Consider the following 112216-nt stretch of genomic DNA (forward strand, 5'->3'; position numbering starts at 1 on the left):
GGGAACAGCACGTGGCTGTAGTCCTTGGCCAGCTCGGCGACCTGCGGCGCGTAGATCGCGGCGAGGATGTGCGCGTTCTCGGCGCGCTCGACCTTCAGCACCTTGCTCACGCCGTCCAGCTTGGCGGCTTCGGCCGCCGCGCCCGACACGTCCGCGCCGAGCAGGGCGACGACGATCTCGCCGCCGATCGCCTGGGCGGCGGCGACGACCTTGGCCACGCCCGAGTTCAGCTTGCCGTCGGCGGTTTCGCCGATGATCAGAATCTTGCTCATGTGTTCTCTCGAATCCTTATGCCTTAGAGCAGGCCCTTGGCCTTGAGGGCGGCGACGAGTTCGTCGACGGTCTTCACCACGATGCCCTTGCTGCGTGTCGGCGGCGGCGCGGTCTTCGTCACCTTGAAGCCGGCGCCCGGCGTCACGCCGAGATCGGCGAACGTGGTCGCGTCGATCGGCTTCTTCTTCGCCTTCATGATGTCCGGCAGCTTGAGGTAGCGCGGCTCGTTGAGGCGCAGGTCGGTGGTGATGACCGCCGGCAGGTCGACTTCGATGGTCTCCAGGCCGGCGTCGACTTCACGAGTCACCACCGCCTTGTTGCCGTCGACCTCGACCTTCGAGGCGAACGTCGCCTGCGCGATGTCGAGCAGCGCCGCGACCATCTGCCCGGTCTGGTTGGCATCGTCGTCGATCGCCTGCTTGCCGGCGATGAACAGCTGCGCGCCTTCCTTCTTCAGCACCGCCGCGAAGGCCTTGGCCGCCGTCAGCGGCTGCACCTCGCCGCCTTCCTTGATGTGGATCGCGCGGTCGGCACCGAAGGCCAGCGCGGTACGCAGCGTCTCTTCGCTCTTGTCGCCGCCGATCGTCACCGCGACGATCTCGGTGATCTTGCCTTTTTCCTTCAGACGCACCGCTTCTTCCATCGCGATCTCGTCGAACGGATTCATCGAGTGCTTCACGCCGTCCGTCACCACGCCGGAACCGTCCGACTTCACCTGGATGCGGACGTTGTAGTCCACCACGCGCTTCACGCTTACTAGGGCTTTCATTCGCTCTTTCCTGATACGTACCGAGTGAAAATCAATCCAATCCTGGGGAACGCCGCCGCGATGCTCCACGAATGCCGCCGGTCCGCGCTTCCCTCATGCGGACCCGCCCACCGGCGCGCCTGGGTTCCTTACATGTTGGCGTAGTTGGGGCCGCCGCCGCCTTCCGGCGCGACCCAGTTGATGTTCTGCGCCGGGTCCTTGATGTCGCAGGTCTTGCAGTGCACGCAGTTCTGCGCATTGATCTGGAATCTTTTCTCGCTGGGCTTGGCGCCTTCGTCGCCGACCACTTCGTAGACGCCGGCCGGGCAGTAACGCTGGGCCGGTTCGGCGTACAGCGGCAGGTTCTTGCCGATCGGAATCGACGGATCCTTGAGCTGCAGATGGACCGGCTGGTCTTCCTCGTGGTTGGTGCTCGACAGGAACACCGACGACAGCTTGTCGAAACTGAGCTTGCCGTCCGGCTTCGGGTATTCGATCTTCTGCGACTCGGACGCCAGCTTCAGCGTCTTGTAGTCCGGCTTCAGGTCGTGGACGGTGAACGGGAACTTGCCGCCGAACCAGTTCTGCTCGACGTAGTTGATGGCGCCGCCGATCAGCGAGCCGAACTTGTGCAGGAACACGCCGAAGTTGCGCGAGCGGTACAGCTCGTCGTGCAGCCAGCTCGCCTTGAACTTGTCGGCGTAGCCGTTCAGCACCTTGCCGCCTTCGTCGCCGGCGAAGATCGCCTCGGCAACGGCTTCGGCGGCGAGCATGCCCGACTTCATCGCCGTATGGCTGCCCTTGATCTTGGCGAAGTTGAGCATGCCGGCGTCGTCGCCGATCAGCACGCCGCCCGGGAAGGCCAGTTTCGGCAGCGAGTTGAGACCTCCCTTGACGATCGCGCGGGCGCCGTACGAAACGCGCGTGCCGCCTTCGAGGTGCTTGCGGATCACCGGGTGATGCTTGAAGCGCTGGAACTCGTCGAACGGCGACAGGTACGGATTCGTGTACGACAGGTCGACGATCAGGCCGACGACGACCTGGCTGTTCTCGAAGTGGTAGAGGAACGAGCCGCCCAGCGCATCGGTGCCGAGCAGGTTCAGCGGCCAGCCGGCGCCGTGCACGACGAGGCCCGGCTTGTGCTGCTCCGGCGGCACCGTCCAGATTTCCTTGATGCCGATCGCGTAGTGCTGCGGGTCGGCGTCCTTGTCGAGCTGGTACTGCGCGATCAGCTGCTTGCCGAGGTGGCCGCGGCAGCCTTCGGCGAACAGCGTGTACTTGGCGCGCAGCTCCATGCCCGGCGCGAAGTCGTCCTTGTGCTCGCCCTCGCGGTTGATGCCCATGTCGCCGATCTGCACGCCCTTGACGATGCCATCCTCGACGATCGCGTGCTGGGCGGCGAAGCCGGGATAGATCTCGACGCCGAGATCCTCGGCCTGCTTGGCCAGCCAGCGGCAGAGGTTGCCGAGCGAGATGACGTAGTTGCCTTCGTTGTGCATGGTCTTCGGCACGAAGACGTTCGGCATCTTGAAGGCGGCTTCCGGGCTGCGGAAGAAATAGATCTCGTCGCCGGCCACCGGCACGTTCAGCGGTGCGCCCCTGGCCTTCCAGTCCGGGAACAGTTCGTTCAGCGCGCGCGGCTCGAACACGGCGCCGGACAGGATGTGCGCGCCGACTTCCGAACCCTTCTCGACCACGCAGACGTTCAGTTCCTTGCCGGCCTCGGCAGCCTTCTGCTTCAGGCGGCAGGCCGCGGCCAGACCGGCGGGACCGGCGCCGACGACGACCACGTCATATTCCATTACATCGCGTTCAACGGACATGCGCTTGTTCCTGGCAACCGGATCAGGGCTGGCTTGGATGGTTTAGGTAGACCCAAAGGTCGCGCATTGTATTACGCACAGGCAGCGAACGCAGCGCCCGCAAAACATCGACGATCGGCCGAGGAGCCAAAAAATCCCGATTGAACGAGCGCGCTTGCGTCGCGGGCGTGGTGCGCGCACGGCCGCCGCGGCGGCCGGCGCCTAGAACGCCAGCAGCCAGCGGCGCAGCGCCCACAGCACCGCCGCGGCGAACAGGCCGGCGATCGCGTCGTCGACCATGATGCCGAAGCCGCCATGCACGTGGCGGTCGAAGACGCGGATCGGCCAGGGTTTGGCGATGTCGAACAGGCGGAACAGCGCGAAGGCGATGCCGATGCCGAGCGCCCAGCCGCCGACGCCGGCCGGGGCCAGGCAGATCAGCGGCGCGGCGGCAATCAGATAGCCGACGATCTCGTCGAAGACGATGCCGCCGTAGTCATGCACGCCGAGCAGGCGCGCGCTTTCGCCGCAGATGAAGCAGCCGGCGGCGAACAGCAGCAGGATCGCCGCCGCGTAGAACGGCCACGGCAGCCAGAGCAGCACGAGGAAGAAGACGACGCCGACCAGCGTGCCGAAGGTGCCCGGTGCGCGCGGCGCGAGGCCGGCACCGAAGCCGAAGGCCAGCACGTGCTCGGGCGTCGACCAGATCAGCTCGGCCGGCGGTTTCGGGAATGACGCGGCCCGTGAATGTTTTGGCGGCAGCGGCTTCATGAAAAGTGACGGTAGGCCTGGAGCGAGGACTCGACGATAGCACCCGCCGCGTCGCGCAGACGCACGCCGTCGCCGGCGACGACGCGCCCGATCACGCTCAGCGGCAGTTCGCCGCAGGCGCTGCGCGCCTCGGCGAGCCGTTCGGGCGGCACGCAGACGCAGAGTTCGTAGTCGTCGCCGCCGGCGAGCTGCAGCTCGTGCGCCGTCGCCGCGTCGGCCAGGCGCCGGAACGCCGGCGACGCCGGCAGCGCGGCCAGTTCGAGTTCGGCGCCGACGCCGCTCGCCCGGCCGATATGGCCGAGATCGCCGACGAGGCCGTCGGACAGATCGAGCGCGGCACTGGCGATGCCGCGCAGCGCGATACCGGCAGCGTTGCGCGGCGTCGGGCGGTCGAGCCGCGCGCGCAGGACACGTTCGTCGTCGCTTGCCGCCGCGCGCCCCTGCCGCCAGAGACGCAGGGCCAGCGCCGCATCGCCGAGCGTGCCGGTCACGCAGACGAGATCGCCGACGCGGGCACCGTCACGGCGCAGCGCAGCGCCCGGCGGCAGGCAGCCGAGCGCCGTGATCGTGATCGACAGCGGACCGCGCGTGGTGTCGCCGCCGACGAGGCGGATGCCGGCGAGCCCGGCGAGCGCGGCGAGGCCGCGCGCGAAATCGCCGAGCCAGCGCGCGCCGGCGTCCGGCAGGGTCAGCGCCAGGGTGAACGTCCACGGCCTTGCGCCCATCGCCGCCAGATCGGACAGATTGACGGCGAGCGCCTTCCAGCCGATGTCGCACGGCGCCGTTTCGGCCGGAAAATGGCGACCGGCAAGGAGTGTGTCGGAGGTCACCGCCAGCAGCTCGCCGGCCGGTGGCTGCAGCAGGGCGCAGTCGTCGCCGATGCCGAGCACCACGCCGTCGCCGCGCGGCGTCAGCTCGGCGAAGTAGCGGCGGATGAGTGCGAACTCATCCATCGTCGCGTCAGAGGCCGGCGCGGACTTCGTCGGCGCGCCGTGCGTGCGCGAGCTTGTCGAGCACGCCGTTGACGAACTTGTAGCCGTCCTCGGCGCCGAACATCTTGGCGAGATTCACCGATTCATTGACGGCGACTTTCCACGGCACGTCGCGGCAGTGCTCGATTTCGTAGGCGCCGAGCAGCAGCACCGCGTGTTCGACCGGATCGAGCTGCGCGAGCGGACGGTCGAGATGCGGCACGATCGCCATGGTCAGTTCGGCGGCGTGGGCGACCACGCCGTTGAGCAGTGTCTCGAAATACAGCGGGTCGGCACGCCCCAGGCCTTCCTCCTGCTCGCGGAACTGCTTGAGCAAGGCTTCCGGCGCCGCCTCGTTGAGCAGCCATTGGTAGAGCGCCTGCACGGTCAGGCGCCGCGCGAGTCCGCGGCGGCTTTGCGGCATGCCCTGCCCCGGCGGGTGACCCGGCTCGCTCATTTCAGCTCCTTGCGCAGGCGCAGCATCTCCAGCATCGCGGCGGCCGCTTCGTAGCCCTTGTTCGTCGTGCCGGGACCGCAACGCTCGACGGCCTGCTGTACGGTATTGACGGTCAGCACGCCGAAGCCGACCGGCTTGCCGGTCGAGAGCTGCACGTCGATCAGGCCGCGCGCGCATTCGCCGGCGACGAAATCGAAATGCGGCGTGTCGCCGCGAATGACGGCACCGAGGGCGACGACACCGTCGTAGCCGCCATCGAGCAGCAGCCTGGCGGCGAGCGGTACCTCGTATGCGCCGGGCGCGCGAAAGAAGCCGATGCGCTTGTCGTTGACGCCCCAGTCACGCAGCGCGGCGCGCGCGCCGGCGACCAGCGCATCGACGATCTCGACGTTCCAACGTGTGGCGACGATGGCGATCTTCGCCCTGTCGAACTCGCCGGCCTGCGGCAGATCCGGCGCGGCGTAGCCGGTCTTGGCATCGGCCGGCGCGCCCGCCGCCAGGGCCTTGCGCGGCTTCGCGGCTTTCCGCACGTTCTTCTCGGCTTTGTTCATCAATCGCAGGCCACGTACTCGACCACTTCGAGGCCGAAGCCGGAAATGCCCTGCATGCGCTTCGGCGCCGACAGCACGCGCATCTTGCGCACGCCGAGATCGGAGAGAATCTGCGCGCCGAGGCCATAGGTGCGCAGCAGCGGCCGCACGTCGTGCGGCGTTTCGTCACGCATGTTCAGCGCGACCACCTGCTGCACGAATTCGCGTGCGCTTTCCGGCTTGCGCAGCACGACGACGACGCCCGAGCCTTCGTCGGCGACGCGCTTCAGCGCGCGGCGCAGCGGCCAGCCGAAATCGTCGTGCTCGACGCCGAGCAGATCCTGCAGCGTGTTGCGCAGATGCACGCGCACCAGCGTCGGCTTCGCCGAATCGACGTTGCCCTTGACCATCGCCAGATGCACGGTATTGTCGATCGTGTCCTGATAGGTGACGAGGCGGAAATCGCCGAACTCGGTGGCGACATGCGTTTCGGCGACACGCTCGACGGTGTGTTCGTTGTCGAGGCGGTAGCGGATCAGGTCGGCGATCGTGCCGAGCTTGATGCCGTGCTCGCGGGCGAACACTTCGAGGTCCGGACGGCGCGCCATCGTGCCGTCTTCGTTCAGCACTTCGACGATCACCGCGGCCGGCTCGAAGCCGGCGAGACGCGCGAGATCGCAACCCGCTTCGGTGTGGCCGGCGCGCGTCAGCACGCCGCCCGGCTGCGCCATCAGCGGAAAGATGTGGCCCGGCTGCACGACGTCCTGCGGCGTGGCGTCACGCTTGACGGCGGCCTGCACCGTGCGCGCGCGATCGTGCGCGGAGATGCCGGTCGTCACGCCTTCGGCGGCCTCGATCGACACCGTGAACGCGGTCTTGTGGTTCTCCTCGTTGCGCGAAACCATCTGCGGCAGGCGCAGCTGGCGGCAGCGCTCCTGCGTCAGCGTCAGGCAGATCAGGCCGCGCCCGTAGCGCGCCATGAAGTTGATGTCCTCGGCGCGCACGCATTCGGCGGCCATCAGGATGTCGCCTTCGTTCTCGCGGTTCTCGTCGTCCATGAGGATGACCATCTTGCCGGCCTTGAAGTCGGCAATGATGTCTTCGATCGGATCGAGCCTGGACGAACGCACGTCGTCGATGTTGGCAATCTTGCTCATCATTCAATCCTCGTGTGCATCCTGCACCAGACGACGCCATCCATGGCGCCGGCTTTCAAAACAGGCAGCGCGTGCTTCAGGCGCCATCGCTCCGCGCCTGCAGCAGGCGTTCCAGATAGCGCGCGATCAGATCCACTTCGAGATTGACCGCCTGGCCCGGCTGCAGATCGCCCAGGGTGGTATGGGCGAGCGTGTGCGGGATGATGTTAACGCCAAACACCGTTTTCCCGGGGCCGTCCTCGACGTCGTTGACCGTCAGGCTGACGCCGTCGATGCAGATCGAGCCCTTGCGCGCCACGTAACGGGCCAGCGCGTCCGGCACGCGCAAGCGCATGCGTGTCGAACGCGCGTCCTCGTAGCGTTCGAGCAACTCGCCGATGCCGTCGACGTGGCCGGACACCATATGGCCGCCGAGCGGCTTGGCGGGCGTCAGCGCACGTTCGAGGTTGACCCTGGCGCCGGCTTCCCAGCGGCCCGCCGTCGTCAGGTTGAGCGTTTCGGCGGACAGGTCGGCCATGAAGCCGTCATCGGACAAACTGGCCGCCGTGAGGCAGCAGCCATTGACGGCGATGCTGTCGCCGAGCTGCACGCCGCGCAGATAGCCCGGAGCGCGGAACACCATGCGCCGATCGCCGCCGACCGACTCGATGCTCTCGATACGCCCGAGCGCTTCAATGATGCCGGTGAACATCTACTGCTCCTCGCGACGCGATGGCCGCAATGTGATGCGCAGGTCGGGGCCGACGCTGCGCGTGTCGACGAACTGCAGCGCGAGGCGCTGCGCCAGTCGCTCGAAGCCGGGAAGATAGGCGAACGGCCGCGCCTCGTGCCCGAGCAGGGTCGGCGCGACGTAGGCGACGATCTCGTCGACCAGGCCCTGCTGCAGCGTCGCGCCGGCGAGGCGCGGCCCGCATTCGAGCAGCACCTCGTTGACGTCGTGCTGCGCGAGCGCCGCCAGGGCGGCATCGAGCGCCAGCGAGCCGTCGGCGGCACGCGGCAGCTCGACGACGACGACGCCATCCGCAACCTGCGCCGGCCGCGTTGCCGTCAGCCAGAAGCGCCGCGCGTCGCCGTTCCACAGGCGCGCCGTCGGCGGCACGCGGGCCGTCGAATCGAGCACGATGCGATCGGGCTGCCGCGGCGGCGGAATCGCGCCCCGAATGGCGCCGTATTCGCCGGATGCCCCGCCATCGACGGCGACGCCGGGGCCATCCGACGCCGGCAGCCGCACATCGAGTTGCGGGTTGTCCGCCATCACCGTCGCCACGCCCGTCATCACGGCGCCGGCGGCGGCGCGCAGGCGATGCACGTCGGCGCGCGCCGCCGCCGACGTGATCCACTGGCTCTCGCCGCTCGCCATCGCCGTGCGGCCGTCGAGACTGGCGGCCAGCTTCAGCGTCAGCCATGGGCGGCCGCGGCGCATGCGCGACAGGAAGCCGCGATTGAGCCGCTCGGCATCGGCGGCGAGCAGCCCGGTCTCGCACGCGATGCCGGCCGCGCGCAGGCGCGCGATACCGCCGCCGGCGACCTTCGGATTGGGATCGACCATCGCGATCCAGACCTTGCGCACGCCGGCGGCGATCAGCGCGTCGGCGCACGGCGGCGTGCGCCCGTGATGCGCGCAGGGCTCCAGCGTGACGAACAGGTCGGCGCCGCGCGCGCGATCGCCGGCGGCGCGCAATGCGTGAATCTCGGCGTGCGGCTCGCCGGCGCGCAGATGGGCGCCCTCGCCGATCACCTCGCCGTCCCTGACGATGACGCAGCCGACGCGCGGATTGGGATGCGTCGTGTAGATGCCGCGCTCGGCGAGGCGCAGGGCGCGCGCCATGTACGTCGCTGCTTGGCTCGGCGTCATCGTCGCGAGCGCCGCTTCAGCCCGGCTTGCCGCGGCGCCGCACCGGAGTCTCGGGCACGTCCGGCGCCGCGATCAGCGGCAGCTGCGACTTGCGTTCCTCGGGTGACGGCAGCGTCTGCAGGCGCTCGATCTCCTCGTGAAAGGCGTTGACGTCCTCGAAGGCGCGATACACCGAGGCGAAGCGCACGTAGGCGACGTGATCGAGATCGCGCAGCTCCTCCATCACCCATTCGCCGACCTGGCGCGACGGCACCTCGCGCTCGCCGGTCGCCCGCATCTTGCGCACGACGCTCTCGACGGCATGGTCGACCATCTCCGGCGTCACCGGCCGCTTGTAGATGGCGTGTTCGATGCCCTGGCGCAGCTTGTCCTCGCGGAACGGCTCGGGATCGCCGCTGCGCTTGATGACGTGCGGCACCGAGAGCTGCGCCTTCTCGAAGGTCGTGAAGCGCCCGCCGCACTTCTCGCACTCGCGGCGACGGCGCACCTGCGTGCCGTCCTCGGCGAGGCGGGAGTCGACGACGCGAGTATCCGGCGCCTTGCAGAACGGACATTGCATCGGCCGGCTCTCGTCGTCGCTCGGTCAGGCGGCGCTCAGGCGCGCTTTCCGTAGACCGGGAAGCGCGCGCACAGCGCTTCGACTTCGCCGCGCACCCTGGCGATCGCCGCATCGGCGTTGCCGGCGCTCATAGCATCGACGATGTCGGCGATCCAGCCGGCGACCTGCGCCATCTCGGCTTCCCTGAAACCGCGCGTGGTCGAGGCCGGCGAGCCGAGCCGCAGGCCCGAGGTCACGAACGGCGACTTCGGATCGTTCGGCACCGAGTTCTTGTTGACGGTGATGTGCGCCTGGCCGAGCGCCGCTTCGGCGTCCTTGCCGGTCACGTTCTTGGCGATCAGGTCGAGCAGGAACAGATGGTTGTCGGTGCCGCCGGACACGACCTTGTAGCCGCGGTCGAGGAAGACCTTGGCCATGGCGCGCGCGTTGGCGACGACCTGCTTCTGGTAGGTCTTGAAGCCCGGGTCGAGCGCTTCCTTGAACGCCACGGCCTTGGCGGCGATCACGTGCATCAGCGGACCGCCCTGGATGCCGGGAAACACGGCCGACTGGAACTTCTTGTTGAAGTCCTCGCCCTGCCCCTTGCTCAGGATGATGCCGCCGCGCGGGCCGCGCAGGGTCTTGTGCGTGGTGCTGGTGACGACGTGCGCGTACGGCAGCGGGCTCGGATATTCGCCGGCGGCGACCAGGCCGGCAATGTGCGCCATGTCGACCCAGAACCACGCGCCGACCTTGTCGGCGATCTCGCGCATGCGCTTCCAGTCCTTGACGCGCGAGTAGGCCGAGAAACCGCCGATCAGCATCTTCGGCCTGGTTTCGAGGGCGATGCGCTCCATCTCGTCGTAGTCGATCAGGCCGGTCTCGGTATTCAGGCCGTACGGCACGATCTTGTACTGCTTGCCCGAGAAGTTGGCCGGGTTGCCGTGCGTCAGGTGACCGCCCTGCGCGAGGTTCATGCCCATCACCGTGTCGCCGGGCGACACCAGCGCGAGGAAGATCGCCGCGTTGGCCTGCGCGCCGGAATGCGGCTGCACATTGGCGTAGTCGCAGTCGAACAGCTTCTTCAGGCGGTCGATCGCCAGCTGCTCGGCGATGTCGACGTATTCGCAGCCGCCGTAGTAGCGCTTGCCCGGATAGCCCTCGGCGTACTTGTTGGTCAGCTGCGAACCCTGCGCTTCCATCACCGCCGGGCTGCAGTAGTTCTCCGAGGCGATCAGCTCGATGTGCGCTTCCTGGCGACCGCATTCCTGCTGGATGGCGGCGTTCAGTTCGGGATCGAAGTCGGCAAGGCGCGGGGCGCGTTCGAACATGGCTCGGGGGCTCTCGGCGGGCGGTGACGGTGGGCAGACCGAAATCTGGGGGCGCGTATTCTACCCGAGACCCCTATCAATAGGGTCCGGCCGCGGCAAGGCCGCAATTTGTAGTGGTGGGGCTCAGCCCGCCGGCTCGGCGCGCCACTGTTCGGCGCCGAGGAAGATCAGGCGGATCTGCGCCACGAAATTCGCTTCGAGCTCGCGCGCCAGCTGCGGCTGGTCCGGCGGCAGATCGAGGATGTCGCTCGCCGCGTTGAGCATGGTGTTGACCACCAGGCTGCAGATCATCTCCAGCGTCGCGGTCGGCAGATCGCTGCGGTAGCCGAGCATGCGCAGGTCCTGCGCCATCTCGCGCACGAACAGGTTCACCTCGTTGCGGATCGCCTGGCGGATCGCCGGCGAGCCGCCGTGGCGCTCGCTGGCCGCGGTGCGGAACTGGCGCGGGTTGGCGCGCACGTACTGCCAGTACACCGCGACCGAGTGGCGAATGATGTCGGTGGTCGGCACGCCGGCCTTGCGCACCTCGCGCAGCAGGCGGCGCAGGGTCACGCCGCATTCCTCGACCAGCGCCAGGCCCAGCTCTTCCATGCTGTGAAAGTGCCGGTAGAAGGCCGTCGGCACGACGCCGGCCTCGCGCGTGACCTCGCGCAGGCTCAGGCTCGGGAAGCTGTGGCCCTCGCTCATCAGGGTCAGGGCGGCGTCGAGCAGACGATCGCGCGTCAGCTGCTTGCGCGCGCCGCGGGCCCCGGCGTGGTCGCCGGCAAGCGTGGATTCGAGATGTTTTCGCCCCGACATGTTCACATGATAACAGCAATTCGGACAAAGGCTTGAAGTCAGTGTCTACGACATCCGCGAATGTTTCAGTGAACAACTGTTGACAAAGCCCGGCGTGGCAGCAAAGATGTGTGCACACTTGTACACCGACTTGCCGCCATGTCGACTCCCTTCGCCGCCATCCGCCAGCACGCCCTGCGCACCCTGCAATCGCCGTGGCTGCATCCGCTCAATGACACGGACGCGCTGAACGAACTGCTCGGCTCGCTCAATCCGCGCTGGTCGCTGACCGAGGTGCGCGCCGAACTGAGCGGCCGCCGCGCCGAGACGCCGGACACCGTGAGCCTGGAATTCAGGCCCAACCGTCTGTGGAACGGCTTCGCGGCCGGCCAGCACGTGACGATCACGGTCGACATCGACGGCGTGCGTCACCAGCGCGTCTACAGCCTCTCGTCCGATCCGGCGCAGGCCGAGCGGCTGACCCTGACCGTGAAGCGCCAGCCCGGCGATCGGCAGCGGACCAGCGTCTCGAACTGGCTGCACGACGGCCTGCGCCTCGGCGACGTCGTCACGCTCAGTGCCGCCGCCGGCGATTTCGTGCTGCCGGGCGCCGCGCGCCCGGCCCTGCTGCTCAGCGCCGGCAGCGGCATCACGCCGATGCGCGCGCTCCTGCATGCGCTGCGCCAGCGCGCCGCGGCCGGCACGTTCACCGACGATGTCGTGCTGATCCACGTCTGTCGTGATCGGGCCGATCAGATCTTCGCCGACGAACTGGCGGCGCTGGTGCGCGAGTGGCCGGCCCTGCGCCTCGTCGCCTGGCATACCGCGTCGCGCGGCCGGCCGACCGTGGCGAAGCTGCTCGAGGCGGTGCCCGATTACGCCGCCCGCGACACCTGGCTGTGCGGCCCCGCCACCTTCATGGCCGACGTCGAAGCGCACTGGCAGGCGGCCGGCCTCGCGGCCCGCCTGCGGCTGGAACGCTTCGGTCTCGCGCCGCGCGTCGTCGAAGGCGCCGCCAGCGCCGAAATCCGCTGCGAGCGCAGCGAGCGCCTGTTCACCGCCGGCGCCGGCGAAGCGCTGCTGCCGGCCGCCGAACGCGCCGGCCTGAAGCCGGCCTACGGCTGCCGCATCGGCATCTGCCGGACCTGCCTGTGCCGCAAGCGCAGCGGCACCGTGGAAAACCTGGTGACCGGCGAGCAGTCGAGCGAGCCGGACGAATGGATCCGCCTCTGCGTCAGCACGCCGCGCAGCGACCTGCAACTCGATCTCTGATGAAACCCTCCTCCAGCATGACCCCGAGCCCGACCATGACCCGCAAGAAACTGAGCCGCACCGACATTGCCGGCCTGCAGGCCGATCTCGACGCCGTGCGCGACAGCGTGATGAGCACGCTCGGCGACAAGGACGTCGCGCATATCCGCAAGATGATCCGCCGCGCGCGCGGCAGCGCCATCGCCGGCCGCACGATGCTCGGCCTCGGCTTCGATCCCGTCACCTTCGTCGTCGGCGTCGCCGCGCTGGCGCACGCCAAGATCGTCGAGAACATGGAGGTCGGCCACAACGTCATGCACGGCCAGTACGACTGGACCAATGATCCGTCGCTGAACTCGCTGCGCTACGAGTGGGACAATGTCTGCGACGCCGGCATGTGGCGGCACTTCCACAACTACGAGCACCATACCTACACCAATATCCTCGGCAAGGACCGCGATTTCGGCTACACCATCCTGCGTCTGTCCGACGAACAGAAGTGGCATCCCTTCTTCCTGCTGCAGCCGGTGTGGAACGCGATTCTCGCGCTGGCCTTCGAGTGGGGCGTCGGCGGCCACGACGTGCAGGCCGAGCGCTTCCTCAAGGGCGAGATGAGCTTCAGGCAGCTGGCCGAACGCTCCAAGCCCTTCCACCGGAAGATCCGCAAGCAGCTGGTCAAGGACTACGTGCTGTTCCCGCTGCTGACCTTCTGGAACGCGCCGCGCGTGCTGCTCGGCAACCTGCTCGCCAACCTGATCCGCAACCTGTGGTCGTACGCGATCATCTTCTGCGGCCACTTCCCGGACGGCACGCAGGTGTTCAGCGAGGAAGAGACGCGCGACGAGACGCGCGGCGACTGGTACTACCGGCAGATCTGCGGCTCGGCCAACATCGAGGGCGGTCGCGCGTTCCACATCCTCACCGGTCACCTGAGCCATCAGATCGAGCACCATCTGTTCCCGGACATGCCGGCGCACCGCTACGCCGAGATCGCACCGCAGGTGCAAGCGATCTGCGCCAAGTACGGCATCCGCTACAACACCGCCAACTTCTGGCGGCAGTACGGCACGGTGCTGGGCAAAGTGTTCCGCCATGCGCTACCGTCGCGTCGCGCCAACGCGGCGCTCGCCCAGGCCTGACGCTCACCATGAAGACGCTGCAAAGGCTCGAAGTGCTCAAGGATCTCGTGCAGCAGGCCGTCGACCGCGGCGCGAGCTCGGTCGAGGCGATCCATCAACACATCGCCGGCCTGCCCTTCCAGGTGCTCGAAAAGTCCGGCCTGCTCGACGACGACAAGCTGAAGCTGAAGGAAAAGCAGCAGCGCACGATCGGCGCCGTGTACGACGCGATCCGCCGCATCAACCGCCAGGTCGGCGAACTGATTTCGGACCAGTTCGAACTGGTCGAGGACAGCGAGCACATCCAGCGCGTGCTCGACGGGCAGACCAGGGCGGCGCCCGCCCCGAAGCGCAAGCCGGCCGCCAAAAGGAAGCCGCGCAAGGCGGCGACCAGGAAGAAGCCGGCCGCTTCCTGACGGTCCAGGTCGGGGAAGCGTTCGCCGGCACGCCCGCCCCCCGGTCAGGCTACTGGCCGCGCATCCAGGCCTGGCGCAGCTTGCGGCCGCAGACCGCCGATTCGACGTACGCGGTCTTCGACAGCTTCTGCCGGGCGACGATGCCGTAGGTGGTCTTGTCCGCCGAAATCCAGGGATAGAAGCCCATCAGGCCCGGGCTGCTGAAGGCCCCGTCGCCCTGCGGATCGTCTTCGATCCAGTGATTGATGCTGTAGTGCCAAGGCCAGGGCGCCGGGCTGAACGCGGCGTTGCCGCCCTGCGTGGCGACCGGCGCATAGCCGAGGAAGTCGTGCATGCGCAGCTGGCCCGAGAGAATCTTGCGCAGGAACTGCCCGTAGGCCGCCGGCGTGCCCTTCATGCCGCCGGCCGGCTGCGCCTGTGCGTAGGAGAGATTGATGTCGCGGCCGATGTAGCCCATCACCTCCGAGGTCAGCTCGGCCGCGTTCAGCCGGCCGAGGCCGAGCACCTGCAGGAGCTTCTGGTCGTGGCCGCCGCTGTACGAAAAACGGCCGACGTCGGCGCTGACACGCTCGCCGTTCTCGCCCTTGCTGAGACATTCGTCGCCGGTCTTCGAGAACAGGCACTTGAACGGATTGAGCTTGGTGTAGCCGGAGCGCATCTCGAGATAGGAGAGCTGATCGGCGGTCGGCTTGTTGTTGCGGCCGATCTTCTCGAGGAAGTAGGCGCCCCAGACGAACTTCGACGCCGAGGCGATCTTCATCTCGGAGCTGGCCGAATACTCGGTGCCGACCGCGCCGCTGGCGAGCACGCCCTTGGCGTCGCCGATTTCCCAGTAGAAATCGCCGAGCTTCCTGCAGTCGGGGTCGCCCTGGGCGACGGCGGTGACGGCCTGGCTGCGATCGGCGGCGTCGGCGCCGAGCGCGCCGAGACCGCAACCGAGCACCGCGACGGCAATCGAGAGACGGCGGAATCTGTTCATGGGAATTCCTCTGCTGGGGGATGCGGCGACCTTAGCCGAGCCTTTGTGCGGATTCTGTCAGCGCCGGGCGCCAGTGTCATGAGCGGCGATCCAGGGCGGCGATCAGTTCCGCATCGTGCTGGTAGATGTCCGGGCGGAAGGCCGGATGGCCGTCGGCGTCGACGTCGACCGTCCAGTAGGCGAGCAGGATCGGCACCGGCTTCGGCAGCGGGATGTTCTGCGTCGTGCCGGTGGCGACGATGGCCTCGAGCGCGGCCCGGTTCCATTTCAGCGGATCGTCGTAGAGCCGCTCGACGAGTTCCATGGCGCGCTCGACGCGGATGCAGCCGGAGCTGAAGGCCCGCTGCGCCTTGCCGAACAGCGCCTGGTGCGGAGTGTCGTGGAGATACACCGCGTAGGCGTTCGGGAAACGGATCGCGACCACGCCGAGCGAGCCGTCCGGGCCCGCGTCCTGGCGCAAGGTGATGTTGCCGGGCCGGCTCCAGTCGACCGCCGCCGGCGACAGCTCGCGCCCGGCGGCGTCGAACACGCGGATGCGGTGCCGCGCCAGATAGCCGGGGTCCTGGCGCACTTTCGGCAGCACGTCCTTGCGCAGGATGGTCGGCGGCACCGTCCAGGTCGGGTTGAAGGTCACGTAGTTGATCGCCGAGGTGAAGACCGGCGTGCTGCGATAGGGCTGGCCGACCTGCACGCGCGACTGCCATACCGGCTCGCCGGCACGAAACAGGGTGACGCGGTAGCCGGCGATGTCGACCAGCACGAAATCGCCCTCGCCGAGATGCAGCAGCCAGCGGCCGCGTTCGAGATTGGCGCGCAGCTGGTCGATGCGCGCCGCCACGGGCACGTTGAGCGCGGCCAGCGTCGCCGCACCGACCACCCCGTCGGCGTCGAGATACTGCGCCTGCTGATAGGCCTCCACGGCGGCCCGCAGTTCCTCGTCGTAGAGCGTGCTGCCGCTGTCGGGCAAGCCGAGGCGGCGCCGCAGCGCGGCGACGCGCGGATCATCGGCGCCCGGCTTGATGGAAGGCCCGGCTTCGATCGGCGGCCAGCCGCCCGCTGCCTGCACGGCGCGCAGCTGCGCGAGCGCGGCGCGCATGCGCGCGTAGAGCCAGTGCTGCGGCCGGGCCCGGGCATAGAGGTCGGCGAAGTCGCCGCGGTCGACCGCCGCCGAGAAGGCCTCGATGCCGGCCCTGGCGTCGAGCGCGCGCGGCTCGAAGTTCCAGTGCGTGTCCAGCGTCGCCGGATCGACCCTGCCGCGGTACAGATCCAGCAGCGCGCGCAGCGCGCTGTGCGTGACCATCCAGTCGTCGTCGGCGAGCGCCTGCGCATCGCCGGCCGGCGGCGGACCGGCGGCGATGATGTCGTCGTGATACTGCGCGGGCACGAGTCCGTCCGTCGTCAGCCCGCGCAGCGCGTCCAGCAGGCGGCCGCGGCGCTGCGCGTCGCGCCACGCCGGGCGGTCGCCGCGCAGGCCGTAGAACAGCGCGACGGCCTCGTCGAGGCCGAGCGCCTCGCCCTTGATGCCCGGCGCCACCTCGAGCTTCGGTGCGCCGCTGGCTCGCAGCGGCGCCGCGCGGGCGGCGATGATCGACTGCGCGTCGGCCTGCGGCTGCGCCGCGACCGGCGCGCCGCCGACGGCCAGGACCACGGCCAAAGCCCAGCCGATGCCGCGCACGCCAGCCCGCATAGAAAACCCTTCCTTTTTTCCAACCGTAGCAGCGGCGCAATCACGCAGTCCATTTGGACGAACCGCGACTCGAGCGCTACCATGCAGCGCGATGTGCCGGCCCCGAGGGACGCGCCGGCCCTCGCTCTTGAATGTCGATGACCTGCCGCGGCGCCCTGCGCGCCGCGCGTCCCCGGATGGTGTTTGCATGCGGTTCCCTTTCCGCTCCGCCCCGGCGGCCGCTCTGGCCTGGGCGCTGCCGCTGTGCGGTCATGCCGCCCCGCCCGCTTCGACGCTCTACGCGTCGCTGCACGCCGCGGCGCCGGACGTCCAGGCGGCCGCCCTGCAGGCCGCGGTCGACGCCCTGGCCTGCGCCAGCGCGGCGGGTGACCTCGAGGCGCGGCGTCTCGCGCTGATCGATTACTCGCTGCCGTCGACGCAGCAGCGCCTGTGGGTCTTCGACCTGGACGGCAGCAAGCTGCTGTTCCGCGAGCTGGTCGCGCACGGCCGCAACTCGGGCGATCGCGACGCGCAGCGTTTCTCGAATCGCGACGGCAGCCTGCAGTCGAGCATCGGCCTGTTCCGCACCGGCGGCAGCTATGTCGGCGGCAAGGGCTATTCCTTGCGCCTCGACGGACTCGAGCCGGGCGTCAACGATCTCGCCCTGCAGCGCGCGATCGTGATTCACGGCGCGCCGTATGTCGACGCCGCGCTCGCCGCCAAGCAGGGGCGCATCGGCCGCAGCTGGGGCTGCCCGGCCGTGCGCGCCGGCATCGCACGGCCGCTCATCGACGCGATGAAGAACGGCCAGCTGCTGTTTTCCTACTACCCCGACCCGCGCTGGCTCGCTTCGTCGCGCTTCCTCAACTGCGCCGCGCGCGACGCGCGGCGCGACACGCTGGCGCAGGCCGGCAGCGCCACGACGATGCGCGCGCTCGCCGCGCCCTGAGCGCGGCGAGCCTGCGCATCAGCCGACGATGATGCGGCTCGGCTCGGCGCCGGCACCGGCCAGCAGCAGCTTGTTGAGCCGGCGCACGAAGCCGGCCGGATCGTCGAGCTGGCCGCCTTCGGCGAGCAGCGCCTGACCGAACAGCAGCTCGCCGAGATCGGCGAAAGCCGCATCGTCGCCGGTCGCCTTCAGCTTCTCGACCAGCGGATGCGTGGGATTGATCTCGAGGATCGGCCGCGAGGCCGGCGCCTGTTCACCGGCGCGGCGCAGCATCTCCTCGAGACGGCGCGACAGCGCGTACTCGCCGGCGACGAGGCAGGACGGCGACTCGGTGAGGCGCGACGACAGGCGCACGGCCTCGACCCGCTCGCCGAGCGCCTTCTGCAGCCGCTCGATGACCTCCTTGAACTCGCCTTCGAGACGCGCCTTCTCCGGCGTCTCGATCTTCGCCTCGAGATCCTTCGAGGCGCGCGCCACCGACACCAGCTTCTTGCCGCCGAATTCGGTCAGATGACTGACGACCCATTCGTCGATGCGGTCGGTCAGCAGCAGCACCTCGAAGTTGCGCGCGCGGAAGCCCTCGAGATGCGGCGAGCTGCGCGCCGCCGCGAGCGTCTCGGCGGTGAGGTAGTAGATGCCGGTCTGCTCGGCCGGCATGCGCGCGACGTAGGCCTCGAGCGTGACGTCGGCCTTGTCGCTCGTCGTCGAGTGGAAGCGGCAGAGCCTGGCAATGCGCTCCTGGTTGGCCTGGTCCTCGACCAGGCCCTCCTTGAACACCGTGCCGAACGCCGCCCAGAACTTCGCGTAGTCATCCGGCTTGTTCGCCGCCATGTCGTCGAGCAGATCGAGCACGCGCTTGACCAGCGCGCTCCTGATTTTCTCGACGGTGCGGTTGCCCTGCAGGATTTCGCGCGAGACATTCAGCGGCAGGTCCGGCGTGTCGACCACGCCGCGCACGAAACGCAGATACGGCGGCAGCAGCTCGGCCGCCTTGTCCATGATGAAGACGCGCTTGACGTAGAGCTGCACGCCGCGCGACTGCTCGCGATCCCAGAGATCGAACGGCGCGCGCGACGGAATGTAGAGCAGCGAGGTGTACTCGATCGTGCCCTCGACCTTGTGATGCGCCCAGGCCAGCGGTGCCTGGTAGTCGTGCGCGATCTGCTCGTAGAACTTCGCGTAGTCCTCGTCCTTCAGTTCCGACTTCGGCCGCGTCCAGAAGGCGCGCGCCTGGTTGATCGTCTCCAGCTCGCCCTTGTCGTTGCGCAGCTTGATCGGCAGACCGATGTGGTCCGAATACTTGCGCACCAGGCTCTTCAGGCGCAGCGGCTCGAGGAATTCCTTGTCGTCCTCGCGCAGATGCAGGATCACCTCGGTGCCGCGATCGAGCTTGAACGAGGGCTCGACGGTGAATTCGCCCTGGCCGTCCGATTCCCAGCGCACGGCTTCGCCGTCGGCGCGCTTGCTCAGCACCGTGACCTTGTCGGCGACGATGTAAGCCGAGTAGAAACCGACGCCGAACTGGCCGATCAGCTGCGCGTCCTTCTTCTGGTCGCCGGACAGCGATTCGAGAAACTTGCGCGTGCCCGAGCGGGCGATGGTGCCGAGGTTCTCGATCACCTCGTCGCGCGACATGCCGACGCCGTTGTCCTTGATCGTCAGCGTGCCGGCCGCCGGGTCGGGAACCAGCTCGACCGCCAGCTCGTCGGCACCGAGCAGGGCCGGGTCGGCGATCGCCTCGAAGCGCAGCTTGTCGCAGGCATCCGACGCATTCGAGATCAGCTCGCGCAGGAAGATTTCCTTGTTCGAGTACAGCGAATGGATCATCAGGTGCAGCAGGTGCCGCACCTCTGCCTGGAACTCACGCTTTTCGGCCGCCATCGGCTTCTCGCTCCGCGGAATCATGGGAGCCGGCGTTGTAGGGCCGGCCGCCGGCGATTTCAAGTCCCGCCTATCGATAGAGGCAATTCGTCTTTCCGCCTCGGACGGTGGCTGCGTAGATTGCGCGCGGGCCGCACGTGCGCGGCGGGGACCGTTGGCATCGCATGAGCATTTCATCCAGACCGGACGACGGCGTGGCGGCACCGGCGCGGCCGACAGCGCCATCGAGCGTACTGCGGTGCTTCGCCGGCTTGCGTCGCTGGCTGAGCCTCGCGGTCGTGGTGCTCGCCGCCTATGCCGCTGGTGCCGCGCCGGACCGCGAGGCGCTGCATAGCGCGGCGGCCGCGGCGGCGATCGCCTTCGTCGCCTACGTCCACCAGGACCGCCGGACGCGCCTGCGCGCCGAACACGACCGTCAGCTCTACCGGCGCTTCCTGCACGAGCTGCCGGCGGACGGCGCGGCGCTGCGCTTCCTGCGCCGGCCCGGCACCGACAGCGCGCCGCGCGCCGCCATCGAGGCGCTCGAACGCTTCCTCACCGGCTGGCACAACGTCGAGAGCGAATTCACCAACGAATATCTCGGCAGCCACCTGCGCCAGCTGCAACGCGCGATCGGCGTCCTGCTGCGCCTGCAGGCCGAGCAGGCGCAGGGTGCGGCCGCATCGGCGCGCCACGAGGTCTTGCGCGGGCGCGTCGCGGCGGCCGCCGCGGCCGTGCTGCTCGCCCACCAGGAGCTCGTCTGGCAAGGGCGCCGGTTGCTGTAGCGCGCCCGCTCAGTCGAGCGTGCGGCGATAGAAGCGCATGGCGATCGCCATGACGATCAGGGTGAACAGCGCCATCGGCCAGATGCTCGGCCACAGCTCGGCCCAGCCGTTGCCCTTCAGCACGATGCCGCGGATCAGGCGGTTGAAGTGCGTCAGCGGCAGCACGCTGGCGAGCCACTGCGCCCACTGCGGCATGCCGGCGAACGGGAACATGAAGCCGGACAGCAGGATGTTCGGCAGGAAATAGAACATCGTCATCTGCATCGCCTGCAGCTGGTTGGCGGCCAGCGAGGACAGCGTGATGCCGACGGTGAGATTGGCGGCGATGAACAGCAGCGCCGACAGATACAGCGCCACCGCGCTGCCGACGAAGGGCACGCCGAACACCCAGCGCGCCGCAGCGAGAATGATCGTCGCCTGGATCAGGCCGATGGCGATGTACGGCACGATCTTGCCGCTCATCACTTCGATCGGCCGCACCGGTGTCGCCAGCAGGTTCTCCATCGTGCCGCGCTCGCGTTCGCGCGTCATGGCGAGGCCGGTCATCATCACCAGCGTCATCGTCAGGATCACGCCCATCAGGCCGGGCACGATGTTGTACTGGGTGATGCCTTCCGGGTTGTAGAGCCGGTGCACGCGAATCTCGAAGGGTGCCGCGCCGGCGGCGAGCGCCGCGAGCGGCCCGCGCAGGTCCTTCTGCGCCACGGCGGCGACCAGCGGGTTGACGGCGCCGAGCGCCATGCCGGTCGCCATCGGGTCGGTCGCGTCGGCTTCGAGCAGCATCGCGGGCTTTTCGCCGCGCACCAGCTTCTGCGTGAAATCGGCGGGCACGTCGAGCACGAACTGCACGCGGCCGCGCGCCAGGGCATCGCGCCCGGCCTGCTCGTCCGGCAGCTCGGCGACGATGTCGAAGTAGCTCGAATTGCGCATCGCCGCGACCAGGCTGCGCGTGAACTCGCTGTGTCCGGCGCCGATCACCGCGGTCGGCAGGTGGCGCGGATCGGAATTGATCGCGAAGCCGAACAGCGTCAGCTGCACGATCGGAATGCCGACGATCATGGCGAAGGTCACGCGATCGCGGCGCAGCTGCAGGAATTCCTTGCGCACGATCGCCCACCAGCGCAGCAGCGAGAACGCGCTCATGCGCCTGCCGCGTAGTTGTCGGTGGCGCGGTTCATCAGATGGATGAACACGTCTTCGAGGCTGGTGTCGACGCGCTCGATGCGCAGCCCGTCGCCGGTCGCGAACCGCTTCAGCGTCGCTTCCAGCAGCGGCGCGTCGCGGCCGGTGACATGCAGCACGGCGCCGAAGGCGACGGTCTGCTCGACGCCAGGCTGGCCGCGCAGCGCCGTCGTCAGTTCGGCGAGGCCCTCGCCGCGCACGGCGAACGTCGTCAGCTGCTGTGCGCGCACGACGTCCTCGGCCGTGCCCTGCGCCAGCAGCTTGCCGTAGGCGATGTAGGCGAGCTTGTGGCAGCGCTCCGCCTCGTCCATGTAATGCGTGCTGACCAGCACCGAAATGCCTTCGGCGGCGAGGCGATGCAGTTCCTCCCAGAAATCGCGGCGCGCGGTCGGATCGACGCCCGCCGTCGGCTCGTCGAGCAACAGCAGCTCCGGCTTGTGCAGCATGCAGGCGGCGAGCGCGAGGCGCTGCTTCCAGCCGCCGGACAGCGCGCCGGTCAGCTGATGCGCGCGCGCGGCGAGGCCGAGGCGTTCGAGCGCCCCGTCGACGACGCGCCGGCGCTCCGGCATCTCGTAGAGACGCGCCACGAAATCGAGGTTTTCGCGGATCGTCAGATCGTCCCAGTACGAGAACTTCTGTGTCATGTAGCCGACGCGGCGCTTGATCTGCTCCGATTCGCGGCGGATGTCGTAGCCGAGGCAGCTGCCGCTGCCGGCGTCCGGCGTCAGCAGGCCGCACATCAGGCGGATCGACGTGGTCTTGCCGCTGCCGTTGGGGCCGAGGAAGCCGAAGATCTCGCCGCGCCGTACCTGCATCGACAGATCGGCGACCACGTGCTTGTCGCCGAAATGCTTGTTCAGGCCGTGCACGTCGATCGCCAGTTCGCGCGCCGCCGTCGTGCTCATGTCGGGCTCACCGTCACCGGCTGGCCCGGATGCAGCTGGGCGGCGTCCTGCGGCGCCGGCCAGGCCTCGACCATGAATACCAGCTTGTCGCGCGTCTCGTTGCTGTAGATCACCGGCGGCGTGTATTCGGCCTCGGACGAGACGTAGCGGATGGTCGCGGCGACGTCGCGCGCGCAGCCGTCGCAATGCAGGCGCACGCCTTGCCCGACACGCAGTGCGCCGAGCGCGCGCTCCGGCACGAAGAAGCGCAGCTTGATGTTGCCCGGCGGCAGCAGGCGCACCACCGGACTGCCGGCCGCCACCCATTCGCCCTTGCGGTACAGGGTGTCGTAGACGCGCCCGGCATCCGGCGCCGCCAGCGTCTTCTCGGCCAGCCGCCAGTCGGCCTGCGCCAACGCCGCGCGCGCGGCCTCGGCCTGCGCGGCAGCGGCGGCGAGCTGCTGTTCGCGGCCCGGCAGTCCGGCGACTTCGAGCTGGCGGCGCAGCTCGTCGACGCGCGCGGCGGCGCTGTCGGCCTGCGCGCGGCTCGCGTCGAGCTGCGCCCGGGCGACGGCGCCGGTGTCGATCAAGGCCTGATCGCGGCGCAGCTGCTCCGCCGCATTGCGCGCCGCGGCGAGCGCCTGCGCGAGCTGCGCGCGGACGACCGCGACTTCCGGCGCGCGCTTGCCGGTCTGCAGATCGGCGAGCTGCGCCTGCGCGGCGCCGAACTGCCGCGCCGCCTGCTGCCGCGCCGCCGCCTCCAGCGTCGCCTCGAGACGAAACAGCGGCGCGCCGGCCTGCACGCTGTCGCCGCGCCGCACGGCCAGCGCCTCGAGGCGGCCGGCCTGCGAGGAGGCCACATAGACGAATTCGCCCTCGACGTAGCCCTGGTAGGCCGGCGGCGCGCGGCCGCAGGCCGACAGCAGCATCGCCGCGACCACGATGGTGGGTGTCTTATGCATCGCCGGCCTCCAGATCGCGGCGCCGCGCCTGCAGCGCCGCCAGTGAAAACTGCGCGATATGCGTGGCCAGCAGCGCCGGCCCGCCGCTGTCATAGCTGTGCGGCGCCAGCTGCTCCACGAGCGGCCGCGCGAACAGGTAGAACATGCACTGGCTGACGATGCTCAGCGTGCAGCGCGTGACCGTCTCGGTGTCCGCCTTCGGCCCGAGCAGCCGGGCGACGATGGCCGACAACTGGCGGAACTGCGGGGCGATCACGTCCGCCACCAGCGTCCGCAGCGCCGGCGTCGGCGACAGCAGCTCGCGCATCAGCAGTTTCGCCACGAAAGCGCGCTGGTCCTCGGCGAGGAAGCGGCTCAGCAGCGCCGTCACCGCCGCCCGCAGGGCCTGTTCGGCGCCGGCGAGCTGCGCGGCATCGGCGAAGGGATAGCGCTCGATGCGCTCGCCGGCCTGGTGCCGCAGCACTTCGAGGTACAGCGCTTCCTTGCCGCCGAAGTGGTAGTTGATGGCCGCGACATTGGCGCCGGCGCGCTCGGCGATGTCGCGCACGCGGGCGAGGTCATAGCCCTGCTCGACGAACACCGCGGTCGCCGCGTCGAGCAGCGCCGCGCGCGTCCCTTCACGACTCGGCAATGGCGCGGCACCGGCAGGCGGCGGGGTGCGACTGGGCTTCGGCATGATTAAAACAATTGTTTTAAACAAGCGCTTTGATATACCCGGCGGCGGCCCTCTGTCAAATCGCAGACCGCAAAAAGCCACGGCGGACCGCGAGGGTCCGCCGTGGCGAGGCGATGATGCCGTGCAGCGCCGGCCGCGAGGCCGGAGCGCGCTCGCTTAGCCGAGCTTCTCGGTGATGCGCGCCGCCTTGCCCGACAGGTTGCGCAGGTAGTACAGCTTGGCGCGACGGACTTCGCCGCGACGCTTCACGCTGATCTCGGCGACCTGCGGGCTGTAGGTCTGGAACACGCGCTCGACGCCTTCGCCGTGCGAAGCCTTGCGCACCGTGAAGGCGGAGTTCAGGCCGCGGTTGCGCTTGGCAATCACCACACCCTCGAACGACTGCAGACGCTCGCGGTCGCCTTCCTTCACCTTCACCTTGACCTCGACCGTGTCGCCGGGGTTGAAGGCCGGCACCTGCTTGTTCATCTGTTCCGCTTCGATCGCGGCAATGATCTTGTTCGTACGCATGTCTGCTACCTCAGTTAAACCTATCGCCGCGTCGCGATGAACTCGCGCAACAGCGCCCTTGAATCCTCGTCCAGCTCCAAGCCGTCGAGCAGCTCGGGCCGCTTGAGCCACGTCTGCCCCAGTGCCTGCTGCCGACGCCAGCGCGCGATTTTCGCATGATCGCCGGACAACAGCACCTCCGGCACCCCTGCGTCGCGCCAGACTTCCGGCCGCGTGTAATGCGGATGGTCCAGAAGTCCCGCGGAGAACGAGTCGTTCACCGCCGACTGCTCGTCGCCCAGCACGCCGGGCAACAGGCGCGCAATGGCATCGATCACCACCATCGCCGCCAGTTCGCCGCCCGACAACACGAAGTCGCCCAGCGACAACTCGAAATCCACCTCGGCTGCGAGCACGCGCTCGTCGAGGCCCTCGTACCTTCCGCACAGCAGCACCAGACCCTGCTCGGCGCTCAGGCGCTCCGCCCAGCGCTGGTCGAAACGACTGCCCTGCGGCGACAGGTAAACCACTTTCGGGGCGACCTTCGCCGCACCGATCGCCTGCTTCGCGTCGGCCACCGCCGCTGCCAGCGGCTCGGCCTCCATCACCATGCCGGGTCCGCCGCCGTAGGGCCGCGCATCGACGCGGCGCCACTTGTTCGTGCTGTAGTCGCGCGGATTGCGCGTCGACAGCGCGAGCTGGCCCTGCCCGACCGCGATCCGCGGCATGCCGTGCCGCGTCACCTGTTCCACCAGTTCGGGGAACAGCGTGATGACCTCGATCTTCATCGCCCGGCACTCACCAGTCCGGCTGCCACTCGCAAACGATGCGACCGGCGGCCGGATCGACCTCGCGGACGATCTGCGGGCTGACGAACGGGATCAGCCGTTCCGTTTCACCCTCGCCGCCGGCGTCGGCGGTGATCACCAGCACGTCCTGCGCGCCGTTGCTGGTGACGTCGGTCACCGTGCCCAGCGCCACGCCCTCGGTGTTCATCACCGCGAGACCCAGCAGGTCGGCCCAGTAGAACTGGCCTTCCGGCAGCTTCGGCATCTCGCCGCGCTCGACCTGGATCTCGGCGCCGATCAGCCCGGCGGCGACATCGCGATCCTCGATCGGCTTGCCCGAGGCATCGCTGATCTGTGCGACGAGGCCGTTGCCCTGCACCTTGCCGGCCAGCAGCTGCGCCTCGAATCCGTCGCCGTGGACCAGCCACCAGCGCCGGTACTTCAGAATGTTTTGGGCCGGACGGGTGTACGAATACACCTTGATCCAGCCCTGGACTCCATGCACGCCGGCGACGCGGCCCAGCGTCACCCGGCGCCCTTCCACGTCTTAGGCCGCCTTGGGCGCCGTCTTGACGAGGTAGGCCACGCGCTCGGACAGCTGCGCGCCGTTCTTCGTCCAGTGCTCGACGCGCGCCGCGTCCAGCACGAGCTTCTGCTCCTGGCCCTTGGCGTTCGGGTTGTAGTAGCCGAGGCGCTCGATGAAGCGGCCGTCGCGGGCGCTGCTCTTCTCGGTGGCAACCACGTGGTAGAACGGGCGCTTCTTGGCGCCGGCGCGAGCCAGACGAATCGTGACCATATCTGCAAATTCCTGTTTTCTGACGACCGAGCAGGCCGCTATGGCCGCTGAAAGGCCGCGTATTTTAGCGATTTCCTTCCGGAAATCCAGCGCTTCCACACAATATGCTGTGTCGGACGTGCGCCACGCGGCGGCTCGTCGGCCTCGCGGCCGCGCGCGCGGCCTATCGACCGTTGCGCAGGAGCACCAGAACGCGGCTCTCGATGTCGCCGGCGAAGGTATCGCCGAAGCCGTAGTAGATCTGGTCGATCTCGCCGTTCGGCTTGATGATGAAAGTCGCCGGCAGGCGCCACAGATCGAAAAAGCGCGTGGCGATGCCGATCGGATCGACGATCACCGGATACGACACCGGATGCAGCTTGAGAAAGCGCTGCGCCTTGTCGACTTCCTGGTCGATGCTCACCGAGAGCACCTCGAAGCGCTCGCCGTAGCCCTGCTTCTGCAGGCGGCCGTGGATCGCGTCGATCTGCGGCATGGATTCGATGCAGGGCCCGCACCACGAAGCCCAGAAATCGAGGACCACGACCTTACCCTTCAGGGTGCTGAGCTTGGTGCCCTGCGGTCCCTGCAGGACCACGCCGGCCGCTTCCGGCGCCTGCTGGCCGACCTTGATGGCATGGGCCGGCGCACTGACCAGCGAGGCCAGCAGCAGCAGCGCCCCCCCGAGTCCCCGGCGCATGTTCAGCGCCGCGGCAGCATGCCGGGCGGCAGACGCCCGGCGAGGCCGCGCATCATCTTCGCCATGCCGCCGCTGGCGACCTTCTTCATCATGTCGCGCGTGGTCTCGAACTGGCGCAGCAGCTGGTTGACGTGCTGCACTTCGACGCCGGCACCGGCGGCGATGCGACGCTTGCGCGAGGCCTTGATGAGATCCGGGAAGCGACGTTCCTGGCGCGTCATCGAATTGATGATGGCGACCGTCTTGCGCACCTGCTTCTCGGCGTCGACGTTCTTCAGCTGCGCCTGGATCTGCGCCCCGCCCGGCAGCTTCTCGAGCAGCGACTGCATGCTGCCCATGTTCTGCATCTGCAGCATCTGCTCGCGGAAGTCTTCGAGATCGAAACTCTTATTCTTCTTGAGCTTCTCGGCGAGCTTCTGCGCCTTCTCGTGATCGACCTTGCGCGCCGTCTCCTCGATCAGCGACAGCATGTCGCCCTGGCCGAGGATGCGCGTGGCGATGCGATCCGGGTGGAAGACTTCGAGGCGGTCGGACTTCTCGCCGACGCCGAGGAACTTGATCGGCTTGCCGGTGACGGTGCGCACCGACAGCGCCGCGCCGCCGCGCGAGTCGCCGTCGACCTTGGTCAGGATCACGCCGGTCAGCGGCAGCACGTCGGCGAAGGCGCGCGCCGTCTTGGCGGCGTCCTGGCCGGTCATGCTGTCGACCACGAACAGCGTCTCGACCGGATCGAGCGCGGCGTGCAGCGCCGCGATCTCCTTCATCATCTCCTCGTCGACCGTGGTGCGGCCGGCGGTGTCGACGATCAGCACGTCGGCGTACTGCTTGCGCGCCTCGGCGAGCGCGGCCTGCGCGATGTCGACCGGATTCTGGCCGACCGCCGACGGGAAGAATTCGACGCCGACATTGCCGGCGACGATGCGCAGCTGCTCGATGGCGGCCGGGCGGTAGACGTCGCAGGACACGACGACGACCTTCTTCTTCTGTTCCTTCAGCCACAGCGCCAGCTTGCCGGTGCTCGTCGTTTTACCGGAACCCTGCAGGCCGGCCATCAGGATGATCGCCGGCGGCTGCGCGCGCAGGTTCAGCGGCTCGGTGACGCCGCCGAGCGTCGCCGTCAGCTCCTGCTGGACGACGCGCAGGAATTCCTGCCCGGGCGTCAGCGAAGCGGTGATCTCGGTCCCGAGCGCGCGCGCCTTGACCTTGTCGGTGAAATCCTTGACCACCGGCAGGGCGACGTCGGCCTCGAGCAGCGCCATGCGCAGCTCGCGGCTGGCGGCGTTGATCTGCTCTTCGGTCAGGCGGCCCTGGCCGCGGATGGAGTCGAGTACGCGCGACAGGCGCGTCGTCAGATTGTCGAACATGGAAAAGGACCGCTGCGGATTGCCGCCATTGTAGCGGCAGCGCGGCTCAGGCGAGCGCGATGGCGTCGCCGCGTTTCAGGTGCACGTATTCCCAGCCGCGCAGCGCGCGCCGGCACTCGCGCTCGATCTGCGCTTCGGTACCCGGCTTGTGGTGCGTGAGATAGAGCCGCGGCTTGTGCACCAGCTTGCGCAGCTCGCTGCCCAGCAGCTCGGGCGTGAAGTGCTTGGAGGCGTGGCTGAGCGCCGCTTCCTGATCGGGGAAGGCGATCTCGATCATCAGCTTGTCGAGACGCGACAGGCCGTTGAGGAAGTTCCACAGCATGTCGTCGGCGTAGGTGTCGCCGGAAAACGCGAAGGTGCCGCCGCGGCCTTCGATCGCGTAGCCGTTCGCCGGCACGGTGTGCAGGACGCGGAACGGCGTGATCGTCCGCCCGCCGCCGAGATCGATGCGCTCCTCCATGGCGATCTCGCGCCAGCGCAGCAGCGGATTGGTCTCGTCGGGCAGCGTCGAAAAATCCGGCCAGACCTTCCAGTTGAAGATGTGCTCGCGCAGCGTCTGCAGCGTGTCGCGGCTGGCATGCACGGCGATCGGCTGTTCGATCAGGTCGAAAAGGTTGTCGGCCATGAAGGCCAGGCCACAGACGTGATCGAGATGGCAGTGCGTGAGAAAGATGTGCCGGATGCGCTGCTGCTGCGCGAGCGTGAGATCGCCAACGCCGGTGCCGGCATCCAGGAGAATCTCGTCGTCGAGCAGCAGGCTGGTGGTCCGCAGGCCTGGGCCGACGCCGCCGCTGCAACCGAGCACCTTGATGCGCATAGGGTTCCGGGAAATACGATCGCGCGATGCTAGCACGGTGCACGGCGATGCTATGCTGCGACGATGATCCTGACGATTCTCGCCTGCGCGCTCTACGTCATCACCGCGCTGCTGATCTGGCGTCGCCCGCATCCCGTCTACGAACGCTGGCTGCCGCCCCTGGCGCTGGCCCTGCACGGCGTCGCGCTGAGCCGGTATGTCTTCCAGGCCGGCTCGATCACCATCGGCTTCAACGAGGCCCTGTCGCTGTTCACCTGGCAATCGTCGGCGCTGCTCTGGGCGCTGTGCTTCCGCGAGCCGCTGCGCGTACTCGGCACCGCCGTCTACCCGCTGACCGCCGCCGCCGCGCTGGCCTGCGCGCTCTGGCCGTCGCCGGCCAGCGACATCCCGATCGGCGACATGAAGGCGCGGGCGCACATCGTGCTGTCGCTGTTCTCGGCCGGTCTGCTGACATTGGCCGCCGTGCAGTCGGTGCTGCTGGCGGCGCAGGACCGCCTGCTGCATCGCGGCCAGCTCACGCATCTGGCGCGCGCACTGCCGCCGGTGCAGACCATGGAACGGCTGCTGTTCCAGCTGATCGCGATCGGCTTCGCGCTGCTGTCGCTGACCCTGCTGTCCGGGCTGTGGTTCATCCACGACTGGCTGTCGCAGCACCTCGTGCACAAGACCATCCTGTCGATCACCGCCTGGCTGATCTTCGGCACCCTGCTGTGGGGCCGCCTGCGCTACGGCTGGCGCGGACGCACGGCGATCCGCTGGGCCCTCGCCGGTTACGCGATGCTCATCCTCGCGTATTTCGGCAGCAAGCTCATTCTCGAAGAAATCCTAGGCAAACACTGGACTTAGGCCGTTCTTCTCAGGTGCCGGCGTTGACAGCCCCCGGTCCCGTTCGATAACTAAGCTTCGCCCTTACGGCCCTCCTCGCTCTTGGACGACATACCGCTAGCCGCCCTCATCGGGCTGTTGATCGCCCTGCTGATCCTGTCGGCATTCTTTTCCGGCTCCGAAACGGGCCTGATGACGCTGAACCGCTATCGCCTGAAGACGCGCGCGCAGAAGGGCGAGCGCGGCGCCCGCTACGCCAAGCGCCTGCTGCGCAGGCCGGAGCGCCTGATCGGCACCATCCTGCTCGGCAACGCCTTCGTCAACAATCTGGCCGCCGCGATCATCGCGCTGGTCGCCGTGCGCCTGTTCACCAGCAATGTCCTGCTGCTGGCGGCGATCGGCGGCTTCACGCTGCTGATGCTGGTCTTCTCCGAAGTCACGCCGAAGATGCTCGCCGCCCTGCATCCGGAGCGCGCGGCGCTGCCGGCGGCCTACGTCTACTGGTTCCTGCGCCTGCCGCTGTTTCCCTTCGTGTGGCTGGTGAACCGCCTCAGCAACGCGCTGCTGCGCGTGTTCGGCGTGACTTCCGAGGACGCCGCCCAGCACAGCCTCAGCTCGGAGGAACTGCGCACCGTCGTGCTCGAAGCCGGCGCGATGATTCCGCAGCGCCATCAGAAGATGCTGCTGTCGATCCTCGATCTGGAGAAGGCCACGGTCGAGGACATCATGGTGCCGCGCAACGAGATCGTCGGCATCGACATCACCGACAGCCTCGACAAGATCCGCGACGTCGTGATCAGCAGCCCGCACACGCGCCTGCCGGTGTTCGACGGCTCGATCGACCACCTGAAGGGCGTCGTGCACCTGCGCCGCGCCGTGCGTCTGGCCGCCGAAGGCAAGCTCGACATCGACAGCCTGCTGGCGCTGGCCAGCGAGCCCTATTTCGTGCCGGAAGGCACGCCGCTGAACCAGCAGCTGCTGAATTTCCAGAATCAGAAGCGACGGGTCGGCTTCGTGGTCGACGAGTACGGCGACATCCAGGGCCTGATCACGCTCGAGGACATTCTCGAGGAGGTCGTCGGCGAATTCACTTCGGACCCGGCGACGCGCCTGAAGAACGTCTACGCCGATGCCGACGGCTCCTACCGCGTGTCCGGCTCGGTGACCGTGCGCAGCCTCAACCGCACGCTCAACTGGCGCCTGCCGGCCGACGGCCCGAAGACCATCAACGGGCTGGTGCTCGAACAGCTCGAGGCGTTGCCGCAGGCCGGCGCGCGGCTCGACATCGACGGCTATCGCGTCGAGATCACCGAGGCGCGCGCCAACGTCATCAAGGCCACGCGCATCTGGCCGCCGCACGCGCTGCGCAGCGCGCCGGTGCGCGCGCGCGCCGCGGCCTGAGGACACGCCTCCGTCTAGATCTGCGCCAGCGCCTCGTCGAGGCGCGCCACGGCGACCACCTCGATGTCGAGCCTGGCGCCGCGGCGGGGCTTGTTGGCTTCCGGCACGATCGCGCGGCGGAAGCCCTGCTTGGCCGCCTCGATCAGACGCTCCTCGCCGCCGGCCACCGGACGCACCTCGCCGGCCAGGCCGATCTCGCCGAACACGATCCAGTCGTTCGGCACCGAGCGGCTGCGGAAGCTGGACAGCGCCGCCAGCAGCAGCGGCAGATCGGCCGCCGTCTCCTGGATGCGCATGCCGCCGACGACATTGGCGAACACGTCCTGATCGCCGAGCGAAATGCCGCCGTGCCGGTGCAGCACGGCGAGCAGCATGTTGAGGCGATTGCCTTCGAGCCCGAGCGTGACACGGCGCGGATTGCCGATCGTCGACTGATCGACCAGGGCCTGCACCTCGACCAGCATCGGCCGCGAGCCCTGGCGCGTCACGGTGATGACGCTGCCCGGCACCGGCCCGCCGTGCCGCGACAGGAACAGCGCCGACGGATTGCTGACTTCCTTGAGGCCGCCGTCGGTCATCGCGAACACGCCGAGTTCGTTGACGGCGCCGAAGCGGTTCTTGACCGCGCGAATGATGCGGAAGCGCGAGCCGGGGTCGTGCTCGAAGTACAGCACCGTGTCGACCATGTGCTCGAGCACGCGCGGACCGGCGATCGCGCCTTCCTTGGTGACGTGGCCGACCAGCACGACCGCGGTCTGCGAGGACTTGGCGTAGCGCACCAGCTGCGCCGCGCATTCGCGCAGCTGCGACACCGAGCCCGGCGCCGAATCGAGCGCTTCGGTGTAGAGCGTCTGGATCGAATCGATGACGACGAGTCCCGGCTTGAGCTGTTGCAGCTGCGCGACGATCTGCTCGACGCCGGTCTCCGCCAGCACCGGCAGATCGAGCCGCGTCAGGCCGAGGCGCTTGGCGCGCAGGTGCACCTGCGTCAGCGACTCCTCGCCGGTCACGTACAGCGTCGGCAGACGGCCCTGGACCTCGGCGAGCATCTGCAGCAGCAGCGTCGACTTGCCGATGCCCGGATCGCCGCCGATCAGGATCACCGCGCCGGGCACGATGCCGCCGCCGAGCACGCGATCCATTTCGGCGAGGCCGGTGTGCGAACGCGGCTCCTCCTGCAGCTGGACCTCGTCGAGCTTCTGCACACGGCCGTTGGCGGCGCCGGACATGCCGCCGGCGCGCGGCTTGGGCGCGGCGACCGCGAGCGTCTCGGTCAGCGTGTTCCAGGCCCCGCAGTCGGGGCATTGTCCGACCCATTTCGGGCTGGTACCACCACAGTTCTGGCAAACGTACTGCGTCTTGGCTTTGGCCATGCGAGTGCGACACGATTGGCGGACGGCGATGCCGGGAACCGCTAGTATCGCCTTTAGTGCAGCGCCGGTGACGCCGCTCGCGCGTCGCCGCACACAGGTCGGGGGCTTGGCAGTGAAAACAAAATGGTGGACCAGCGACTGGTTCGCGGCGCTCGCGTTTGCCATCGTTTTCGCGGTACTCGCCTACGGCGTGTTCGCCGACGGGTTCCAGTCGCTGGAGCGCTACACCTACGATCTCGGCGTGCGCTCGCGCCAGCGCACGCCCTCCGACCGCATCGCCATCGTCGCCATCGACGACGCCTCGATCCGCAATCTCGGCCGCTGGCCGTGGCCGCGTGCGCTGCAGGCGCAGCTGATCGACAAGCTGCAGGAAGGCGGCGCCAGGGTGGTCGCCACCACCGCGCTCTACCTGGAGCCCGAGCAGAACGCTGGCGGCGACGCGCTGCGCGCGCTGCGCGCCGAGCTCGGCGCCTCGCCGCTGACCCAGCAGATCCCGGCCGAGATCGAGACCTTCGGCGTGATGCTGGACGACGGCGCCGCCAGAAGCGCGGCGCTCGCGGCGCTTGCCAAGTCCTGGCACGACTCCGCGCTGGGCCGGGACTACGGCACGCTGATGAACGCGCTGCTCGCCCGCGTCGATGCCGCCGCCAAGGCCAGCGCCGGCGGCGACGATGCGCTCGCCGGCGCCCTGGCGCGGCAGGGCCGCACCGTGCTGCCGATGCTCTTCGAGCTCGGCCGTCCGCAGGGCCGGCCCGACGCCGCGCTGCCGGACTACGTGCGCCGCGACGCGCTCACGCATGTCGAAGACCGCGTCGGCGCACGCGCCGACGGCGCGCTGCCCTTGCCGGCGCTCGCCGTGCAGCTGCCGCTCGCCGCGCTCGGCGAAGCGGCCGGCGCCATCGGCCAGCTCAACGTCACGCCCGACATCGACGGCGCGGTGCGCTACGAGCCGCTGGTCCTGCAGTACTACGACGAGTTCTACCCTTCGCTGTCGCTGATGCTCGCCGCCAGCGCGCTGAACCTGCAGCCGGCCGACATCGTCGTGCGGCTCGGCGAGGGCGTGCAGCTCGGCAATCTGGTGATCGGCACGACGCCGGCGCTGCGCATGTACACGCAGTTCTACCAGGGCCGCGACGGCGCGCCGGCCTTCCCGGTCGACTCGGCCTATGACCTTCTGTCCGGCAAGCTGCCGCTCGCCCGCTACAAGGACAAGATCGTGCTGATCGGCACCACCGCGGCCGGCACCGGCGACAGCTTCGCGACGCCGGTCGCCGCCTCGATGGCGCCGGTGCTGATGCTCGCGCACAGCGTTTCGAGCCTGCTGCAGCAGGACTTCTTCACGCGACCGGCCTGGGCGAAACGGGCGGAGCTCGCGGCCCTGCTGCTGCTCGCCGCGTATCTGGCCTTCGTGCTGCCGAGGCTGCGCGCGACGGTCGCCGCGCTCGCCACGCTGGCGCTCATCGTCGCCCTGCTCGGCACGCAGCTCGGCGTCATGGTCGGCAGCGGCATCTGGCTGCAGCTGACGCTGGCGGCGCTGTTCGTCGCGACCGGCCACGCCTTCATGACGGTCAAGAAATTCAATATCACCGAGCGGCTCAAGCAGAGCAGCGAGGTCGAGGGTGCGGAGTCGAACCGCATGCTCGGCCTCGCCTTCCAGGGCCAGGGCCAGCTCGACATGGCCTTCGAGAAGTTCCGTCGCGTGCAGCCGGTCGACGACAAGCTGCTCGATCTGGTCTACAACCTCGCGCTGGATTTCGAGCGCAAGCGTCAGTTCAACAAAGCCGAGTCGGCGTATCAGTACATCGCCGGCTTCGACAAGAATTTCCGCGACGTGCAGCAGAAGCTTTCGCGGGCGAAGAAGCTGTCGGAGACGGTGATCCTCGGCGGCCACGCCGGCGCCTCGCATCCGGGCGACACGCTGGTGCTCGACGCGACGCAGCAGCTGGAAAAGCCGATGCTCGGCCGCTATCAGGTCGAATCGGTCCTCGGCAAGGGTGCGATGGGCATCGTCTACGTGGGAAAGGATCCGAAGATCGGCCGCCAGGTGGCGATCAAGACCATGGCGCTGTCGCAGGAGTTCGAGCCGGACGAACTGGCCGGCGTCAAGGAGCGCTTCTTCCGCGAGGCGGAAACCGCCGGGCGCCTCGCGCACCCGCACATCGTGTCCATTTATGATGCCGGCGAGGAGCACGATCTCGCCTACATCGCGATGGAGTTCATCAGGGGCCACGATCTGACGCGGCACACCAAGGCGAACAACCTGCTGCCGATCGCCGAGGTGCTGCGCCTCGCCGCCGACGCCGCCGACGCGCTCGACTACGCGCACGGCAACGGCATCGTGCATCGCGACATCAAGCCGGCCAACATGATGGTCGTCGACGCCACCGGCGCACTGAAGCTGATGGATTTCGGCATCGCCCGCATCACCGATTCGAGCAAGACCAAGACCGGCATGGTGCTCGGCACGCCGAGCTACATGTCGCCGGAGCAGCTCGCCGGCAAGAAGGTCGACGGCCGCTCGGACCTGTTCTCGCTCGGCGTCACGCTCTACCAGCTGCTGACCGGCGCGCTGCCGTTCCAGGCCGAGTCGATGGCGACGCTGATGTTCAAGATCGCCAACGAAGCGCAGGTGCCGCTGCTGGTCCTGCGCCCCGATCTGCCGCCGGAGGTCGACACGGTGATCAGCAGGACCCTGCAGAAGGATCCGGCGCAGCGGTACGCGCGCGGCAGCGAGCTGGCGCGCGACTTGCGCGCCGCCGCGCAGGCGCTCGCCGGCTGAGGCGCGCATGGCACTGAAAGGCAAGGTCGCCACCGCGCTGCTCAGCGATGCGGGCCGCGTGCGCGGCAACAACGAGGACGCCGTCGCCGAGGACGCCGAGATCGGCCTCTTGGTGCTCGCCGACGGCATGGGCGGCTACAACGCCGGCGAGATCGCCAGCGGCATCGCCACGACCACGGTGCTCGACGTCTGCGCGCGCGGCTGGCCGGGCCTGCAGCGCGGCGAGGTCGATGCGCAGAGCGGCTACAGCGTCGAATCGATGCTGCTGAAGACGGCGATCGAGACCGCGCACGCGACCATCCACCAGGTCTCGCAGACGCAACCGCAGTGTGCCGGCATGGGCACGACCATCGTCGTCGCGCTGCTGCACGACGATCGCCTGTCGATCGCCTATGTCGGCGACTCGCGCCTCTACCGCCTGCGCGCCGGCGTGCTCGAAGCGCTGACGCGCGATCATTCCCTGCTCGAGGAACTGATCGCGCGCGGCCACTACTCGCGCGAGGACGCCGTCAAGCTGGTGCGCAAGAACATCGTCACGCGTGCGCTCGGCGTCGAGGAGACGGTGCAGGTCGACCTGATCGAGGACACCGTCGAGGTCGGCGACCTCATCCTGCTGTGCTCGGACGGACTCACCGACATGCTCGACGACGACACCATCCGCATGACGCTGGAACGCTACACTGCTAACCTCGAAACGGCGGCGCGACGGCTCGTCGAGCTCGCCAACGATGCGGGGGGCAAGGACAATGTCTCGGTGGTCCTGGCGCGTGCCGACGCCTCGTTCGCGCGCGGCCGCCGCTGGTACGAGCGCCTGATGGAATGGTTCTGAGGCAGACGATTCGGCCGGTTTACGGGGTTGGGTTCTGGCAGCGTTCTCTGGGGTTCGAAGCATATGGGCAAGCTCATCGTCACCGACGGCAGCGGTCAGAAGCAGGAATTCGCGCTGGTCAAGGAGCGCGTCAGCATCGGGCGCCATCCGGACAACGACATCGCGCTCAACGACAAGGCGGTATCCGGCCGCCACGCGATCATCATCACCATCCTCAAGGACTCGTTTCTCGAGGACCTCGATTCGACCAACGGCACGCAGGTCAACGGCCGCACCATCAGCAAGCACCCGCTGACGCACGGCGACGAGATCACCATCGGCCGCAATGTCCTGCGCTACGAGGCCGAAGCCGGCGCCGACGACGATTTCGAGAAGACCATGATCCTCAAGCCGGGCCAGTTCGGCGCGGCCTTCGAATCGCAGGTGCAGGCGGCGACCGCCTCGGCGCCGGTGGCGCCGCCGGCCAAGCCGCTGCTCGGCAAGCTGCGCGTCGTCAGCGGCCCGAACGCCGGCAAGGAGCTGGAGCTGTCGAAGGCGCTGACCACCATCGGCAAGCCGGGCGTGCAGGTGGCCGCCATCACGCGCCGCGCCGACGGCTACTACATCGTCCACGTCGGCAGCGACACCGGCACCAAGCGCGCGCTGGTCAACGGCGCCGAGATCAACGCCCAGGCGCGGCGCCTGAGCCCCGGCGACGTCATCGAGCTGCTCGGCACGCAGATGAACTTCGTCACCGGCTGACGGTCCTTTCGTTCAGGCGCCGCGCGCGCCGGCTCGACCAGGAGGCTGCCGTGAATACCCGCATTTCGATCATCGCGCTGGCGATCGCCGTCGGCGTGTCCGCCGTGGCGCTCGCCGACGAGGCGGCCAGCGAGGCCAGGATCCAGGCCACGGCGACGGCGACGGCGAAGTCGAACTGCCTGCAGGAAACCGGCAGCCGCATCAGGCGCGGCAAGGACGACTGTGTGCCGGCGCCGGGACAGAGCTTCTCGCAGGAAGACCTGCGGCGTACCGGCGCGGCCGGCACCGCCGCGGCGCTGCGCCAGCTATCGCCCGCGCTGCGTTGAGCGCGCCTCGACGGCCGCCGCCGTCGGCTCGAGGTGGCGGAAATGCACGCGCTGCGTGAGCCCGCAGAACAGTTCGTAGGCCAGCGTGCCGGCATAGCCGGCAACTTCCTCGGCCGCCAGGTCGCGCCCCCACAGCTGCACCGCGTCGCCGACCTCGGCCTGCGGCACGGCGCGCAGATCGACGGTGATCATGTCCATCGACACGCGGCCGGCCAGCGGCACGCGACGGCCGCCGATGATCACCGGCGTGCCGTTGGCGAAGGCGCGATGCATGCCGTCGGCATAGCCGATCGCCACCACGCCGATCGGCATGCGCTCCGGACAGACATAGCGACGTCCGTAGCCGATGCCCTCGCCGGCCGCATACTCGCGCACCGCGATCAGGCGGCTTTCCAGCGTCATCGCCGGCTTCAGGCCCAGCGCCGCCGCCGTCACCTGCGGCAGCGGCGAGCAGCCGTACAGCGCGAGGCCCGGCCGCACCCAGTCGGTACGCGCCTGCGGCCAGCCGATGATGCCGGCCGAGTTGGCGATCGAGCGCGGCCCGGCGACGCCCGCCAGCGCGTCATTGAAGCGCGCGATCTGGGTGGGCGTGAAATCGCTGTCCGGCTCGTCGGCGCAGGCCAGATGCGTGATCCAGCCTTCCAGCTTCCAGTTCGGGTGGCGGCGCAGCACGGCGACCAGCCGCGGCACGTCGGCGAGCGGAAAGCCGAGCCGGTGCATGCCGCTGTCGAGCTTGAACCACAGCGACAGCTGCGCACTGTCCGGCAGCGCCTCGAGCAGGGCGATCTGCCAGTGGTCGTGCACCACGACCTGCAGGCGCTCGTAGACGGCCAGCGCCGCCTCCTCGTGCGAGATCACGCCTTCGAGCAGGGCGATCGGCGTCAGCAGATGCGCCTGGCGCAACTCCATGGCTTCCTCGAGGCAGGCGACCGCCAGCGCATCGACGCCGGCCGCTTCGAGCGCGCGCGCCACCGGCACGGCGCCGTGGCCGTAGGCGTCGGCCTTGACCGCCGCCATCACGCGCGAGCGCGGCGCGAGGCCGCGCACGACACGCAGATTGTGTTGGATCGCCGCGAGGTCGATCGTCGCCGTGACGCGTGGAATCATTCGCCCGGGTCGAAACCGTAGCCCTGCGCGAGATTCTCGAAGCGCGTGTATTCGCCGAAGAACGCCGTCTTCACCGTGCCGAGCGGACCGTTGCGCTGCTTGGCGATGATGATCTCGGCCGTGCCCTTGTCCGGCGAATCCTTGTTGTAGACCTCGTCGCGATAGATGAACAGGCAGAGGTCGGCGTCCTGCTCGATACCGCCGGACTCGCGCAGGTCGGCCATGCGCGGACGCTTGTTGTCGCGCTGCTCGACACCGCGATTGAGCTGCGACAGCGCGATCACCGGCACCTCGAGTTCCTTGGCCAGCGCCTTCAGGCTGCGCGAGATTTCGGAAATCTCGTTGGTGCGGTTTTCCTTGTTGCCGGGAATCTGCATCAGCTGGATGTAATCGACGACGATCAGGCTGAGGCCGTGGCGTTGCTTGACGCGGCGCGCACGGGCACGCACGTCGAGCGGCGACATCGCGCCGGTCTCATCGATGTACAGCGGCGCCTCGCGCAGGAAGCCGCTCTGCGAGACGAGACGGTCCATGTCGCGGTCGTCGAGCTCGCCGCTGCGCAGCTTGCCCATCGGGATGCGCGCGAACGAGGACAGCATGCGCAGCGCCAGCTGCTCGGCCGGCATTTCCATGCTGAACACCAGCGCCGGCTTCTTCTCGTACATCACCACGTGCTCGGCGACGTTCAGCGCGAAGCTGGTCTTGCCCATCGACGGACGACCGGCAAGGATCACCAGATCGCCAGGGTGGAAGCCGGTCGTGCTGCGATCGAGATCGGAAAAGCCGGTCGGCAGGCCGGCGAGCTGGCCCTGGTTCGAGCGCAGGAACTCGATCTTCTTCTCGAGCGCGTCGATCAGCCCCGGCATCGCGTAGTAGTCGCTCTTCGTGCGATCGGCCTTGGCGCGCAGTTTGAAGACCTTCTGCTCGGCGAGATCGAGCAGCTCGGCGTATTCGCGGCCTTCAGGCCGGTAGCCGAGCTCGGCGATCTCGCCGCCGACGCTCGCCAGCGAACGCAGCACGGCACGCTCGCGGACGATTTCGGCGTAGGCCATGACGTTCGCCGCGCTCGGCGTGTCGTTGGCCAGGGTGCCGAGATAGGCCAGGCCGCCGGCATCCTCGAGCTGGCCGCGCGCCTTCAGGTGTTCGGCGAGCGTGACGAAATCGCAGGGCTTGTGCGCCGTCGCCAGCTCGGCGATCGCGCGGAAGATCAGCTGGTGGTCCTCGCGGTAGAAATCGTCGGCACCGAGCTTGTCGGCGAGATCGTCCCACCAGCGATTCTCCAGCATCAGGCCGCCGAGCACGGACTGTTCGGCCTCGACCGAATACGGAGGCGCCTTGGGCTGCTGCTGAAGTTTGAGGGGGGTGCTCATCGACCTGCCGATTATGCAGCGTTTGCACGCCGCCGAACGCCGCGCCGCGCGAAAATCGGCGGCGCCGGAAACGAACCGGCCCGCGCGAGGCGGGCCGGTTCGGGACCACGAAACCGCAGCGGCTTCAGCGGCCCTGCGGCTTGTCCTCTTCGACGATGACCGTGAGGCTGGTCTCGACTTCGGTGTGCAGGCGCACGCCGATCTCGTAGCTGCCGAGCGCGCGGATCGGGCCGCTGATCAGGTCGATCTCGCTCTTGTGCAGATCGAGGCCGGCGGCCTCGGCGGCATGCACGATCTCGGCCGGACCGACGGAGCCGTACAGCTTGCCTTCTTCCGAGGCCAGCACCTTGATCGTCAGCGTCTTGCCGGCGAGCCGCTCGGCGCGGGCCTTGGCGGCGTTGATGCTGTCGCTGGCCTTGCGCACCAGCTCGGCCTTGCGCGCCTCGAACACCTTGCGGTTGGCCTCGGTGGCGGCCAGCGCCTTGCCCTGCGGCAGCAGGAAATTGCGGCCGAAGCCCGGCTTCACGTTCACCGTGTCGCCGAGATCGCCGAGCTTCTTGATCTTTTCCAGCAGAATCACTTGCATTGCTGGTTCCCCTTACAGGTGCTTGTCGGTGTACGGCAGCAGCGCGAGGAAACGCGCGCGCTTGATCGCCAGGGCGAGCTCGCGCTGGTAGCGCGTGCGCGTGCCGGTGATGCGGGCCGGCACGATCTTGCCGTTCTCGCCGATGTAGCCCTTGAGCATCGCCAGATCCTTGTAGTCGATCTTCGGCGCCTTGTCGGAGCTGAACTTGCAGGACTTCTTGCGACGATAGAATTGCTGTGCCATGGCTTAGACTCCTTCCTCGGCGTTCGCTTCTTCGGTCGCGTCCGCATCGTTGTTGCGCGAACGGAACTCGCCCGCCTTCTTCTCTTCTTCCGGCGCCTTGAACAGCGGCGACTGCTCGCTGACCGCGGCTTCGGTGCGGATCACCAGCTTGCGGATGACGGCGTCGTTGAAGCGGAAGGCGTTCTCGAGCTCGGCGAGCGTGGTATCGTTGATCTCGACATTGAGCAGCACGTAGTGGGCCTTGTGCGCCTTGGCGATCGGATACGCCAGCTGACGGCGGCCCCAGTCCTCGAGGCGGTGAACCTTGCCGCCGCCGGCCTGGATCATGTTCTTGTAGCGGTCGAGCATGGCCGGGACCTGTTCGCTCTGGTCCGGATGCACCATGACGACGATTTCATAGTGACGCATCGCAACTCCTTGTGGACACCGGCGGTGATGCCGATGGCTCCCGTCCGGCCGCGGCGCGGCGATGGCGTGGAGCAAGTGAATCCCGCGCCGGAACGGCACGAGGGGCGCGCATCTTAGGGGAATCGACGCGCTATTGCAATGAAATCAAAGCTCAGGCCGCAGCGCGCGCCTATTTCCGGTGCCGCGCCGGCTGCCGTCGCTGGCGGAAGGCCTCGTACAGGCAGACCGCGGCGGCGACCGAGACGTTGAGGCTCTCGGTCTTGCCGAGCATCGGGATCTTGATCAGGCGGTCGCAGGTGTCGCGCGTCAGGCGGCGCAGGCCTTCGCCCTCGGCGCCCATCACCAGCACGGTGGGCCCGGTCAGATCGACGTCGTAGAGCGTTTCGCCGGCCTCCCCGGCGAGGCCGGTCGTCCAGTAGCCGAGCTCCTTGAGCCGCTCGAGCGTGCGCGACAGGTTCGTCACCGCGACCAGCGGCACGCGCTCGGCGCTGCCGGCCGCGGCGGCGCGCGCGGCGGCGGTCAGGCTGGCGCTGCGATCCTTGGGGATGATCACCGCCGACACGCCGACCGCTTCCGCCGTGCGCAGGCAGGCGCCGAGATTGTGCGGGTCCTGCACGCCGTCGAGCGCGAGGAACCAGCGCTCCGGCTCGGCCGGCTGGTACAGCGCGTCCTCGGCGTCGAAGGCTTTCTCCGGCACGTAGGCGAGCACGCCCTGGTGACGCAGCTCCGGCGCCTTGAGGTCGAGATCGGCGCGCGGCACGACGCGCAGGCGCACCTCGAACCGCCGCGCCAGCGCCTGCACGCGCCGCGCGCGATCGTCCTTGCGGGTGTCGGCGAGCAGAATCTCGAAGGGCTTGTCGTGCGCGTCCTCGAGCGCCGCCATCACCGCGTGAAAGCCGCCGATCAAAGTCGATTTCGCCACGAGCCGCTCGCTGCCGGATGAGAAGCGCGCATTGTCCCAGAATTCGCCGGGCCGATGCTGCGGGCAAGGAAAAGGCCGCCGTCCTCGCGGACGGCGGCCTGCGCGGCGCGCGCTCAGCCGGCCGGCTGGAACTGCAGCACCGGCTTGGCGAGCTTGAAGACCCACAGCTGCGTGTGGCGCTCGTAAGGCTTGTTGGCGACGATCCTGTACGTGTACGTCGTGCCGTCCGCATCGCTGACGTGACCGGCATCGTCGACCGTCAGCGCCGTCACGTCGTCCGCCAGCTGGCCGTCGCCGTCGCGGGCTTCGACGGCGACGCCGAAGTCGTTGTCGTTGATCAGGGCGATGGTCTGATCGTCGATCAGCGCCAGACCCTCGGCCTTCTCGATCAGCCAGCCGTAATCCTTGAAGTCGGCGATCAGATACTTGCTGGCGGTGACCACGCCGGCCGCCGCCAGCTGCGCCGGCGTCGTCAGGGTTTCGAGCTCCTTGCCGTTCACCTGCACGCCGCTGAGGTCGGTGGCCTTGCCGAGATCGACGAGGAACAGCTTGTTGTGGATCTTGTTGTCGGCGAAGGTGCCCTGCTCGATGACCAGGAAGTGCGTGTCGTCGATCGCCACCATGTCGCCGAGCTTGGCCTTGCCGGCCTTGCCGTCCTGCCAGTCGGCCGGCGTGATCGGGTACGCGAACATCCGCGTCGCCGGCGCGGCTTCGTTGCCCTTGTCGATCTCGACGATGCGCGTGAACAGCGCCGTGTTCTTCTTGATGTCGAGCGTGCTCTGGATCATCTGGTAGAGCTTGCCGGATGGCGTCAGGGCGATGCCCTCGCAGCCGCGGTTGGCCTGGCGCTTGGCGATGATCGCCGGCAGTTCGGTGCCCGGCGTGTACTTGGCGACGATCTTGCCGGTCGCCAGTTCGATTTTCGCCACGAACGGACCGTACTCGTCGCAAATCCAGGCGTGCGTGCCGTCGGGGTCCTTGACGATGCCTTCGGTGTCGAGGCCGTTCGCATCGGTCGCCGGATCGAGCTTGAGCAGCGTTTCGCTGAGCGCCGCTTCGCTGGTCGAACCGACGTCGCCGACCGGCAGCGGCAGGCCGGTGATCACGGTGCCGGCGACGTTGAGCTCGTGCCGATCGCTGATCGTCACGCCGTCGGGCTTGACCGTGAGCTTGACGATGGTCGGCGCGAAGGCCGGCGCCGGAAACGATTTGGTCGGCGTGCCGTCGGTCAGCGCCGGCGAATCGCCGTTCGGACCGCGATCGGTGATGCCGTAGAAGCTCAGCGTGCCGTCCGCGGCCTTGGACAGGAAGTTGAGGCTCGAACCGACGGCGAGCGGAAAGCCGTCCGGATAGGCCGCCTTGATGCCCGCGTCATTGCCGGTGTACGGCACGCGCTGGTCCGGCACCACATAGCGCTGGATCGAGCTGAACACGGCGTCGCCGACCGGCACCGTCACGCTGCCCTTGGCCTGCGCCTCGGCGACCAGCAGATGGTCGCGCGCGACGGCGGCGTCCTGGATGTCGCGGTCGATGCCGGCGGCGCTCAGCACGCCGGCCAGCGCGCTGGCGAAGGCATCGCTGGCCTGGCCCGGATCGGGCAGGCTGGCGCTCTTGAGCTTGTCGCTGTCCGCCGCGCTGATCGCGATGCCGTCGCTGGGATCGCCGTTCGCATCGAGCGTCTGCAGCAGCACGGCGAGATTGACGGTGCGCTGGTTCGGCAGCGCATTGGCGTCGCTGCCGCCGTCGAGTTCGCGCAGCAGCAGCATGTCCTTGCCGGCGGCCTTGCCGATGGCGAGGCCCCCGAGCTTGAACGTGACGGTCTCGCCCTGGCGGTAATGGAAGGTACCGTCCGCCTCCGTCGTGCCCTGCTGGCTGCCGCTGTCGTAGGCCAGACCGCCGACGGCCGCGTCGATCAGCTTGCCGGACAGCACGGGCCCCTGGTTCTTGTCGTCGCTGCAGGCCGCGAGCAGGGCCGCCGTCAGCAGGACGGCCGTCATCTTCTTGTTCATCGGACTCCCTATCCGTGTGCACGCAATGGAATCGGAGAACCTAAACCTCGCCGATGACAGTCCTGCGACAAGCAAAAGAAAAGCCCCGTGCAGGCACGGGGCTTCGGAATGCGAGCGGGGCGCCGCTCAGCCGCCGAGATACGGCGGCGGTGCCCAGGCCTGTTGCTCCTGACCCTCGACCACCGGCTTGATGACGATGTCGACGCGGCGGTTGCGCGGCTCGTTGACGTTGTCGCCGGTGCGCACCAGCGGCTCGCGCTCGCCGCGGCCCTCCTGGCGCATGCGCTGGCTCGGCACACCCTGGCTCGCCAGATACGAAGCCACCGATGCCGCGCGGCTCGCCGACAGGCGCAGGTTGTACTCGTCGCTGCCGGTCGTATCGGTGTGGCCGACGACGTGGATGACGGTCTTGTCGTAGCTCTTCAGGATGCTGCCGATCTTGGCGTAGGTATCGAGCGCCTCGGGACGCAGCTGCGCGCTGTTCAGATCGAAGCTGACGTCGCTGGCGATGCCGACCTTGAGCGAGCCGTCGGACAGCTGCGTGATCTGCAGCTCGTTGTTGCGTTGTTCCTCGGCGAGCTGGCGGTTCAACTCGGCCTTCTGGCGATCCATGTAGTTGCCGACCGCGCCGCCGGCGAGCGCGCCGATCACCGCGCCGACGATCGGCGCGCCGGTCGCATGGCTGACGTTGTTGCCGAGCACGGCGCCAGCGACACCGCCGATCACCGCGCCGGTCTTGGCGCGGCGGTTCGGATCATCGGTCGCGCAGGCGGCGAGCATGACCGTCACCGTGGCGAGCACGGCCATACGCAGGTGTTTCATCGGGATTTCCTCTTGGCGGAACGCGACTTCGATGGCCGCGATTGTGGGTCGTTGCGCTGAAGCGAATCTGAACGGACGTCACCCCTGGCGCGCGGCGCCTTCGCCAGCTGGCGGATCATCTCCAGATCGATCTTGCGTTCGTCGAGATTGACGCGCGCCACCTTGATCCGCAGGCGGTCGCCGAGGCCGTAACTCATGCCATTGCGTCCGCCGCGCAGACGGTGCGTGCGGTCGTCGAACTCGTAGTAGTCGTTCTTCAGCGTCGAGACGTGCACGAGGCCGTCGACGTAGAGGCCGTCGAGCTCGACGAACAGGCCGAACGGCGCGACGCCCGACACGGTGCCGTCGAATTCGTCGCCGACATGGTGACTCATGTACTCGCACTTGAGCCAGGTCGTCACTTCGCGCGTCGCTTCGTCGGCGCGACGTTCGGTCATCGAGCAATGCGTGCCGAAGGCCTCCATCTGTTCCTGCGTGTAGATGAAATCCGGTTTTCTGCGCAGCAGCCGGCGCTTGGCGATCGCATGCTTGATGGCGCGATGCAGCAGCAGATCCGGGTAACGGCGGATCGGCGAGGTGAAATGCGCGTAGTGCGTCAGCGCCAGGCCGAAGTGGCCGACATTGCCCGGGCTGTAACGAGCCTGCATCAGCGTGCGCAGCAGCACGGTCTGGATCAGCAGGACATCGGGCCGGCCGCGGGCCTGTTCCAGCACTTTCGCGAAGTCGCCGGCTTTCGGCTTGTCGCCGCCGCCGAGCGAAAGGCCCTTCAGCGCCAGGAACTCGCGCAGCGTGTCGACCTTCATCGGATCGGGGTCTTCGTGAATCCGGTAAAGGTTCGGCAGCTTGGCCTTCTCGACCAGCTTCGCCGCCTCGACGTTGGCGGCGACCATGCATTCCTCGATCAGGCGATGCGCGCGATTGCGCTTGACCGGCACGATGCGGTCGATCTTGCGCTCGCCGGAGAACACGATCTTGGTCTCGGTCGATTCGAAGTCGATGGCGCCGCGCCGCGAGCGGGCCGCGAACAGCGCGTCGAACACTTCGCTGAGCACCTGCAGATGCGGCAGGACGGCCGCGCGCTGCCGGGCCTTGGCGCCGGCGGGATCGTCGAGCATTTCGGCGACGTCTTCGTAAATCAGCCGCGCGTGGCTGCGCATGACGCCCTCGAAGAAGCGCGACTTGGCGATCTCGCCGTCCGGCAGCACGCGCATCTCGCAGACCATGCACAGGCGGTCGACGTCCGGGTTGAGCGAGCACAGGCCGTTCGACAGCTTCTCCGGCAGCATCGGGATGACGCGCTGCGGGAAGTACACGGAATTGCCGCGCTTGAACGCTTCCTTGTCGAGCGGTGCCTCGGGTGTCACGTAGGCCGAGACGTCGGCGATCGCCACCCACAGCGTCCAGCCGCCGCGCTTCTCGCGGCGCGCGTGCACGGCGTCGTCGAAGTCGCGCGCGTCGGCGCCGTCGATCGTCACCAGCGGCAGCTGGCGCAGATCCTCGCGCCCCTCGATCTGCCCGGGCTGCACGGTATCGGGAATCGCCGCGGCCTCGCGTTCGACGGCGGCGGGCCAGTCGTGCGGCAGGCTGTGCGCGCGGATCGCCGCCTCGATCTCCATGCCCGGCGCCAGATGCTCGCCGAGAATCTCGGTGATCCGGCCGACCGGCAGGGTGCGGTTGCCCGGCGGCTCGACGATTTCGGCGACGACCATCTGGCCGTGCCGGGCGCCCGCCCTGGCCAGGTCATCCGCCGGAATCAGCAGATCCTGCTGCACGCGCGGATTGTCGGGAATGACGTAGGACACGCCGCGCTCGACGTGCAGGCGACCGACGACACTGCGGCTGACGCGCTCGATGACCTCGGCGACCACGCCTTCCGGCCGGCCCTTGTAGTCGAGGCCGACGACGCGCACCAGCACGCGGTCGCCGTTCATCAGCGAGCGCATCTGCTTGGGCGCGAGGAACACGTCCTTGCCGCCGGCGTCGGGGATCAGGAAGCCGAAACCGTCGCGATGCGCCTGCACGCTGCCGGCGACGAGATTCATCTGCGTCACCGGCCCGTAGGCGCCGCGGCGGTTCACCGCGAGCTGGCCCTCGCGAACCATGGCCACGAGGCGCTTCGACAGCGCCTCCTGCTGCGTGAGCTTGTGCAGCTCGAAAATGCCGATCAGCTCGTCGAGCGTGAGCGGCCCTTCGTGCTGCGCCAGCATGTCGAGAATCAGCTTGCGGCTGGGGATCGGATCGGCGTAGCGCGTCTGTTCCTGCGCGTAGTCCGCATCGTGCTGCTGCCAGTCGCGGCCAGCCTGGCCGGCGGATTTTGCGGCGCGGGGCGCCGACTTGGGGTTGTCCTTGGACTTCGTTCTTTTCATTGACAAAGGTAGTTGGCGTCGCCACAATGCGCGCCCTTGACGCCGACCGCAAGTGTTGACGATGCGGCGGCGCAGCCTCTCATGCCGAGATGGCGGAATTGGTAGACGCACCAGTTTCAGGTACTGGCGGGTAACACCGTGGAGGTTCGAGTCCTCTTCTCGGCACCAAACAGAAGAACCGGCGCAAGCCGGTTTTTTTGTGCTCGATGGCTTTTGCGAACCGCGAGCCAGATGCCGACGCGCGGCATTGTAGCGGCATCGTGGCGGCGCTGCCTTCTTTGGCTTGTGCATCCGCGGGTTTATTGCCAGGCATAGCTCAGCTCCGCGCCGATGGTCAGCGGCTCGCCCCAGAACACCGCACGGTCGGTGTGCGGCAGCGTCGGGATCGCTTCGGTGACGTAATCCTTGTCGAGCAGGTTGCGCGCGAAGGCCGCCACTTCGAGCGTGCCGCGGCCCAGCGCGATGCCACTGACAGCCAGCCGCGTGCTGAAGATGCCGCACGACGGCAGATACGAGAGATCGGAGCGGCCCGGCAGGCCGCCGCCGTTGCGCGAGCCCATGTAGATGTAGTTGGTCGAACCGCGCAGCTGACCCCAGCTCGCGCGATACAGCGTGTAGTCGAGGGCGACGACGCCGGAGTTTTTCGGCGCCGACGGGAACGGGTACTGGCCGGCAACGTTCGCGCCCGTGGCATCGGTCACTTCGAGCACCTTGGCATCGAGGTAGGAATAGTCGATCGACAGGCGCAGGCCGCCGGTGATCGCCAGCACGCCTTCGAATTCGACGCCGCGGATACGAGCGCGGCCGGCATTGGTCGCCTTGGTGTCGCCGAGCGTGCCGGGGATCAGGAAGTTGATCTGCATGTCATCGAAGTCGGTCCAGAACACGTCGGCATTGATGCGCAGGCGCCGGCCGAGCCAGTCGCTCTTCATGCCCAGCTCTGTCGTTTTCACGTATTCCGGCGCGAAGCCGTCGGTAAAGCCGTAGCCGTAGTTGGTGCCGTCCGATGCCGGGCCTGACGCGCCCGATATCTGCGGATCGCGCAGATTGAAACCGCCGCTGCGATAGCCCTCGACATACTTCGCGTAGAAGTGGATGTCCCTGCGCAGATCGAACTGCGTGATCAGCGAATAGCTGTCGTTGGAATAGCTGCGCTCGCCGCGCACATCGTCGAACGCTTCGGCGCTGCTCAGCTTCTGCGCGGTGCCGATGCCGTTGATGTCGACTTCCAGATAGTTGTCCTGCGTGTACGACTTCGAGGCCTCGCGGCGATCTTGCGAACGGCGATAGCCGCCGGTCAGGTGCAGGCGCTGTTCGAGGATGTCCGGCGTCCACGTCAGCTGGCCGTACAGCGCATTGGCGCGGTTGTCGGCGCCGTAGTCACGCATGTTGAAGGTGACGATGCGCGGCCCTGCCAGCGTCGCAACGTCGTTGACGAGCCCCGGGAACATCGCGTACAGCGGCCCGAGCTGCGCCGGCAACAGGCCCGAGCTGGCCTGGTGACTGAACGGCGTGCGATCGGTCGCGTGCTCGGAGAACAGGAAGCCGCCGACGATGTAATCGAGCTGCTCTTCGAACAGATGCCCGCTCAGCTGCAGTTCGTGCGACCACTGGTCCTGCCGCTGACGCGGAATCACCCGCGGCGTCGGACCGCCGCAGGCGACGATCGCGGCCGGGCCATCGTAGCGGTTGCTGTCGAGGCGGAAGTCCGTCGAGCCGGCGCCACCACCGAGATCGGCGTAGTACTGATCGTCCAGTTTTCGGTACGCGCCGATGTACTTCAGCTCATGGCCATCGAACGGCAGCGTCAGCGTCAGCGCATGCCCGCTGACGCGCGTCGTCGATTGTTCGAGCGGCATGCCGGTCGCCAGATGGTCGAGACGCCGCGATGAATAGACGGTGTTGAGCTCGGCGTATTCCTTGATCAGGTTCGCCGTGCCCTTGTCGGCGTCGGGCGGCAGCACCGCCTGCGCGATCGGCGCGCGCGCGTCGACGTTGGTGAGGTCGAAGCCGTAGTCCATCTGCAGCCAGTCGGTCGGCACCCAGCGCGCGTCGAAGCGCAGGCCGAGTGCTTCACGATCACCGAAGTCGCCGCCGGGCCCGGTGTTCTCCATGGTGCCGTCCCGGTGCTTGGCGAGCACGCCGAGCTTCACGGCGGCGTCGCCGGCGAGCGGCACGTTGATCGTGCCCTTGCCGCTCAACAGCGCGCGATCGCCGGCGCTGCCGCTGAACTGCGTCCAGAACGCGCTCGGGTCCGGCTTCTTGGTGATCAGGTTGATCGCGCCGCCGGTCGTGTTGCGGCCGTACAGCGTGCCCTGCGGGCCCTTGAGGACTTCGATGCGCTGCAGATCGGCGACTTCGAGCGCAAGGCCCGAGGAACGCGCCACGTAGACGCCATCGACGTAGACGCCGACGGCCGGATCCTGCGTGACCTGCGCATCGCTGAGGCCGACGCCGCGGATGAACATGCGCAGCGTCGAGTTGCTGGTCGGAAACGGCTCGACCGACAGGCCCGGAACATTGCCCTGCAGCTTGTCGACGCCATCGATGCCGCGTTCCTGCAGCATCTGCTCGTTGAACGCCGACATCGAGATCGGCGTGTTCTGGATCGACTCCGCCTTCTTCTGCGCGGTGACGATGATCTCTTCGATCACCGCCGGATCAGCGGCGCGCTCGGCCGCCGGGGTCGGCGGCGCGGCGCTGGACAGTGGGATGGTGTCGAGCGGCACTTCGGCCTGCGTGGCGACGTCCTGCGCCGCCGCTTCGCCGATCAGCAAGGATGCGCACAACAGACCGCTGAGACGCGGCACGCTCTTTCGCATATCTCCCCCAAGGCGCACTGGCGGCGCTTGTCCGACATTTCCGGTATCCGCAATGTCGGAATTTCGAGGGAAACGAGCCTCCCCCGAACTGGGGAGACATGGCGACTGCCGCTGCCGGCAGCCGCCCCGCTATTGGTCAGTCGAACGGGTTGTGCAGCACCATCGTGTGCTCGCGGTCCGGGCCGGTCGAGATGATCGCGATCTCGGTCTCGGTGACCTCGGCGACGCGCTTCAGGTAGAGACGCGCCTTCTCCGGCAGGTCTTCGTACTGGGTCACGCCGTAGGTGTTGGCCTTCCAGCCCGGCAGCTCCTCGTAGATCGGCTCGACCCGGGCGAAGCCCTCGGCGCCGATCGGCGGCACTTCGACCGGCTTGCCGTCGACCTTGTAGCCGGTGCAGATGCGGATCACGTCGAGCTCGTCGAGCACGTCGAGCTTGGTCACGCACAGGCCGGTGACGCTGTTGTTGAAGATCGAGCGGCGCGCGGCGACGGCGTCGAACCAGCCGCAGCGGCGCGGACGCTTGGTGACGGTGCCGTATTCGGCGCCCTTGTCGCGGATATGCTGGCCGATGTCGTTGTCGAGCTCGGTCGGGAACGGCCCGGAGCCGACGCGCGTCGCGTAGGCCTTGACGATGCCGAGCACGTAGTCGATCTCGCGCGGCCCGACGCCGGTGCCGGTCGCCGCGCCGCCCGCCGTGGTGTTCGACGAGGTCACATAAGGGTAGGTACCATGGTCGACGTCGAGCAGCGCGCCCTGCGCGCCTTCGAACAGCACATTGTCGCCGCGCTTCAGGTGCAGGCGCAGCAGCTCGGTGACGTCGGCCACCATCGGCTTGATGATGTCGGCGTAGCCGAGCAGCGAGTCGAGCGTCTGCTGGAAGTCGACGGGATCTTCCTTGAAATAGTTCTGCAGCACGAAGTTGTGATAGCCGAGCAGCTCGCCGAGCTTGGCGGCCAGCAGCTCGCGCGAGAACAGGTCGCCGACGCGCACCGCGCGGCGCGCCACCTTGTCTTCGTAGGCCGGGCCGATGCCCTTGCCGGTCGTGCCGATCTTGGCATCGCCACGCGCACGCTCGCGGGCCTGGTCGAGCCTGGCGTGCACCGGCAGGACCAGCGGCGCCGCCTCCGAGATGCGCAGGCGATCGCGCACCGAGGCGCCGGTCGCCTCGACCTTCTCGATTTCCTTGACCAGATCCGGCAGCGACAGCACGACGCCGTTGCCGATCAGGCAGGCCGTGCCGGGCCGCATGATGCCCGACGGGATCAGGTTCAGCGCCGTCTTCACGCCGTTGATGACCAGCGTGTGGCCGGCGTTGTGGCCACCCTGGAAACGCACGACGGCCTGCACGCGGTCGGTGAGCAGGTCGACAACCTTGCCCTTGCCCTCGTCTCCCCATTGCGCGCCGATGACGACGACGGTCTTACCCATGATTCATCTCCAGCGCGCAACGGGGCAAAAACGCCCCGAATTGTCTGACGGCCGCGTCGAGACACGGCCTTGGCGCTCCGATGACGACGACGGTCTTACCCATAGAAACTTCCTTTCACTTACTGGTGGCGCGCTCGCAGCGCGCGGATTTTACGCGCCCAGGCGCAGCAATTCGTTGAGGTCGGCCGAGAAGCCGGTGGCCGGTCGCGGCGCACCGAACTCGTGGCCGACGCCGTCGTAGCGGCCGCCGCGCGCGATCTCGCGGCCGTGGCCGGGCACGAAGGCGGCGAACACCATGCCGGTGTGATAGCGGTAGCCGCGCAGTTCGGCGAGATCGACGTGCACCGGCAGCTTCGGCTTCTCGCGGCCCAGCTCGGCAACGGTCTGCTCGAGCAGCGCCAGCGCAGCCTCCACTTCGGGGCCGGCGCCCTTCAGCACGGTCCGCGCGCGGCAGAGCACCTCGTCCGGCGCGCCATTCAGTTCGATCAGCTCGCCCATCAGATTGGCGATCGCCGGCTTGAGCCGGCGCGCGCGGGCGAACTCCTCGAGGTCGGGCGTCGATTTGCGCTGCACGATGTCGAACAGTGCCGCTTCGTCGTCGGCGTCGAGCTTGAGGCGGGCGACCACGGCGCGATAGATGCCGACGTGGCCGAGATCGACGTGCACGTTCTTCACGCCGGCCAGCTTCAGGGTCTTCAGCATGACGCGCAGCACTTCGATGTCGGCGGCAAGTCCCGGCTCGCCGAAAATCTCGCAGCCGACCTGACGGGGCGAACGCGGCCCGCCGAGGCTGTCCGGTTGCGAGCGCAGCACGGTACCGATATAGCAGAGCCGCACGATGTCCTGGTCGCCATAGTGGCGCGCGGCGATGCGCGCGGCCTGCGGCGTCATGTCGGCGCGCAGGCCGAGCAGGCGGCCGCTGGCCGGATCGGTCAGCGTGAACATCTGCGCCTCGAGGTCCTGCGCGGTGCCGGTCAGCAGCGCGTCGAGATGCTCGATGAGCGGCGGATGGACGAGCTCGTAGCCGCTCCTGCGGTAATGATCGAGCAGCCTGCGGCGCAGGTCCTCGAGCTGCCACGAGATCGGCGGCAGGGCCTCCTCGACGCCGCTCGGCAGCATCCACTTCTTCATTTCGGGTATCTCAAACGAACTGCAGGACCGCGATGCCGGCGACCATGCTGAGCAGGCCGATCACGCGCATGTTGCGGTTTTCCATCTGCGCAATCGTGAACAGCGTGCGCCGCCATTGTGACGGCGCCGCGAACGGCAGCAGGCCTTCGATCACCATCACCAGTGCGAGTGCGCGCACCAGCTCGGTCCAATCCAGATTCACGGCGCGCCGTTCTTGAAGTACTTGAAGAACGGGCTGTCCGGCTGCAGGACCATGACGTCGCCCTGCCCGCCGAGGCTGTCACGGTAGACGTTCAGGGTGCGGTAGAAGTTGTAGAACTCCGGATCCTGGCCGTAGGCCTTGGCATAGATCTCGGCGGCCCTGGCATCGCCGGCGCCCTTCAGTTCCTCGGCCGCCTTGTAGGCGTTGGCGAGCGTGACCTGCGCTTCCTGGTCGGCGGTCGCGCGGATCTTTTCCGCTTCCTCGGCGCCGCGCGCGCGCAGGTCGGTGGCGACGCGCGAGCGCTCGGAGCGCATGCGCTCGTAGACCGTATCGCTGACCGACTGCGGCAGGTTAATCGACTTGATGCGCACGTCGACGATGCTGATGCCGAGATCCTTGACCTTGCCGCCGACGCTGTCGCGCAGGGCCGCCATGATCGCGTTGCGCTGGTCCGACACCGCCTGCTGGATGGTGCGCGAACCGAACTCGTCGCGCAGGCCGCGGTTGACGATGCTGGCGAGGCGGTCCATGGCCACCAGTTCCTGGCCGTTGGTCGCACGGTAATAGGTGGCGGCGTCGGCGATGCGCCACTTCACGTAGTAGTCGACCTCGACGTTCTTCTTTTCGACCGTGAGGAAGTTCTCGGTCTGGTTGTCGAGCGTCAGCACGCGGCCGTCGAAGGTCTGCACGCGCTGGATGAACGGCACCATGACGTGCAGGCCCGGCGCGAAGTTCTCGCCGCGCAGTTCGCCGAACTGGAACAGCACCGCGCGCTCGCGCTGGTCGACCACGAAAAAGGCGTTGCTGATCGTCCAGATGGCGAGCAGCACGACGCCGATGATGGCCAGGGTCGAGTTCTTCATTGGCGGCTCCGGTCGCGCGAACGCTGGCCGTCGGCGGACGAGCCGCTGCGCGGCGCGCTCGACGGCGCGTTCGAATAGTCGGTCGACGAATCCGTCTCGCCGCCTCTCTGCGCGTTCTTGAGAATCTGGTCGAGCGGCAGGTAGATCATCGGGCTGCCCTTGTCGACATCGAGCAGCACCTTGCTGGAACCGCCGAGCACACTCTGCATCATGTCCAGATAGAGACGGTCCTTGGTGACTTTCGGCGACTTGCGGTACTCGGTGACGAGCTGGTTGAAGCGCGCCGCATCACCCTCGGCCTTGGCGATGACCTGATCGCGATAGGCGGTCGCTTCGGCGATCTGCCGCGCCGCCGCGCCGCGCGCGCGCGGCAGGCGGTCGTTGGCGTAGGCTTCCGCCTCGTTCTTGACGCGCTGCTGATCCTCGCGCGCCTTGATCGCGTCGGCGAACGCGGCCTGCACCGGCTCCGGCGGCTGCGCCTGCTGCAGGTTCACTTCGGTGACGACCAGGCCGGCCTTGTATTCGTCGAGACGTTCCTGCAGGAGGCGCTTGGTCTCGTCGGCGACTTCCTCGCGTCCCTCGGTGAGGATGAAATCCATGGTGCTCTGGCCGACGACCTCGCGCACCGCGGCCTTGGTCGCCTGCTTCAGCGTCAGGTCCGGCTCGGTCATCTGGAACACGTAGTCCTCGACCTTGGAGACGCGGTACTGCACCGAGAGTTCGACGTCGACGATGTTCTCGTCCTTGGTCAGCATCGTCGCTTCCTCGCGCACCGAACGCACGCCGGTGACGTTGACGATCTCGACCGTCTCGACCGGCCACGGCAGATGCCAGTGCAGGCCGGGGCTCGTGGTGCCGACGTGATGACCGAAGCGCAGCACGACGGCGCGCTCCTGCTCGTCGACCGAATAGAAGCCGGAGGCGATCCACAGCGCCACGATGGCCAGCGCGCCGAGACCGAACAGGCCGGCCGGCAGCTTCGCCGACGAACCGCCGCCACCGCCGCCCTTGCCGCCGAAGCGCTCCCTGAAACGCTTGAGGGTGTCGTCGAGCGGATTCTGGCCGCGCTCGCCGCGCTTCGGCCCCTGATTCCACGGGTCGCGGCCCGGGCCGGGCTCATTCCAAGCCATTGAAGACTCCTAAGCTGATAGTTTCGTGCAACGGCCCGCGTCGTCAGCGTGCGGACAGGAGCGGCGGCTTCATCGCCGAAAGTCTCGGCGTCCTGCCGCCAGCGGTTATGCGCAGTCTCCCGGCGAGGCGCAAATTCTAGGGAGATAGCTCCCATTCCTCAATGAGATGTGCCGGTGCCGGCGGCGGCGGCACGCCGGCCGCGGCGCACAGCCCGCGCAGGCGCTGGTATGGCATCGCCACGCGCAGATGGAAGTTGCCGCCCTCGTCGATCGCCTCGGCGCGCACCGCATGCTGCGTGAACAGCTGTGCGCGCAGGCGCGCCGCCGACGGCGGCAGGACCAGTTCGCTCTCCGGCAAGCCGGGCTGCAGGCGTTCGAGGATCGCCTCGCGCAGCAGGTCGAGGCCGACGCCGGTGCGCGCCGAGACGTAGACGCGCGCCGGCGCGCCGTGCTCGTCGCGCTCGATGCGCGGCGCCTCGCTGTCGCGCAGATCGATCTTGTTGAAGACCTGCAGGCGCGGCACCTCGAGCGCGCCGATCTCGCGCAGCACATCCTCGACCTGGCCGATGCGGCTCATGCGCTCGGGGTCGGCGGCGTCGACCACGTGCAGCAGCAGCGAGGCATCACGCGCCTCTTCCAGCGTGGCGCGGAAGGCGGCGATCAGATCGTGCGGCAGATCGCGGATGAAGCCGACGGTGTCGGCGAGCAGCACGGTCTCGCCGCTCTTCAGCGCCAGGCGGCGCACCGTGGTGTCGAGCGTCGCGAACAGCTGGTTCGACGCAAACGTCGCATCGCCGGTCAGCGCGTTGAACAGGGTCGACTTGCCGGCATTGGTGTAGCCGACCAGCGACACCGTCGGCACGCTGTTGCGCTCGCGCGCCTTGCGGCTCTGCGCGCGGCGGCCGCGCACCACTTCGAGATGGCGCTTGAGCGTGCCGATGCGGTCGCGGATCAGGCGGCGGTCCATTTCGAGCTGTGTTTCGCCCGGACCACGCAGGCCGATGCCGCCGCCGCGCTGGCGTTCGAGGTGCGTCCAGCCGCGGATCAGGCGCGTGGCGATGTGCTGCAGCTGCGCCAGTTCGACCTGCAACTTGCCTTCGTGCGAGCGCGCCCGCGTGGCGAAGATGTCGAGGATCAGGCCGGCGCGGTCGAGCACGCGCGCCTTGGCGATCTTCTCGAGATTGCGTTCCTGGCTCGGCGACAGCGCGTGATTGAAGATGACCAGCTCGGCGCCGGTCGCGGCGACCGTGTCGGCGATCTCCTGCGCCTTGCCGGAACCGACGAACAGGCCCGGATCGGGTTCGCGCCGCGAGCCGCCGATGACGTCGACGATCTCGGCGCCGGCCGAGCGGGCGAGTTCGATGAATTCCTGACGATCCGATTCGAAATCGGCACCGGGAAACTGCAGATGGACCAGCAAGGCGCGCTGGCCCGCCTTCGGACGTTCAAACATGCCGGACCGGGTGTTTCAACGGCCCGTCGCCGCGGGGGCGGCGACGGTCACAGCGGCGAGTGCGATCAAGCGGACGGCGTCTCCGTGGCATCGCCTTCATTTTCGGCGTCGTAAATGCGCACGGCGCGCGCCGGCACGACGGTCGAGATCGCGTGCTTGTAGACCATCTGGCTGACGCTGTTGCGCAGCAGCACGACGAAGGAGTCGAAGGATTCGATCTGGCCCTGCAGCTTGATGCCATTGACGAGATAGATGGAGACGGGGATGCGTTCTTTGCGCAGGGCGTTCAGAAACGGTTCTTGTAGCGTATGACCTTTCGACATCGGATTATCCCTATTGTGTACCCGGACTTACGTGGCCCGGGCGTGGTTATCGCGGGCCAGTCTAGCACCGCTTACGCCGTTACGCTCTTGTTTGCGGCGGCGAAATGCGCTAACGCAGCCTCTATGAGGTCGGACCGCGCCGGATCAAGCCATACCAGCTCGCGCTCGGAGCGCAGCCAGGTCAGCTGACGCTTGGCGAACTGCCGCGTCGCGGCGATGCCGCGGCGCACCGCCTCGTCGAGAGCGCACTCGCCGTCCAGATGCGCCCACAGCTGCCGGTATCCGACCGCCCGGATCGACGGCAGTTCCGGATGCAGGTCGCCGCGCGCATGCAGGCGACGCACTTCCCCGAGGAAGCCGTCCGCCATCATGGCGTGGAAGCGCTGCTCGATGCGCGCGTGCAGCTCGCTGCGCTGCGGCGGGTTGAGCGCCAGCTTCAGCCAGCGCTCGCCGTCGTCCGGCCTTTTCGGCTCGGCGTAGAATGCGCTCGGCGTCACGCCGCTGACCTCGATGATTTCCAGCGCGCGCTGCACGCGCTGCTGGTCGTTCGGGTGCAGGCGCGCCGCGGTCGCCGGATCGAGCGTTGCCAGGCGCGCGTGCAGCGCCGGCCAGCCCTCGCGGGCGGCCTCGGCTTCGAGCCGGCGGCGCACCTCGGGATCGGCGGACGGCAGCGCGCTGAAGCCCTGGGTCAGGGCGCGGAAGTAAAGCATCGTGCCGCCGACCAGCAGCGGCACGCGGCCGCGAGCGCGGATCTCGGCGATCAACCGGCGTGCGTCCCCGGCGAAGCGCGCCGCCGAATACGGCTCGGCCGGATCGAGGATGTCGATGAGATGGTGCGGCACGCGCGCGCGCATCGCCGCGTCCGGCTTCGCCGAACCGATGTCCATGCCGCGATAGACCAGCGCCGAATCGACCGACACGATCTCGACCGGCAGGCGTTCGGCCAGCGCCAGCGCCAGCGCCGTCTTGCCGGAGGCGGTCGGGCCCATCAGCAGGATGGGCGGCGGAGGATCGAAGGACGTCGGCGTCATGGCGCCTAGTGTAGAGGCGCCCGCCGCGTCGCTTCTTCAGTGCGCGGCCGCCGCTTCGTCGGCGCGCTCGCCGTCCAGCGCCCGTGCGCGCTCGAGCAGCGCGGGATGCGAGGCCAGCAGGCCAGCGGCGCCGTCGTCGTCCGCCTCTGGGTGCAGGGCCGCCAGCTTGCGCAGCAGTTCGGCGAGGCGCGAGGGTGCGATGCCGTTGCGGCGCATCAGCTCGGCCGCGTAGCGGTCCGCCTCGCTCTCGAATTCGCGCGAATAGCGGGCCTGGATCAGCAGCGTCGGCGCCGCGGCGAGGAGCGCGCTGACGTCGCCGAGCCACCAGGCGGCAAGCACGCCGACCGCCGAGTTCTGCGCGATCAGGCGCAGGCCGTGCCGGTAATAGACGTGGCCGAGTTCATGGCCGACGACGGCGGCGATCTGTTCATCGTTGTCGGCGAGCGTGACCAGCTCGTCGAGCAGCACGATGGTGCCGTCCGGCAGCGCGAAGGCATTGGGACCCAGCGTCGGCGCGCTGCGGAATTCGATGCGATAGGCGGCCTGTGCGCCGTCGGGCGCGCGCAGGTCTTCGAGCCTGCCGGTCAGCTCGGCGGTGCGGTTCGCATCGAGCCGCGTCGGCTTGAGCAGATGCCGGTCGAACAGTTTCATCGTCTGGTCCGACAGCGCACGCGACAGTGTGTCCGGCATCGCCCGCGCGACCAGCTGGGCGCCGGCCGGAATGCCCCAGACGAACAGCGCCACGCCGCAGGCGGCGACCACGACGACGGACAGGGCGATCATCCGCCAGCTCGATTCGGCGCGGTGCAGCCAGCCGCCGCGCCGCGCCGCCTCGCGCAGCAGCGTGTCGAAGGCCTCGTGCTCGCGCACCTCGCAGCGCGCGCCGTCGGCGAAGTCCAGCGCGCGCGGCGTGCTGCCGAGCCGCGCCGAAATGCGCAGCGAGCCGAGCGCGTCGCGCCGGTCGACGCCATCGCCGCTTACCAGCAGGTCGGCGCCGTCCAGCTCGAGCCGCACGGCGTGGCGCTGCGCGCTGCGTCCATCGAAGTAGACGGCGTCGACCACGAGCGCCGCCTCAGAGGCCGATGTCGATGTCGAACAGCTCGGCGGTCTCCTCGCCGAGCGCGGCGACGCCCCGCTCGGCATCGCCGACGATCGCGTCGAGCGAGCCGTCGACCGCGAGGCTCGTGCAGCTGGCGCGATAGCGCGCGAGGCGCACCGCCGCCCAGGGCATGAACAGGCCGAGCGTCAGGGCGACGAGCAGGAAGTTGCTGACGCCGATGCCCATCAGGCGCCAGCCGGACAGGCGGCTGACGAAGCGGTGCGGGCCGAGCGCCGTGTGATTCCAGATCAGGTTCTGCACCGCCGCCTGCAGCAGCGGGCCGAGTATCAGCACGCCGAACATGATCGCCAGCCAGAACACGCCCATCGCCGACATCATCATCGCCGGATCGGGCTTGCCGCCGGCCGCCTGCACCGCCTTGACCGCGCCCAGCATGTGGAACATCGGCACGAAGGCGAGCGCCAGCAGGGCGGCGCCGGCGAGCATGTACAGGACGTAGGTGCGGTAGAAGCGGCCGACGCCGGCGTCGAAGGCGAACGCCGTGCCGCCGTAATAGCTGTTGCCGTGCTGGTAGCGCTTGAGGCGCTGGTGGAACAAGGGCCCGGCGAGATAGGCGGTGATGAACATCAGGATCGGATAGCCGAGGAACACCGCGTAGGCCTGGCCGAGCGAGCCGCGGAAGCTGAAGCGCAGGCCGCGATAGCTGCTGTAGTGCGCGCGAAAGCGCAGCGCGTTGCGCAGCAGCCAGGGCAGCGCCAGCGCCAGGATCGCCAGTGCCAGCAGCGTCCAGATCGAGATATGGGTCGTCGCGAAGTGGTAGATCAGCAACAGCCCGAGCGCGAGCAGACGCCCCTTGAGGATCGCCAGCGGCCGGCCGTGATAGTCGAAGCTCGAGCCCGCCAGTTCGGTGTTGCGGTAGAAGTACTGCATCCGCCGCACTTTCGCCCACGGCGAATAAATGCCGAGGGTGATGATCGTCAGCAGCACGTTGACGATCCAGATGCCGAAATACTCCGAACCGGAGCCGTTGAAACGAAACGGCTCGATGCTGCGGCCAGGCGCCGCCTCGACGTGATCCATCGCTCCCTCCCCGCGCCTCAGGCCTTGCGCCGCGACGCTTCCCGCGATGCATCGGCATCGATCGTCGCGACCCCGGCCGGTCGGACGACCGGCGTTTCGAGCATAGCAAACGCCGGCTCAGCGGCCGCGCAGAAACAGGCGATCCAGCTCGGCAACTGTGATCTGCATCCAGGTCGGCCGCCCGTGATTGCACTGGCCGGCGAGTTCGGTGCGCTCCATGTCGCGCAGCAGCGCGTCCATCTCGGCCAGCGTCAGGCGGCGCTGCGCCTTGATCGCCGCCTTGCAGGCGACATCGGCAAGCACGCGATGCTGGGCATCGAGCGCCTCGCCGAAATGCGCGGCGGTCTCGCGCCGCGTCTCGTCGCCAACCAGCTCGCGCAGCAGCGCACCGATGTCGCTGCGCGCCAGCAGCGGCGGCACGGCGCGCACCAGGACGCTGGCCGGACCGCTGCGATCGAGCTCGAATCCGTAGGCGTGCAGGGTGTCGCGCTGCGCTTCGAGCGCGTCCGCCTCGTCCTCGGCCAGGCTCACGACTTCCGGCACCAGCAGCGCCTGCGCCGGCACGCCGCCGTCGGCGAGCTGCTGCTTCAGGCGTTCGTACAGCACCCGCTCGTGAGCGGCATGCGCATCGACCAGCACCAGCCCCTGATCGTTCTGCGCGAGGATGTAGATGCCGTGCACCTGGGCGAGCGGCGTGCCGAGCGGACGCGCGTCGCCATCGGCCGCCGCTCGCGTCTCCGCCATGGCAGCGGCCGCCGGCGGCGCATCACCGTAACGGGGCGGCGCCGCTTCGCGCAGATCGAGCCGCGCCGCCGGCCGCCATTGCGGCATCGCGGCCGGCGCACTGCCGCGGGCGACGTAGCCCGGCAGCACCGTCGGCCCTGAGGGCGTTTCGTCCGGCGGCGAGAACGCCACCTGATGATGGCGCTCCGGCTCGGGACGCAGGCGCCGCAGCAGCTGATGCACGGCACCGAACAGCAGATCATGCACGCGGTTGGCATCGCGGAAGCGCACTTCGGTCTTCTGCGGATGCACGTTGACGTCGACCCCTGCGGGATCGAGCTCCAGATAGACGATGTAGGCGGGATGATGCGTCGAATGCATGACGTCGGCGAAGGCACGCTTCAGCGCGAAGCCGAGCAGGCGATCGCGCACCAGGCGGCCGTTGACGTAGATGTACTGAAGATCGGCATTGGGCCGCGCGACGCTCGGCAGGCCGATCCAGCCGTGCAGGCGCATGCCGAGCCGGGTCTCGTCGATCGCTTCCGATTGCGCCACGAACTCGTCGCCGCAGATCGCGCGAATGCGCGCGAGCCTGCCCCCGTCGCCGGCCGCGGGCGCCAGGTCGAAGACGCGACGGTTGTTGTGGCGCAGCGCGAAGCCGACGTCGAAGCGCGACAGCGCGATGCGCGACAGGGCCTGCTGCAGCTGGCGGAATTCGGTCGCCTCGGACTTGAGGAACTTGCGCCGCGCCGGCGTGTTGAAGAACAGATCGCGAACTTCGATCGTCGTGCCGAAGGGATGCGCCGACGGCCGCGGTTCCGCACCCTCGATGTGTCCGGCGCCGCCGAGTTCCCAGGCGTGCTCGGCATCGGCGTTGCGCGAAACCAGCTTGAGACGCGACACGGACAGGATGCTCGGCAGCGCCTCGCCGCGAAAGCCGAGCGTGGCGACGCGCTCGAGGTCGTCGAAACTGGCGATCTTGCTCGTCGCGTGCCGCGTCAGCGCCAGCGCCATTTCATCGCGGGCGATGCCCCGGCCATCATCGCGGATGCGCATCAGCACCATGCCACCCTGCTCGACCTCGACCTCGATCGCCCGCGCGCCGGCATCGAGACTGTTCTCCACCAGTTCCTTGATGACGGCGGCCGGGCGCTCGACGACTTCGCCGGCGGCGATCTGATTGACGAGCGTGTCGGGAAGGACGCGGATCAAAGGCATATCAACCCCAGATTACACAGATTCCACCGATCAAAGGACGGAAAATCTGCCTGCGTAAATCCGTGAAATCCGCGGCTGAACGTTTTTTAGCGCGCGATCCTTTCCAGGCCCGGAAGATACGGCTTCAGCGCGTCCGGAATCGCGATCGAGCCGTCGGCCTGCTGGTAGTTCTCGACGACCGCGACCAGCGTGCGGCCGACGGCGAGGCCCGAGCCGTTCAGGGTGTGCACGAGCTCCGGCTTCTTCGTCTCCGGATGACGGTAACGGGCGAGCATGCGCCGCGCCTGGAAGTCCTCGCAGTTCGAGCACGAGGAAATCTCGCGATAGCGGTCCTGGCCCGGCAGCCAGACTTCGAGGTCGTAGGTCTTGGCCGCGCCGAAACCCATGTCGCCGGTGCACAGCGCCAGCACGCGATACGGCAGTTCGAGCTTCTTGAGAATCGCCTCGGCGTGGCCGGTCAGCTCTTCGAGCGCCTGGTACGACGTCGCCGGATCGACGATGTGCACGAGCTCGACCTTGTCGAACTGATGCTGGCGAATCATGCCGCGCGTGTCGCGGCCGGCGGAACCCGCTTCCGAGCGGAAGCACGGTGTGTGCGCGACCCACTTCCTCGGTAGCGTCTCGGCCTCGAGGATTTCGTCGCGCACGAGATTGGTCACCGGCACCTCGGCGGTCGGGATCAGGCGCCAGGGCTGCTCGCCTTTCAGCGCGAACAGATCGTCGCCGAACTTCGGCAGCTGGCCGGTGCCGCGCAGCGTCGTGTCGTTGACGATGTACGGCACGTACAGTTCCTCGTAGCCGTGCTCGCGCGTGTGCACGTCGAGCATGAACTGCGCGAGCGCGCGATGCAGGCGCGCGAGCGCGCCGCGCAGCACGGTGAAGCGCGCGCCGGTGACCTTTGCCGCGGCGGCGAAATCCATCAGGCCGAGCGCCTCGCCGAGATCGGCGTGGTCCTTGGCGCCGGCCGCCGCACGCGGCGTACCCCAGCGACGCACTTCGACGTTGTCGTTCTCGTCCTTGCCGTCCGGCACCGACTCGTGCGGCAGGTTCGGCAGGCGCGCGAGGAAATCGTCGAACTCCGTCTGCAAGGCAGCGAGCTGCGTCTCGTTGTCGGCCAGCGCGGCCTTGATGCGATCCATGTCGGCGAGGATCGGCGAGGCATCCTCGCCCTTGGCCTTGGCCTGGCCGATGCGCTTGCTGCCGGCATTGCGCTCGGCCTGCAGCTGCTCGGTCTCGGTCTGCAGCTTCTTGCGCCGCGATTCGAGCTCGTTGAAACGTTCGAGATCGAACACGAAACCACGCCGCGCCAACTGGGCGGCGACGACATCAGCTTGGGCGCGCAGGCGCTTGGGGTCGAGCATTGAGGTGCTTTCGGGCAACAGACAGGGGCGGGCATTTTAGCCGACATCTTCGCCCTCCTCGGCCGCCGTTCCGCGCCGCGACCGGCGCAGGTGCCGCACGCCGGTTCTTGACGTGCCCTGCCCGCGCCTTCACACAATGGACAACACCCACTCTCGCACCGACAAGGAAGTCATCGCATGGTCCGGCTACGCGTTCTTTCCGCCCTTCTTCTCCTGATGCCGGCTTTGGCCCCGGCACAGGAAACGGTCACGATACCGAGCGTCGTTCCATACGCGGATGGCGTCGGTACGGTCGACCTGCGCAAGGAGTGCGACTGGAACAGACAGATCAGCGACTACATCGTCAAGTATTCGAAGCGCGCAGTCGCCAGCGCCGAGAATCTCTCGACCGTTCAAGGCCCGGTGTTGTGGCTGACGGTCACCGAAGTGCATGCTGCGGGCGGCGGCAATTTCAGCGGTCCCAAGTGGGGCGCGGTGACCGGAGAACTGAAGAAGGGCGGACAGATCGTCGGCTCCTTCGTCGACATGCGGCAGGTTTTTCAGAGCGGCCTCTCCTTTACCGCTTGCGGCGTGCTCGGGCACGTCAGCAAGGCGATCGGCAAGGACGTCGCGAAATGGCTCGAGAATCCGACGATGGACGCCAAACTGGGCAATGCCCGCTGATTCAGGCACCAGCGGGCCGCGCCAGGAGCCAGTGCGCCGTCCAGATGCCGAGCAGCGTCATCATGAGCGAGCCCGCCACATGCAGAATGATCGCCAGCGCCAGCGTGCCCAGGCGCCCCTGCTGCAGCTGTAGCGCGATCTCGGCCGAGAACGTCGAGAAGGTGGTCAGGCCGCCGCAGAAGCCAGTGATGATCAGCAGCCGCCATTCCGGTGCGATGCCGGGAATCTGCGTGAAAACACCGAGCGCCGCGCCGATGATGTAGCCGCCGATCAGGTTGGCCGCCAGCGTACCCGGCGGCACCGGCGTGAAGAGATGATTCAGCGCAAGGCCGAGCAACCAGCGCAGCCAGGCGCCGAGCGCGGCGCCGACGCCGACGGCCAGAATTCCGTAGAAACCCATTTCCTCTCCGAAACGTTGATCGCACGCACGGGAGGTGATGGCATCGGCCTACCCGCGCGTCGCGCAGTGGGTAGGCATCATCAGCCCGGTCGGGCGGTTCGCGGAGGAATGCCATCTCCGAGCGCGCACGATAGCGGGCGCGCCGCCGGCCGGTCAACGCGCCTTGCGCGCCGCGCGCAGTTGCGCGAGCCGCTCGCCGATCTTGATCTCGAGCCCACGCGGCACCGGCGCATACAGTTCGGTGCCGAGCAGCTTGTCGGGCAGGAAGGTCTGCCCGGCCGCCAGCGCGCCCGCTTCCTCGTGATCGTAGCGATAGCCCTCGCCGTAGCCGAGATCCTTCATCAGCTTGGTCGGCGCGTTGCGGATGTGCATCGGCACTTCCAGCGTGCCGGTCTGCTCGACCAGGGCGCGCGCGGCCTTGTAGCCGGCGTAGACGGCATTGCTTTTCGGCGCGCAGGCGAGATAGACGACGGCGACCGCCAGCGCCAGCTCGCCTTCCGGACTGCCGAGGCGCTCGTAGGTATCCCAGCCGTCGAGGCACAGGCGCTGCGCACGCGGATCGGCGAGGCCGACGTCCTCGATCGCCATGCGCGTGATGCGCCGTGCGAGGTAGGCCGCGTCGACACCGCCGTCGAGCATGCGCGCGAACCAGTACAGTGCCGCATCGGGGTCGCTGCCGCGCACCGACTTGTGCAGCGCCGAGATCTGGTCGTAGAAATTCTCGCCGCCCTTGTCGAAGCGGCGCAGGCCGCGGCCGATCAGCTTGTCGAGCAGCTTGTCGTCGGGCTGGCCGTCCGCTCGCGTCGCTTCGGCGCGGCCGAGTTCGACCGCCGTCTCCAGCAAAACGAGGCTGCGTCGCGCGTCGCCGTCGGCGGCCTCGGCGATGCGATCGAGCCAGTGGCGCGGCAGCGCATCCGCGCCCAGGCCCATGCCGCGCTCGCCGTCGGCCAGCGCACGCACGAGCAGATCGCGGATCGCCGGCGCATCGAGCGAGCGCAGCACGAACACGCGCAGCCGCGACAGCAGCGCGGCGTTCAGTTCGAACGAGGGATTCTCGGTGGTCGCGCCGATCAGGGTGAGGGTGCCGTCCTCGACGTACGGCAGCAGCGCGTCCTGCTGGCTCTTGTTGAAGCGGTGGATTTCGTCGATGAACAGGATCGTGCGCCGCGGCGTCAGGCCCGAGCGCAGGGCCTGCGCGTGCGCGACCGCCTCGCGGATGTCCTTGACGCCGGCGAGCACCGCCGACAGCGTCAGGAACGCGGCGTCGCTGTATTGCGCCAGCAGCCGCGCCAGCGTGGTCTTGCCGACGCCGGGCGGCCCCCAGAACACCATCGACGGCACGCTGCCCGCTTCGAGCAGCACGCGCAGCGGACCGCCGGCGCCGAGCAGATGATCCTGGCCGACGACTTCGTCGAGCGTCCGCGGCCGCATGCGCTCCGCCAGCGGCTGCGCCGGCTCGGCGCGACGTCCGCTGGACATCGACCCCGGTGAACGCCCGGCCACGGACGGCCGGGCCGGCGCCGGATCAGGATTCTGCGGTCCCGCCACGGACGGCACCTCCGAATACTGCTTCAGCGCCTTTCGTCATCGCCTATCACTTCCGCACCCTTGGGCGGCGTGAAGCGGAACAGCGCGGCGTCCAGCCGGACGCCGGTCTTGATCTGGCTGAACTCGATGTCGGTGTTGCCGCCGAGCGCGTCGTAGAACTTCATGCGCTGCGGCACGCCGTTCTTCAGCCACAGCTCGATCGACTGGAAGTCGCTGTTGGTCTCGCCGCCCTTCGGCTTGAGCTTGACGATGTCGGCACCGTCCTTCTGGCCGCCGGATTCGACGGCGAAGGCGTCGCCGAGCAGGCTCTTCTGCGCGAGCAGCGCGGCCGGCGTGCCCTTGAGCACCTGGTCGGCGTCGCGCACCGTCACCTGCTGCAGGTCCGGCTCGTAGTTCCAGATCTTCTTGCCGTCGCAGACCATCAGCTGCTCGTAGGGCTTGTCGTAGTTCCAGCGGAAGCGGCCCGGACGCGCGAGGTCGAACTGGCCGCTGCGCTGCGCGATCACTTCGCCATGCTCATCCGTCTGGGTCTGCGCGAAGCGCGCCGTCAGCGTCTGCGCGCCGTCGACGAAACGCTTCAGCGCGTCGTCGGCCGGGCCGGCGGCGGCGGCGACCGCGAACAGCGAAAGACACAGGGCCAGGGCGGCGCAAAGCTTGTTCATGAGGGTTCCGGAAAGAGAGACGCGCCACTATCGAACGGCGCGCTGAATCGCATCTGACTTGGCCGCCTACTCGCGCCCGCCGGGCGCGAGGATCTCGCGATTGCCGCCGGGACCGCTGGGGCCGACGATGCCGGCCGCTTCCATCTGCTCGACCATGCGCGCGGCGCGGTTGTAGCCGATCTTCAGGCGGCGCTGCACCCAGGACACCGAAGCCTTGCGCGTCTCCAGCACCATGGCCACGGCCTGGTCGTAGAGCGGATCGGCCTCGGCGTCGTCACCACCGCCCTCGGCCGGACCGGCCGGCGCTTCATCGGCACAGATTTCCTCGATGTACTGCGGTTCGCCGACCTGCTTGAGATAGGCGACCACCTTGTGCACCTCGTGGTCGTCGACGAAGGCGCCGTGCACGCGCTCGAGGCGGCTCGAGCCGATCGGCCGGAACAGGCCGTCGCCATGGCCGAGCAGACTCTCGGCGCCCTGCTCGTCGAGGATGGTGCGCGAATCGATGCGCGAGGCGACCTGGAAGGCGAGGCGCGACGGGATATTGGCCTTGATCAGGCCGGTGATGACGTCGACGCTCGGCCGCTGCGTGGCGACGATCAGGTGAATGCCGGCGGCGCGCGCCTTCTGCGCGATGCGCGCGATCAGCTCTTCGACCTTCTTGCCGACCACCATCATCATGTCGGCGAGCTCGTCGATGACGACGACGATGTGCGGCAGCTTCTGCAGCGGCTCGGCCTGCGGCGGCGCGCTGGCGGCGTCGAACAGATCGTCGGGCTGCACCTTCAGCGGATCGCGGATCGGCTCGCCGGCGGCGACCGCGTCCTCGACCTTGCGGTTGAGGCCGGCGAGATTGCGCACGCCGAGCGCCGACATCAGGCGGTAGCGGCGCTCCATCTCGGCAACGCACCAGCGCAGCGCGTTGGCCGCATCCTTCATGTCGGTGACGACCGGCGTCAGCAGATGCGGAATGCCTTCGTACACCGACAGTTCCAGCATCTTCGGATCGACGAGGATGAAACGCACTTCGTCGGCCGTGGCCTTGAACAGCATCGACAGGATCATGCCGTTGATCGCCACCGACTTGCCCGAGCCGGTGGTGCCGGCGACCAGCAGATGCGGCATCTTGGCCAGATCGCCCGCGACCGGATGGCCGGCGATGTCCTTGCCGAGCGCCAGGGTCAGCGGCGATGCGGAATTGCGATAGGCCGCCGAGTCGATGATCTCGCGCAGCGAGACCATCTCGCGCTTCTGGTTCGGAATCTCGACGCCGATCGTCGACTTGCCTTCGATCACTTCGATCACGCGCACGCTGGCGACTGACAGCGAGCGCGCCAGATCGCGCGACAGATTGGTGATCTGCGAGCCCTTCACGCCCGGCGCCGGCTGGATCTCGAAGCGCGTGATGACCGGGCCCGGCGTTGCCGCCACGACCTGCGCCTTGACGCCGAACGATTCGAGATGCCGCTCGACGTCGCGCGACAGGCGCTCGATTTCCTCCGGCGTGTACTGGCGGCCGGACGGGCGCGGCGCATCGAGGATGCTCAGCGGCGGCAGCGGATCGCCATCGAAGGCCGGCACCGGCACGACTTCCGCCTTGCTCTTCGCGGCCCTGACCGGCGCCGGCGCGGCGACCGGCAGGCCGGCGGCCGGCGCATCGGCCAGCAGGCCGAGCTGCTCTTCCTCGCTGCCGACCAGCGAGGGCGCCTTGCGCTTGCGCTTCTCCTTGCCCGCGGCTTCCTCGAACACCGGCAGGCCGAACAGCGGCTCGATGCGTCCGGCCGGTTCTTCCTTGTCCTTGTCCTTCTCCCTGCGGCGCCTGGCCGGGCGCTCGGCGTCGGCGGCGATCACCGGCACTTCGCCGTCCTCGCCTTGCGCGCCATCGGCGAGCGGCGGGGGCCTTTCGATCTTGCGCGCCGCCAGCGTCAGCACCCAGCCGCCGATGCGATCGAGGATGTCGAGCCAGGAAAACGTCAGCGCCAGCGGCGCGGCGACGATCGCCAGCGTCAGCAGCAGCAGGCTGCAGCCGAATCCGCCGAGCACGGCGGTGAGACCGCGCCCCACCGCCTGGCCGGCGATGCCGCCGCTGCCCTGCGGCGCCCAGCTCGGCGACGCGCCGATATGCTGCGCCGCCAGCGCCGCGAGACTGACCAGCAGCACGGCCCAGGCCGCGACCCGCACGCCGCGCGGCATGCGCGCGCCGGGCGCCGCTTCGGCGAAGATGCGGATGCCGATCAGCAGCACGGCCCAGGGCAGCAGGAACGCCACGTAGCCGCACAGCGAGAGCAGCACATCGGCGATCCACGCACCGATCGGGCCGGCGAGATTGTGGATCGGCTCGCCATTGCCGGACGAGGACCAGCCCGGATCGTTGGGATTGAAGCTGGCCAGCGTCACGAGCAGGAACAGCGAGAGGCCCAGACACCCGAGCATCGCCGCTTCGCGCGGCAGGCGCTCCAGCCAGCCGGGGCCGGCGGCTTCGTCGGTAGCGTGCGGTTTGGCTTTGAACATGCTCGAAAAAATGCGCCCGTCGTGAGCGACCGGCGGGCCGGGAAGTGGTCGGCCGAGTATAGCGGTCGGGCCTGCGCGCCGCCGAGACTTGAAAGCCACGGCGAAACCTTCATATTGAAAGCGTGTCCAGATTTCGTGAGCGCAGCCGCTAACCGAACCATGAGCCAGCACATTCGCCACTTCGTCCTGACGCCGGAAGGCGGGATTCGCGAATTCACCGCCGACCAGGCGGCGCTGATCGCTGCCGGTGCCGATCGTCTGCCGGAATTCGCCGGCCGCGACCTGCGCTATCTGCAGCTGACGCTCATGGACAACGCCGGCAGCGGCGAATTGAAGATCCAGACCGCCGGCGCGCGCATCCATTTCGACGAGCAGGGACGCATGACGGAGGCCGGCCCGCCGACCGACGCCGAGCCGATCACGCACTTCGAACATGACGCCGTCGTGCAATGGGTGCTGCGCGACGTCCCGGCCGCGGCGCCGACTTTCCACTGAGGATTCCCCGCATCAGCCGTCCGGCGGCGTCGATTCGTCGCCGGACGTATCGTCGTGCCGTTTCCGCAGGCACGCTGTCTGCGTATGCTAGCGAGGCATCGCCGGAGGCCGCCTCGAGAGAATGGAAAGCCCGATCCGCCTGCATTGGCTGGACCCGCGCAATCCGCACCAGCCGTTCCCGCCCGTGCATCTGGCGATGCGCGATCCGAACGGCTTGCTGGCCATCGGCGGCGATCTGTCGACGACGCGGCTGCTGAGCGCCTACCGTCAGGGCATCTTCCCCTGGTACAACCCCGACGAACCGATCTTGTGGTGGTGCCCCGATCCGCGCACGGTGCTGCAGCCGTCGGCGATGCACGTCTCGCACAGCCTGAAGAAGGCGATCCGCCGCGCCGACTACGCCGTCAGCTTCGACCGCGCCTTCGACGCCGTGCTGCGCGCCTGCGCCGGTGAGCGGCAGAAGAGCCGCGGCACCTGGCTCGGCGACGACATGCGTTACGCCTACCACGAGCTTCATCACAAAGGCCACGCGCACAGCGTGGAAGTCTGGCGCGCGCAGGAATTGATCGGCGGTCTCTACGGCATCGCGCTCGGCCGCGTGTTCTTCGGCGAATCGATGTTCTCGCGCGCCACCGACGCTTCGAAGCTGGCGCTGTACTGGCTGTGCCAGCAGCTGCAGCGCTGGGGCTTCGAGCTGATCGATTGCCAGATCAGCTCCGCGCATCTGCTGAGCCTCGGCGCGCGGGAAGTGCCGCGCGCGGAGTTCCTGCCGCGGCTCGCCGTCGCCGTGCAGGCGCCGCTCAAGCCGCAGCGCTGGTCCTTCGACGCCGACGTTCCGGCGGATGCCAGGCACGGCCCCGTCCCATGACCCAGTCGCTACGCCTCTTTCTCAGCACCGAGCACGCCTGCGGCTATCTGCCCGGCCTGCTCGCGCGCAGCGCCTTCGTCGATCCCGAAGCCGGCCTCGGACCCGCGCACTACCAGCGCCTGCTCGAACTGGGTTTCCGCCGCAGCGGCGATCACACCTACCGGCCGCATTGCCGCGAGTGCGCGCGTTGCGTGCCGGTGCGTATCGACGTGCAGCGCTTCACCGCCGACCGCAGCCAGCGGCGCTGCCAGCGCCACAATGCCGATCTGCAACTGACCATCGAGCACAGGCTGACCGACGAGCACTACGCGCTCTATCGCCGCTACCTGCAGACGCGACACGCCGGCGGCGGCATGGACCCGCAGGACCGCAAGGCCTTTCACGCCTTCCTCGAATGCTCCTGGCTCGACGTGCGCTTCTGGTGCTTCCGCTGGCACGGCGAGCTGCTCAGCGTCGCCGTCGTCGATCATCTGCCGCAGGCGCTGTCGGCGGTCTACACCTTCTTCGACCCGAACGAACACGGGCGCGGGCTCGGCACGCTGGCCGTGCTCCAACAGGTGCAGCAGGCGCGCCTCGCCGGACTGGAGCACGTCTATCTCGGCTACTGGGTCGAGCACAGCCCGAAGATGGATTACAAGCGTCGCTTCCGTCCGCTCGAAGCCCTGCTCGGCACACGCTGGCTCGATCTGCCCGCCGCCGCGGGCGCCTGAAAGCAGCTCGTGGGTTGATGTGGCGGGACGCTTTCCCGATAATGCCCGCCTTCTAAAAGAACCGAAGGGCGTATGGCGAAGGAAGATCACATCGAGATGGCGGGCGTCATTCTGGAAACGCTGCCGAACACGACGTTCCGTGTGAAGCTGGAAAACGGCCACGTCGTCGTCGCGCACATCTCGGGTCGCATGCGCAAGAACTACATTCGCATCCTAACGGGCGACAAAGTGAAGGTCGAGCTGACGCCCTACGACCTCACCAAGGGACGCATCACGTTTCGCGACAAGTAGGAACCCGAGCAGCGTGGAGGGCCCACGACGCGCAGCGTCGGGGATCCTAGCGTCGCGAGAGGTGACTCTCTCAAGACGAGAACCGCACCAACAAAAAGCCCGCCTTCCGGCGGGCTTTTTCGTCTCAGGCACACGCTCAGACCGGCTCCAGCTGCGTCGGCTTCTCGCGGGCCTCGATCTCGAAGGTGAGCTGCTCGCCCTCGCCCAGCAGCACGTGCACACGGCCACCATTGACGAGCTTGCCGAACAGCAGCTCCTCGGCGAGCGGTCGCTTGACGTTCTCCTGGATCACGCGCGCCATCGGCCGCGCGCCCATCTTCACGTCGTAGCCTCGATCGGCGATCCACAGCTTCGCCGATTCGTCGATGTCGAGCTGCACGTTCTTCGCCGCCAGCTGCTCCTCGAGCTGCAGGAGGAATTTGTCGACCACGCGCAGGATCTCGCGACGCTCCAGCGGCGCGAAGGCGACGATGGCGTCGAGGCGGTTGCGGAACTCCGGCGTGAACATCCTGCGCATGACCTCCATCGCGTCCGTCGTGTGATTCTGCTCGGAGAAGCCCACCGAACGCCGCGACGATTCCTCGGCACCGGCGTTGGTCGTCATCACCAGGATCACGTTGCGGAAATCCGCCTTGCGGCCGTTGTTGTCGGTCAGCGTGCCGTGGTCCATGACCTGCAGCAGCAGGTTGAAGACGTCCGGATGCGCCTTCTCGATCTCGTCGAGCAGCACGACGGCATGCGGATGCTTGATCACCGCCTCGGTCAAGAGGCCGCCCTGGTCGAAGCCGACGTAGCCCGGCGGCGCACCGATCAGGCGCGACACGGTGTGCCGCTCCATGTATTCCGACATGTCGAAGCGGATCAGCTCGATGCCGAGCAGTTGCGCGAGCTGGCGCGTGACTTCGGTCTTGCCGACGCCGGTCGGGCCGGCGAGCAGGAAGTTGCCGATCGGCTTGTCCGGGTTGCCGAGACCGGAGCGCGACAGCTTGATGCAGGCCGTCAGCTGCTCGATCGCGGCATCCTGGCCGAAGATCACCAGCTTGAGGTCGCGCTCCAGGGTCGCCAGCTTGTCGCGGTCGTTGCTCGACACGCTCTTCGGCGGGATGCGCGCGATGCGCGCGACGGTTTCCTCGATGTCGCGGACCTGCACGGTCTTGCGGCGCTTGGATTCCGGCAGCAGGCGCAGGCGCGCCGCCGCCTCGTCGATGACGTCGATCGCCTTGTCCGGCAGATGGCGGTCGGTGATATGGCGGTGCGACAGCTCCACGGCGGTGCGCAGCGCGCCGCGCGTGAATTGCACCTGATGATGCTCCTCGAAACGGGCGCGCAGGCCTTCGAGGATCTTCACGGCGTCGTCGACGCTCGGCTCGCCGACGTCGATCTTCTGGAAGCGACGCGCCAGGGCGCGGTCCTTCTCGAAGATGCCGCGGTATTCCTGATAGGTGGTCGAACCCATGCAGCGCAGCTCGCCCGAGGCCAGCAGCGGCTTGAGCAGGTTCGAGGCGTCCATGACGCCGCCGCTGGCGGCGCCGGCGCCGATGATCATGTGGATTTCGTCGATGAAGACGATCGAGCCCGGCCGCTTCTGCAGCTCGTTGATGACGGCCTTGAAGCGCTTCTCGAAGTCACCGCGGTACTTGGTGCCGGCGATCAGCGCGCCGAGGTCGAGGCTGTAGACGACCGCGTTCTTCAGCAGGTCCGGAACGCGGCCCTCGACGACCAGCCAGGCCAGGCCTTCGGCGATCGCCGTCTTGCCGACGCCGGCCTCGCCGACCAGCAGCGGATTGTTCTTGCGGCGGCGGCACAGCGTCTGCATGACGCGCTCAATCTCGAGGTCGCGGCCGATCAGCGGATCGATGCGGCCCTGGGCGGCGCGCTCGTTGAGATTGACGGCATACTGCTCCAGCGCGCTCTGCGTCTGGCCCTTCTCGCCGCCCTCCTCGTTCGATTCGGACTCCTGCGCCTTTTCCGGCTGCGAGGAGCCGTTCTTGGCGATGCCGTGCGAGATGAAGTTGACGATATCGAGGCGCGACACGCCCTGCTCGCCGAGCAGGTACACGGCATGCGTGTCCTTCTCGGAGAAAATGGCGACGAGCACATTGAGCGTCGACACCTGCTTCTTGCCGGCCGCCTGCACGTGGTAGATCGCACGCTGCAGGACGCGCTGGAAGGACAGGGTCGGCTGGACCTCGTGCTTCTCCACGTCCTTGATCGACTGGATGTGGTTGCGGATGTAGTCCTTCAGCGCCGCCTCCAGCTTGTCGGTATCCGCGCCGCTCGAGTTGAGCGCCTCGGCGACATGCGTGTCCGACAGCAGGGCGAGCAGCAGGTGCTCGACAGTCAGCAGCTCATGGCCTTCCATTCTGGCCGAAACAAAAGCCGCATCCAGCGCCTTCTGCAGTTCTTCGCTCAGCATCAGCGACCTCCGCGCGCGAGCGCGATACCACGATGATCCGATTCCATGACCGCCAAACCCTTCACCACCACCTTACCCTGACCGGCGTGCAAACGCAGCACGCGCATCAGGCTTTTTCCATCACCGTCAACAGCGGATGCTGGTTCTTGCGCGCGTAGGCGTTGACCTGCGCGGTCTTCGTTTCCGCAATCTCGGCGGGAAACACGCCGGCGACGCCACGGCCGGCCGTATGAATCTCCAGCATGATCTGTACCGCCTTTTCGCGGGAATGCCGGAAAAACTGTTGCAAGACCTGGACCACGAACTCCATCGGCGTGTAGTCGTCGTTGATCATGATGACTTTGTACAGCGGCGGCGGGGCAAGCTTCGGCTTGGCCTCTTCGATCGCCAGGCCCTGCCCGGCATCGCCGCGCTTGACGCCGTTACTCATGGCACCAGGGGCGGCGTTGAGCGGCCCCGCGCGCCGCGCGGCGATACGGCCCACGCTCGCGAACACGATCTGTCGACAGGAGTTTCATGGTGTCAGTTTACCGTCGTCGATCCTTTCTGGGGATGCTCGGGGGCAAGTCAAGCGTGCGCCGGGCGGCTGGCAGGGCCCGGATGTCGCCGCGCCGCCTTCACCGCGCTATTTGTGCTCGAAGGTGAAGGCGCCGTCCCAGTCCGCACCCGGCGGATGGCGGCGCAGGAAGTCGATCCGCTCGAGGAACAGCCGGTAGACCTCGTGCGGCCGGCCGCCGTTCAGCAGGGTGAGGAATTCCTGCTCGGCGGCATTCCAGCGCTGCGCGCGATAGAGCTTGAGGGCGCCGCGATGGCGGGCCAGATCCTGGCGCAGATCGGCATCGAGCGCGTCCTTGGGTCCGAAGGGCTCGTAGATCGCCACCGGCTCCTGCTTGCCCTTGACGCGGACCAGATCCAGCTCGCGAAAAGCCCAGTCGCCCGGCGCCGCGTCGCGCGTCGACTGCGTGCAGATGATGGCGACGCCGTACGCCTTGGTCAGGCCCTCGACGCGCGAGCCGAGATTCACGGCATCGCCCATCACCGTGTAGGCACGGCGGAACTCCGAACCCATGTTGCCGACGCTCATCTTGCCGCTGTTGAGTCCGACGCCGATGTCGAGCGCCGGCCAGCCGCGCGCCCCGAACTCGGCGTCGAGTTCGCGCACCGCGCGCAGCATGTCGAGGCCGGCCTGCAGGGCGTGAAAGGCGTGCCGCTCGTCCGCCAGCGGCGCGCCCCAGAAGGCCATGATGGCGTCGCCCATGTACTTGTCGATGGTGCCGCGATAGCGATGGATCACCGCCGTCTGCCGGCTGAGGAAGGCGTTCATCAGCTGCGCCAGCTCGCGCGCCTCGAGCCGCTCGGAAATGCCGGTGAAGCCGCGCACGTCGGAAAACAGCACGGTCATCTCGCGGCTCTCGCCTTCCATCGACGGCGCGCCGCCGCGTTCGGCCATCTCGGCGACGACTTCCGGCGGCACGTACTCGCCGAAGCTGCGCGCGATGCTGCGCGCGCGCCGCGACTCGATGAAATAGCCGTACAGCAGATGCGCCATGAACAGGGCCAGCGCGAAAACCACCGGCACGCCGAGCGGCAGGATGAAGGCGGCGCCGCTCCAGAATGCCAGCGCCAGCCCGACCAGGGCCGCGACCAGGCCGAAGCCGACCAGGGCGCTCCAGGCCGCCGTCAGATGCGAGAACGCCCAGGCCAGCGCCAGCGCCACCAGCAGCAGCAGGACAGCCTCGATGCCGTCGTAGTACGGCGCCTTCTGGCGGATGCCGCCGTTGAGGATGCCGTCGACCAGACTGGCGTGCACCTCGACGCCGGCGAAGACCTTGTTGACCGGCGTCGAGCGCAGATCGAGATAGCCGGCGGCGGTCGCGCCCATCAGCACGACGGCGTCGCGCAGCATCGCCGGATCGGCCACCGCGCCGCGAATCACGTCGGTGGCCGATACGTAGCGGAAGGTGCGGTTGTCGCCGCGATAGGGCACGTAGGCCGCCGCCTGGGCATCGACCGGCACGGCGCGATCGCCGAGGCGCAGGCGCTCCAGGTGCAGCGAGCTGCGCACATCGGGCGGATCGAACTCGAGGCTGGCCGGCGCCCGTCCGAGCGCCAGCCGCGCGACTTCGAGCGCCAGCGACGGATAAATGGCGCCGCCGTAGCGCTGCAGCAGCGGCACGCGGCGGTAGACGCCGTCGAAATCGACGGCCGGGTTGTCGAAGAATCCGCAGGACGCCGCGGCTGCCCGCAGCGCCGGCACGTTGCCGCCGGCGCCGGCCGGCTCGTAGAAGGCGACGTCGTAGAGACGCGCCGCACCGGCGTCGATCAGCGGCGCGCAAAGCTGGCCGGTCTGCGCCGCCTCGCGCTCGCCGAGCCGCGGCTTGAAGAAGAAGCCGAGCACCACCGGCCGGCCGCGCAAGGCCTGCGCGAGGCGGGCGTCGTAATCGAGGCTGGCGGCCACCGCGGCGCGGCGTTCCGCCACGGCGGGAAGATCGGCGAGCGTGCCGTCGGCGAGCTGCTGCCAGAGGCGGCCGGCCTTGTCGTCGGCCTCCGCGAACACCATGTCGAAGCCAAAGACGCGGATGTGATATCGATCGAACAAATGGTCGACCAGCGTCGCCAGCCGGTCGCGCGTCCACGGCCACTGCCCTTCCGCGGCCAGGCTGCGCTCGTCGAGATCGACGATGACGATCTTCGGATCGGCGCGCCGCGGCAGGGTCAGGTTGACACGCGCGTCGTAGGTGAAGGCCTCGACGACGTCGAGCAGGCGCCAGGGCAGGATGCGCGCACTGTGCAGAAGGAACAGCCCGAGAACGACGGCACTGATCGCGAAGCGGATACGCGTGCGTGACGAGCCCATCGCCCCTCGATCTCCCTGCCGATCCCCGCGCGCAGGCTACTGAAGGGCGCCGGTGCCGGCAAATCATCACCCGGCGCGGGGATGCAGGCGGCGACCCTTGCGACCGCACAAATTCCCTTACGAAAATCCGCTATTTACTTTCATGCACCGCAGTTATCATCGGCGCCCATGAATCCCAGCGTTTCCCTGCAGACGGTCAGCCGGCTTTACGAGCGGCACGGCCGCCGCTTGCCGTCGGCCGTTTCCCTGCTGCTCGTCGCGCTGCTCGCCTATCTCGCGGCGAAACTGCTGTGGGCGCTGATGCCGGTGCCGGAAGCCGGCCGCTGGCAGCCGCCCGCCCTGCCGCCGGCGCAGACGACGGCACGGCACGAGCCGAACGTCACCGCGCTCGCCGACGCGCATCTGTTCGGCGTCTGGCAGCCGGTGCCGACCGGCCAGAACGCCGCCGAAGCGCCGGACACGCGCCTGTCGCTCACCCTGTTCGGCATCCTGGCCGCGACCACCGAGCACGACTCGCGTGCCCTGATCGCCGGCGGCGAAGGTGACGAAAAGCCATACGCGATCGGCGACGACATCGTGCGTGGCGTCAGCCTGCAGGCGATCTTCCCGGACCGCGTCGTGCTGTCGCGCAATGGCCAGCTGGAAACGCTGCGTCTCAACAAGGACGCACCGGGCGGCGATGTCGCCGAAACGCCGCGCACGCCCAGCGCCGACAGCTCGCAGATCGCGCGCATCCGAACCGAGATCATGACCGACCCGAGCAAGGCCTCGCAGTACATCCGCATCCAGCCGGCCAACATCAACGGCCAGCTCAAGGGCTTCCGCGTCTATCCGGGCCGCGAGCGCGGCGCCTTCAACCAACTGGGCCTGCGCCCCGGCGATCTGGTAACGTCGGTCAACGGCGTACAGCTCGACGACAGCCAGAAAGCCCTGCAAATGCTGACCGAGCTATCCCAGGCCAGCAGCGTTTCGGTGACCGTCGAGCGCGGTGGCCAGACCCAGACCTTGAACGTGAATCTGAATTGATCTTATGAAGCTCCGCAAACCTCTCGTTTGCGCGATGGCGGCGCTTGTCTGGCTGTCGGCTGCGCCCGCCCATGCGGATATCACCCTGAACCTGAAGGACGCCGACATCAACACGCTGATCGCCACGGTCAGCGATGTCACCGGCAAGAACTTCATCGTCGACAGCCGCGTCAAGGGCAAGGTCACGGTGATCTCGGCCTCGCCGATGAACTCCAACGCCCTCTACGAGACCTTCCTCGCGGTGCTGCAGGTCAATGGTTTCGCGGCAGTGCCGTCGGGCGGCGCCATCAAGATCATTCCGGACGCGAACGTGAAGTGGGAGGGCGGCGCCTACAACTCCGACGGCACGCACCTGGCGCGCGACGAGATCGTCACGCACGTCTTCCAGCTGGAGAACGTTTCCGCCGCGCAGCTCGTGCCCATCCTGCGTCCCCTGATGCCGCAGTGGGCGCACCTCGCCGCCTACCAGGCCAACAACACGCTGATCGTCGCCGACCGCGCCGCCAATGTCGCGCGCATCGGCGCGCTGATCCGGCAGATGGACCAGGCGGGCGATCGCGACATCGAGAACATCCACCTGCAGTTCGCGTCGGCGCCGGAAGTCGTGCGCACGCTGACGACCATGGTGCAGCAGGACAAGGCCGCCGATCCGGCCAGCAAGCCGGCGACGATCATCGCCGACGAACGCAGCAACAACATCCTGATCGGCGGCGACAAGGCCGACCGCGCACGCCTGATCGACATCGTCCGGCAGCTCGACGTCGAGCTGCCGGACGGCGGCGCCACGCAGGTCGTCTACCTGCGCTATGCCAGCGCCGAGAATCTGGCGCCGATTCTCGAAGGCTATGCGCAGCAGGTGAAGCAGTCGTCGCAGAAGAGCGGCGCCGCCACCGCCGCCAATGCCGCGCCGACGGTGGGCTCCGGCAGCGGCGGCGGCAACGGCGACACGCGCGTGCTGTCCGACAAGGACACCAACTCGCTGATCATCACGGCACCGCCGAAGACCATGCGACAGATCCGCGACGTCATCGCCCAGCTCGACATCCAGCGCGCGCAAGTGCTGGTCGAAGGCATCATCGCCGAGGTCAGCGCCAACAAGCAGCGCGACGTCGGCGTGAACTGGGCGGTGTACAACCCGGACAGCATCGCCGGCGCCGGCATCCTCAGCGATTCGGTGTCGACCGCGATCACCAACTACGCGACGACCGGCGAAGTCTCGGCCGCGGCCAGCGCGCTCAGCTCCGGCATCAACCTCGTCGCCGGCGGCCAGCACGGCAACACCATCTTCGGCGTGCTGCTGCAGGCGCTGCGCGGCGACGGCAACACCAACGTGCTGTCGACGCCGACACTGGTCACGCTCGACAACGAAGAAGCCAAGTTCTCGGTCGGCCAGGAAGTGCCGTTCCTGTCCGGCAGCTACGCAAACACCGGCACGACCAGCACCACCGGCTCGGTCAATCCTTTCCAGACCATCGACCGCAAGGACGTCGGCACCACGCTGTCGGTGACGCCGCAGATCAGCGGCGAAGGCAACAGCGTCAAGCTGAAGCTCAACCTGGAAATCTCCGGCATCGCCAGCGGCACGGCGGGCTCGTCGAACCTGATCACCAACAAGCGCACGCTGAGCAACGTGGTCGGCATGGAAAGCGGGCAGATCCTCGTCATCGGCGGCCTCATCGACGACCAGATCCAGACCTCGCAGACGGCGATTCCCTTCCTCGCCGACATTCCCTTCTTCGGCGGCCTGTTCCGCAGCTCGTCGATCAAGAAGACCAAGCAGAACCTGATGCTGTTCATCCGTCCGTCGATCCTGCGCAAGGGCAACGAGATCGACTACTACTCGCGCAAGAAGTACGCGACCGTGCAGCAGAGCCTGATCGACGCCGCGAACGCCGTCGGCGGCAAGGGCAATCCGCTGCTGCGCCCGTACAACGAGCTGCTCAATGACAACCCGCCGGCCACCGTGCCGCCAGCGGCGGCCCCGGCACCGAGCGCCACGCCGACGCTGCCGCCGCTGGCACCCGCGCCGAATGCGGCCGAGAAGCCGGCGCCGAGCACGCCGCCCGGCTCGGCCGAACAGCATCCGGCCGACACGACCGCGCCGCAGAACTGAGGTCATGGACGCATCCCTGCGGCGCCCGCCATTCACGTTCGCGAAGCGGCACGGCCTCATCGTCACCGAGGATCGCGGCGATCACGTGATCGCCGTGACGCGGCCCGGCGTCGCCATCGACGCCGTGCAGGAGACGCGCCGTTTCGTCGGCCGTCCGCTGAAGCTGCAGCCGGTCACGCCGGCCGAATTCGACGCGCTGCTGTCGCGCACCTATGAAGGCCAGACCTCGGCGACGGCGAGCCTGATGGACCGCCTGCAGGACGAGGACGCCGATCTAGACGCCCTGGCGGCGGCACTGCAGGACAGCCAGGACCTGCTCGAGTCGGACGACGACGCGCCGGTCATCAAGTTCATCAACGGCCTGCTGGTCGAGGCGATCCGCGAGAACGCCTCGGACATCCACATCGAGAGCTTCGAGAGCCGCCTGCAGATCCGTTTCCGCGTCGACGGCGTGCTGCGCGAGGTGCTGGCGCCGCCGAAGCAGCTGGCGCCGCGCCTGGTGTCGCGCATCAAGGTCATGGCCAAGCTCGACATCGCCGAGAAGCGCCTGCCGCAGGACGGCCGCATCTCGCGCGCCTTCGGCGGCCGCAAGGTCGACGTGCGCGTGTCGACGATCCCGACCGGCGTCAACCTGGAACGCGTGGTGATGCGTATCCTCGACAAGCAGGCCGAGAAGCTCGACCTGGAACAGCTCGGCCTCGACGAACATTCGATCAGCGCGCTCAAGCGCATCATCCATCACCCTTACGGCATCCTCCTGGTCACCGGCCCGACCGGTTCGGGCAAGACCACGACGCTGTACGCGGCGCTGTCGCAGCTCAACGACCGCTCGCGCAACATCATGACCGTCGAGGATCCGATCGAGTACTACATCGACGGCGTCGGCCAGACGCAGGTCAACACCAAGGTCGAGATGACGTTCGCGCGCGGCCTGCGCGCCATCCTGCGCCAGGACCCGGACGTGGTGATGGTCGGCGAAATCCGCGATCTCGAGACCGCGCAGATCGCCGTGCAGGCCTCGCAGACCGGCCACCTCGTGCTGTCGACGCTGCACACCAACACCGCCGTCGGCGCGGTGACGCGCCTGCGCGACATGGGCGTCGAGCCCTACCAGCTCTCGTCTTCGCTGATCGGCCTGATGGCGCAGCGCCTGGTGCGCCAGCTCTGCAAGCATTGCAAGGAACCCTACGAAGCGAGCACGGCGGAGAAGGAGCAGCTCGGCCTCGATCCGAAGCTGGCGCTGCAGCTGTTCAAGCCGGTCGGCTGCCCGGCCTGCCGCCACACCGGCTTCCTCGGCCGTACCGGCATTCACGAAGTCATCGAGGTCGACCGCAAGCTCGAGGCGATGATTCACGACAACGCTTCCGAGCAGCAGCTCGAGGCCTACGCGCGCACGCAGAGCCCCGGCATCCTGCAGTCCGGCCGCAACAAGGTGATCGCCGGCCAGACGACCGTGCGCGAAGTGCTGCGCGTGACGATCGAGGAATGAGCGGCATGATCGGTGATGGGTGATCAGGAAACGGTTATGAAACTCGCGGCACCGCTTGCGAATCACGAATCACGAATCACGAATCACCCCTGAGCGATGGCTGCCTACGAATACAGCGCGCTCGACGCGCAGGGCCGGCAGAAGAAGGGCCTCATCGAGGGCGACACGCCGCGCCATGCGCGCCAGCTGCTGCGTGAGCGCGGGCTGACGCCGCTCGACGTCACGCAGGTTTCCGAAGGACGCGTGCACGGCGGCTCGCCGTTCACGCGCGGCGGCAGCATCTCCACCGCCGAACTCGCGCTGTTCACGCGCCAGCTGGCGATCCTCGTGCGCTCCGGCCTGCCGCTCGACGAAGCGCTGACCGCGGTCAGCGAACAGAGCGAGGGCAAGCGCGTCAAGCGCATCGCGCTCGGCGTGCGTGCCGGCGTCGTCGAGGGCAACGCGCTGGCGCACTCGCTGAACCAGTTCCCGAACGCCTTCCCGACGCTGTTCCGCGCCACCGTCGAGGCCGGCGAGCAATCGGGCAAGCTCGACTACATCCTCGAACGCCTCGCCGATTACGTCGAGCGCCGCCAGCAGTTGAAGTCGCGCGTCAGCCTGGCGCTCATCTATCCGGTGATCCTCACCGTCGTCGCCCTCGGCGTCGTCGTCGCCCTGCTCACCTACGTCGTGCCGCAGGTGGTCGGCGTGTTCGACAGCATCGGCGCCCAGCTGCCGCTGCTGACGCGCGCGCTGATCGCGGTATCGAACTTCCTGCGCGAATGGGGCATCTATCTGCTGATCCTCATCGCGATCGGCGTCTTCGTCTTCACGCGCATGATGCGCGCGGCGCCGTTCCGCCGTCGCGTGCACCTGTTCGTGCTGCGCCTGCCGCTGATCGGACGCCTGACGCGCGGCTCCAACACCGGCCGCTTCACGCGCACGCTGGGCATCCTGTTCGGTTCCGGCGTGCCGATCCTCGACGCCATGCGCATCGGCACGCAGGTCGTCAGCAACCTGCCGATGCGCGAAGCGATCGACGATGCCGCGCTGAAGGTCCGCGAAGGCGCGTCGCTGTCGCGCTCGCTCGCCGCCAGCAAGCTCTTCCCGCCGATCACGGTGCATCTGATCGCCAGCGGCGAAGCTTCCGGCCGCCTCGACGAAATGCTCGACCGCTCGGCCGAGAATCAGGAGCGCGAGGTCGAGATGCTGGTGCAGACCACGGTCAGCATCTTCGAGCCGGCGCTCATCGTCGTCATGGGCGGCATCGTGCTGCTGATCGTGCTGGCGATCCTGGTGCCGATCTTCGACCTCAATCAGCTCGTCAAGTAAGCACCGCCGCCGCGCGCTCAGCCGTGCAGCGCGGCGCGGCGCTCATGCATGCCGAAGGCGCAGGCCGCCGAACCGAGCAGGCCGACGTGCGGATGCGTGATCGCCAGCGTCGGTATGCCGCTCAGCAGCGCCTCGAAGCGCCCTTTCTGCTCGAAGCGGCGCCGCAGGCCGCCGCGTTCGAGCCAGGGCAGCAGCTTCAGCGTGATGCCACCGGCGAGATAGACGCCATCCCAGGCGCCGTGCGTCAGCACCGTGTCGCCGGCGAAGCAGCCCAGCAGTTCGCAGAACAGCGCGACGGTGCGGCCGGCGAGACCGTCGGGCTGCGCATTGGCCTGTTCGCTGACTTGCGCCGGCGTCTCGGCGTCGCAGCGCAGGCCTTCGATCTCGCCGACGGCGCGATAGAGATTGAGCAAGCCGGGTCCGCACAGCAGGCGCTCGGCCGAGACGCGCGAATACTGGCGCAGCAGCCGTTCGAGCACTTTCAGCTCGTAGGTGTTGCCCGGCGCGAAGCCGACGTGGCCGCCCTCGGTCTCGAGAATGATCGCCTCGCCGTGCCGCAGCAGCACGCGCCCGACGCCGAGGCCGGTGCCGGGGCCGAGCACCGAGTAATGGCCGTCGGTCCGATCGCGCGCGAGCCGCTCGGGCATGGCGCCGATCGGCCGCACGTCTTCCGGGCCGAGATGCGAGATCGCGTAGCCGATCGCGGCGAAATCATTGATGAGCCACAGCGCGTGCAGACGCAGCTCGGCGCGCAGCGCCTGCACCGAGAAGCTCCACGGATTGTTGGTAATCTTGATCTGGTCTCCGGTCACCGGCGAAGCGACGGCGAACACGGCTTCCTCGACCGTCGCGCCGCTCGTCTGCAGATAGTGCCGCGCCGCATCGCCCAGGGTCGCGTAGTCGGCACCACGCAGCTCGAGAATCTGCTCCAGCACGGGGCGGCGTCGTTCGTCGGCGGTCGCCAGGGCGAAACGCGCGTTGGTGCCACCGATGTCGGCGACGAGAATGGGCAGTTCGGACCTCGCAGCCATGGTGGCCTCGTAGCACGCTGCAAGCGCGGGGGCCGTCATTCTAGAGGCGCAGGACGCGGCGATGCGATCTGCATTCGCCCGCGAGCCAGTGCGGGCGCCGTCCGCGTCAGCTGCCGCTCGCCGCCTTCGGGACCTGCGGCAGGGCGATTTCGAGCAGACGCGAGATTCGCGCCGGCACGTCGTTCTGCACTTCGCGCACGGCGACGCGGATGGCCGAGGTGAACGCCGTGGCGTCGGCGCTGCCGTGCGATTTGATGACGATGCCGTTGAGGCCGACGAAGCTCGCGCCGTTGTAGTTGCGCGGGTCCATGCGCTTGCCGAGCGCCTTGAGCGCCGGCATCGCCGCGAGCGCAGCGAGCCTGGTGAACACCGAGCGGGTGAATTCCTGCTTGATGTAGTGGTAGATCAGCTTGGCGACGCCCTCGCCGGTCTTCAGCGCGATGTTGCCGGTGAAGCCGTCACAGACCACGACGTCGAAATCGCGCAGGAACACGCCGTCGCCTTCGACGAACCCGGCGTAGTTGAGCTGCGAGGCCTGCAGCAGCTGTGCGGTCTGCTTGATGATCTCGTTGCCCTTGATCTCTTCCTCGCCGATGTTGAGCAGGGCGACGCGCGGACGGGCGATGCCGTGCACCGCCGTGACCAGCGCCGAACCCATCACCGCGAACTGGAAGAGCTGCTCGGCCGTGCACTCGGCGTTGGCGCCGAGATCGAGCATGTGCACATGACCATTCATCGACGGAATCGGCGAGATCATCGCCGGACGGTCGATGCCGGGCAGGGTCTTGAGGACGAACTTGGCGGTCGCCATCAGGGCGCCGGTGTTGCCGGCCGACACGATCGCCTGCGCGCGGCGCTCGCGCACCAGATTGATGGCGACGCGCAGCGACGAATCCTTCTTGTTGCGCAGCGCCTTCGACGGCGATTCGTCCATGCCGACGACTTCCGAGGCGTGCTGCAGCGTGATGCGCTCCAGCCGTGCGGACTCGGGCTTGCGCGCCTTCAACGCCGCCGCCATCTGCGGCTCGTCGCCGACCAGAATCAGCTGCAGGCCTGGATGTTCCGCCAACGCCAGAAGAGCGGCGTCCACGGTCATTTTCAGACCGTGATCGCCGCCCATGGCGTCGATCGCTAGAACGACGGGAGCCGTCACGGGCACGCCCGGCGGCACGCCCGCTTACTCGCCGGCGTCAGCCGCCGGAGCCGTGTCGATGACCTTCTTGCCGCGGTAGTAGCCGTCGGCGGTCACGTGGTGACGGCGATGCGTTTCGCCCGAGGTCGGGTCGGTCGACAGGGCCGGGGCCTGCGCCTTGTTCTTCCAGTGCGCGTAGCGGTGGCCGCTCTTCGCACGGGACTTCTTGGAATCCTGGACTGCCATGTTTCAACTCCGTCGGGCCGATGCCCTTCACTCTTTAGCTTTGTTTACCCAGCCGCCCCTTGAGCGCCGCGAACGGGTTTTCCTTCCCGCGCGCATCGCCCTCGGTGGACGCCTGCGTTTCCGGCGATGCCTCGACGGCCCCGGCCCGGACGATATTTTCGCACGTTTCACAACGCGGCAGCATCGGCAGCGCCAGCAGGAGCTCGTCCTCGACGATCTCACGCAGGAGCAGCTGGTCGTCCTGCACCAGATACGGGTCCGCCTCGTGCAGGACGGCCTGCTCTTCCTCTTCGCTGTCGACCAGCCGCAGGTCGACCTGCACATCCACCGGCCAGGCATAGGCCTGCTCGCAGCGCAGACAACGCAGGGTGAGCGTGCCGCCGATCGTGCCCTGCAGCATGACGCGACCCTGCGCCTTGCCGGCCTGCAGCTCGATTCCCAGTTCGCCGGCGTCATCCGCCAGCGACGGCAGCAGGCGCTCGAAGCTGCACACCGGCAGGGTGCCGCGATACGCTTGCTGCTGTGCAACGGCGGTCGATGCCCTGACGCTTTGCGGAATCGGCATGGCCGCTCCGGTCGCGGTCCTCAAAAAGGGCGCGAATCATAGTCACGCGCCTGCCAAAAGTCAAAGAATTCCAATGCTTAAACCTGCCCCGAACGCCACTGCCGCGGTGATCCTGGCGTCAGGCTCGCGCTATCGCGCCGAACTGCTCGCGCGCCTGCGCATTCCTTTCCTGGCCGAAGCCTCGCAGGTCGACGAAACGCCGCGGCCCGGCGAGAGCGTCGAGGCGCTGACGCGGCGCCTCGCCGTCGCCAAGGCCACCGCCCTCGCCGGCCGGCACGCGGACGCCTGGATTCTCGGTTCCGACCAGGCCGCCGCGATCGATGACGAAATCCTCGGCAAGCCCGGCACGCCCGCCCGCGCGCGGGCGCAGCTGGCCCGCTGCAGCGGCCGCGAGCTGCGTTTCCTCACCGCCGTCGCCCTGCTGCGCGGCACCCGGTGCCTGACGGCGCTCGACGTGACGACCGTGCGCTTTCGCGCGCTGAGCAGCGGCGAGATCGAACGCTACCTCGCCGCCGAGGACGTGCTCGACTGCGCCGGCAGCTTCAAGTGCGAGGGCTACGGCATCACCCTGTTCGAAGCGATCGAGAGCAACGATCCGACCGCCCTGATCGGCCTGCCGCTGATCAGCGTGCGCCGGCTGCTGGCGCAGGCCGGTCTCGCGCTGCCTTAGGCCGCGCCGCGCCGCGCCATGCGCAGCCAGCCCGGCAGATCGGCGACGCCTTCGAGCAAGGCCTGCGCGCCGGCGTCGAGCAGGCGGCGCGGTGCGTGCACGCCGCAGGTCACGCCGAGCGCCGGCATGCCGATCGCGCCTGCCATCGCCATGTCGTACTCGGTGTCGCCGATCATCAGTGCCTCTTCGGCGCGCAGGCCTTCGTCGGCGAGCAGTTCCATCAGCATCCGCGGATCGGGCTTCGCGGCGGTCTCGTCGGCGGTGCGCGAATTGATGAGCAGATCGCGTACCTCGACATGATGCGCAAGCGAGCGATCGAGTCCGCGCCGGCTCTTGCCGGTCGCGACCGCCAGCCGCAAAGCGTCGCCGTGCAGCGCGCGCAGCGCATCGAGTCCGCCGGCGAACAGCGGCGCCTCGCCGGCGCCCTCGGCGAGCCAGTGCGCGCGGTAATGATCGAGCAGACCGCGGATATGTCCGACATCGGCATCCGGATACAACCGGCGCAGGCCGTCGTCGAGGCTCAGCCCGATCAGTTCGCGGATCGCCTCGTCGGAACGCGCCGGCAGCCGCAGGGCGGCGATGGCGCGCTGCATGGCACCGACGATCATGGCGGCGGAGTCGGCCAATGTGCCGTCCCAGTCGAAAATGATGAGCTTGATCTGCTGCATGGCGTTTCTTTGGACCGGCGCGGCGATCCCTGGCGCAACCTCGTCTCCTGATCGAACCCCGGCCCGGCGTTTACCCAACTCGGAGTGACATCAAGTCCCTCCTCGCCAAAGGTAAACGCTCCGTGGCCGGGCGTTCGCTGCCGCGTGAAGCTGCGCTTCACCGGCGCGGCGGCTCACCCATGCCGATCGACGAAGACCAGCTTGATCGACCGCATCGGCTCGCTCAGCGCGCGCGCGGCAGCTTGTCGAGCACTTCGCGCAGCTCGTCCGGCAGCGCGGCGTTGACGATCAGCTTCGGCAGCTCGCCTTCGGCGTTGAACTTGAGGAAGTGCGAGTGCAGGAACATGCGCTTGAGGCCGAGTTCGCGCAGCGGCTTGTTGTCCTCGCGCTCGCCGTACTTGGTGTCGCCGGCGACCGGATGGCCGAGCGCCAGCGCGTGCACGCGAATCTGGTGGGTGCGGCCGGAGAAGATCTGCACCTCGCACAGCGTCGCGTCGCGGTAGCGCGCCTTCGGCGAGAAGCGCGACTTGGACGGCTTGCCGTCGTCGTCGTCGACCTTCATGCGCCGTTCGCCGGAGGCGATGCGGCTCTTGACCAGCGCCGCGTCGACGTCGCGGTCCTCGCCGCGCCACTTGCCGATCAGCAGCGCGAAGTAGCGCTTCTCGGCCTCGCCGTTCTTCAGCGCGCGCTGCGCGCGCAGCAGCGCCGGGCGCGTCTTGGCCAGCAGCAGCACGCCGCTGGTGTCGCGGTCGAGGCGATGCGCGAGCTCGATGAACTCGTACTTGTTCCAGGCCCGCACGGCTTCGATGACGCCGTATGGCACGCCGCTGCCGGCGTGCGCGGCGAGGCCGGCGGGCTTGCAGATGGCGAGGTAATGCTCGTCTTCGTGGACGATGGCCTCGCGCAGGCGATTCAGCACGGCATCCGGCGCGCGGGCGATTTGTGCTTTATCGGCGGCGCGAACCGGCGGAATGCGAACTTCGTCGCCGGACGAAAGCTTTCGTTCGGCCTTGACGCGGCCGCCGTTGACGCGCACCTGGCCCGAGCGCAGGAGCCGGTAGACGTGTGACTTCGGCACGCCAGGCAGCTGTTTCAAAAGGAAATTATCGATCCGCTGGCCGGTATCGTTGGCGCCCGCCTTCACGTATCTGACTTGTGGACGATCTTGTGTCAAAATAGGAACTTCCGTCGAATCAGGTAGAAATTCCGTTCCCGATTCGACGGTTACGGAAGAAAAATGAGATGCAGGGCGTGCATGCATTGTATCAGCCCGACATCCGCTCCGAATTCCAGCCGCGGCGCTGCTCTCGCGCGCATGCGGCGCCAGTTAGAACCATATCGCGCGCAAAAGCGCCGGGAGACTCCATGACGATTCGCGAACAGTGCCGAATCCGGGACGAGTCCACCGTCGCCGGTCGCCGCGCATCACAGGACTTTTCACATGAAGCGCATCTTGATCAATGCCACGCAGCGCGAGGAGCTGCGCGTGGCGATCGTCGACGGACAGAAGCTACAGGACCTTGACATCGAAACCGCCGCCCGCGAACAGAAAAAGGGCAACGTCTACAAAGGCCGCATCACGCGCGTCGAGCCCTCGCTCGAAGCCTGCTTCATCGACTACGGCGCCGAGCGCCACGGCTTCCTGCCCGTAAAGGAAATCGCCAGGAACTACTTCAAGGACGGCAAGTCGAGCGGCAACCTGCGCGAGCAGTTGCAGGAAGGCCAGGAGATCATCGTCCAGGTCGAGAAGGAAGAGCGCGGCAACAAGGGCGCGGCGCTGACGACATTCGTCTCGCTGGCCGGCCGCTATCTGGTCCTGATGCCGAACAATCCGAAGGCCGGCGGCGTGTCGCGTCGCGCCGAGGGCGACGAGCGCGAGGAAGCCAAGGAGGCGCTCGAGAAGCTGCAGATCCCGGACGGCATGGGCGTGATCATCCGCTCCAACGGTGTCGGCCGCACCGTCGACGAACTGCAGTGGGACGCCAACTACCTGATCGAGATCTGGGCGGCGATCGAGAAGGCCGCCGCCGAGCGCCAGGGCGCGTTCCTCATCTACCAGGAAAACAACATCATCCTGCGCGCCCTGCGCGACTACCTGCGTGCCGACATCGGCGAAGTCGTGATCGACAACCCCGAGATCTACGAGCAGGCGAAGACGCACATGGAACATGTGATGCCGCAGAACCTGCCGCGGCTGAAAATCTACAAGGACGAAATCCCGCTGTTCTCGCGCTTCCAGATCGAATCGCAGATCGAATTGGCGCATGAACGCACCGTGCGCCTGCCGTCCGGCGGCTCGATCGTCATCGACCCTTCGGAAGCGCTGACCGCGATCGACATCAACTCGGCGAAGGCGACCGGCGGCGGCAGCATCGAGGACACGGCGTTCAACACCAACCTCGAAGCGGCGGACGAAATCGCCCGCCAGCTGCGCCTGCGCGACCTCGGCGGCCTGATCGTCATCGACTTCATCGACATGAACTCGTCGAAGAATCAGCGCGAAGTCGAGAAGCGCCTCGAGGAAGCGGTCGAGATGGACCGCGCCCGCATCCAGCTCGGCAAGATCTCGCGTTTCGGCCTGCTCGAGCTGTCGCGCCAGCGCCTGCGTCCGAGCCTCGGCGAGCACACGCAGATCCCCTGCCCGCGCTGCCTGGGCCGCGGCCACATCCGCAGCGTCGAATCGCTCGCGCTGTCGATCCTGCGCCTGATCGAGGAAGAGGCGATGAAGGACCGCACCGGCCGCGTCATCGCCCAGGTGCCGGTCGACGTCGGCACCTTCCTGCTCAACGAAAAGCGTCTCGCCGTGCGCGAGATCGAGGCGCGCTACCGCACCTACGTGACGCTGGTGCCGAATCCGTCGCTGCACACGCCGAACTACGAAATCCGTCGCGTGCGCGCCGATCACCTGCAGCAGGACAACAACAGCAGCATCAGCTACCAGCTGGCACAGGACTTCGACGCCAAGGCGCAGGAAGAGATCGGCAAGACGGCGACCGTGCAGCGCGTGCTGACGGAGCCGGCGGTCAAGCAGATCCTGCCGTCGACGCCGGCGCCGGTCGTCATCCAGCAGCCGGTGCAGGTCGTCGTGCAGCCGGTGAGCGCCGGCAGCGGCGAAGGCTTCTGGAAGCGCCTGCTGCGCCTGCTCGGCTTCGGCGGCGGCGCGGCACAGCCGGTCACCCCGCCGGCGCAGCCACAGCGCCGCGATCAGGGCCGCCGCGACGAGCGCCGCGGCGGCCGCGACCCGCAGCGCCGCGAGCGCGGCGAGCGCGGCGGACAGCAGCAGCGCGGCCAGCAGAACCAGCCGCGCGGCGAGCGCCAGCAGAATGCGTCGCGCAGCCAGGAGCAGCGCGGCCAGCAGCAGCCGCAGCAGCGCCAGCCGCAGCCGCCGCGCGAGGGTCAGCAACAGCGCGGGCAGCAGCCGCAGCAGCGTGGCGGCCAGCAGGGCGCGCAACAGCCGCCGCGACAGAATCAGGGTCCGGCGCCGGCGCGGCCGGAAACGCCACCGGCGGCCGTCGCCGCCGGACTCGTCGCCGATGCCGAAACGGCTGCCGGCGAAATCGACGTCCTGCAGCCGGGTGAAGGCGTGAACGGCACGGCTCCCGCCAGCGAACCGCGCAGCGGCGGCCGTCGTCGGCGCCGCGGCGGTCGCGATCGTCGTGAGCGCGACGCCACGCGCGCGGCGGCCACGTCCGCCGCTGTGGCGGAGGGCGAAGAGAGCGTCAGCGCCATGGAGGCGGATGCCGCGACGACGCCGAATGTCGAAGTCGGGGCCGAACGCGAAGCCGCCGTCGCGGCCACGCCGCGCGAGGAGCGTATCGAGACGCAGCTGCCGCTGCTGCGCGAAGTGAGCCGTGACGAAGACGCCCCGCGCGCCGCCGTTGCGGTCGCCGCCGCGGATACGAGCGGTGCCGAGCCGCTCGCCGTGGCAGCGGAACCGGGCATCGAAGCGGTGCCCGAGACGGTGATCAGCGCCGCGCCGGCCGCCGTGGCCGTCGAGGTGCCGGCCGCGCCGATCGAGGCCTCGGTCGTTGAGCTGCCGGCCGCCGCGGTCGTGCCGGCCGTCGAAGCGCCGGTCACCGAGGCACCGGCCGATGAAGCGCCGCGCGACGCGCCGACGCAGCTGGCGAACGGCGCAGCGTCGTCCGCCGCAGCGGCGACCCCGGCGACCGCAGCACCGGCGGAAACCGCGGCGGAGTCGCCGCAGTTCCGCGCCGTGGCGCCGGCTGCGGACTACTTCAAGCTGTTCGAGAAGGCCACGCAGCAGGTCGCGCAGCAGCCGGCCGACACTGGCACGACCGAGAAGGCCGAGGACCACAAGCCGGCCTGAGTCCCGCGGATGTGAAAAAGGCGACCGCAAGGTCGCCTTTTTCGTTGGCGCCGGGACGCGCTCAGCCGCCGGCGAGCAGCCGTGCGACAGCCTGCAGATCGTCCTCGGTGTCGACGCCGCGCGGCGGCGGCGTGTCGGTGATGCCCATCTTGATGCGCAGGCCGTGCGTCAGCGCGCGCAGCTGTTCGAGCGCCTCGCAGTCCTCGAGCGGCGCCGGCGGCAGCGCGCTGAATTCGGCCAGCGCGGCGACGCGATAGGCATAGAGACCGATGTGACGGTAGGCGAGTCCGTCGGGCAGGCGCGGCGCTTGGCGCGTCGAACCCTCGCGCCGCCAGGGAATCGGCGCGCGCGAGAAGTACAGCGCATAGCCGCGACGATCCATGACCAGCTTGACCACGTTCGGATTGAGCCATTCGTCCAGCGTGTGCAGCGGGTGGCACAGCGAGGCGATGTCCGCGCCGGGATCGTTGGCGAGCAGCTCGGCGGCCTGGCGCACGAGCGCCGGCGGCATCAGCGGCTCGTCGCCCTGCAGGTTGACGACGACCGTGCCGGCGTCCCAACCCGCCTGGCGCGCGATCTCGTTGGCGCGATCGGTACCCGAGTTGTGCGTCGGCGCGGTCATGCGCACGTCGGCGCCGAAGGCGGCGCAGAGCCTGGCGACCTCGTCCGAATCGGTGGCGATCACAACTTGGCTGGCGCCCGCCTTCTGCGCCGCTTCCCAGACGTACTGCACGACCGGCTTGCCGGCGACCTCGCGCAGCACCTTGCGCGGCAGCCGTGTCGAGCCGAGCCGTGCCGGCACCACGACCTTGAACGCGAGCGCCTTCGCTTCGCCGCTCACGCCTGCAGTTCCTCGTCGCTGAGCGTGCGCGCTTCGTCTTCGAGCATCACCGGCACGCCATCGCGCACCGGGTAGGCGAGCCGTGAGGCGCGGCACCACAGTTCCTGCTGCTCGGCATGCCACTCGAGCGGCGCCTTCGTCACCGGACACACCAGAATATCGAGCAATCGCTTGTCCATCATGCGTTCCTGGGCACAGAGCCGCGCAGCTTGGCGGCGCATTGTTGCACACGTGCCGTGTCGTCTTCGGAGAGCCGGGCGGCGACCGGCACGGCCCACAGGCGAGCGTCGGCGAAGGCCCGGCATTTCACCGCGTCCTTCTCCGTCATCAGCACCGGCCGTGTGTCGCCGAAGGCGAGATCGGCCGGCCGATAGGCGTGATGATCGCCGAAGGCGTGCGGCACCACGTCGAGCCCCGCCGCGACCAGACCGGCAAAGAAGCGTGAAGGGTCGCCGATGCCGGCGACGGCGTGCACGCGCTCGCCACGAAACGCCGCGAACTCACGCGCCGTGCCGTCGAGCAGGCGGCGCGGCGCGGCGGTTTCCAGATCCATGCGCAGCGCCCCCGCGTATGGCGCATGCGCCGCGCCGTTGACGACGACGAGATCGACGCTCGCCAGCCGCGCCGGCGGCTCGCGCAGCGGCCCGGCCGGCAGCAGCGCGCCGTTGCCGAGGCCGCGCCGCCCGTCGATCAGACAGATCTCCAGGTCGCGCGCCAGCCGCAGATGTTGCAGACCGTCGTCGCTGATGACGATGTCGACCCCGCCGCGCGCGACGAGCCGGCGCGCGGCGGCGACGCGATCGGGATCGACGACGACGGGACAGCGCGCGCGCTGCGCGATCAACAGCGGCTCGTCGCCGCAAACGGCCGGCTCGTCATCGGTGCGCACCTCGTGCGGATAGCCCGCCGCGCGGCCGCCATAGCCGCGGCTGACGACGCCGGGCTGCCAGCCCCACTCGCGCAGACGTTCGACGAGCCAGATCGTGAACGGCGTCTTGCCGGTGCCGCCGACGCTGATGTTGCCGACCACGATCACCGGCACGCCGACGCGCTGCGCATGCGCGCGCAGGCGCGCGCTGCGCGTGCGGCTGATGGCGCCGTACAGCGCCGCCAGCGGACGCAGGGCGAGCGGTGCCGGCCGCGGCGCGTACCAGCGACGCTGCAGCCAGTCCTTCAAGTCGTGCCCTTGCCGCCGTCGTCGAACTGCATGCGGTACAGCGCCGCATAGAGGCCTTCGGCGGCGAGCAGCGTGTCGTGCGTGCCAGTCTCGGCGATGCGGCCGTCCTGCATCACGACGATCAGGTCGGCGTTCTGGATCGTCGACAGACGATGCGCGATGACCAGCGTCGTGCGGCCCTCGACGAGCGTTTCGAGCGCCGCCTGGATCATGCGCTCGGACTCGGTGTCGAGCGCCGAGGTCGCTTCGTCGAGAATCAGGATCGGCGCGTTCTTCAACAGCGCGCGGGCGATCGCCAGGCGCTGACGCTGGCCGCCGGACAGCTTCGCGCCGTTCTGGCCGATCGAGGTCTTCAGTCCCTCCGGCATCTTCTCGATGAATTCCCAGGCATGTGCGAGGCGCGCCGCACGCTCGATCTGCGCGGCATCCGGCATCGGCTCCAGACCGTAGGCGATGTTCTCGGCGACGCTGGCATTGAACAGACGGACTTGCTGATCGACCAGCGCGATCTGCTGACGCAGATCGCGCAGGCGGTACTCGCGCAGATCGTGCCCGTCGAGCAGGATCTGGCCGCCGCTCGGATCGTAGAAGCGCGGCAGCATCGCCAGCAGGGTCGACTTGCCGCTGCCCGATTTGCCGACGAAGGCCACGGTCTGGCCCGGCTCGATGCGCAGGCTCAAGCCGCGCAAGGCATCCTGCACCTGACCGTCGTAGCGGAAGTGCACGTCGCGGAATTCGATCGCGCCCTCGGCGCGGGCCAGTTCGCGCGGGCCGTCCGCCGCTTCGACCGGCTCGTCTAGCACCTTGAACAGTTCGACACCGGCAGCGATGCCGCGCTGCAGCTTCTCACCCACGCCGCCCATGCTCTTCAGCGGCTGCATCAGCGAAATCATGAAGCTGATGAAAGCGGCGAACGTCCCCGGCGTCATCTGTTCGAGCATCGCCGGCTGCGTCGCGAAATAGACGATCGCCGCCACTGCCCACGCCGCAATGAACTGGATCAGCGCACCACTACCGGCCTTGGTCGCAACGATCTTCATGCTGAGCCAGCGATTGTTTTCGTTGACCCGATCGAAATGCTCGCGCTCGAACTTCTGTGCGTTGTAGATTTTGACGATGCGCTGGCCGAGCACCACCTCGTCGACCGACTCCGTGACCTTGGTGACACTGTCCTGGATACGCACGCTGATGCGGCGAAAGCGCTTCGTCACGTAGTTGATGATCAGCGCGATCAGCGGCATCACCACCAGCGTGAACGATGCCAGCCGCCAGTTCAGCCAGAACATGCCGCCGATGTAGAACAGCACGCTGAGGGAATCCTTCAACGTGCTCGTCAGCACCGTCGTCGTCGCCTCGGCGATCTGCTCGACGAAATACGTCAGGCGCGATACCAGGGACGCCGAATTGACGCGATCGTAGTAGCGCGAGGGCAGCAGCAGCAGCTTGTTGAACACACGCTCGCGCATGTCCTTGACGACCCGCCGCGCGACCCAGGCCATGCCGTAGACCGAGGCAAACGACGTGATGCCACGCAGCACGAACAGGCCGATGATGTAGAACGGGATCAGCTTGATGTACGCCTGATTCTGGTCGACGAAGGCACGATCGAGCAGAGGCTGGATCAGCTTGACGAACAGCGCCTCGACTCCCGCAAGCCCCGCTGTCGCGATTGCGGCCAGCAACATGACGCGCCAGTGCGGCAACGAATACCCGAGCAGGCGCCGGTACGTCGGCCAGGCGTCGCGGTCCAGTGAGGTTTTGGCCATTTCGTTCGATTTTGACAGGGCCGGTATGCTATCAAGTCAGCCTTCATCGCACTTCAGCCGCCCGGCGCGGCCGGACCCCAGACGCCCATGAGCAAAACCCTGTTCGAGAAAATCTGCGATCGCGAGATCCCCGCCGACATCGTCTACGAGGACGAGCTGTGCGTGGCCTTCAAGGACATCCATCCGCAGGCGCCGCTGCACGTCCAGCTGGTGCCGCGCAAGCCGATCACCATGCTCAGCAAGGCAGACGCCGCGGACCAGGCGCTGCTTGGCCATCTGCTGCTGACCGCACCGAAGATCGCCGCCGCGCAGGGTTACGCGGACACCTTCCGTCTGGCCATCAACAACGGCGCCGCCGTCGGCCAGTCGGTGTTCCATCTGCACTTGCATATTCTGGCCGGCCGCCCGTTCAAGTGGCCGCCAGGCTGAGCACGGCGCACGCCGGCCAGAATATGCACTGCGTGCATTGCTTGATCCGATCGCCAAGGCGATCGCGGCTGGCCGGCCGCCCGTTCAAGTGGCCGCCAGGCTGAGACCCGGAAAAGAGGACTCAATGTCCTCTTTTCCGGGTTGAACGTGCGGCCATGGATGGCCGGGACAGGGCTTGATCAGGCATTGCAGTCACGCCAGGGACGGCAGCGCCGCACTTCAAGCACGCTCAATACACGTCGCGCCGATAGCGCCCGCTCTCGACGAAGGCGTCGTAGGCCGAAGCGCCCAGAACCTCGCGCAGCACGGCGTCGACCGCCGGCGCCATGCCCTCGAGGCTGCCGCAGACCAGCACGTGCGCACCGTCGGCAAGCCAGGCGGCGAGCCGTTCACGCCGCGCGGCGAGCCGCTGCTGGACATAGACGCGCTCGGCCTGATCGCGCGAAAAAGCGAGGTCGACGTGTTCGATCATCGCCGCACGCTGCCACGCCGCGATCTCGTCGCCGAAGAAGAAATCGTGCTGTGCGCTGCGTTCGCCGAACAGCAGCCAGTTGCGGTGCTGTCCGGCGGCGACGCGCGCCTTGAGATGCGCGCGCAAGCCGGCGATGCCGGTGCCGTTGCCGATCAGGAGCAGCGGCTGGCCGTGATCGTCGAGATGGAAGTTGCGATTGACGCGCACGCGCAGCGCCAGCGCGGCGCCGACCGGCGCATGCGCGGTCAGCCAGCCGGAGCCGAGGCCGAGACGGCCGGCGGCATCACGCACCTGCCGCACGACGAGTTCGAGCACGCCGTCCTGCGGCAGCGAGGCGATCGAATACTCGCGATGCGGCAGCGGCGGCAGACGCGCGAGCCACGCGGTCAGCTCGGCCTCATGCACGACGCCGCGCGCCTCTTCGATCGCCGGCAGCAGGCGATCGCGCAGGGCGACACCGACGGCCTGACGCTGTGCGCCCGTGCCGACCATGGCATTGGCGTCGATACCGGCGGCGCACAGCCAGCGCTCGAGCGTCGCGTCGTCATTGCAGGGGCCGATCTCGACGAGATCGCCGGCGCGCCAGCCGGCGCCCGCCGGCGGTTTCAGCCGGAGATGGAAGGCCGGCGCGCCGAAGCCGCGCGGATTCAGGCAGCGGCGTTCGAGCAGCTCGGCGCGCTGATAGGCCGGCGCCCGCCAGTCCGCCATTTCGGCGTGGCCGCCGAGTGAACGCAGATGATGCTGCCAATGGCGCAGGGCGGCGGCGTCGCCCTTGTCGACCTCCACCAGATCGAACAGCGGCTGCGCGCCCGACAGGCGCAGCCAGTGTTCCAGCTGATGACCGAAGGCACAGAACCGCGCGTAGCTGCGATCGCCGAGCGCCAGCACGCCATAACGCAGCGTGTCGAGCGTGGCGGCTTGCGCCATGGCCCGGCGCACGAATCGCCAGGCCGCGTCCGGCGCATCGCCCTCGCCCGTCGTGCTGACGATGAACAGCGCGCGCCGGCCTTGCAGGGCCGCGGCCGTCATGTCGCCCAGCGACACCAGTCGCAGGCCGACGCCGGCCGCCTGCAAGGCGGCGGCGGTCTGCCGGGCCAGCTGCTCGGCGAAGCCGGTCTGGCTGGCGTGGACGACGAGGAGGTCATCGCCGTCGACAGTCAGCGCCGGCGGCGGCCGGCGCCGGCGCTGCGCGGCAAAGGGAATCGCGCTGCAGCCGAGCCAGACCAGCAGCAGGACGCCGGCCAGCGCGAGGCGCGCGCACGACGGCGGCGCCGGCGGCGGCGCGGTCTGCACGCCGTGGAGCGCGAACGCGAGCGCCACGAGCAGCAGGCCCAGCAGGGCCTGCGCCAGCAGGCTCCGGTCGAACGGTCGCGGCATCGTCATTCGAGCAGCGCCGCCAGCGCCGGCGTGATGCGTTCATGCCAGCGGCCGTCGGCGTCGCGCCAGACCAGGAGCGCCGCCACGTCATGCCGTCGCGCATAAGCCTCGCCCTGGTCGACGCCCAGCACACCGAGCGCCGTGGCGAGGCCGTCCGCTTGCATGCAGGAGCGATGCACGACGGTGACCGCCGACGGACCGTCGCGCGGCGGCCAGCCGCTGCGCGGATCGAGGGTGTGCGCGTAGCGGCGGCCATCGCTGTCGAAACCGCGCCGATAGTCGCCGGAGCTGGCGATCGCCAGGCCGTGCAGCGCGATCAGCGCTTCCGGCAAGGCGCCGGCGGCCGGCGGGCGTTCGATCGTCACCCACCAGGGCATGCCATCCGGCTTGCAGCCGCGACCGCGCAGCTCGCCGCCGGCCTCGACCAGATAGTGCTCGACGCCGGCCGCATCGAGCGCCGCGCAGACGCGGTCGACGGCATAGCCCTTGGCGATCGCCGACAGATCGAGGCGCAAGCCGCCCGGCTGTCGCGCCCGTCGCTGGCCGGCATCGAAGCGCAGCTTCCGCCAGCCGCTCACCGCCAGCGCCGCGGCGATGTCGTCGCATGCCGGCGCCGTGGTGCGGCGCGGCTGCGGACCGAAGCCCCACAGATCGACGAGCGCGCCGGCCGTCGGATCGTAGGCCCCGTCGCTGTCGCGCGCGAGCGCGAGTGCCGCTTCGAGCACCTCGCAGAACGCGGCCGGCAGCAGGTGCCAGCTGCCGGCCGGCGCCGCGTTGAAGCGGCTCAGCTGCGATGCCGGTTCCCAGCTGCTCATCTGTGCGATGACCAGCGCCAGCTCCGCTTCGATCAGGCCGAGCGCGCGCGCCTCGCCGACGCCGGGCGCCGGCACGAACGAGACCGTCCAGCTCGTGCCCATGCTGCGCCCCTGCAGGCGGCACACGCCGGCGCCGAGCGGCGGCGGCGCCGGCATCGCGCTCAAGTCGAGCGGCACGAAGACGTGCCGCTGTGCGGCGGCGCTCATCGCAGCAGAGGCCGCGCAGTCCGGTCCGGAAGGCCGGTCAGGGCAGGACTTCGAGCGTCGCCGAATAATTCACCCGGCGCGACGGCGCCGCCGCCGCGCCATCCTTGCTCTTCTTGCTGGCGGCGGCCTTCGGCCCGGCAGCGTCGGGCTTTCCGCCACCTTCGCCCGGCCCCTCCATGCCGCCGCCGAGTGAGGCGTTGAGCCAGTACAGGCCGGCCGCCGGCCAGGTGATCGTGAAGGCACCGTCGGCCTTCGTCGTGGTCGTGATCTCGCTCTGGCTGTCGCGGTAGCGCGTGCCGCCGGGAATGACCGTCACCTTGATGTCGTTCGCCGGCTTGCCGTCGAGCAGCAGTTTGAAGGTCGCGGCCTCGCCGGCGACCAGATCGTTCGGGTGCGTGACTGGCATCAGTTCGAGACCGACGCCGGTCGGCTTGAAGACGTCCGTGCTCGGCTTGCCGACCGTGACGAAGGTCTCGACGCGGTTGACGATCTGCGTCACGCGCAGGTTCTTGGCGCCCTTCGGCACTTCGGTCTTGAACGTCGCCTCGTTGCCGCGCCAGCGCTTCGGCTGACCGTCCTCCTCCCAGCTGGCCATGACGCCATTGCTCGCCGAGGCGATCCTGTAAGTCCCCGCCGTCTGCAATGGCACGTCGAAGCTGCTGCGCAGCTTGCCGCTGAAGACGTTCTCCGGCGTCACCGCGCTGCCGTCCGGCGCGGTGATCAGCAGCGCGTCGAGCTTCATGCCGTTGTGGTTGAAATAGAACAGATCGTTCGAGACCGCGGCGTCGACCGTGATCCCGTGATCGTTCTCCGTCAGCACCGTCGATGACGGAACGAAAAACTGCTTGTGTGCCTGCGCGCCCAGCGGCGACAGCGCGACCAGCGCAAGGCAAAGCGTCGTGGTGAAAGTCTTCATGTCTGCACTCCAGGATGTTCGGATGGCGCCGCGATCAGGGCTTGATGTCGAGCGCGACCTTGCCGAGCTCGCTGCTGCCCTGCGCCTGCAGCTGCTGGGCCTTCGACACCGGCCACTGGAACGGAATCTTCACGAGCTCGCGGCCGCCGGTTTCGCGAGCCGCCTCGACCACCAGCTGATAGTGGCCGGGTGCCAGCTCCGGCAGCGGTCCCTTGCCGCTGACGAAGCTCAGCGTCTGCTCGCCGACCGGGCGCGTCGCACCGCTGACACCGTCCATCGGCATCTGCAGTTCGCGGCCGGCGCGACGCCACCACTGGCGCAGGTCCTTGAGCCACTTCGTGCCTTCGCCATTGCGCTTGTCGAGCTCGTACCAGACGGCGAGATTGGCGGCGACGCTCTGATCCTCGCGCTCGATCCACACCGCCACGTAGGGACGGTGGTACTCGGCGACGTCGAGTTGCGGAATCTGCAGCTTGACGCCGACATCGGCGGCGAGCGCCGGCGCCGACGCCAGTCCGCACAGCGCGACGGTCAGAGAAGCACGCATCGGAGGAGTTCGCATCGGGGACGCCTTCAGTGGAGGAACAACACGATCAGGATGAGAGGAATCAGCAGGCCGAGACCGACCAGCGGCCAGGTCGCCGGACGGCGCGAAGCGTGCAACTGAAGCAGGAACAGGCCCGTCACCGAGAACAGCACGCAGGCCACCGCGAACAGGTCGATGAACCAGTTCCATGTCGCGCCGGTGTTGCGGCCCTTGTGCAGATCGTTGAGCCAGGCGATCCAGCCGCGGTCCGTACGCTCGTATTGCCATGCGCCATCCGGCAGCTCGATCGCCAGCCAGGCGTCGCCGCCCGGACGCGGCAGCGAGACGTACAGCTCGTCCGACGACCACTCGCCGGTTTCGGCATGCGCGCCGATCTCCGCGGCAAGCCAGGCGCGCAGGGCCGCGGGCAGCGCCGCCCTGCCCTCGCGCACCGGCGCGGCCAGCTCGGCGACAAGGTCTCGCGGCAGCCGACCGTCGCGTTTCGTCACGATCGGGCTCGCCTTGATCTGCGCGGCGTGATTCAGCGTGATGCCGGTGACCGCGAACATCAGCATCGCGATCAGGCACACGGCCGCGCTGATCCAGTGCCACTGGTGCAGGGTCTTCAACCAGTACGCGCGCCGCGCCGGATCGCCGCCCGCGCCGCCTGTCGCCTCGCGCATCGGCCGCGCCGCCTACGGCGCCGGCGCGGCCTGCGAAGGATCGGTGACGAAACCGATCTTCGTCAGGCCGGCCTTGCCGGCTTCGCTCATCACCTCGGCGATCACTTCGTAGCGCGTGTTGCGGTCGGCGTGCAGGTGCAGCTCCGGCGCCGGCTCCTTCTGCCCCGCCGCGCGCAACCGCTCGAGCACGGCGGCGCGATCGAGCTTCTCGCCGTCCCAGTAGAGTTGGCCGTCGGCGTCGATCGCCAGCTGGACCGTCTCCGCCTTGCTCGCGTTGGCCTCGCTCGACGCCTTCGGCAGATCGATCTTCACGGCGTTCGTCAGCAGCGGCGCGGTGATGATGAAGATGACGAGCAGCACCAGCATGATGTCGACCAGCGGGATGACGTTGATCTCCGCCATCGGCGTCGAACTGCGGTTGCCGCTGAAGCTTCCGAATGCCATGGCGGACCTCAGCTGCGCGGCGCCGCGGTCTTGATCGGCGTGACCTGCGCCGACACCGCCGTGTCGATCTTGGCGCCGGTCGCGAGGAAGGCGAACAGGTCATGCGCGAAGGCATCGAGCTGCGCCAGCGTGACGCGGTTGGCGCGCACGATGAAGTTGTAGCCGAGCACTGCCGGAATCGCGACCGCCAGGCCGATCGCCGTCATGATCAGCGCCTCGCCGACCGGACCGGCGACCTTGTCGAGCGTGCCGGCGCCGGACATGCCGATCGCCATCAGCGCGTGGTAAATGCCCCAGACCGTGCCGAACAGGCCCACGAACGGCGCCGTCGAACCGACCGAGGCGAGAATCGTCAGGCCCGATTCCATCTTCGCGGTCTCCTCGTCGATCGTCTTGCGCAGCGTGCGCGTGACGAAGTCGCTGGAGCTGCCGGCCTCGTTGAGACGATTGATGCCGTGCCGCTCGTGGTGACGGCTGGCGAGAATGCCGTGATAGGCGAGGTGCGAGAACGGCTCGTCCGGATGTTCGCCTTCGAGATGCACGGCCACTTCGTTGAGCGACGGTGCGTTCCAGAAAAAGTCGAGAAAGCGTTCGCTGCGACGGCGCGCGCGTGCATTGGCGATGGCCTTGGTGACGATCAGATACCAGCTCGTCACCGACGCCAGCAGCATGATCAGCAGAATCGTCCGGGCGACGAAGTCGGCCTGTGCGAAGAAGTGGCCGAAGCCGAGACCTTGCGTTGCGTCCATGTGTTTACCGTTTGCGCAGCGCCGTTGTCAGCGCTTCTGATTGAGTTCGAACGTGATCGGCACCTTGACCCAGGCCGCCACGGCTTTGTCGCCCTGCTTCGCGGGCACGAAGCGCCAATAGCGCTTGACGACGTCGATCGCGGCGTCGTCGAGGCGCGAGTGGCCGCTGCTCGATTCGACCGTGACCTTGTCGGCGCGACCTTCCGCGCTGACCAGCACCAGCAGCATCACCGTGCCCTGCTCGCGCAGCTTCATCGACATCTGCGGATACTTCGGTCCCGGATTGTTGAGATAGGCCGCGACGAAATTCGGCGGCACCGTCTCCGGCGGCGCGGCCGGCGCTGCGGGTGCCGGCGTCGGCGGCGCCTGCTCGACCGGCCTCTCGTCCACCGTCGGCTCGTCGAGCGGCGGCGCCGTGATCGCCGCCGGCGTCGGCTTCGGCGTGGCGATCATCTTCGGCTGCGGCTTCGGCTTGAGCGTTTCGGGCGGCGGTGGCGCCGGTTCCGGCCGCGGCGGCGCTTCGGAGATGAACGTGACCATCATCGGCTGGATCGCCTGCGGCGGCCGCGGCGCATCGCGTGCGATGAACAGCGCCGCCAGCGCCGCGACGTGCAAGGCGGCGATCAGGCCGAAGGCCGCGGCATGGCGCGGGTCGATCGCGCGGCGCGTGCGCAGGTAACTCGGCATCGCGAGAGAGGCCGTCATCGTCAAACGTCCGCCCAGCGGCGGATCAGGTTGTGATAGATGCCGGTCAGCTGGACTACGGTCGGGTGATCGGGCACGTCGTGCCCGAGTCGTTGCACGGCATTGTCGAGGTCGAACAGCAACGTGCGCTGGCCATCGTCGCGCACCATGCTCTGAATCCACAGGAACGAAGCCAGGCGCACGCCGTGCGTGACCGGCCTGACATGGTGCAGGCTGCTCGCCGGGTACAGCACCATGTGGCCCGCGGGCAGTTTCACGCGGTGCACGCCATACGTGTCCTCGACCACCAGCTCGCCGCCGTCGTACTGCTCGGGATGCGAGATGAACAGGGTCGCCGACAGATCGGTGCGGATGCGCAGGCCGGTCGGGCGATGGTGGCGAATCGCGTTGTCGATATGCGTGCCGAATTCCTGGCCGGCTTCGTAGCGATTGAACAAGGGCGGGAAGACCTGCGCCGGCAGGGCCGCCGAGGTGAACAGCGGCGTATTGCCGAGCGCCCGCAGGATCATCCCGCCGACCTCGCGGGCGACGGGATGATCTTCGGGCACCTGCGTATTGCGCTTCGCTTTCGCCGACTGCACGCCGGCGGTCATCTTGCCGTCACCCCATTCCGCGCCTTCGAGCAGGCGGCGCGCCTGCGCCACCTGCTCGGCATCCAGTACTTGCGGAATGGTGATCAGCATGGCGCGTCTCCGCTCAGAACTTGAGACTCAGCGTGGCCAGCACCGTACGACCTGCGCCCGGCGTGAAATGGCCGCTGTACCCGCGCTCGACATACTTCTCGTCGCTGAGATTGTTGACGTTGACGCGCAGGCCGACCTGCCGCGTGACGTCGTAGGACGCCATCGCGTTGTACGTCCAGTACTCGGTCTGCGATTCGACGTAACGCTGGTTTTCGTAGTTCACACCAGCCGGATCGAGGCTGGTGTTGGAGAACTCGTACTTGCCCGTGTACTGCGCACCCGCACCGACGGTGATGCGCAGCGGCAGTTCGTAAGTGGTCCACAGGCTCGCCGTCTGCTTCGGCGTGTATTGCAGCTCATTGCCGAGTTCGGTGACGACCGCGGATTCCTGCACCTCGCTATCCATGTAGGCGTAGCCGCCGAAGACCGCCCATTCGCGAGTGATGTTGCCGGCAAAGCTCAGCTCGAAGCCCTGCACGCGCTGGTCACCGGCATTGATCGTGAATGTCGTGCCCGATGTCGGATCGACGGCATTGGTACGGATGTCGGACTTCTGGCTACGGAACAGGGCCGCCGTCACCGACAGCTGCTCATCGAAGAAATCCCACTTCGTGCCGATCTCGTAGTTCTTGGCCTTTTCTGGCGTAAGGTCGATGTTGTTGGCATTGTTGAGCGCCGAACTCGCGGCCAGACCCTGGCTGCCATCGGCCGACGGATTGAACGACGTGCTCGCCGCAGCGTAGACGCTTGCGATCTCGATCGGCTTGTACACCACACCGAGACGCCAGCTCGTCATGTTGTCGGTGCGGCCGAGCGACTCGCTCTTGAACGTGCCCGCCGTCGTGCCGAGCGTGATGTTGTCGACGTCGACGTCGAAACGTTCCCAGCGCAAGCCGCCGCTCACCTGCCAGTGCTCGCCGATCTTCAGGGTGTCGAAGGCATAGGCCGCCGTCGAATTGCCGGTCGAATCCGAGTAGGCCCCGCTGCGCGCGATGCCGCTCGGGTCGTAAGGATCATTCGGGTTCGGATCGTAGATGCTGGTCACCGGCGGGCGGGCGCCACCGGCGCAGACGGCGGGATCGACGACCGGCGCGCCGCTGCCCGCGACGCAGGCGTCGATCTTGCTGTAGTTCACCGAGTGCTCGCGCGAGAACTCGAGGCCGGCAACGACACTATGCTCGACGACACCCGTCGCAAAGTCGATCGTCAGGTTCGTCTGGTTGGCAAACATCTCGTCGTAACGATCCTGATACTTGGTATCGGTACGGCGGATCTGCGGCACGCTCGGATCGTATCCGGGGTCGTTCATGCCACCCGTCGCCGTGGCGGTGACGGCACGTGGCGGCGTGACAATGGCGTCGCGATCGTTGCGCCCGTAGCGCGTCGTGTTGCGCAGCTTGAAGCGATCGTTGAAGGCGTGCTCGGCGATGATCGTGCCGACATCGCTGTTGATCTTCTCGTAGTCGCGATCCTTCAGGCCGTAGAAATTGCTCCAGTCGAGGTCGCGCAGGCTCACCGGCGGATTGCTGGCCGATGCCGCGCCGCCGTTGACGCCCGGCGTGCTGAGCGGCAGGCCGTAGTCGGGAATGTTGTCCTGTTCGACGTGCTCGTAATTGAACGTGAACGTGTTCGCCGCGCCGAGGCCTAGCGCCAGCGAAGGCGCGAATCCCCAGTACTTGTTATTGACGACATCGCGCCCTTCGACACCCGAGTCCTGCCACATGCCATTGAGACGCAGCGCGGAATCGCTGCTCAGCGGCTGATTGAGATCGACCGTCGCACGCCGGTAGTCGGCCGAGCCATAAGTGAAGTCGGCGCGATCGAAGCGCTCGAGTTGCGCGCTCTTGCTGACGATGTTGATTGCACCGCCGGTCGAGCCGCGGCCATTGATCGCCGACGCCGGCCCCTTGGCGACCTCGACCTGCTCGACATTGAACGTGTCGCGGCTGAGTACGCCGGGATCGCGCACGCCGTCGATGTACACGTCGTTACGCGCCGAAAAGCCGCGGATGTAGATGTTGTCGCCGGGCGCGCTGCCGCCTTCGCCCTGCTGGATCGTGATGCCCGGAGTGTTGCGCAGTACATCGCGCAGCGAGGTCTGCGCCTGATCGGTGTAGACCTGGCTCGGAATGATGACCAGGGTCTGCGGCGTGTCGCGCAGCGGCTCGGTGAACTTCGGCGAGGCCGACTGCGCCGCCTTGTACTCGCTCGGCATTTCGGCCTGGACCTTCACCTCGCGCAGCTGCGTCGCCTGCTCCTTGGCGGGCTCTTCGGCGGTCGGTGCGGCGGTCGGCGCGGCGGCGGCTTGCTGGGCGGCAGCGGGCAGTGCGTGCGCCGCCAGGACGGCGACCGCGATCGGACTGAGGCGGAACTTCATGAACGACTCCCTGAATGGTTCTCGATGCGGCTTGCGGCCGCGCGCCGTTCGCCCGCCCGCGCTGCCTGAAGCGCCTGCCCTGGGTTCGTGCCGCCGGGGAACAATGAGAGTCTATATGAGAATCGTTAACACTTAAAGAGCGGCGTAACGAAAACAGTTCCTTATGCAATCCACGGTTCGGGAGGGCGCGCCAGCGCCCGAAGCGAAGCCCGGCTTACGGCGCCGCGGCGGGCATCGGCGGCACGAGCTTCTGCGCGTCGACGCGCGCGTCGTACCAGTTCGTCCGCCAATCGAGATGCGGTCCGGTGGCGCGGCCCGTCATGCCGGACAGCGCAATGACGTCGCCCTGCTTGACGCTCTGGCCCACGTCGACCAGCAGTTTCGACAAATGCAGGAAGGCCGACTGCAGGCCGTAGCCGTGGTCGATCATCAAGGTGCCGCCGGTGTAGTACATGTCCGGATTGGCCAGCACCACGACGCCGCCCGCCGGCGCGCGCACCTCGGTGCCGATCGGCACGGCGACGTCGACCCCGTAGTGCGGCTGCTTCGGCTCGCCGTTGAGAATGCGCTGGCTGCCGAACACGCCGGAAATGCGCCCCGTCGCCGGCCACACGAAGGATTCGAGAAATCCCAGACCGCCGCTGTCGATCTTGCGTGCCGCCGCGACCGCACGCTGATCGGCCTTGATGCGCTCGAGCACCTCGGGCGGCGGTGTCACCATCTTCGGCGGCAGGCCTTCGATGCGCTGGATGTCGTACTCGCGCCTGGCCACCGGGTACCGCTGCGTCTTCGGCGCCTGGCCGGGCAGTTGCACCTTCAGCTCGGCCTCGGCCGGCGCGTCGCGGTCGAGCCCGAACACGAAATCGCCGCCGGGCGTCAGCTTCAGCTCGCGCTCGCCGAGCCAGACCTTGCTGCCGACCGGCGCACGGCCGTAGAGCACCGCGCCCTGCTCCCAGGTCCCGCGCAGCTCGACGCCGGGCGCGACGCTCTGTGCCGCGCGCGCCGCGCCGGCCGACGCGGCCAGGAGAAACATCGAGGCCCACATCGCGCGGCGCAGCATTCTCATCGGCAATCCTCTTCGGATGATCGTGTCTCCGCGTGAAGACTAGCGCAGCTCGCGCAGACGCTGCAGCGCCTCGGCGAGCGGCAGCGTCTCCTGCGCGTCGACGCCGCGGAAGCGCAAGGTCACCGTGCGCTCTTCGGCCTCCTTGCGTCCGACGACCACGATCACCGGGATTTTCTGCAGCGCGTGCTCGCGGATCTTGTAGTTGATCTTCTCGTTGCGCAGATCGGTCTGCGCGCGCAGGCCGGCGTCCTTGAACGCTTCGCAGACCTCGCTCGCGTAAGCATCGGCGTCCGACACGATCGGCGCGACGACCGCCTGCACCGGCGACAGCCAGAAGGGCAGGCTGCCGGCATGGTGTTCGAGCAGGATGCCGATGAAGCGCTCCATCGAACCGACGATCGCGCGATGCAGCATGATCGGCCGCTGGCGCTGCGAGTTCTCGTCGATGTACGAGGCGTCGAGACGCTCCGGCATCATCGGATCGAACTGCATGGTGCCGACCTGCCAGGCGCGGCCGATCGAGTCCTTGAGGTGGTATTCGATCTTCGGCCCGTAGAACGCGCCCTCGCCCGGCAATTCCGTCCATTCCACGCCCGCCGCGCGCAGCGCCCCACGCAAGGCATTTTCGGCGCGATCCCAGGCTTCGTCGCTGCCGAGGCGCTTGTCCGGACGCAGCGCCAGCTTGACGTCGATCTTGTCGAAACCGAAGTCGGTGTAGACCGCCATCGCCTGCTGATGGAACGCGGTCACTTCGCCTTCGACCTGCTCCGGCGTGCAGAAGATGTGGCCGTCGTCCTGCGTGAACGCCCGCACGCGCATGATGCCGTGCAGCGCGCCGCTCGGCTCGTTGCGATGGCAGCCGCCGAACTCGGCGTAGCGGATCGGCAGATCGCGGTACGAATGCAGGCCGGCGTTGTAGATCTGCACGTGGCCCGGGCAGTTCATCGGCTTCACCGCATAGGTCCGCTTCTCGGACTCGGTGAAGAACATGTTCTCGTGGTAGTTGTCCCAGTGGCCGGAGCGCTTCCAAAGGCTGACGTCCATGATCTGCGGACCGCGCACTTCCTGATAGCCGGACTTGCGGTAGACGCCGCGCACGTACTGCTCGACGGCCTGCCAGATCGCCCAGCCCTTCGGGTGCCAGAACACCATGCCCGGCGCCTCTTCCTGCTGATGAAAGAGATCGAGCTGCTTGGCGAGCTTGCGGTGATCGCGCTTCTCCGCCTCCTCGACCTGCTTCAGATACGCCTTCAGCTCGTCGTCGGTGGCGAACGCCACGCCGTAGATGCGCTGCAGCTGCGCGTTGCTGGCATCGCCACGCCAGTAGACGCCGCCGACGCGGGTCAGCTTGAAGGCGCTGCCGAGCTTGCCGGTCGACGGCAGATGCGGGCCCAGGCACATGTCGAGCCAGTTCGGGCCCTGCCTGTAGATGGTGATCTCCTCGTCCGGCGCGATGCCTTCCTTGACCCACTCGGACTTGAAAGCCTCGCCGTGCTCGTCGAAGTAGGCGATGACCTGCTCGCGCGGCCACACCTCGCGGGTGATCGGCAGATCGCGCTTGACGATCTCGCGCATCTTCGCCTCGATCGTCTCGAGATCGGCGTCGGTGAACGGCGTCTCGCGCGCGAAGTCGTAGTAGAAGCCGACCTCCGTCGCCGGCCCGAAGGTGATCTGCGTGCCCGGGAACAGCTCCTGCACCGCCTGCGCGAGCACGTGCGCGGCGTCGTGGCGGATCACTTCGAGCGCTTCCGGCTTGTCGCGGGTGATGATGCTGATCTTCGCGTCGCGGTCGATCGGCCGCGTCAGGTCCCACAGCTCGCCGTTGACCGAAATGACGGCCGCTTTCTTGGCGAGGCCGGGCGAGATGCCCTGCGCGATGGCAAGGCCGGTGACGGGTGCGTCGAACGCCTTGACGCTGCCGTCCGGAAAGGTGACTTGAATGGACATGGTGTTCTTCGGAATGCGGATTCAGGATTTGTTGCGAACGTAGCTCACGGCGGCCTTCAGCCGCGCGAGCGTTCGCTGCCGCCCGAGCAGGAACAGGGTCTGGTCGATCGGCGGCGAGATCGCCATGCCGACGACGGCGACGCGAATCGGCTGCGCGACCTTGCCGAGGCCGAGCTCTTTGCTTTCCGCGTAACCGTTGACCGCCGTGTGCAGCGCCGCTGCCGTCCATTCGGGCAGCGCTTCGAGCGCGGTCGCCAGTTCGTCGAGCACCGCCGCACCGTCCGGCGTCAGATGCTTGGCGGCGTCCTTGTCGTCGTAGCCGTCGAGTTCGGCGTAGAAGAACTTCGACTTCTCGGCCATCTCGACCAGCGAGCGGCAGCGCTCACGCTGCTGCTCGATGACGGCCTTCAAATCCGGACCGTTGGCCGGATCGACGCCGATACGGCGCAGATGCCAGTCGAACTCCGGCGCGATGATGGCCGGGTCGGTGATCTTCAGGTACTGGTGGTTGACCCACCAGGCCTTCTCCATGTCGAAGCGCGCCGGGCTCGCCGAAACATGGTCGAAGTCGAACTTCGCGATCATCTCCTCGCGCGTGAACAGCTCCTGGTCTCCGTGGCTCCAGCCGAGGCGCACGAGATAGTTCAGCAGCGCCTCCGGCATGAAGCCCATGGCGCGGTACTCGGTGACGCTGAGCGCGCCGTGGCGCTTCGACAGCTTGGCGCCGTCGGCGCCGAGGATCATCGACACGTGCGCATACGCCGGCGGTGTCGCGCCGAGCGCCTTGAGGATGTTGATCTGGCGCGGCGTGTTGTTAACGTGGTCGTCGCCGCGGATCACGTGCGTGATGCCCATGTCCCAGTCATCGACGACGACGCAGAAGTTGTAGGTCGGCACACCGTCGGCGCGGGCGATGATGAGATCGTCGAGTTCCTTGTTGTCGAAGACGATCTCGCCCTTGATCAGGTCGCGGATGACGACCTGGCCCTCGCCCGGATTCCTGAAGCGCACGACCGGCTGCACGCCCGCCGGAACCGGCGGCAGGGTCTTGCCCGGCTCGGGGCGCCAGCGGCCGTCGTAGCGCGGCTTTTCCTTGCGTGCCATCTGCTCGGCGCGCATCGCGTCGAGTTCTTCCTTCGAGGCGTAGCAGTGATAGGCCGTGCCGGCGGCGAGCATCTGCTGCACCACTTCCCGGTAGCGATCGAAGCGCTGCGTCTGGTAGATCTCGGCGAAATCCGACTTCAGGTTCAGCCAGGCCATGCCTTCGAAGATCGCATCGACGGCTTCCTGCGTGGAGCGCTCGCGGTCGGTGTCCTCGATGCGCAGCAGGAACTTGCCGCCATGGCGCTTGGCGTAGAGATACGAGAACAGCGCGGTGCGCGCGCCGCCGATGTGCAGGTAGCCGGTCGGCGACGGCGCGAAGCGGGTGACGACGGTCATGTCGAGCGAAAATCCGGAAAGCGCGGGGCATAAGCCGCGGAAAGCGCGGGATTTTAAACCACGCCTGTGGCGCCCGCAGGAAAACCGCCGTCAATCGGGCCGACCGCGCTCGACGTAGGACTTCAGGCGCGCCATCTGGCCGGCGAACATGCCATCGACCATCGGCGCCAGTTGCTCGAAAGACGTGCCGCCGGCATAGCCGCCGACCGCGTAGCTGAATTTCAGCGTGCTGCCGGTGCCGGCCGCGCCGATCTCCCAGCTGGCGGCGCCGCTGACGCCCATGCTCTGCAGCGGCCCGAAAGCGCCGCTCATGCGCAGCAGCTGCGGACGCGCGGCGAACACCACCGTCGCGTGCAGCACGCTGCCGCCGGCGTCGAGCCGCTCGCAGAAGCAGCCGCCGGCGCGCGGCTCGATGCGCAGATGATCGGCCTTGCCCGAGTAGCTGTGCGCCCCGTCCCACCAGCGGCCGACGTCCACCAGCGCGTCGTAGACCTGGTCCGGCGCCGCCTTCAGCGTCAGCGTCTGCTCGATCGCGAAGCCGGTGACGGCGACCGACTTCACCTCGGCGCCGGCCGTGCCGGAGCCGCCGAGACCCAGCGCCAGTACGATGCAGGTGCCGATTCGCATGTCTGCCCCTCCCCAAGTCCGGACGGAGCTTCGCACGCTTGACGCCGCCGTGGCGATCCGTACCCTCGCCGCCCCTTACACTATGCATCCCATGTCCCGCCTCTTCGTCGAACAGCTGACCGTCATCGATTGCGCCTACCTCGACGCGACGCGCGGCCTGGTCGGCGAGAGCTGGATCGTCGACATCGAACTCGACGGAGACCTCGACGCGCAATCCATGGTGCTCGACTTCGGCGAGGTCAAGAAGCGCCTGAAGCGCGCCATCGACGGCAGCGTCGACCACGCGCTGCTGGTCCCGCGGCGCGCGTCCGGGCTGCAATCGCGAACCGAAGGCGAGGCCCTGTGCTTGCGCTTCGAGAGCCGGCAGGGGCTCTACGAACACCGCTCGCCGGCCGCCGCGGTCGTGCTGCTGGACACCGACGCCGTCACCTCCGATGCGCTGGTCGCCCATCTGCGACAGCGGCTGCGGGCCGAGCTGCCGGCCAATGTCCGCGCGCTGACGGTGGCGCTGCGCAGCGAACGCATCGACGGCGCCTTCTACCACTACGTGCATGGCCTGAAGAAGCATGCCGGCCTCTGCCAGCGCATCGCGCACGGCCACCGCTCGCGTCTCGAGGTGCGCGTCGACGGCGCTCGCGACGCCGGACTGGAAGCCGACGTGGCGCGGCGCTGGACCGATATCTACCTCGGCACGCGCGCCGACATCGTCGAACGCGACGCGGCGCGCATCCGGTTCGCTTACCGCAGCGGCGAAGGCGACTACGAGCTGGCGCTGCCGGCGAGCCGCTGCGACCTGCTCGACACCGACACCACGGTCGAACAGATTGCCGCGCACCTCGCGGCGCAGCTCGCCGCCCGAAGGCCCGGCCGCTCGGTCAGTGTCCGCGCCTATGAAGGGGTGATGAAAGGTGCGGTCGCGCAGGACCAGCGGTAGCCGCCGCTCCCGGGGTTCAGGCGCCATTCAATGGCCTGCGCTAGAGTGCTGGCCATGAGCAAACGTCCGTCCAAGATTCGCCTCGGCCTCCTCGGTGCCATCACCTGCGGAGCCTGGTCGCTGAGCGGCTGTATCGTCGAAAACCCGCCCCGTCCGGGGGTGGACTACGGCTACGTCGGCGGCTATGCGGGCAGCGCCTCGGTGAGCGCCGAGGTGTACGACGGCGCGCCCTACTATTACGGCAGTCCTTATTACTACGGCGGCCCGTACTACTACGGTCCGGGCTACTACGGCGGCTCGAGCGCGACCTACGTCTACACGCGCGATCATTACTATCCGGTCTACGGCCGCCCGCCGCGCGGCGATCATGATCACGACCATGACCATGACCATGACCATGACCACGATCATGATCACGACGGCCACGGCCATCATGGCGGCTACGACGGTCCGGGCCGCCCGGGCCGCCCCGGCCAGGTCGGCAACGCTCCGCAGCGCCCCGACAACGGCGGCGGCTGGAACCACGACCGCCCGGGTCGCCCGGACGTCCACGTCGGCAATCCGGCGCAGCCGAGCCGGCCGATCATGGATCGTCCCGGCAATCCGCGCATGAGCACGCCCGCGCCGGGCGTGCAGCGCGCGCCGGCGCAACGCGAGCAGAGCGTGCGCTTCCCCGCGGCGCGCCTGCACGATCGCAGCGAACGTCTCAACTGACGGAATGCGGCCCGCCGCGCCGGGGTTTTCCCGATCGGCTTGTGATATAAAGGCCGCCCTTTCGGGCGGCCTTGCCGTTTCGGCTTCGTGATTGGCGATCTGCCCGGGGGACCCGAGCCCCGCTTCGTGATCGCTTCATCATGGCTACCGACATCCATTTCTTCCCGCGTGTCACCGTCGAACAAGTCGAAGAAGGCCGCGAACTCGCGCCGAAATTCGACGAGCACGGCCTGCTGCCCTGCGTGACGACGGCGGCGCACAACGGCGAAGTGCTGATGCTCGGCTACATGAATGCCGAAGCGCTGCGCCTGACGATCGCCACCGGCGAAGCGCACTACTACTCGCGCTCGCGCCAGACCATCTGGCACAAGGGCGCGACTTCGGGCCTCGTGCAGAAGATCGTCGAGCTGCGCATCGACGACGATCAGGACGCCGTCTGGCTGCGCGTCGACGTCATCGGCGACGCCAGCTGCCACGTCGGCTATCGCTCCTGCTTCTATCGCTCGGTGCCGACCGGC

The 112216-nt window shown here is 68.2% G+C and carries 107 protein-coding genes, 1 tRNA gene and 1 riboswitch (2 of these 109 running past the window's edge); of the genes, 27 read left to right on the top strand and 81 right to left on the bottom strand.

Going from position 1 to position 112216, the window contains the following annotated elements; translation table 11 throughout:
- The 13 genes from K344_RS0101875 to fabR all read right to left on the bottom strand — a co-directional run.
- Positions 1 to 272 carry the 5' portion of an electron transfer flavoprotein subunit alpha/FixB family protein gene (locus K344_RS0101875; protein WP_028079249.1) on the bottom strand. 661 nt of this gene lie to the left of the window's left edge, so only the first 272 of its 933 coding nucleotides appear in the window; the start codon lies at positions 270 to 272; its stop codon lies beyond the left edge, outside the window.
- A 23-nt stretch (positions 273 to 295) separates the two neighbouring features.
- Positions 296 to 1042, bottom strand: coding sequence for an electron transfer flavoprotein subunit beta/FixA family protein (locus K344_RS0101880; RefSeq protein ID WP_028079250.1), 747 nt, complete (start codon positions 1040 to 1042; stop codon positions 296 to 298).
- A 128-nt stretch (positions 1043 to 1170) separates the two neighbouring features.
- Positions 1171 to 2844, bottom strand: a complete 1674-nt coding sequence (locus tag K344_RS0101885; RefSeq protein ID WP_043113470.1) for an electron transfer flavoprotein-ubiquinone oxidoreductase — start codon at positions 2842 to 2844, stop codon at positions 1171 to 1173.
- Between the two features lie 201 nt (positions 2845 to 3045).
- Positions 3046 to 3594 carry a phosphatidylglycerophosphatase A family protein gene (locus K344_RS0101890; RefSeq protein ID WP_051361771.1) on the bottom strand — a complete coding sequence of 183 codons (549 nt, stop codon included), beginning with the start codon at positions 3592 to 3594 and terminating at the stop codon, positions 3046 to 3048.
- Positions 3591 to 4547 (bottom strand): thiamine-phosphate kinase, encoded by a 957-nt coding sequence (gene thiL / locus K344_RS0101895; RefSeq protein ID WP_028079253.1) that lies wholly within the window; start codon positions 4545 to 4547, stop codon positions 3591 to 3593. The genes K344_RS0101890 and thiL overlap by 4 nt, the downstream gene beginning before the upstream one ends.
- Positions 4548 to 4554: 7 nt before the next feature.
- On the bottom strand, positions 4555 to 5022 hold the full coding sequence (nusB, locus tag K344_RS0101900) for a transcription antitermination factor NusB (RefSeq protein ID WP_028079254.1): 468 nt from the start codon (positions 5020 to 5022) through the stop codon (positions 4555 to 4557).
- Entirely contained in the window at positions 5019 to 5471 is a 453-nt protein-coding gene (gene ribH, locus K344_RS0101905) for a 6,7-dimethyl-8-ribityllumazine synthase (RefSeq protein WP_028079255.1), read from the bottom strand. The genes nusB and ribH overlap by 4 nt, the downstream gene beginning before the upstream one ends.
- A gap of 101 nt (positions 5472 to 5572) precedes the next feature.
- Positions 5573 to 6712 (bottom strand): bifunctional 3,4-dihydroxy-2-butanone-4-phosphate synthase/GTP cyclohydrolase II, encoded by a 1140-nt coding sequence (gene ribBA / locus K344_RS0101910; RefSeq protein WP_051361772.1) that lies wholly within the window; start codon positions 6710 to 6712, stop codon positions 5573 to 5575.
- A gap of 73 nt (positions 6713 to 6785) precedes the next feature.
- Positions 6786 to 7400, bottom strand: coding sequence for a riboflavin synthase (locus K344_RS19675; RefSeq protein WP_043113472.1), 615 nt, complete (start codon positions 7398 to 7400; stop codon positions 6786 to 6788).
- Positions 7401 to 8537, bottom strand: coding sequence for a bifunctional diaminohydroxyphosphoribosylaminopyrimidine deaminase/5-amino-6-(5-phosphoribosylamino)uracil reductase RibD (gene ribD, locus K344_RS0101920; protein ID WP_436278824.1), 1137 nt, complete (start codon positions 8535 to 8537; stop codon positions 7401 to 7403).
- A gap of 43 nt (positions 8538 to 8580) precedes the next feature.
- Positions 8581 to 9123, bottom strand: coding sequence for a transcriptional regulator NrdR (gene nrdR, locus K344_RS0101925; protein WP_028079258.1), 543 nt, complete (start codon positions 9121 to 9123; stop codon positions 8581 to 8583).
- 35 nt (positions 9124 to 9158) lie between these two features.
- Positions 9159 to 10433 (bottom strand): serine hydroxymethyltransferase, encoded by a 1275-nt coding sequence (glyA, locus tag K344_RS0101930; protein ID WP_028079259.1) that lies wholly within the window; start codon positions 10431 to 10433, stop codon positions 9159 to 9161.
- Positions 10434 to 10556: 123 nt separating this feature from the next.
- On the bottom strand, positions 10557 to 11231 hold the full coding sequence (gene fabR, locus K344_RS0101935; protein WP_043113475.1) for an HTH-type transcriptional repressor FabR: 675 nt from the start codon (positions 11229 to 11231) through the stop codon (positions 10557 to 10559).
- 138 nt (positions 11232 to 11369) lie between these two features.
- On the opposite strand from fabR, the gene K344_RS0101940 reads away from it, so the two are divergent.
- The 3 genes from K344_RS0101940 to K344_RS0101950 are packed head-to-tail and all read left to right on the top strand — an operon-like array spanning position 11370 to position 13995.
- Positions 11370 to 12482 (top strand): ferredoxin reductase, encoded by a 1113-nt coding sequence (locus tag K344_RS0101940; RefSeq protein ID WP_028079261.1) that lies wholly within the window; start codon positions 11370 to 11372, stop codon positions 12480 to 12482.
- A 35-nt stretch (positions 12483 to 12517) separates the two neighbouring features.
- Positions 12518 to 13600 carry a fatty acid desaturase family protein gene (locus K344_RS0101945; RefSeq protein ID WP_051361773.1) on the top strand — a complete coding sequence of 361 codons (1083 nt, stop codon included), beginning with the start codon at positions 12518 to 12520 and terminating at the stop codon, positions 13598 to 13600.
- A gap of 8 nt (positions 13601 to 13608) precedes the next feature.
- Positions 13609 to 13995 (top strand): hypothetical protein, encoded by a 387-nt coding sequence (locus K344_RS0101950; RefSeq protein WP_028079263.1) that lies wholly within the window; start codon positions 13609 to 13611, stop codon positions 13993 to 13995.
- A gap of 49 nt (positions 13996 to 14044) precedes the next feature.
- Here K344_RS0101950 and K344_RS0101955 read toward each other — a convergent pair whose 3' ends face one another.
- Positions 14045 to 14974, bottom strand: coding sequence for a hypothetical protein (locus tag K344_RS0101955; RefSeq protein ID WP_043113476.1), 930 nt, complete (start codon positions 14972 to 14974; stop codon positions 14045 to 14047).
- 76 nt (positions 14975 to 15050) lie between these two features.
- Positions 15051 to 16661, bottom strand: coding sequence for a L,D-transpeptidase family protein (locus K344_RS19680; protein WP_084196824.1), 1611 nt, complete (start codon positions 16659 to 16661; stop codon positions 15051 to 15053).
- Between the two features lie 187 nt (positions 16662 to 16848).
- Between K344_RS19680 and K344_RS19685 the strand changes: the two genes are divergently transcribed.
- Positions 16849 to 17589, top strand: coding sequence for a murein L,D-transpeptidase catalytic domain family protein (locus K344_RS19685; RefSeq protein ID WP_051361775.1), 741 nt, complete (start codon positions 16849 to 16851; stop codon positions 17587 to 17589).
- An 18-nt stretch (positions 17590 to 17607) separates the two neighbouring features.
- Here K344_RS19685 and htpG read toward each other — a convergent pair whose 3' ends face one another.
- Entirely contained in the window at positions 17608 to 19470 is a 1863-nt protein-coding gene (gene htpG, locus K344_RS0101970) for a molecular chaperone HtpG (RefSeq protein ID WP_028079265.1), read from the bottom strand.
- A gap of 164 nt (positions 19471 to 19634) precedes the next feature.
- Between htpG and K344_RS0101975 the strand changes: the two genes are divergently transcribed.
- Complete coding sequence (locus K344_RS0101975; protein WP_157622712.1) at positions 19635 to 20234, top strand: hypothetical protein; 600 nt, start codon at positions 19635 to 19637, stop codon at positions 20232 to 20234.
- Positions 20235 to 20243: 9 nt separating this feature from the next.
- On the opposite strand, the gene K344_RS0101980 is transcribed toward K344_RS0101975, so the two are convergent.
- The 11 genes from K344_RS0101980 to K344_RS0102030 form a co-directional block, all read right to left on the bottom strand.
- Positions 20244 to 21377 carry an ABC transporter permease gene (locus K344_RS0101980; protein ID WP_028079267.1) on the bottom strand — a complete coding sequence of 378 codons (1134 nt, stop codon included), beginning with the start codon at positions 21375 to 21377 and terminating at the stop codon, positions 20244 to 20246.
- Positions 21374 to 22321, bottom strand: a complete 948-nt coding sequence (locus K344_RS0101985) for an ABC transporter ATP-binding protein (protein ID WP_028079268.1) — start codon at positions 22319 to 22321, stop codon at positions 21374 to 21376. Before K344_RS0101985 ends, K344_RS0101980 begins: the two co-directional genes overlap by 4 nt.
- Entirely contained in the window at positions 22318 to 23262 is a 945-nt protein-coding gene (locus K344_RS0101990) for an HlyD family secretion protein (protein ID WP_028079269.1), read from the bottom strand. Before K344_RS0101990 ends, K344_RS0101985 begins: the two co-directional genes overlap by 4 nt.
- The gene (locus K344_RS0101995) at positions 23255 to 23938 is read right to left on the bottom strand and encodes a CerR family C-terminal domain-containing protein (RefSeq protein WP_084196826.1); all 684 of its coding nucleotides are present in this window, start codon (positions 23936 to 23938) and stop codon (positions 23255 to 23257) included. The genes K344_RS0101990 and K344_RS0101995 overlap by 8 nt, the downstream gene beginning before the upstream one ends.
- A 156-nt stretch (positions 23939 to 24094) precedes the next feature.
- Positions 24095 to 24448: a 50S ribosomal protein L19 gene (rplS, locus tag K344_RS0102000; protein WP_028079271.1), complete on the bottom strand. Its 354-nt coding sequence runs from the start codon at positions 24446 to 24448 to the stop codon at positions 24095 to 24097.
- Positions 24449 to 24468: 20 nt separating this feature from the next.
- Complete coding sequence (gene trmD, locus K344_RS0102005; protein WP_028079272.1) at positions 24469 to 25215, bottom strand: tRNA (guanosine(37)-N1)-methyltransferase TrmD; 747 nt, start codon at positions 25213 to 25215, stop codon at positions 24469 to 24471.
- A 10-nt stretch (positions 25216 to 25225) separates the two neighbouring features.
- On the bottom strand, positions 25226 to 25759 hold the full coding sequence (gene rimM, locus K344_RS0102010) for a ribosome maturation factor RimM (protein ID WP_028079273.1): 534 nt from the start codon (positions 25757 to 25759) through the stop codon (positions 25226 to 25228).
- 3 nt (positions 25760 to 25762) lie between these two features.
- Entirely contained in the window at positions 25763 to 26011 is a 249-nt protein-coding gene (rpsP, locus tag K344_RS0102015) for a 30S ribosomal protein S16 (protein WP_028079274.1), read from the bottom strand.
- Between the two features lie 163 nt (positions 26012 to 26174).
- Positions 26175 to 26690, bottom strand: a complete 516-nt coding sequence (locus tag K344_RS0102020) for a TlpA family protein disulfide reductase (protein ID WP_043113477.1) — start codon at positions 26688 to 26690, stop codon at positions 26175 to 26177.
- A gap of 2 nt (positions 26691 to 26692) precedes the next feature.
- Positions 26693 to 28054: a signal recognition particle protein gene (ffh, locus tag K344_RS0102025; protein WP_028079276.1), complete on the bottom strand. Its 1362-nt coding sequence runs from the start codon at positions 28052 to 28054 to the stop codon at positions 26693 to 26695.
- 46 nt (positions 28055 to 28100) lie between these two features.
- The gene (locus K344_RS0102030; RefSeq protein ID WP_028079277.1) at positions 28101 to 28871 is read right to left on the bottom strand and encodes a 3',5'-cyclic-nucleotide phosphodiesterase; all 771 of its coding nucleotides are present in this window, start codon (positions 28869 to 28871) and stop codon (positions 28101 to 28103) included.
- A 63-nt stretch (positions 28872 to 28934) separates the two neighbouring features.
- On the opposite strand from K344_RS0102030, the gene K344_RS0102035 reads away from it, so the two are divergent.
- Positions 28935 to 29717, top strand: a complete 783-nt coding sequence (locus K344_RS0102035) for a cytochrome C assembly family protein (protein ID WP_028079278.1) — start codon at positions 28935 to 28937, stop codon at positions 29715 to 29717.
- A gap of 81 nt (positions 29718 to 29798) precedes the next feature.
- Positions 29799 to 31097, top strand: coding sequence for an HlyC/CorC family transporter (locus K344_RS19690; RefSeq protein WP_043113479.1), 1299 nt, complete (start codon positions 29799 to 29801; stop codon positions 31095 to 31097).
- Positions 31098 to 31111: 14 nt separating this feature from the next.
- Here the strand turns inward: K344_RS19690 and radA are convergent, their stop codons facing one another.
- Positions 31112 to 32470, bottom strand: coding sequence for a DNA repair protein RadA (gene radA, locus K344_RS0102045; RefSeq protein ID WP_028079279.1), 1359 nt, complete (start codon positions 32468 to 32470; stop codon positions 31112 to 31114).
- Positions 32471 to 32582: 112 nt separating this feature from the next.
- On the opposite strand from radA, the gene K344_RS0102050 reads away from it, so the two are divergent.
- From K344_RS0102050 to K344_RS19695, 4 genes are all read left to right on the top strand, one after another.
- Positions 32583 to 35249: a CHASE2 domain-containing serine/threonine-protein kinase gene (locus tag K344_RS0102050; RefSeq protein WP_245586072.1), complete on the top strand. Its 2667-nt coding sequence runs from the start codon at positions 32583 to 32585 to the stop codon at positions 35247 to 35249.
- Positions 35250 to 35256: 7 nt separating this feature from the next.
- Complete coding sequence (locus K344_RS0102055) at positions 35257 to 36078, top strand: Stp1/IreP family PP2C-type Ser/Thr phosphatase (protein ID WP_051361777.1); 822 nt, start codon at positions 35257 to 35259, stop codon at positions 36076 to 36078.
- Positions 36079 to 36141: 63 nt separating this feature from the next.
- The gene (locus tag K344_RS0102060; protein ID WP_028079282.1) at positions 36142 to 36819 is read left to right on the top strand and encodes an FHA domain-containing protein; all 678 of its coding nucleotides are present in this window, start codon (positions 36142 to 36144) and stop codon (positions 36817 to 36819) included.
- A gap of 50 nt (positions 36820 to 36869) precedes the next feature.
- On the top strand, positions 36870 to 37145 hold the full coding sequence (locus K344_RS19695; protein ID WP_043113481.1) for a hypothetical protein: 276 nt from the start codon (positions 36870 to 36872) through the stop codon (positions 37143 to 37145).
- On the opposite strand, the gene alr is transcribed toward K344_RS19695, so the two are convergent.
- From alr to rnr, 9 genes are all read right to left on the bottom strand, one after another.
- Positions 37125 to 38252: an alanine racemase gene (gene alr, locus K344_RS19700; protein WP_051361778.1), complete on the bottom strand. Its 1128-nt coding sequence runs from the start codon at positions 38250 to 38252 to the stop codon at positions 37125 to 37127. The genes K344_RS19695 and alr overlap by 21 nt on opposite strands.
- On the bottom strand, positions 38249 to 39622 hold the full coding sequence (gene dnaB / locus K344_RS0102075) for a replicative DNA helicase (RefSeq protein ID WP_028079283.1): 1374 nt from the start codon (positions 39620 to 39622) through the stop codon (positions 38249 to 38251). The genes alr and dnaB overlap by 4 nt, the downstream gene beginning before the upstream one ends.
- Positions 39623 to 39746: 124 nt before the next feature.
- Entirely contained in the window at positions 39747 to 40208 is a 462-nt protein-coding gene (rplI, locus tag K344_RS0102080) for a 50S ribosomal protein L9 (protein ID WP_028079284.1), read from the bottom strand.
- Positions 40209 to 40220: 12 nt separating this feature from the next.
- Positions 40221 to 40451 (bottom strand): 30S ribosomal protein S18, encoded by a 231-nt coding sequence (gene rpsR / locus K344_RS0102085; RefSeq protein ID WP_028079285.1) that lies wholly within the window; start codon positions 40449 to 40451, stop codon positions 40221 to 40223.
- A gap of 3 nt (positions 40452 to 40454) precedes the next feature.
- Positions 40455 to 40859, bottom strand: a complete 405-nt coding sequence (rpsF, locus tag K344_RS0102090; RefSeq protein WP_028079286.1) for a 30S ribosomal protein S6 — start codon at positions 40857 to 40859, stop codon at positions 40455 to 40457.
- A 169-nt stretch (positions 40860 to 41028) separates the two neighbouring features.
- Complete coding sequence (gene rlmB, locus K344_RS0102095) at positions 41029 to 41781, bottom strand: 23S rRNA (guanosine(2251)-2'-O)-methyltransferase RlmB (protein ID WP_028079287.1); 753 nt, start codon at positions 41779 to 41781, stop codon at positions 41029 to 41031.
- Between the two features lie 113 nt (positions 41782 to 41894).
- Positions 41895 to 43790: an esterase-like activity of phytase family protein gene (locus tag K344_RS22715; protein ID WP_051361779.1), complete on the bottom strand. Its 1896-nt coding sequence runs from the start codon at positions 43788 to 43790 to the stop codon at positions 41895 to 41897.
- Between the two features lie 126 nt (positions 43791 to 43916).
- On the bottom strand, positions 43917 to 44612 hold the full coding sequence (locus K344_RS0102105; RefSeq protein ID WP_028079288.1) for a YiaD family glycine zipper/OmpA-like lipoprotein: 696 nt from the start codon (positions 44610 to 44612) through the stop codon (positions 43917 to 43919).
- Positions 44609 to 46978, bottom strand: coding sequence for a ribonuclease R (gene rnr / locus K344_RS19710; RefSeq protein WP_245586073.1), 2370 nt, complete (start codon positions 46976 to 46978; stop codon positions 44609 to 44611). Before rnr ends, K344_RS0102105 begins: the two co-directional genes overlap by 4 nt.
- 83 nt (positions 46979 to 47061) lie before the next feature.
- Between rnr and K344_RS0102115 the strand changes: the two genes are divergently transcribed.
- Positions 47062 to 47146, top strand: a tRNA-Leu gene (locus K344_RS0102115).
- A gap of 131 nt (positions 47147 to 47277) precedes the next feature.
- Here the strand turns inward: K344_RS0102115 and K344_RS0102120 are convergent.
- From K344_RS0102120 to serS, 13 genes are all read right to left on the bottom strand, one after another.
- Positions 47278 to 49788: a TonB-dependent receptor gene (locus K344_RS0102120; RefSeq protein WP_043113611.1), complete on the bottom strand. Its 2511-nt coding sequence runs from the start codon at positions 49786 to 49788 to the stop codon at positions 47278 to 47280.
- A 148-nt stretch (positions 49789 to 49936) separates the two neighbouring features.
- Entirely contained in the window at positions 49937 to 51229 is a 1293-nt protein-coding gene (locus K344_RS0102125) for an adenylosuccinate synthase (protein ID WP_028079290.1), read from the bottom strand.
- A 150-nt stretch (positions 51230 to 51379) separates the two neighbouring features.
- Positions 51380 to 52360 carry an ATP phosphoribosyltransferase regulatory subunit gene (locus K344_RS0102130; protein WP_051361781.1) on the bottom strand — a complete coding sequence of 327 codons (981 nt, stop codon included), beginning with the start codon at positions 52358 to 52360 and terminating at the stop codon, positions 51380 to 51382.
- Between the two features lie 10 nt (positions 52361 to 52370).
- Positions 52371 to 52562 carry a DUF2065 domain-containing protein gene (locus K344_RS0102135; protein ID WP_028079292.1) on the bottom strand — a complete coding sequence of 64 codons (192 nt, stop codon included), beginning with the start codon at positions 52560 to 52562 and terminating at the stop codon, positions 52371 to 52373.
- Positions 52559 to 53425: a protease modulator HflC gene (hflC, locus tag K344_RS0102140; protein WP_028079293.1), complete on the bottom strand. Its 867-nt coding sequence runs from the start codon at positions 53423 to 53425 to the stop codon at positions 52559 to 52561. Before hflC ends, K344_RS0102135 begins: the two co-directional genes overlap by 4 nt.
- Positions 53422 to 54555, bottom strand: coding sequence for an FtsH protease activity modulator HflK (hflK, locus tag K344_RS0102145; protein WP_028079294.1), 1134 nt, complete (start codon positions 54553 to 54555; stop codon positions 53422 to 53424). The genes hflC and hflK overlap by 4 nt, the downstream gene beginning before the upstream one ends.
- Positions 54556 to 54691: 136 nt before the next feature.
- Positions 54692 to 56008 carry a ribosome rescue GTPase HflX gene (gene hflX, locus K344_RS0102150; RefSeq protein ID WP_028079295.1) on the bottom strand — a complete coding sequence of 439 codons (1317 nt, stop codon included), beginning with the start codon at positions 56006 to 56008 and terminating at the stop codon, positions 54692 to 54694.
- Positions 56009 to 56073: 65 nt separating this feature from the next.
- Entirely contained in the window at positions 56074 to 56331 is a 258-nt protein-coding gene (gene hfq, locus K344_RS0102155; protein ID WP_028079296.1) for an RNA chaperone Hfq, read from the bottom strand.
- A gap of 71 nt (positions 56332 to 56402) precedes the next feature.
- On the bottom strand, positions 56403 to 57362 hold the full coding sequence (miaA, locus tag K344_RS19715) for a tRNA (adenosine(37)-N6)-dimethylallyltransferase MiaA (protein WP_043113484.1): 960 nt from the start codon (positions 57360 to 57362) through the stop codon (positions 56403 to 56405).
- Between the two features lie 36 nt (positions 57363 to 57398).
- The gene (locus K344_RS19720) at positions 57399 to 58424 is read right to left on the bottom strand and encodes a M48 family metallopeptidase (RefSeq protein WP_051361782.1); all 1026 of its coding nucleotides are present in this window, start codon (positions 58422 to 58424) and stop codon (positions 57399 to 57401) included.
- Positions 58425 to 58434: 10 nt separating this feature from the next.
- On the bottom strand, positions 58435 to 59502 hold the full coding sequence (locus K344_RS0102170) for a YjgN family protein (protein WP_028079297.1): 1068 nt from the start codon (positions 59500 to 59502) through the stop codon (positions 58435 to 58437).
- A gap of 117 nt (positions 59503 to 59619) precedes the next feature.
- Positions 59620 to 61443, bottom strand: a complete 1824-nt coding sequence (gene mutL, locus K344_RS0102180) for a DNA mismatch repair endonuclease MutL (RefSeq protein WP_028079298.1) — start codon at positions 61441 to 61443, stop codon at positions 59620 to 59622.
- 86 nt (positions 61444 to 61529) lie between these two features.
- Positions 61530 to 62804 (bottom strand): serine--tRNA ligase, encoded by a 1275-nt coding sequence (gene serS, locus K344_RS0102185; RefSeq protein ID WP_028079299.1) that lies wholly within the window; start codon positions 62802 to 62804, stop codon positions 61530 to 61532.
- A gap of 177 nt (positions 62805 to 62981) precedes the next feature.
- Between serS and K344_RS0102195 the strand changes: the two genes are divergently transcribed.
- Entirely contained in the window at positions 62982 to 63467 is a 486-nt protein-coding gene (locus tag K344_RS0102195; protein WP_157622715.1) for a hypothetical protein, read from the top strand.
- Between the two features lies 1 nt (position 63468).
- Here the strand turns inward: K344_RS0102195 and crcB are convergent, their stop codons facing one another.
- The 4 genes from crcB to K344_RS0102215 form a co-directional block, all read right to left on the bottom strand.
- Positions 63469 to 63867: a fluoride efflux transporter CrcB gene (gene crcB / locus K344_RS0102200; RefSeq protein ID WP_028079301.1), complete on the bottom strand. Its 399-nt coding sequence runs from the start codon at positions 63865 to 63867 to the stop codon at positions 63469 to 63471.
- A 64-nt stretch (positions 63868 to 63931) separates the two neighbouring features.
- Positions 63932 to 63995: riboswitch (Fluoride riboswitch) on the bottom strand.
- Between the two features lie 25 nt (positions 63996 to 64020).
- Positions 64021 to 65346: a replication-associated recombination protein A gene (locus tag K344_RS0102205; protein ID WP_028079302.1), complete on the bottom strand. Its 1326-nt coding sequence runs from the start codon at positions 65344 to 65346 to the stop codon at positions 64021 to 64023.
- Positions 65347 to 65438: 92 nt separating this feature from the next.
- The gene (gene lolA, locus K344_RS0102210; RefSeq protein WP_028079303.1) at positions 65439 to 66077 is read right to left on the bottom strand and encodes an outer membrane lipoprotein periplasmic chaperone LolA; all 639 of its coding nucleotides are present in this window, start codon (positions 66075 to 66077) and stop codon (positions 65439 to 65441) included.
- Between the two features lie 66 nt (positions 66078 to 66143).
- Entirely contained in the window at positions 66144 to 68588 is a 2445-nt protein-coding gene (locus K344_RS0102215; RefSeq protein WP_051361783.1) for a DNA translocase FtsK, read from the bottom strand.
- 159 nt (positions 68589 to 68747) lie between these two features.
- On the opposite strand from K344_RS0102215, the gene K344_RS0102220 reads away from it, so the two are divergent.
- The 4 genes from K344_RS0102220 to infA all read left to right on the top strand — a co-directional run bounded on the left by K344_RS0102220 (position 68748) and on the right by infA (position 70952).
- Positions 68748 to 69083: a hypothetical protein gene (locus tag K344_RS0102220; RefSeq protein ID WP_028079305.1), complete on the top strand. Its 336-nt coding sequence runs from the start codon at positions 68748 to 68750 to the stop codon at positions 69081 to 69083.
- Positions 69084 to 69204: 121 nt separating this feature from the next.
- Positions 69205 to 69951, top strand: coding sequence for a leucyl/phenylalanyl-tRNA--protein transferase (gene aat / locus K344_RS0102225; RefSeq protein WP_028079306.1), 747 nt, complete (start codon positions 69205 to 69207; stop codon positions 69949 to 69951).
- Complete coding sequence (locus K344_RS0102230) at positions 69948 to 70661, top strand: arginyltransferase (protein ID WP_028079307.1); 714 nt, start codon at positions 69948 to 69950, stop codon at positions 70659 to 70661. Before aat ends, K344_RS0102230 begins: the two co-directional genes overlap by 4 nt.
- 72 nt (positions 70662 to 70733) lie before the next feature.
- Positions 70734 to 70952 (top strand): translation initiation factor IF-1, encoded by a 219-nt coding sequence (gene infA, locus K344_RS0102235; protein ID WP_028007834.1) that lies wholly within the window; start codon positions 70734 to 70736, stop codon positions 70950 to 70952.
- 136 nt (positions 70953 to 71088) lie between these two features.
- Here infA and clpA read toward each other — a convergent pair whose 3' ends face one another.
- The 3 genes from clpA to K344_RS0102250 all read right to left on the bottom strand — a co-directional run bounded on the left by clpA (position 71089) and on the right by K344_RS0102250 (position 76225).
- Positions 71089 to 73368, bottom strand: a complete 2280-nt coding sequence (clpA, locus tag K344_RS0102240; protein ID WP_028079308.1) for an ATP-dependent Clp protease ATP-binding subunit ClpA — start codon at positions 73366 to 73368, stop codon at positions 71089 to 71091.
- 106 nt (positions 73369 to 73474) lie between these two features.
- A complete protein-coding gene (clpS, locus tag K344_RS0102245) occupies positions 73475 to 73798 on the bottom strand; it encodes an ATP-dependent Clp protease adapter ClpS (RefSeq protein WP_028079309.1) in 324 nt (107 codons plus the stop codon).
- A gap of 195 nt (positions 73799 to 73993) precedes the next feature.
- Positions 73994 to 76225 carry a CHASE2 domain-containing protein gene (locus tag K344_RS0102250; protein ID WP_028079310.1) on the bottom strand — a complete coding sequence of 744 codons (2232 nt, stop codon included), beginning with the start codon at positions 76223 to 76225 and terminating at the stop codon, positions 73994 to 73996.
- Between the two features lie 168 nt (positions 76226 to 76393).
- Here K344_RS0102250 and gspC point away from each other — a divergent pair, with 168 nt between their 5' ends.
- The 4 genes from gspC (at position 76394) to gspF (ending at position 82164) form a co-directional block, all read left to right on the top strand.
- The gene (gene gspC / locus K344_RS0102255) at positions 76394 to 77251 is read left to right on the top strand and encodes a type II secretion system protein GspC (protein WP_028079311.1); all 858 of its coding nucleotides are present in this window, start codon (positions 76394 to 76396) and stop codon (positions 77249 to 77251) included.
- Between the two features lie 34 nt (positions 77252 to 77285).
- Positions 77286 to 79364, top strand: a complete 2079-nt coding sequence (gene gspD, locus K344_RS19725; RefSeq protein ID WP_051361784.1) for a type II secretion system secretin GspD — start codon at positions 77286 to 77288, stop codon at positions 79362 to 79364.
- A gap of 4 nt (positions 79365 to 79368) precedes the next feature.
- Positions 79369 to 80853 carry a type II secretion system ATPase GspE gene (gspE, locus tag K344_RS0102265; RefSeq protein WP_028079312.1) on the top strand — a complete coding sequence of 495 codons (1485 nt, stop codon included), beginning with the start codon at positions 79369 to 79371 and terminating at the stop codon, positions 80851 to 80853.
- Between the two features lie 96 nt (positions 80854 to 80949).
- A complete protein-coding gene (gene gspF, locus K344_RS0102270) occupies positions 80950 to 82164 on the top strand; it encodes a type II secretion system inner membrane protein GspF (RefSeq protein ID WP_028079313.1) in 1215 nt (404 codons plus the stop codon).
- Between the two features lie 17 nt (positions 82165 to 82181).
- Here the strand turns inward: gspF and glk are convergent, their stop codons facing one another.
- From glk to K344_RS0102290, 4 genes are all read right to left on the bottom strand, one after another.
- A complete protein-coding gene (gene glk, locus K344_RS0102275; protein ID WP_028079314.1) occupies positions 82182 to 83195 on the bottom strand; it encodes a glucokinase in 1014 nt (337 codons plus the stop codon).
- A 106-nt stretch (positions 83196 to 83301) separates the two neighbouring features.
- Entirely contained in the window at positions 83302 to 84348 is a 1047-nt protein-coding gene (gene plsX, locus K344_RS0102280; RefSeq protein WP_084196872.1) for a phosphate acyltransferase PlsX, read from the bottom strand.
- Between the two features lie 24 nt (positions 84349 to 84372).
- Complete coding sequence (gene rpmF / locus K344_RS0102285; RefSeq protein WP_028079316.1) at positions 84373 to 84573, bottom strand: 50S ribosomal protein L32; 201 nt, start codon at positions 84571 to 84573, stop codon at positions 84373 to 84375.
- 34 nt (positions 84574 to 84607) lie between these two features.
- Positions 84608 to 85138, bottom strand: a complete 531-nt coding sequence (locus tag K344_RS0102290; RefSeq protein ID WP_028079317.1) for a YceD family protein — start codon at positions 85136 to 85138, stop codon at positions 84608 to 84610.
- A 73-nt stretch (positions 85139 to 85211) separates the two neighbouring features.
- Here K344_RS0102290 and K344_RS0102295 point away from each other — a divergent pair, with 73 nt between their 5' ends.
- Positions 85212 to 85808, top strand: a complete 597-nt coding sequence (locus K344_RS0102295) for a Maf family protein (RefSeq protein WP_028079318.1) — start codon at positions 85212 to 85214, stop codon at positions 85806 to 85808.
- On the opposite strand, the gene K344_RS0102300 is transcribed toward K344_RS0102295, so the two are convergent.
- Together K344_RS0102300 and K344_RS0102305 are read right to left on the bottom strand one after the other, a co-directional pair.
- Entirely contained in the window at positions 85805 to 86476 is a 672-nt protein-coding gene (locus K344_RS0102300; protein WP_028079319.1) for an HAD-IA family hydrolase, read from the bottom strand. The genes K344_RS0102295 and K344_RS0102300 overlap by 4 nt on opposite strands.
- A gap of 223 nt (positions 86477 to 86699) precedes the next feature.
- Entirely contained in the window at positions 86700 to 87620 is a 921-nt protein-coding gene (locus K344_RS0102305) for an RluA family pseudouridine synthase (protein ID WP_281169419.1), read from the bottom strand.
- Positions 87621 to 87917: 297 nt separating this feature from the next.
- Between K344_RS0102305 and K344_RS19730 the strand changes: the two genes are divergently transcribed.
- Positions 87918 to 90803: an Rne/Rng family ribonuclease gene (locus K344_RS19730; RefSeq protein ID WP_043113489.1), complete on the top strand. Its 2886-nt coding sequence runs from the start codon at positions 87918 to 87920 to the stop codon at positions 90801 to 90803.
- Between the two features lie 61 nt (positions 90804 to 90864).
- Here the strand turns inward: K344_RS19730 and kdsB are convergent, their stop codons facing one another.
- From kdsB to msbA, 4 genes are read right to left on the bottom strand one after another with little or no spacing between them, the layout of a single operon-like run.
- The gene (gene kdsB, locus K344_RS0102315; protein WP_028079321.1) at positions 90865 to 91644 is read right to left on the bottom strand and encodes a 3-deoxy-manno-octulosonate cytidylyltransferase; all 780 of its coding nucleotides are present in this window, start codon (positions 91642 to 91644) and stop codon (positions 90865 to 90867) included.
- The gene (locus tag K344_RS0102320) at positions 91641 to 91823 is read right to left on the bottom strand and encodes a Trm112 family protein (RefSeq protein ID WP_028079322.1); all 183 of its coding nucleotides are present in this window, start codon (positions 91821 to 91823) and stop codon (positions 91641 to 91643) included. The genes kdsB and K344_RS0102320 overlap by 4 nt, the downstream gene beginning before the upstream one ends.
- The gene (gene lpxK / locus K344_RS0102325) at positions 91823 to 92821 is read right to left on the bottom strand and encodes a tetraacyldisaccharide 4'-kinase (protein WP_028079323.1); all 999 of its coding nucleotides are present in this window, start codon (positions 92819 to 92821) and stop codon (positions 91823 to 91825) included. Before lpxK ends, K344_RS0102320 begins: the two co-directional genes overlap by 1 nt.
- Positions 92818 to 94587 carry a lipid A export permease/ATP-binding protein MsbA gene (gene msbA / locus K344_RS0102330; protein ID WP_043113491.1) on the bottom strand — a complete coding sequence of 590 codons (1770 nt, stop codon included), beginning with the start codon at positions 94585 to 94587 and terminating at the stop codon, positions 92818 to 92820. The genes lpxK and msbA overlap by 4 nt, the downstream gene beginning before the upstream one ends.
- 87 nt (positions 94588 to 94674) lie before the next feature.
- On the opposite strand from msbA, the gene K344_RS0102335 reads away from it, so the two are divergent.
- Complete coding sequence (locus K344_RS0102335) at positions 94675 to 95016, top strand: histidine triad nucleotide-binding protein (RefSeq protein WP_028079325.1); 342 nt, start codon at positions 94675 to 94677, stop codon at positions 95014 to 95016.
- Between the two features lie 229 nt (positions 95017 to 95245).
- Here the strand turns inward: K344_RS0102335 and K344_RS0102340 are convergent, their stop codons facing one another.
- The 14 genes from K344_RS0102340 to K344_RS0102405 all read right to left on the bottom strand — a co-directional run bounded on the left by K344_RS0102340 (position 95246) and on the right by K344_RS0102405 (position 110050).
- Positions 95246 to 96871, bottom strand: coding sequence for a sulfite reductase subunit alpha (locus K344_RS0102340; RefSeq protein ID WP_028079326.1), 1626 nt, complete (start codon positions 96869 to 96871; stop codon positions 95246 to 95248).
- Complete coding sequence (locus K344_RS0102345) at positions 96868 to 97887, bottom strand: FAD:protein FMN transferase (protein ID WP_028079327.1); 1020 nt, start codon at positions 97885 to 97887, stop codon at positions 96868 to 96870. Before K344_RS0102345 ends, K344_RS0102340 begins: the two co-directional genes overlap by 4 nt.
- Positions 97888 to 97924: 37 nt before the next feature.
- The gene (locus K344_RS19735; protein WP_051361785.1) at positions 97925 to 98803 is read right to left on the bottom strand and encodes a DUF4198 domain-containing protein; all 879 of its coding nucleotides are present in this window, start codon (positions 98801 to 98803) and stop codon (positions 97925 to 97927) included.
- A 34-nt stretch (positions 98804 to 98837) separates the two neighbouring features.
- Positions 98838 to 99350, bottom strand: a complete 513-nt coding sequence (locus tag K344_RS0102355) for a DUF2271 domain-containing protein (RefSeq protein ID WP_028079328.1) — start codon at positions 99348 to 99350, stop codon at positions 98838 to 98840.
- A 26-nt stretch (positions 99351 to 99376) separates the two neighbouring features.
- Positions 99377 to 100012 carry a PepSY-associated TM helix domain-containing protein gene (locus tag K344_RS0102360; RefSeq protein WP_028079329.1) on the bottom strand — a complete coding sequence of 212 codons (636 nt, stop codon included), beginning with the start codon at positions 100010 to 100012 and terminating at the stop codon, positions 99377 to 99379.
- A 12-nt stretch (positions 100013 to 100024) separates the two neighbouring features.
- On the bottom strand, positions 100025 to 100456 hold the full coding sequence (locus K344_RS0102365; RefSeq protein ID WP_028079330.1) for an ExbD/TolR family protein: 432 nt from the start codon (positions 100454 to 100456) through the stop codon (positions 100025 to 100027).
- Positions 100457 to 100464: 8 nt separating this feature from the next.
- Positions 100465 to 101205: a MotA/TolQ/ExbB proton channel family protein gene (locus tag K344_RS0102370; RefSeq protein ID WP_028079331.1), complete on the bottom strand. Its 741-nt coding sequence runs from the start codon at positions 101203 to 101205 to the stop codon at positions 100465 to 100467.
- 27 nt (positions 101206 to 101232) lie between these two features.
- Positions 101233 to 101910 carry an energy transducer TonB gene (locus tag K344_RS0102375; RefSeq protein WP_051361786.1) on the bottom strand — a complete coding sequence of 226 codons (678 nt, stop codon included), beginning with the start codon at positions 101908 to 101910 and terminating at the stop codon, positions 101233 to 101235.
- Between the two features lie 2 nt (positions 101911 to 101912).
- The gene (locus K344_RS0102380) at positions 101913 to 102593 is read right to left on the bottom strand and encodes a Fe2+-dependent dioxygenase (RefSeq protein ID WP_028079333.1); all 681 of its coding nucleotides are present in this window, start codon (positions 102591 to 102593) and stop codon (positions 101913 to 101915) included.
- A 13-nt stretch (positions 102594 to 102606) separates the two neighbouring features.
- A complete protein-coding gene (locus tag K344_RS0102385) occupies positions 102607 to 104970 on the bottom strand; it encodes a TonB-dependent receptor (protein WP_028079334.1) in 2364 nt (787 codons plus the stop codon).
- Positions 104971 to 105184: 214 nt separating this feature from the next.
- A complete protein-coding gene (locus tag K344_RS0102390) occupies positions 105185 to 106036 on the bottom strand; it encodes a M23 family metallopeptidase (protein WP_028079335.1) in 852 nt (283 codons plus the stop codon).
- Positions 106037 to 106075: 39 nt separating this feature from the next.
- Positions 106076 to 107983 carry a threonine--tRNA ligase gene (gene thrS / locus K344_RS0102395; protein ID WP_028079336.1) on the bottom strand — a complete coding sequence of 636 codons (1908 nt, stop codon included), beginning with the start codon at positions 107981 to 107983 and terminating at the stop codon, positions 106076 to 106078.
- Between the two features lie 21 nt (positions 107984 to 108004).
- Complete coding sequence (gltX, locus tag K344_RS0102400; protein ID WP_028079337.1) at positions 108005 to 109423, bottom strand: glutamate--tRNA ligase; 1419 nt, start codon at positions 109421 to 109423, stop codon at positions 108005 to 108007.
- A 90-nt stretch (positions 109424 to 109513) separates the two neighbouring features.
- Positions 109514 to 110050: an SRPBCC family protein gene (locus tag K344_RS0102405; RefSeq protein ID WP_028079338.1), complete on the bottom strand. Its 537-nt coding sequence runs from the start codon at positions 110048 to 110050 to the stop codon at positions 109514 to 109516.
- 91 nt (positions 110051 to 110141) lie between these two features.
- Between K344_RS0102405 and K344_RS0102410 the strand changes: the two genes are divergently transcribed.
- The 3 genes from K344_RS0102410 to hisI all read left to right on the top strand — a co-directional run.
- The gene (locus K344_RS0102410; protein WP_028079339.1) at positions 110142 to 110984 is read left to right on the top strand and encodes a 6-carboxytetrahydropterin synthase; all 843 of its coding nucleotides are present in this window, start codon (positions 110142 to 110144) and stop codon (positions 110982 to 110984) included.
- 54 nt (positions 110985 to 111038) lie between these two features.
- Complete coding sequence (locus tag K344_RS23785) at positions 111039 to 111698, top strand: hypothetical protein (protein WP_157622717.1); 660 nt, start codon at positions 111039 to 111041, stop codon at positions 111696 to 111698.
- Positions 111699 to 111838: 140 nt separating this feature from the next.
- A protein-coding gene (gene hisI, locus K344_RS0102420; protein WP_028079340.1) for a phosphoribosyl-AMP cyclohydrolase crosses the window boundary here: on the top strand, positions 111839 to 112216 show its 5' portion. 99 nt of this gene lie beyond the right edge of the window; 378 of the gene's 477 nt are visible here — the first part of the coding sequence; it begins with the start codon at positions 111839 to 111841; the stop codon falls past the right edge of the window.

It is taken from the genome of Solimonas soli DSM 21787, from assembly GCF_000474945.1.
Taxonomy (GTDB): domain Bacteria; phylum Pseudomonadota; class Gammaproteobacteria; order Nevskiales; family Nevskiaceae; genus Solimonas; species Solimonas soli.

Bases quoted from the DNA above. Each gene is read 5' to 3' on its own strand.
- K344_RS0101880 (WP_028079250.1), bottom strand. From the start codon at position 1,042: ATGAAAGCCCTAGTAAGCGTGAAGCGCGTGGTGGACTACAACGTCCGC.
- K344_RS0101885 (WP_043113470.1), bottom strand. From the start codon at position 2,844: ATGTCCGTTGAACGCGATGTAATGGAATATGACGTGGTCGTCGTCGGC.
- K344_RS0101890 (WP_051361771.1), bottom strand. From the start codon at position 3,594: ATGAAGCCGCTGCCGCCAAAACATTCACGGGCCGCGTCATTCCCGAAA.
- thiL (WP_028079253.1), bottom strand. From the start codon at position 4,547: ATGGATGAGTTCGCACTCATCCGCCGCTACTTCGCCGAGCTGACGCCG.
- nusB (WP_028079254.1), bottom strand. From the start codon at position 5,022: ATGAGCGAGCCGGGTCACCCGCCGGGGCAGGGCATGCCGCAAAGCCGC.
- ribBA (WP_051361772.1), bottom strand. From the start codon at position 6,712: ATGATGAGCAAGATTGCCAACATCGACGACGTGCGTTCGTCCAGGCTC.
- K344_RS19675 (WP_043113472.1), bottom strand. From the start codon at position 7,400: ATGTTCACCGGCATCATTGAAGCGCTCGGGCGTATCGAGAGCATCGAG.
- ribD (WP_436278824.1), bottom strand. From the start codon at position 8,537: ATGGCGCGCGCCCTGCGCCTCGCCGAGCGCGGCATCTACACGACGCAT.
- nrdR (WP_028079258.1), bottom strand. From the start codon at position 9,123: ATGCAATGTCCGTTCTGCAAGGCGCCGGATACTCGCGTCGTCGACTCC.
- glyA (WP_028079259.1), bottom strand. From the start codon at position 10,433: ATGTTCGAACGCGCCCCGCGCCTTGCCGACTTCGATCCCGAACTGAAC.
- fabR (WP_043113475.1), bottom strand. From the start codon at position 11,231: ATGTCGGGGCGAAAACATCTCGAATCCACGCTTGCCGGCGACCACGCC.
- K344_RS0101940 (WP_028079261.1), top strand. From the start codon at position 11,370: ATGTCGACTCCCTTCGCCGCCATCCGCCAGCACGCCCTGCGCACCCTG.
- K344_RS0101945 (WP_051361773.1), top strand. From the start codon at position 12,518: ATGACCCGCAAGAAACTGAGCCGCACCGACATTGCCGGCCTGCAGGCC.
- K344_RS0101950 (WP_028079263.1), top strand. From the start codon at position 13,609: ATGAAGACGCTGCAAAGGCTCGAAGTGCTCAAGGATCTCGTGCAGCAG.
- K344_RS0101955 (WP_043113476.1), bottom strand. From the start codon at position 14,974: ATGAACAGATTCCGCCGTCTCTCGATTGCCGTCGCGGTGCTCGGTTGC.
- K344_RS19680 (WP_084196824.1), bottom strand. From the start codon at position 16,661: ATGCGGGCTGGCGTGCGCGGCATCGGCTGGGCTTTGGCCGTGGTCCTG.
- K344_RS19685 (WP_051361775.1), top strand. From the start codon at position 16,849: ATGCGGTTCCCTTTCCGCTCCGCCCCGGCGGCCGCTCTGGCCTGGGCG.
- htpG (WP_028079265.1), bottom strand. From the start codon at position 19,470: ATGGCGGCCGAAAAGCGTGAGTTCCAGGCAGAGGTGCGGCACCTGCTG.
- K344_RS0101975 (WP_157622712.1), top strand. From the start codon at position 19,635: ATGAGCATTTCATCCAGACCGGACGACGGCGTGGCGGCACCGGCGCGG.
- K344_RS0101980 (WP_028079267.1), bottom strand. From the start codon at position 21,377: ATGAGCGCGTTCTCGCTGCTGCGCTGGTGGGCGATCGTGCGCAAGGAA.
- K344_RS0101985 (WP_028079268.1), bottom strand. From the start codon at position 22,321: ATGAGCACGACGGCGGCGCGCGAACTGGCGATCGACGTGCACGGCCTG.
- K344_RS0101990 (WP_028079269.1), bottom strand. From the start codon at position 23,262: ATGCATAAGACACCCACCATCGTGGTCGCGGCGATGCTGCTGTCGGCC.
- K344_RS0101995 (WP_084196826.1), bottom strand. From the start codon at position 23,938: ATGCCGAAGCCCAGTCGCACCCCGCCGCCTGCCGGTGCCGCGCCATTG.
- rplS (WP_028079271.1), bottom strand. From the start codon at position 24,448: ATGCGTACGAACAAGATCATTGCCGCGATCGAAGCGGAACAGATGAAC.
- trmD (WP_028079272.1), bottom strand. From the start codon at position 25,215: ATGAAGATCGAGGTCATCACGCTGTTCCCCGAACTGGTGGAACAGGTG.
- rpsP (WP_028079274.1), bottom strand. From the start codon at position 26,011: ATGGTCACGATTCGTCTGGCTCGCGCCGGCGCCAAGAAGCGCCCGTTC.
- K344_RS0102020 (WP_043113477.1), bottom strand. From the start codon at position 26,690: ATGCGCCGGGGACTCGGGGGGGCGCTGCTGCTGCTGGCCTCGCTGGTC.
- ffh (WP_028079276.1), bottom strand. From the start codon at position 28,054: ATGTTCGACAATCTGACGACGCGCCTGTCGCGCGTACTCGACTCCATC.
- K344_RS0102030 (WP_028079277.1), bottom strand. From the start codon at position 28,871: ATGCGCATCAAGGTGCTCGGTTGCAGCGGCGGCGTCGGCCCAGGCCTG.
- K344_RS0102035 (WP_028079278.1), top strand. From the start codon at position 28,935: ATGATCCTGACGATTCTCGCCTGCGCGCTCTACGTCATCACCGCGCTG.
- radA (WP_028079279.1), bottom strand. From the start codon at position 32,470: ATGGCCAAAGCCAAGACGCAGTACGTTTGCCAGAACTGTGGTGGTACC.
- K344_RS0102055 (WP_051361777.1), top strand. From the start codon at position 35,257: ATGGCACTGAAAGGCAAGGTCGCCACCGCGCTGCTCAGCGATGCGGGC.
- K344_RS0102060 (WP_028079282.1), top strand. From the start codon at position 36,142: ATGGGCAAGCTCATCGTCACCGACGGCAGCGGTCAGAAGCAGGAATTC.
- alr (WP_051361778.1), bottom strand. From the start codon at position 38,252: ATGATTCCACGCGTCACGGCGACGATCGACCTCGCGGCGATCCAACAC.
- dnaB (WP_028079283.1), bottom strand. From the start codon at position 39,622: ATGAGCACCCCCCTCAAACTTCAGCAGCAGCCCAAGGCGCCTCCGTAT.
- rplI (WP_028079284.1), bottom strand. From the start codon at position 40,208: ATGCAAGTGATTCTGCTGGAAAAGATCAAGAAGCTCGGCGATCTCGGC.
- rpsR (WP_028079285.1), bottom strand. From the start codon at position 40,451: ATGGCACAGCAATTCTATCGTCGCAAGAAGTCCTGCAAGTTCAGCTCC.
- rpsF (WP_028079286.1), bottom strand. From the start codon at position 40,859: ATGCGTCACTATGAAATCGTCGTCATGGTGCATCCGGACCAGAGCGAA.
- K344_RS22715 (WP_051361779.1), bottom strand. From the start codon at position 43,790: ATGAACAAGAAGATGACGGCCGTCCTGCTGACGGCGGCCCTGCTCGCG.
- K344_RS0102105 (WP_028079288.1), bottom strand. From the start codon at position 44,612: ATGAAACACCTGCGTATGGCCGTGCTCGCCACGGTGACGGTCATGCTC.
- rnr (WP_245586073.1), bottom strand. From the start codon at position 46,978: ATGAAAAGAACGAAGTCCAAGGACAACCCCAAGTCGGCGCCCCGCGCC.
- K344_RS0102125 (WP_028079290.1), bottom strand. From the start codon at position 51,229: ATGGGTAAGACCGTCGTCGTCATCGGCGCGCAATGGGGAGACGAGGGC.
- K344_RS0102130 (WP_051361781.1), bottom strand. From the start codon at position 52,360: ATGAAGAAGTGGATGCTGCCGAGCGGCGTCGAGGAGGCCCTGCCGCCG.
- hflC (WP_028079293.1), bottom strand. From the start codon at position 53,425: ATGAAGAACTCGACCCTGGCCATCATCGGCGTCGTGCTGCTCGCCATC.
- hflK (WP_028079294.1), bottom strand. From the start codon at position 54,555: ATGGCTTGGAATGAGCCCGGCCCGGGCCGCGACCCGTGGAATCAGGGG.
- hflX (WP_028079295.1), bottom strand. From the start codon at position 56,008: ATGTTTGAACGTCCGAAGGCGGGCCAGCGCGCCTTGCTGGTCCATCTG.
- hfq (WP_028079296.1), bottom strand. From the start codon at position 56,331: ATGTCGAAAGGTCATACGCTACAAGAACCGTTTCTGAACGCCCTGCGC.
- miaA (WP_043113484.1), bottom strand. From the start codon at position 57,362: ATGACGCCGACGTCCTTCGATCCTCCGCCGCCCATCCTGCTGATGGGC.
- K344_RS0102170 (WP_028079297.1), bottom strand. From the start codon at position 59,502: ATGGATCACGTCGAGGCGGCGCCTGGCCGCAGCATCGAGCCGTTTCGT.
- mutL (WP_028079298.1), bottom strand. From the start codon at position 61,443: ATGCCTTTGATCCGCGTCCTTCCCGACACGCTCGTCAATCAGATCGCC.
- serS (WP_028079299.1), bottom strand. From the start codon at position 62,804: ATGCTCGACCCCAAGCGCCTGCGCGCCCAAGCTGATGTCGTCGCCGCC.
- K344_RS0102195 (WP_157622715.1), top strand. From the start codon at position 62,982: ATGGTCCGGCTACGCGTTCTTTCCGCCCTTCTTCTCCTGATGCCGGCT.
- crcB (WP_028079301.1), bottom strand. From the start codon at position 63,867: ATGGGTTTCTACGGAATTCTGGCCGTCGGCGTCGGCGCCGCGCTCGGC.
- K344_RS0102205 (WP_028079302.1), bottom strand. From the start codon at position 65,346: ATGTCCAGCGGACGTCGCGCCGAGCCGGCGCAGCCGCTGGCGGAGCGC.
- lolA (WP_028079303.1), bottom strand. From the start codon at position 66,077: ATGAACAAGCTTTGCGCCGCCCTGGCCCTGTGTCTTTCGCTGTTCGCG.
- K344_RS0102215 (WP_051361783.1), bottom strand. From the start codon at position 68,588: ATGTTCAAAGCCAAACCGCACGCTACCGACGAAGCCGCCGGCCCCGGC.
- K344_RS0102220 (WP_028079305.1), top strand. From the start codon at position 68,748: ATGAGCCAGCACATTCGCCACTTCGTCCTGACGCCGGAAGGCGGGATT.
- aat (WP_028079306.1), top strand. From the start codon at position 69,205: ATGGAAAGCCCGATCCGCCTGCATTGGCTGGACCCGCGCAATCCGCAC.
- K344_RS0102230 (WP_028079307.1), top strand. From the start codon at position 69,948: ATGACCCAGTCGCTACGCCTCTTTCTCAGCACCGAGCACGCCTGCGGC.
- infA (WP_028007834.1), top strand. From the start codon at position 70,734: ATGGCGAAGGAAGATCACATCGAGATGGCGGGCGTCATTCTGGAAACG.
- clpA (WP_028079308.1), bottom strand. From the start codon at position 73,368: ATGCTGAGCGAAGAACTGCAGAAGGCGCTGGATGCGGCTTTTGTTTCG.
- clpS (WP_028079309.1), bottom strand. From the start codon at position 73,798: ATGAGTAACGGCGTCAAGCGCGGCGATGCCGGGCAGGGCCTGGCGATC.
- K344_RS0102250 (WP_028079310.1), bottom strand. From the start codon at position 76,225: ATGGGCTCGTCACGCACGCGTATCCGCTTCGCGATCAGTGCCGTCGTT.
- gspC (WP_028079311.1), top strand. From the start codon at position 76,394: ATGAATCCCAGCGTTTCCCTGCAGACGGTCAGCCGGCTTTACGAGCGG.
- gspD (WP_051361784.1), top strand. From the start codon at position 77,286: ATGGCGGCGCTTGTCTGGCTGTCGGCTGCGCCCGCCCATGCGGATATC.
- gspE (WP_028079312.1), top strand. From the start codon at position 79,369: ATGGACGCATCCCTGCGGCGCCCGCCATTCACGTTCGCGAAGCGGCAC.
- gspF (WP_028079313.1), top strand. From the start codon at position 80,950: ATGGCTGCCTACGAATACAGCGCGCTCGACGCGCAGGGCCGGCAGAAG.
- glk (WP_028079314.1), bottom strand. From the start codon at position 83,195: ATGGCTGCGAGGTCCGAACTGCCCATTCTCGTCGCCGACATCGGTGGC.
- rpmF (WP_028079316.1), bottom strand. From the start codon at position 84,573: ATGGCAGTCCAGGATTCCAAGAAGTCCCGTGCGAAGAGCGGCCACCGC.
- K344_RS0102290 (WP_028079317.1), bottom strand. From the start codon at position 85,138: ATGCCGATTCCGCAAAGCGTCAGGGCATCGACCGCCGTTGCACAGCAG.
- K344_RS0102295 (WP_028079318.1), top strand. From the start codon at position 85,212: ATGCTTAAACCTGCCCCGAACGCCACTGCCGCGGTGATCCTGGCGTCA.
- K344_RS0102300 (WP_028079319.1), bottom strand. From the start codon at position 86,476: ATGCAGCAGATCAAGCTCATCATTTTCGACTGGGACGGCACATTGGCC.
- K344_RS19730 (WP_043113489.1), top strand. From the start codon at position 87,918: ATGAAGCGCATCTTGATCAATGCCACGCAGCGCGAGGAGCTGCGCGTG.
- K344_RS0102320 (WP_028079322.1), bottom strand. From the start codon at position 91,823: ATGGACAAGCGATTGCTCGATATTCTGGTGTGTCCGGTGACGAAGGCG.
- msbA (WP_043113491.1), bottom strand. From the start codon at position 94,587: ATGGCCAAAACCTCACTGGACCGCGACGCCTGGCCGACGTACCGGCGC.
- K344_RS0102335 (WP_028079325.1), top strand. From the start codon at position 94,675: ATGAGCAAAACCCTGTTCGAGAAAATCTGCGATCGCGAGATCCCCGCC.
- K344_RS0102340 (WP_028079326.1), bottom strand. From the start codon at position 96,871: ATGACGATGCCGCGACCGTTCGACCGGAGCCTGCTGGCGCAGGCCCTG.
- K344_RS0102345 (WP_028079327.1), bottom strand. From the start codon at position 97,887: ATGAGCGCCGCCGCACAGCGGCACGTCTTCGTGCCGCTCGACTTGAGC.
- K344_RS19735 (WP_051361785.1), bottom strand. From the start codon at position 98,803: ATGAAGACTTTCACCACGACGCTTTGCCTTGCGCTGGTCGCGCTGTCG.
- K344_RS0102355 (WP_028079328.1), bottom strand. From the start codon at position 99,350: ATGCGTGCTTCTCTGACCGTCGCGCTGTGCGGACTGGCGTCGGCGCCG.
- K344_RS0102360 (WP_028079329.1), bottom strand. From the start codon at position 100,012: ATGCGCGAGGCGACAGGCGGCGCGGGCGGCGATCCGGCGCGGCGCGCG.
- K344_RS0102365 (WP_028079330.1), bottom strand. From the start codon at position 100,456: ATGGCATTCGGAAGCTTCAGCGGCAACCGCAGTTCGACGCCGATGGCG.
- K344_RS0102370 (WP_028079331.1), bottom strand. From the start codon at position 101,205: ATGGACGCAACGCAAGGTCTCGGCTTCGGCCACTTCTTCGCACAGGCC.
- K344_RS0102375 (WP_051361786.1), bottom strand. From the start codon at position 101,910: ATGACGGCCTCTCTCGCGATGCCGAGTTACCTGCGCACGCGCCGCGCG.
- K344_RS0102380 (WP_028079333.1), bottom strand. From the start codon at position 102,593: ATGCTGATCACCATTCCGCAAGTACTGGATGCCGAGCAGGTGGCGCAG.
- K344_RS0102385 (WP_028079334.1), bottom strand. From the start codon at position 104,970: ATGAAGTTCCGCCTCAGTCCGATCGCGGTCGCCGTCCTGGCGGCGCAC.
- K344_RS0102390 (WP_028079335.1), bottom strand. From the start codon at position 106,036: ATGAGAATGCTGCGCCGCGCGATGTGGGCCTCGATGTTTCTCCTGGCC.
- thrS (WP_028079336.1), bottom strand. From the start codon at position 107,983: ATGTCCATTCAAGTCACCTTTCCGGACGGCAGCGTCAAGGCGTTCGAC.
- gltX (WP_028079337.1), bottom strand. From the start codon at position 109,423: ATGACCGTCGTCACCCGCTTCGCGCCGTCGCCGACCGGCTACCTGCAC.
- K344_RS0102405 (WP_028079338.1), bottom strand. From the start codon at position 110,050: ATGCGAATCGGCACCTGCATCGTACTGGCGCTGGGTCTCGGCGGCTCC.
- K344_RS0102410 (WP_028079339.1), top strand. From the start codon at position 110,142: ATGTCCCGCCTCTTCGTCGAACAGCTGACCGTCATCGATTGCGCCTAC.
- K344_RS23785 (WP_157622717.1), top strand. From the start codon at position 111,039: ATGAGCAAACGTCCGTCCAAGATTCGCCTCGGCCTCCTCGGTGCCATC.